The sequence below is a fragment of the Pseudomonas sp. NFR09 genome, from assembly GCF_900111535.1.
Taxonomy (GTDB): Bacteria; Pseudomonadota; Gammaproteobacteria; order Pseudomonadales; family Pseudomonadaceae; genus Aquipseudomonas; species Aquipseudomonas extremorientalis.
Map to the genome: position 1 here is coordinate 1 of NZ_FOIH01000013.1, position 114520 is coordinate 114520.

Below are 114520 nucleotides of genomic sequence, written 5' to 3' on the forward strand. Positions count from 1 at the left end.
CAAGCAATTTGACTACTCTAACGAGCATCAGATTGCGGTGTGTGAAGACGAAATGAACCGAAAGTTCGACGTTCACAAAGCACCGAAAGCTGTCACATACCCAATTTGCTGAAGCGAGGCCCAGGCCGCGACTCAGTACCCGAATTTCTTGACGACCATAGAGCATTGGAACCACCTGATCCCATCCCGAACTCAGTAGTGAAACGATGCATCGCCGATGGTAGTGTGGGGTTTCCCCATGTGAGAGTAGGTCATCGTCAAGATTAAATTCCAGAACCCCTGATTGCTAACGCAGTCAGGGGTTTTGTTTTGGGCGGTCGAAAATTCAAGCGCAGCTCATCCTCAATAAATACCGTACCGTTGGGCAAAACGATGCAAAGTGTTTCTGCATTTTTGGTATGGTGCAGCACATTTTCACAGGGATTGATCTTTCACCCGCAGGACGCGGCGTCGACCTTCTTCAACGAGATGCTGTAGAAATGCCTGAACCGATACCCATCAAAGATCACGAAAAAGAAAACCGTCTGGTCAACAAGCGCCTGCTCGCCTGTGCGCTGCTGGTGATTGGCATTTCCTGCGCCCTGGTGGGGCGCATGTACTTCCTGCAGGTCGTGCAGTTCGACTATCACTCCACGATTTCCGAAAACAACCGCGTCCACGTATTACCCATCACGCCGACGCGTGGGCTGATCTACGACCGCAATGGCGTCGTGTTGGCCGACAACCGCCCTAGCTATAACCTGACCATCACCCGAGAGCGCACCACCGACCTCAAGGGCGAGCTGGACGCCATCGTCAGTTTGCTGCACCTGCCCGCCGAGGATCGCGCGATGTTCGACAAGGCGCTGAAGCAGGCACGCCACCCCTTTGTCCCTGTGACATTGTTTTACGAGCTGACCGAAGAGCAGATCGCGTTGCTGGCGGTGAACGAGTTCCGTCTGCCAGGGGTTGATGTAGAACCTCAGTTCGTTCGCCACTATCCCCTGGGCGCCCACTTTGCGCATTCCATCGGTTACGTGGGACGGATCAACGAGAAAGAGTCCAAAGCCCTCGATTCGGTTGAGTACCGCGGCACTCAATCCATCGGCAAGACCGGCATCGAACGCTTCTACGAGTCCGAGCTGCATGGTCACGTAGGTTATGAAGAGGTCGAGACCAACGCCCAGGGCCGTGTGCTGCGTGTACTCAAGCACACCGATCCGATCCCCGGCAAAAACATAGTACTGAGCCTCGACGTCCACCTTCAGGAGGCGGCAGAAGAAGCCTTGGGCGATCGCCGTGGCTCGGTGGTTGCCCTCGACCCACAAACAGGCGAAGTGCTGGCCATGGTCAGCAAACCGAGTTTCGACCCTAACTTGTTCGTCACCGGCATCAGCTTCAAGGAATATGCCGCGCTGCATGACTCCATCGACCGGCCACTGTTCAACCGCGTCCTGCGCGGGCTCTATGCGCCGGGCTCGACCATCAAGCCGGAAGTCGCCATCGCCGGTCTCGACAGCGGTGTCGTCACTGCACAGACCCGTGTGTTCGATCCCGGTTACTACCAACTGCCGGATTTCGACCACAAATACCGCAACTGGAACCACAGCGGTGACGGCTGGGTCGACATGGACGCCGCTATCATGCGCTCCAACGATACCTACTTTTACGACCTGGCCCACAAGCTGGGCATCGATCGCCTGCACGACTACCTGGCTGAATTCGGCCTGGGCCAGAAAGTGTCGCTGGACATGTTTGAAGAGTCGGCTGGCTTGATGCCCTCCCAGGCCTGGAAGCGTGCCACTCGCCGCCAACCCTGGTTCCCGGGCGAGACCGTGATCCTCGGTATCGGCCAGGGCTACATGCAGGTCACACCGCTGCAACTGGCCCAAGCCACCGCGCTGATCGCCAACAAAGGCGTGTGGAACCGACCCCGCTTGGCCAGGACCATTAACGGCGTGCCACCGGTGGATGAAAACCCTATGCCCAATGTGGTCCTCAAGGATCCACGTGATTGGGAGCAGGTCAACCATGGCATGCAATTGGTGATGCACGACCCACGCGGTATCGCCCGTGCTGCCGCACAAGGCGCGCAATACCGTATCGCTGGCAAGAGTGGTACCGCACAGGTGGTCGCGATCAAGCAGGGCGAGCGTTATAACCGTGAAAAGACCCTGGAGCGCCACCGCGACAACGCGTTGTTCGTCGGCTTCGCCCCAGCCGAACACCCGAAAATTGTGATTTCGGTGATGATCGAAAACGGTGAAGCCGGCGGTCGCGTTGCTGGGCCGGTCGTACGCCAGATCATGGACGCCTGGTTGCTCGACCAGGAAGGTCACTTGAAACCGCAATACGCAACGCCGGCCAAAGCACCTGGAGACCCAAAGGTTTAAATCAGGCTTTCCACTCGTCCCATTGCTCTACGCCTTCATGGGCAAGCCAGGGCACATCATGGGCCATCCAGATGTGCGCGGTGGGTTTGACGCCCGGATCATCGTCCAGCGTCGCCACCCGGACAATGACGTGAGGTTGATGCCCTCGTTCGGCCATCAGGTGCGAGCCGCAACGCGAGCAGAAATGCCTGAGCTTGCCCGGCGACGACTCGAAAGACGCCAGCAGTTCCACACCCTGGGTCCAACGAAAGTGTTCGCGCATCACGCCGGCTGTCGTGACAAATGCCGCTGCATGCACCTTGCGGCAGCTGTCGCAATGGCAGTGGCTGATCGCCATGTCCAGACGCCTCACCTGATACCGCACGCCCTTGCAGAAGCAACTTCCATTCAATGGGTCAGTCATAACGTAATTGCCGGATCAATAAAGGGGTCATCATCATTGCTTACAATCCCAGGTTGCGCATTGTTCGATGTCACCTACTGTCAATGGAGGAGGTGACTTATGCACGTATTGGATCGAATCGAACGGAAAGTCCTGCTCAACGCTTCACGCAAACAGGTGTGGGAAGCCCTCACCGATGCCGAGCAGTTCGGCCAATGGTTTGGTATCGCCCTCGAAGGCAAAGCCTTTGTTGCCGGGCAAACCATCGAGGCACCGATCACCTATCCGGGTTATGAACATGTGATCTGGAAGGCCAGGATCGAACGCATCCTGCCGCAAACGCTGTTCTCCTTCTGGTGGCACCCTTTCGCGGTCGAGGCGGGTGTCGATTATGACCAGGAAACCCCCACGCTGGTGGAGTTCACCCTTGAAGACCGTGCTCCAGGCATTCTATTGCGGGTGGTCGAGTCCGGCTTCGACACGGTGCCAGAAGCCCGTCGGCAAAAGGCCTTCAAGATGAACTCCCGGGGCTGGGATGAACAAATGGGCAACATCGAAAACTACCTGAACCAAGCCCGCCAGGCATGACTGCAACAACGGGCTCACTTCGTTGTAGTGCTTTTTAGAAGTCTACAGTCGCCGACAACTTGGCAACACGCGGGTCGCCCTGGCTCAGGAAACCGCCCTGGGCCGATTCCCAGTACTTCGTGTTGGCGACGTTCTCCACGGTGGCGCCGAGGGTGACATCACGCTTGGCAACCTTGAAGTTGTAACGCGCGCCTATATCGAAGCGGTTCCACGTCGGCAAGCTCAAGTTGTTGGCGGCGTCGGCGTACTGCCCGCCCGTGCGCAGCCAGCGGCCATTGAGGGTTACGCCTTGCAGGCCAGGCACATCCCACTCCACATCGGCGTTGAGCTGGAACGAAGGCACGCCGATTGCTCGGTTACCGTCATTGGCGCCGTTTTGCGTGTCCTTGAGTTCGGTCTTCATCACCGTCACACCGCCCAGCAAACGCAGGCCGCTGAGGGGCTCGCCGAAGACGTTCAGTTCCACGCCTTTGTTGATCTGCTGGCCTTCACGCACATAGCGCGCTGTAGTCGCATCGATGACCTGAACGTAGCCGGCCCCAGGCTGTTCGATACGGTATACACCCAGCGTGGCGCCATAGGTGCCCATGTCCACCTTCACACCCGCTTCGATTTGTTTGGAGCGAGCGGGCGCAAACGCCTGGCCGCCACCGATGATCGTCCGGTTACCCGAGTTGACCGGCGACGTCGGGCCTTGCGCAAGGCCTTCGATGCGGTTGGCGTAGAAGGACACGTGTTGCCACGGTTTGAACACCAGGCCGTAGACTGGCGTGGTAATTGACTCGTCATAGTTGGAAGTGCGCGTACCGCTCATGTAGTTGTAAGCCTGTACCACCATCTGCTGGCGGCGCGCGCCCAGCGTGACCAACAGGCGGTCATCGAAGAAGCCCAGGGTGTCGGACACCGCTGCGCTGCGCACGAATGTTTTGCCTGTAATGGTAGGGTCGCTGAAATCAGTGCCTGGCGTATTGCGCGGGTTGTTCAGGGTGGGCGGAGCGCCGGTCACAGGGTCGTAGATATTGGTTCGGGTAGCCGTCGACGAGGCGTTGAACACATAGGCATTGCGTGCTTGAGTCCAGATACCGGCCAGGCCAAAGTTGAGTCGATGGCTCACAGGGCCGGTCTGGAAACTGCCGTTCAACCCGCCCATTAAGCTGCGGTTGTCTTCTTCGTGGGCGATGGTCGAGCGGCTTGCCAGGGCATTGCCGCTGTTGTCAGTCAGCGTGACCGACGAGTAGCGCCCCATTTCCCGGGTGTGCTTGGCACCGCCTGCTGCATAGGCCGTCCAGTTGTCGTTCAGGTCATACTCGGCGCGCAGCATCCCCAGGGTGTCTTCGAGGTTGGTGCTGCTCCAGCTCGGCGCGTAGTTGGTGTCTGCCGAAGGCGCATCCGGCACATGGGTGGCCGTGCCAAGGAATACCGAATTACGCCCACCGTTGATGCGCTGCTTCTGATACACGAAATCACTGGACAGACGCAACGCATCACCGCGGTAGTCCAGGCCCACGGTGAACAGCTTCGAGCGCTGATTTTCATCATCGATGCCGGTATCGCCTTCGCGCTGGGACAGGTTCACGCGTGCACCAACCTGGTTGTCCTCGCCGAAGCGCTGGCCAATATCCAGATGCTCGCCCACCCGGCCATCGCTGCTGATATCGGTACTGAAGCGACGCAGTGGCAGGTCATCGGCGCGCTTGGGTTGCAGGTTCACACCACCGCCTATCCCCGAGCCGGTCGGTGTCACACCATTGATGAAAGCATTCGGCCCCTTGAACACTTCCACACGCTCCAGGGCGTCGGTGGACATAATCTGACGCGGCAGGATGCCGTACAGGCCGTTGAAGGACATGTCGTCACCGGCGAGCGGCAGGCCTCGGATCATGAACGTCTGTGCCTGGTTGGCATAGCCAGACGCCTGGCGCACCGATGAATCATTGAGCAGTACATCGCCGATCGTTTCGGCCTGTCGGTCGCGGATCAATTTCTCGGTATAGGAGGACATGCTGAACGGCACGTCCATGATGTCCTGGTTACCCAGCACCCCCAACTGAGCGCCACGTGCCACCTGGCCGCCGGCGTATACCGGGGGCAGGGCGCCTGGCGCAGGGGCCTCGGCGCTGACAGTGGTGGCGCCCAGTTCCAGCGTGCCGGTTTCCTGGCTGGCGTGAGCCGAGAGGCTCAGGGAACAGCACAGGGCGAGCAGGGTGGGGCGATACGGCACAGCGAATGGAATACGGGCGGGCATGGTCGATCCTGACGGTGAACCGTCAATGGTGAGGGAAAGGGCAACAATGGTTGCGCTTCCTCACTGCGCGGATACAACTCCAGTGCAAATGATAGTAATTATTATTAACGTCATGCAACAATTTTGTGAGATTAAGGTCCGCGCGTTCGGATGCCGAGTAGAATCACGCCCTGAAAGCGATTCCTGAGGTGCGGTACGGTGGATTTACAGCAGGGTTTTGTCCTGACCCGGCATTGGCGCGATACCCCGGCGGGCACGGAGGTCAGTTTCTGGCTAGCCACCGACCAGGGTCCGAGGTTTATCCGCCTACCTGTGCAGACCTCGGTGATGTTCATCCCCGAAGCCCATCGCAAGCCGTTGGATTGGCTGCTCAAGGGCGAGCGCGATATCGAACTGCGCCCGTTGCAGTTGTGCGATTTCCATCACCGCCCGGTCCTGGGTCTGTACACCCGCCAGCACCGCCAGGCGATGGACGTGGAAAAACGCCTGCGCGCTGCGGGCGTCGACGTCTATGAGGGCGATGTGCGCCCACCCGAGCGCTACATGATGGAGCGCTTCATCACCGCGCCCGTGTGGTTCGGCGGCACCCCCGACGCTACCGGCGCACTCTGCGATGCGCAGATGAAACCCGCGCCCGACTACCGCCCGCCGCTGAAACTGGTGTCCCTGGACATCGAGACCACCGCCCAGGGCGATCTGTATTCCATCGCTCTCGAAGGCTGCGGCGAACGCCAGGTGTACATGCTCGGCCCGCCGAACAAAACTGACGTGGTGGATTTCAAGCTCGACTACTGCGACACCCGCGCCCAACTGCTCGAGCGCCTCAATCAATGGCTCGCCGAGCACGACCCCGACGCGATCATCGGCTGGAACCTGGTGCAATTCGACCTGCGCGTGCTCCACGAACATGCCCAGCGCCTCAACGTGCCGCTGATGCTCGGGCGGGGCGACGAGCCGATGGCCTGGCGCGAACACGGCAGCCGCAACCATTACTTCGCGGCGGCAGCGGGGCGGTTGATCATCGACGGCATCGAGGCCTTGCGCTCAGCGACATGGAGTTTCGAATCCTTCAGCCTGGAAAACGTCGCGCAAACCCTGCTCGGCGAAGGCAAGGACATCTCCACGCCGTACCAGCGCATGGACGAAATCAACCGCATGTTCGCCGAGGACAAGCCCGCCCTGGCTCGCTACAACCTCAAGGACTGCGAGCTGGTCACGCGGATTTTCGCCAAGACCGAACTGCTCAAGTTCCTGCTGGAACGCGCCAGCGTCACCGGGTTGCCGGCCGACCGCAACGGCGGCTCCGTCGCCGCGTTCACCCATTTGTACATGCCGTTGATGCATCGCCAGGGCTTCGTCGCGCCTAACCTGGGCGACAAACCACCCCAGGCCAGTCCGGGCGGCTTCGTCATGGACTCACGGCCCGGCCTCTACGAATCGGTGTTGGTGCTCGATTACAAAAGCCTCTACCCGTCGATCATCCGCAGTTTCCTGATCGATCCGGTCGGCCTGGTCGAAGGCCTCAAGCACCCCGACGACAGTGAATCGGTGGAAGGCTTTCGCGGCGCGCGGTTTTCCCGCACCCGACATTGCTTGCCGTCCATCGTTGCGCGAGTTTCCGAAGGCCGCGAAGTGGCCAAGCGCGAACACAACGCGCCGTTGTCCCAGGCCCTGAAAATCATCATGAACGCCTTCTATGGCGTGCTTGGCTCCAGTGGTTGCCGGTTCTTCGATACACGGCTGGCCTCGTCGATCACCATGCGCGGGCACCAGATCATGCGCCAGACCCGCCAGTTGGTCGAAGCCCAAGGCTACGAGGTGATCTACGGCGACACCGACTCCACCTTCGTCTGGCTCGGCAAAGCCCACAGCCAAGTCGAGGCCGGCCGCATCGGCCAGGCGTTGGTCCAGCACGTCAACGACTGGTGGCGCGAGCACCTGCACACCGAGTTCGGCCTGCAAAGCGCCCTGGAACTGCAATACGAAACCCACTTCACGCGCTTCCTCATGCCGACCATCCGTGGCGCGGAGGAGGGCAGCAAAAAGCGCTACGCTGGCCTGGTGGTGCACAGCGATGGCAGCGAGGACATGGTCTACAAGGGCCTGGAAACCGTGCGCAGCGACTGGTCGCCCCTGGCCCGGCGCTTCCAGCAGGAACTCTACCAGCGCATCTTCCATCGCCAGCCGCACCAGGACTACATCCGCGACTACGTGCGCCGCACCCTGAGCGGCGAGCTCGACGAGTTGCTGATCTACCGCAAACGCCTACGCCGCCGGTTGGACGACTACGAACGCAACGTGCCGCCCCATGTGCGCGCGGCGCGCCTGGCCGATGAGTACAACGACCGCCTGAACCGCCCGCGCCAATACCAGCGCGGCGGCTGGATCAGCTACGTGATCAGCGTCAACGGCCCCGAGCCGATGGAGGTGCGGCAAGCGCCCATCGATTACGATCACTACGTCACCCGGCAATTGCAGCCGGTGGCCGATGCGATCCTGCCATTCGTGAATGACGATTTCAGTACCTTGGTCGGCGGGCAAATGGGTCTGTTTTAAAACGCTTGATTCGTCCGTGCGCGAGCCTGCACTCTTGGTCACTGACGACCACCTTGACGGCGCAGCCCTATGACCGAACTTACCTTGACCGGCACTACGGTCGAACTCCTACCCCTGCAACGGGCACACAAGGCCGCCTTGCTCGAGGCCGCCGCCGATGGCGAATTGTGGAACCTCAAGGTCACCAACGTGCCGGGCCCGGACACTGTCGACCAGTACATCGACACCGCCCTGGCCGGGCGCGATGCCGGTAGCGTGATCCCGTTCACCCTGGTGCGCCGCGACACCGGCCAGGTGGTCGGCAGCACGCGGTTCTGGAAGGTCGACCGGGTCAACCGCAAACTGGAAATCGGTCACACCTGGCTGGCGCTGTCCACCCAGAAAAGCGCCATCAACACTGAAGCCAAACTGTTGCTGCTGACCTACGCGTTCGAAGTATTCGGCTGTGTGCGTGTTCAATTCACCACCGATGAACTCAACGAAAAGTCCCGCGTCGCGATCCTGCGCCTCGGCGCCGTGCAGGAAGGCATCGTGCGTCACGAACGCATCATGCCCGACGGGCGCAAGCGCAACTCGGTGCGTTTCAGCATCATCGACTCGGAGTGGCCGCAGGTAAAAGCCAACCTGCAGGCCAAACTGCAACGCTAGGAGGACAGGTCCATGTATACGCTCTACGGCATCGACGAATCCGGCTCCTGCATGATCGAAATTGCCCTGCAGCGCTGTGCGGTGCCGTGGCGCAGGGTCGACGCGGCTTCCTGGGCAGAGGGCGAGGGCAGTGACGAACTGGCTCGTATCAACCCGCTCAAACAGGTGCCGACCCTTGTGACGCCTGACGGCCAGGTGCTGACGGAAAGCGCAGCGATCCTGATCCACCTGGGCCTGGAATTTCCCGCCTCCCACCTGTTGTCCGGCAACCGCGCGCAGATCATTCGCGGCCTGGTGTATATCGCCGCCAATTGCTACTCGGCGATAGGCATCATCGACTACCCGCAACGCTGGCTCGGTAACGTCAACGAAACCGTGCAGGCCCAGCTTGTCACCGGCACACGACGCTACCTTCACCAGGCCTGGGTGGTGTTCGCCGATCAGTTTGCCGACCAGTTGTTTGCCCCGGACAACACCCCGAATGCACTGGGCCTGATGGCGGCGGCGGTGTCGCGCTGGGATGAGGCACGCGACGCGTTGAGCGGCCTGGCGCCAGGCTTTGCCCTGAGCCTGGCACAAGTGGACGCCGACCCCATCGTCGCGCCCGTATTTGCTCGGCATTGGCCGGAGTGGAAGGTCTCATGATGTTTCCGCAATCAGTGGAAACAATGACAGTCGCAGCCATCAAACCCTTGCGTGGCGGGCGTCCTGTCCTACGCTTTCTTAAAGTGGTGTAGGAATCATCCTTGAATTTGACTGTCGCAGACATGAAACTCAAGAACCCTGCATGGAATTCAAAGGAGGTGCGCATGCTCATCCGGTCGCTGACCCTGGCTACCTTGATGGCTTTTACGGGGCCGCTGTTGGCTGCTGATGATATCAACCCGCTCAAGCAGGACTTGGGCAAGGCCCGGCCGCTGGTGGTGGTGGAGCTTGATGCAGGCAACGACACCTTGGCCAAGGTCAAAAATCAGCTGGACGAGCCTGCGACCAAGCAGTCCTTTGAAGAACGCAGCATGGTGTTCTACACCGTGAAGTTCGGCAGCATCGGTGCTGAAGGCGAGAAATTCGCCAAGGACCCCAAGGACAGCAGGAAACTCACCCCGCCGGAAACCAACGCGCTGATCCGTGCCCTCAAGCTGGGCGCCGGCAGTGGCACCAAAGTGATCCTGGTGGGCAAGGACGGCGAGAAAAAACTCGAGAAGACCGTACCGCCGGATACCCTCGACCTGAAGGCATTCTTCAGCGCCATCGACCAGATGCCGATGGCCGAGAAAGAAACCGCTGCACCGGCCGAGCCTGAACCCGCCGCCGCACCAGCGGAGAAGCAGGGTGCCAAGGCTGGCACCAAACCTGGCAAGCCCGCCAAGCATGCCGCGCCGCAACCATTGGACGACTGATCCTGTGCGGGAGCTGGGCAGTCGGCTCCCGCAGCAGAAACCTGCAGTAACAGCTCTGCGAAGAATATGATAAACGTTATCATTTACGCCTTGTTCTTCGCGCGCGACCTCTAAGTCCTTGATCTCTACGTCACCGGCCCCTTCAACCTGCTCGATCGCGAGTACTTCAGCTACGCCGGCAACCACAGCGTGTACGGAGCGCCGCGCAACCTGATGACCAGTGTCAAATACGCTTTCTGACGCAATGATTGAACGGCGCCTTCAAGGCGCCGTTTTTGCGACAGGCGCCTTGCGCACCGGAAACGGAAAGTAGAAAAACCGCAGGAACGCCACCCGCTTGATCACTTCCCCGATCAACAACGGCACCACCACCGCCACCACAAACCCCACGCAGGCCGCGACAAACGCGGGCAGCCCCAGGCGCTCCAGCAGGTCGACCGTCTTGTGCTGGATCTCGCCGTGGAAGATCAGCAGGATCAAGGTGTTCTGACCGATGTAGGTCATGGCCCGCGTGACCCAGGTCGACACCATCAATACGCGCGCCAGCGCCCAGCAGGCGTACACGCCGATCACGGCCGGCAGGGTGGTCCAGAACCAGTGGTCGTAGCGTCGCTGCGCCAGGTCCATGGTGTCCCAGGTGAAGGTGAACACCACAACGAACAATGCAATCGAAATCAACAGGGTCAGCCAGGAGCCCGCGTGGGTGTGCAGCCAATCACGCAGCAGGTAGCCGACAATGAAATAAGTGCTGCTGATCAAGGTGATATCCAGGCTGAACGGCAGGCCCGGCAGCACCCAGGTATGCCCGCCGAACGCGACTGGCAACTGCCAGAACCACGGCAGCATCCAGACGCCCACAATCAACTGCAGCGTTACCAGCGCGCAACTGAGCAACAGCGACAGCTTCAGGCGCTGGATCAGGCGCAGCATCACCCAACTGAACAGGATCGCCACCCAGAAGTGCGGCAGGAACCACAGCGCCTGCCACGGAATGGTATCCACCGAGGCGTACAGCACACCGCCGATATCCGGCAACAGCGGCTGGCCACGCAGAATGCTGCGCACGATCACATAGGTGAGCATGGTGAAGAAAAACGGTTTGAGCAGGCCATCGGCCTTGCGTATCGCCATCTCCACGAACGGCTGCTCGGGCTTGAAGAACACGCCCGACAGAAAAAAGAACAGCGGCAAGATGAACGACGCCAGCACCGGGTATAGCAAGTCCGGCGAAGTGGCGACGAACCAACTGTGGGCAAACACGATCACCAGGATGCCGATGCCTTTGGCGATATCCATTTGAATCCAGCGATGTTTCATATGAGTTGTCCTGATCGATCATTCATGCTTTGCGCCACGGTCTCAGCCAGAGTGCCATGCCCAGCAATACCACCGCGCCAGCCAGGGTGCTCAGCCCCAGTTGCAGCCACACGCCTTCAATCCGAAACAGCGCCAACGCCGCCACGCCCATCAGCACCGCGCTGAGCAGCCAGCTCCGAGCCCAGGGCAGAGCGCCGAGCAAGGCCTGGCGTTGCATCAGCAGCAACGCGGTGCAGAGCACGCCGGCCAGCGCAGCCAGCGGAATCCCGGCCAGGCCGAACACAAACGGCAGCACGCTCAGCAACAGCACATTGGCCAGGCTGCCGAGCAGTTCACAACGCAATGGCTGGCGCGTATCGCCCGCAGCGTAGGCGTAGCGCGCGAGCAGGGCGTTCCAGGCGCCGAACACCAGTGGTACGGCAAACCAGGCGAGCAGCAGCGGCAACGGGGAGTCCAGCGATTGCTTGGGCAGCAGCAACGCCACCAGGCTCGGCGCCGCCGCCACCAGGCCGACTCCGGCGGGCAGGGTCAGCACGCTGGCGGTTTCCAGGCCACGCTTGAGCAGGGCCAGGCGCTCGTCGCCCTGGCGCCGACTCATCATGCCCAGCAACACCTGGTTGAGGCTCATCAGCGCAATCAGCGGCAGGTTCATCAGCTTGCGCGCCAGGTTGACCCAGGTCACCGCACCTTCGCCCAGCAAGGACGCCACCAGCCGTTCGATCAAGGCCAGGCCCTGGCTCGCGCCGTTGCTCAACAGCAGCGGGCCGATGCGTTGGCCCAGCTCCCGCAGTGGTGCCCACGACCGCTGCCAATGCCACGGCCGCCAGCCCTGGCGCCACATCGACGGCAGCAACGCCAACGGCATCAACAGGCTGCCGGCCAGGCAGGCCAGGGCCAATGAGTGAGGTTGAGTGGCGGTGCCGGCGAAGGCAAGGTAGGCCACCGGCGGCAGGTTGAACAGCAACGAGCCCAGGCCCGCCAGTACAAAGCGCTCGCTGGCTTGCAACGCAATGCTGAACAGCGCATGCAGCATCAGCCCCGGCACACACCAGGCGACAATCTGCAAGTTGCTGCTGGCGAGCGCCGTGGCACTGGCGGCCAGGCCGGGCCCGAGCAGTTGCACCAGCCACGGCGCCAATACAGTCAACAGCAGGCTGGTGACCAGCGCGATCGACAGCAACGCCGGGAACAACACCGCCAGCCAGCCCAGCCGCTCGTCGTCCTGGCGCGCCAGGTACAGCGGCAGCGCCGCTGCACTCAGCACACCGCCGGCCAACGACATGCGCAGCGCCTCCGGCAAGAACAGTGCGATCAGGAACGCATCACTGCGCTCGCCCGCGCCCCAGGCCGCCACCAGCAACCACTCACGGGCAAAGCCCAGGCACAGCCCCAGCAGCGTCGCCAGCGTCAGCCATGCGGCAGAGCCCAGCATCAGCGCTGTACGCCGTCGAGCAGCGTTTTGCGCGACGTTATGCTTTTCACCTGCGGCAGGCGCGCCGGAAACAGACGCCGCGCTTCCAGCACATTGATGCCCACCATCAGCCAGAACAGCGCGACCATCACCACGGCAAAGCTGAAGTAGTGGTCAAACAGGCCGCTGACCAGTGCCGAGAGAATCCCGGCGGTGGTGCCCAGCCACAGCGCGTTGTCCTTGGTCAGGCGGATCGGGCCGCGTTCCGGGCGCGCTTCACGCCACCAGCGCACGGTCACGGCCACGAAGAACAGCATGCCGACGATGCCGGTCTTGTAGATGAAGTTCAGCCACAGGTTGGAAATGCCCAGCAAGTGGGTGTCGGGGACGGGCGGGTCGACCTTGAAGCCGATGCCGAACGGATACGCCATCACCGCCTGCGGGAACATGCGGTACTCGTCGAAACGCACTTCGGTACTGGCGTTGCTCGATGAGAAAATCGTCGCCAGGCGCTCCTGTAAAGGCGGATACGCGATCACCAGCGCCACCGTCAGCGCCGCGCCGATCATCAGCAGGCGCCCGGTGTACGGCACCCGGCGCGTGGCCATCCATAGCAGCACCAGCGCCAGGCTGACCATCGCGCCACGGCTACTGGCCAACAGCAAGGCGGCGGCGCCCAGGCACGCCACGCCCAGGCCCAGTGCGCGTTTCCAGCCTTGCTCGGTCATGCCGAAGCAGAACGCCAGGGGCAGCAGCAACGCCATGATCCCGCCGATGGCATTCGGGTGCATCCACGGCGAGCCCATGCGCGACGACATCGCCTCCAGGCCGAACTTGAGCATATCGAAGTTGCCGTAATTGAACAGCGCCAGCACCGGTGCAATACCGGCCCCGGAGCGTGTGCGCACGAACACCGCGATCGACAGCACCAGCATCGCCAGGCTGCCCAGCAGCAGGGCGATCACCAGGGATTCGCGGTGCTTGCGGTCCACCAGCAACTTGGCACAGAGGAACACCGCCGACAGGCTCAGCAACCAGCGCAGCCAGTTGGCGACGCCGCTGGTGTCGGCGTGAATAGTGACCTGGCCGACGATGAACGGGAACACGCTGAACAGCATCAGCCACAACAGCATCTGGTCGGTGGGCCGACGGGTGAGGCTCGGCGTATCCGGCAGGCGCGCCAGGAAGTTGTGCCACAGCACCGCGCCCCAGGTCAGCGCCAGGATCGCTTCGCTGACGGTACTGCGAATGCCCAGGTTGACCGTGGAATACGGCATGAACGTGGCGACCAGGGCGAACAGCACCAGGCCCCAGAACGGAAAACGCAGGATGGTCACCGCACCGGCCAGGCCGATCACGGCGAGGAACGCCTTGGCCGGCGACAGCAGCAGGGCGGCGGCGCCGAACAACAGGCCGAACAGTATGGCGACGAGGCTGGGCAGGTTCACGTTCACTTCAGCTCCTCGATCAGTTCGGCCAGGCGCCCGCGATAGGCGCGATGATTAAAGCGTTCTGCCCACTGCCGGCATTGTTCGGGCGATTCATCGGCGGCACGCTCGCCGAGGCTGATCATCAACTGCGTCAGCGCTGGACCATCGGTGGGCGAAAAGCGCGGTGCCGACGGCGGGGTGATTTCATCCAGCGACGTGCCGCTGGCCACCGCCACCGGCGTGCCCACGCTCAGGGCTTCGATCACCGGCAGGCCAAAACCTTCGGCGTAAGACGGTTGCCACAGGCGCGACGCCTGGCGGTACAGCGCATGCAATTCGGCATCCGACACGCCACTAAGTGCACGAATGCCAGGCAGGCTGCGCTGGTTTTCAGGCAAATGATCGAGGCTGCCCACCAGCACCAACTCCGGCACGCCGGGGGACTGGCGCCGCGCCTGCTGCCAGGCCTCCACCAGGAACGGCACGTTCTTGCGCAGCTCGCGGGTGCCCACCAGCAACCAATAGCGCTCGGGCAATTGGCGCGGGCCGAGGTCCGCCGCCAGTTCGGTAAAGCCGTCGACCTGATTGGGCAGCACACGAATCTTGCCCGCGGCCTTGGGAAACAACCGCGCGGTTTCATCGGCGCTGTACTGCGACGGCGTCCACACCCGGTCGGCGCTGTGCACCGCGTAGGTGATCGACAGGCGATCGCTGGTCTTATAGATGAGCGCCTTCAAGCGGTTGGCGTGGTAGTTGTTCAAGGTGATCTGGAACAGGTCATGCAACAGCACCACGGTGCGCAGGCCCTTGGGTTTGGGCGGCAACGGCAGGCCCATGTTGAAGGTGCTGATGTACAGGTCGATGTGGTGCTCGCGCAACGCCCGTGGCAGAAACCCGGCTTCGAAGCGCAGGCGATTCTGCGGCTGGTGCATGGCGGTCTTGGCGCAACCCCAGGCCGGGCAGTGCGCCTGCAAGCGGGTTTCATCGCCCAGGGGCGCCACGGTAAACCGCTCGAGCTCGATGCCGGGCAGGCCGTGCAGGGCGCTTTCCAGCGCGTACACCTGGCGGCTGATGCCCGATTGCGGCGAGGTGCCGACGGTGCGGTAATCCAGGCCTACACGCATGCGGGCTCCTTTTGATTCTGGGGCAAAAGGGTCGTGTAGACCTTTTCCAGCTGGCTGGCGGCGACGTTCCAGTCATGGGCACGACGCACATAGGCGCGGCCGGCTTCACCCATGGTCGTGGCGGCATCGGGAAATTGCAGCAGGCGCACCACGGCATCCGCCAGGCTCGCAGCGGTTTGCCCGCCGAGGTAATCCAGGCCTTCCACCAAATCCAATCCCGATACGCCTTGCTCGGTACTTGCCAGCGGCAAGCCGGCGGCCAAGGCTTCCAGTACCTTGAGCTTGGAGCCGCCGCCATGGCGCAACGGCGCCAGGAACACCGAGCAGCTCGATTGCAGGCTCAGCAGGTCGGGCACAAAACCCTGCCACTCGATACGCGGGTCCGGCCAGCGTGCGCGCCAGCTGTCGGGCATGCCGAAGCCGCACACGCTCATGCGTACGTCGGGGCAGCGTTCCCAGACCTGGGGCAGGATTTCATCCAGGGCCCATTCGATGGCGTCCACATTGGGCGCGTATTCGTAGTTGCCGAGAAACAGCACGCGTTGGGTGGTTGGGTCGGGACGGGCGGCGGCGAAGTGATCGCAATCCACGCCGTTGACCACCACCGACACCGGCTTGCCAGCGATTTTTTCCAGTACCTGCGCATCGCTGTCGGTCACCGCGACCACCTGGGCGGCCTGGCGCATCACGCGGCGTTCCCAGCGGGCGTAGCGCCATTGATCGTAGCGAATGAACGGCAGCGACCAGCCCGGCAAACGGTCATACGTGGCGGCGCCAAGGGCCGATTCAACGTTGTGTTCCGTCAGCACAAAGGGTTGGGACTTGCGCGCCAGCACCTCTTCATACGGCTGGAAGCTGTAGCTGTGTTCGATTTGCACCACGTCCCAAGGGTCACCCAGCAACCAATTGAAGGTGTCCTGCAATTCACCCGACAAACCATTCACGCTGGCCAGCAGCGGGTACGGCGCAAACAGCCCGGCCAACAGGGTCGTGACGCTGCGCAGAGGGCGGCGCGGCAGGATGATCAGTTGTTCGAGAAACGCTTCCAGCACCTGGCGGTCGCTGAGCGACACCGGGTGTTTGTCATGCAAAAGCAGGGTGATCCGATGCCCGCGCGCGGCGAGGTTGCGCAGCAGATGGAACTGGCGCGTCTTGCCGCCGCTGGTGGCGGGCCAGGGTGAGTAGGGCAGGATCCATAAAATACGCATGGCAGGCCTCAGTCCCATAACAGAATTTGCAGGTTCGACTTGACCGGCACGGTCAGGCCGCTGGTGCCGCTTACCGGGGTTTGTGTGCCGCGCAGCGGGTCATACAGGGTGGCGCTGGCCAGGCCCGGCAAGTGGGCGTTGCCGCCCTGGGCCGACCAGAAGAACCACAGCTTGCGCCCGTCGGCGCGGGTCCATCCGATGCTGAACAGGCCGTCGGGCAACTGGTCGGCAACCGGCGGATCGCCCGGCGTGAGCGTCGGCCCACTGACGTCGAGGAAGTTCTTCAAGGCGGTGTAGACGGGCTTGGGGTTGGTGTCGATATCCAGCAAGCCGTAGGAGCGGTCACGCACGCTGGCGCGCTGGTCGAGGTCGCTCAAGGTGAACAGGAAGATCTTGTCGAAATCCATCGCACTCATCAGCGCCAGGCGGCGGACCACGTAGTCGGCCTGGGCCTGGAGGGTGATGATGTCCTGGGCGTCTTTTGGCCCCTTGTAGGTTGACCAGCCCCACTCGGTGCTCCACAGCGTGTTCACGCCGCCATGGCGCAGGGCCTGGTTGAGCTGGGTGGTCTTGGCGATGAAGTCCAGGTTGGCCGGGTCGTTGCCTTCGGGCAATTGGGTATAGGGGTGGTAGGAGATCACTGTATTCAGGCTGGCCACGCCGAGTGCGCCCAGGGCGTCGAACATGGTCTGGCCACTGGGCATTTCGCTGAAGAACGCCATGCCGGCGGCCACCACCGGTTTGCTCGGGTTCACTGCGCGCAAGGCGTTGGTGGTGACGGTCAACAGATTCGCGTACCCGGCAGGGTCTGCCGCCGGGCGCCAGAAGCCGAGCAGGTTCGGTTCGTTCCAGACTTGCCAGGCCTCGACGCTGGGGTAGCGCTGCGACAGCAGAGCCATGCGGTTGGCAAACACATTGGGGTCTTTCGGCGGGTACTGGTCCGGGTACATCGACAGCGGCGGGGCGCTGCTGATAAAACGCGCCGACCCCACCAGGTAAAACACCGACTTGATCTGGTTCTGCTGCAGCTTGCCCACCAACTCGTCGAGGGTGGCGAGCTTGTATTGGTTCTGCGCGGTTTCCAGCTGATCCCAATGCAGATCCAGGCGCACCCACTCCAGGCCCAGGGCCTTGAGGCGGTCGATCTGCTTCTGGTAGCGCTCGGGGCTGAACCACAGGAACTGCGCATTCACCCCCAGGAAGTCCTTCCAGACCACCTCCTTGCTGCCCTTGAGCACATGGCTTTCGGCATCCGCCTGGCGTCCCCACAAGAATGCGGTCAGGCCCAGGGCGGCGACCACCGCGAGGGTGGCCAGGTAGGTGCGTTTACGCGCCATAGGGGGCTCCGGTGATGGCCTGCTCGAAGAGCTGCTTGAATTTCCGCGCGGTCAACGGCCACACGCGCTCACGGCCGATTTCGCCGGCCCGTTCGGCCCAATCCCGGGCCAGCAGCGGCGTACGCGCCAGGCGCAGCAGTTGTTCGCCGAGCGCGGCTACATCACCCTCGGGGTAGATCGCACCGTTGCCGCTGGCGACTTCCTCGGCAAACGCGCGGGCGTCGGAGGTGATCGCGCCGCGCCCGCAGGCGGTGGCCCAGGACAGTGCGCCACTGGTGCCACGCTGGCGCCCCAGCAGGCCGAGTTTTTTCGATTCACGGTAGGGCAGCACCATCACGTGGTGCGCCTGGATGGTCTGGGCGATGTCATCCGCCGGCAGGTTCAGGCGCCAGTCGATGGCGTCGGTCAGGTCCAGCGCCGCGATCTGTGCGTTCAACTGCTCCAGGTAGTTACCGCCTGCGCCAAACGCCATTTCCGCGGCGGTGCCGCCCGCCAGTGTCAGGCGCACGCGGTCGCGCAATTCGGGGGCTTGCTTGAACACATCCGCCAGTGCCTGCACCAGGTCTTCGATGCCTTTGCCTCGGTAGATAAACCCGAAATACAGCAGGCGCAGCGTGGCGAGGGGCGGTATTGGTGCCGCCGGGATCGGCAGATTGGCATGGTTGATCACCGCAACTTTGCCGGCCGGCAGGTGCATGCGCTGGCTCAGGCAGTCGGCGCCCAGGCGGGTGAGGGTCACCAGCCGGGTCAGCCCCTTGGCGACCTGGCGCTCTTCGCGCAGGGTCAGCGGGTCGGCCAGCACCACGGCTGCCTGCGGCAGTGGGCTGGGCAACCTTTCCATCAGGTTCAAGGGGAACGGCAGGTGCTCGCGGCGCCACACGATGCGTTCCGGGTCATGCACCGTGGCGGTCAGCGGCAACTGGGGGTAAGCCTTGCGCAATTCACGCAAGGCCAGGAATTCCCCCAGGCGCCCGCCGCCCAGTTCGGCGTGTACCAGGTCGACGGCCTGCCAGTCGAACGCGTCGATGGCCTGTTTGATCGCTCCGGAGTTGCCCTCCACCCCGGCCAACGGCGTCAGCACCGTCACACCAAGGTGTTCCAAGGCCGTGCGGAAATGGTTCGCGTAGTCGGCGATCCCGTTTTTCTCCGGCGGCAAGGGGGCGAGCAGGGCGATTCGCATCAGAACGCTCCCCGGTACTTGCCGATGGTGCGCAGCACTTTGCCCGGCACTTCAAACTTGCGACGGTTGATGATAATGCCGTCCACCTTGCCGAACGCGGTGTTGAGGATCGACAACGCATGCTCCACCACCGGCACGGTACTTTTGCGCGCTTCCACCACCAGCCCGATCAGGTCGGCGCGACGCAGATCGACGAACGCCTCGCGGTTGTCCAGCAGGGCCGAGGCATCCAGCAGCACCACTTCACCCGGCGCAGCAGCGTGCGGCCCGCCGACGCGCACGTTGATGCCGTTTTCACTGAGCAATTGGCGCAGTTGCTCAACCACAAAGGTCACCCCTTCGCCGTGACGCGCCGAGGTCAGGCCCAGGGTCACGCCCTGTTCGGCAATGCGCTCGGGCTGCAGCAGGCTGTACAAACGGTAGATGCTCGCATTGAACGCGTTGGTGCTTTGCGCGGTGGAGGTGTCCAGCTCCGGCAGGGTGGTCCACAGCGGCAGGCCGAACTTGCGCTCCACCAGGCCACCGTCGTGAATCCGCTGGTCGAGCAGGTAGCACAGGTAGATCACCAGCAGGCCGACCACGATGGCGAACGGGATCGCCAACACCAGCATCACCAGGGTTTTCGGGAAGATGCGGCCCGGGTTCAGGGTGGCTTCTTCGATCACGGCGATGTTGCTGATCTGGCTGTTGTCCAGCTCACGGTCGATGCGCGATTTTTCCAGGTTATCCACGTACAGCGCGTAGTTGCGCTCGGTGGTGTTCAGCTCGCGGGAAAGGCGAGCCAGCTCCGGCTCGATCTCCAGGGCCTGCTTGCGTTGCTCTTCCAGGTTCAACAGTTGTTTCTGTTGTTGCACCAACTGGGTACGCAGCGCCACGTTGTTGCTGGTTTCATCCAGCAACACGCGCTGCAAGTGAATTTCCAGGGTGTTCGGCGCACGGTTCTCCGAGGCTTGCACCGTGTTGCTCTCGCTGTTGACCTGCATCTGCATGGCCCGGATCGACGCGTCCAGGGCTTTGACCGGCGGCGCATTGTCGGTATAGGTGCGCATCATGTCGGCCTTTTCCAGCAGCTTCTGGTTGAGCAGGCGACGCAAATCCTGCTGCTGCGGGTTCAGGGCGATCTGGCGTACGGTGGTGACTTCCTTGGGTTGGCCCTTGAGCTGGGTGCGCGTGCTCTGGATCGCGCTGTCGGACGAGGCGATCAACCGCGTCGTGTTGAAGGTCTCACCGCGCAGCACGTTGATGCGCTCGGACAAATCCTCCAGGCGGTCGGTGATGCTCGCCGCGCCGATCTGGTTCAGGTGCGTGAGGATCTGCTCCTTGTAGCTCTTGATCTCGGTGGCACTGTTGGCTACCTGGCCTTCGTAGAACGCGTACAGGCTTTTGCGCCCCAGGGCCTCGGTACGCTCGTTGATGTAGGTCTCGACCCAATCCTTGACCACCGCCTGGGCGATCTCTGGGTCGCCCCACTTGAAGCTGATGTCCATCACCGTGGAACCGACGGCGTGGCTGACCTCGAAGTTTTTCTCCAGGCTGGCGGCCAGGCGTTCCACCGGCGTGGTTTTCTCCACGATACCGACGGTTTCAAGCACTACGCGCAGGCCATCGAACACCGCGCCCACGCCGCTCTTGACGTAGTACTTGGTGCGCTTCCAGAAACCTTCCGGCGGCGGCGCGTTTTCAATCACTTCCAGGTAATGCTCGGCCACCGCGCGTACGATCGGCCGGCCGGTGAGCAGGCGCTCTTCGTCGACAATCGGGTCGCGTTGGGTGCTGGGCATTACCAGCGCCTGGCGGTTGCTGATCTCGATGGGCAAGGTCGAATCACGCCCTGGCTTGACCAACAGGCGCGCGGTGGACTCGTACTTGGCCGGCAGCAGGAACGCTCCCAGCAGGATGATCACCAGCGCGGCAATCGCCGCCAGCTTGAACTCATGCCGGAAGATGAAGAACAAGCGCAGAAGATCACGAAAAGAACGGATCTCGATCATTGGGATGTCGCTCCTTTAGTTGTTGCCGCCGCTGGTTCGGGTGTAGTTGTAGCCAACCCCGATCGACTTGGTGAACGGGATCAGTTGGTTCATGTAGGTATCCACCCCCTGGATGCGTTCGCCCACGTTGGACTTGGGCACGAACACCACATCGCCGCGTTGCAGGCGCACGGGTTTGCGTCCGTTGGGACCGGTCTTGAGCAACTGGCTGAAATCCAGGAAGTACGCGCGATAGGCACCCTGGGCGTCTTCGCGCAGCAGGGCGACCATGCTGGCGTTGCCTGCCGGGCTGACCCCGCCGGCACCGATGATGGCTTGTTCCAGGGTGTTGGCCGTGGCGATCTGCACCGCCGTCGGGTTGTTCACCGCGCCGCCGACGATGATCGAGCCGCTCGGCGCCTGGTTGATGTTCACCGTCACACGCGGTTCGCGGTAGATGGGCGCGAGTTTGCCGGTCAACTCCGTGGCCAGCTCCGACGGCTGGCGACCGGCGACCTGCACCGGCCCCAGGAACGGGTAGTTGATCTTGCCGTCGGTCTGCACCGTGTACAGCGTCAGCTCATAGATGGTGCTGACGTTGAACGCCGACAGTGTCGGCATCTCGCCGGCATCGCGGACGATGCGCAACTGGTCGCCGATGCGGATGCGCTCCACCGCCGGCGGCAATTGTGCCAACTGGTCGAGGGCGCGTTTGCCGGCCTCGACGGTGTCACTGTCGGGCGGGACGATGCGTGCCGGCGTATTGCAGGCGGCCAGGGCCACCATGGCCACGACGAGCAGGGTTCGTTTCATCAAGGGGGACTTCCTGTGGGTCATGATGCTCACCTCCAATAACCGGGAAACATGCTGATGCGCCGCTTGAGGGCGAGGGGGAGGCGGCGCTCCAGATGGCCCAGCCGGTAGCCGAGCAGTTTGAACGCGCTGCGCACCAGTACTTCGGGAACACGGTGCAAGGCACCGGCCTTGCGCAAGGCCGCCAGTTCAGCCAGCACGTAGCGTTTGCCTTCACCACCGGCATCGCCAAAAGCCTGCTTGATCCACGGTTCGCGGCCGTAGAACACGCCGATATCGAAGTAGCGGTGAAACTCATCCATGAGCTTGTAATCGTGCGAGTGATGCACCAGCGCCGTGGCGGCGTAGCGCACCTTGTAGCCTTCGAGCAGCATGCGCGCCGCCACATAGGCGTCCTCGCTGCCGATCACATCCGCCGGGAAACCGCCCACCGCCTCCAGCACGCTGCGCCGGTAGACGGAAAACGAGTCGGAACTGAAGCAGGTCTTGATCCCCAGCTCCGGCGCATCGGCCAGGCTCTTGCTGCGGCTTTGCTCCGGGTAGTTGAAGTGCCGCGATTGCGCACCCAGTACTCCGGCATCGGGGTGCGGCAACTGACGACCGTAGGCCACGCCGTTGAGCGGGTCCTGCTGCAATTCGGCGAGCAGGTTGGCGAAGGTTTCCGGGGTGGCGGGGATCGCATCCTGGGTCATCACGATCAGCGCGTCGCCGCTCACCTGCCCACTGGCCCAGCGCCGGGTGCCGCCGTGGTTGAAGTCACGCGCGTCGATCACCTCGACCCGCGCCCCGAATTCGCGAAAGCGCGCCACAGTGTCATCGTTGGAGGCGCTGTCCACCACCAGCATCTCGTCGGGTTGCAGGGTTTGCATCTTCAGCGCCGGCAGCAGGCGGCCCAGATGGCTGGAAGCGTTACGGGTCGGGATGATCAGCGAGGTGAGCATGTCATTTCTTCACTTCTGCGGGCGCGCGCCCGTAGATGTCGTCGAAACGCACGATGTCGTCCTCGCCCAGGTACTCGCCGCTCTGCACCTCGATCATCACCAGGTCGATGATGCCGGGGTTGGTCAGGCGGTGTTTGTGCCCGGCGGGGATGTAGGTGGACTCGTTGGCGTTGATCAGGAATTCACGCTCGCCGTTGGTGATCTGCGCCGCACCGCTGACCACCACCCAGTGTTCGCTGCGGTGGTGGTGCATCTGCAACGACAGCGACGCCTGGGGCTTGACCACGATGCGCTTGATCTTGAAGCGGCTGCTTTCCTCCAGCACGGTGTAGGTGCCCCATGGCCGGGTGACGGTGCGATGCAGGCTGTACGCCGGGTGGTTCTGGCGCTTGAGCTCGGCGACGATGTAGCGCACGTCCTGACTGCGCTGGGCGTCGGCGATCAGCAGGGCGTCGGGGGTGTCGACGATGATCAGGTCGCGCACGCCCACGGCGCCGAGTACGCGCTTGGGCGAGTCGATGTAGCAGTTGTGCACGTCGTGCAGAATCGCTTCGCCGTTGACCTGGTTGCCATGGGCGTCGCTGGGGGTGAGCTGGCGCAGGGCTTCCCACGAGCCGATATCGCTCCAGCCGATGTCGCAGGGCACCACGGCGACTTGCTTGGATTTCTCCATCAGCGCCACGTCGATGGACACATCCGGCGCGCTGCCGAAGGCGTCCGCGTCCAGCTCACGCTGGCGTGAGGTCTTGTTCTGCAGGCTTTGGCTGTGTTCCAGCGCGGCGCGGGCAGCGTCCAGTACGTCCGGTGCATGGGCGGCGAGTTCGTCCACCAGGGCGCTGGCCTTGAAGCAGAACATGCCGGCGTTCCACAGGTGTTTGCCACCATCGAGGTAGCCTTGGGCGGTGGCCAGGTCGGGTTTTTCCACGAAGCGCTTGACCCGATGGCCGGTGCCCAGCGCCTCGCCCTGTTCGATGTAGCCAAAGCCGGTTTCCGGATGATCCGGCTGAATGCCGAAGGTCACCAGGTAGCCCGCTTCGGCCAGGTCGCGGGCCTGGGTCACGGCCTCGGCGAACGCCACTTCATTGAGGATCAGATGGTCGGCGGGCATCACCAGCAACTGCGCGTCACCGCCGAAATGCTCCTGCACATGCAACGCCGCCACGGCAATCGCTGCCGCCGTGTTGCGGCCGAACGGCTCCAGCAGCAGGTCCAGGGGCAGATGGGCCTTGTTGACCAGGCGGTAGTCATCCAGGGTGCGGAACAGCAGGTCGCGGTTGGTCACTGTCAGCACGCTTTCCACACCCGGCAGCTTGGCCGCGCGCTGGAAGGTTTTCTGCAGCAGGCTCTGGCCGTCGCGCATGCGCATGAACGGCTTGGGCATGTTCTGCCGGGACACCGGCCACAGCCGCGTGCCCGAACCACCGGAAATAATGCAGGGAATCAATCCGTTGAGTGTGTTCATCAATAGACTTCCTTGGTGGAAAGGACGGCCGGGACCGTCATGAAAACGATGTACAAGTCGAACCACACCGACCACTTCGAGATGTACTCCAAGTCGTATTCGACCCGTTTCTGGATCTTGAACAGGGTGTCGGTCTCACCCCGGTAGCCGTTGATCTGCGCCCAGCCGGTGATGCCCGGCTTGACCCGGTGCCGCGAGCTGTATTCGCTGACCGCCACTTCGAAGGGAATGCCCGCAGCCTTGGTCGCAGTGGCATGCGGGCGCGGGCCGACCATGGACATGTTGCCCAGCAGCACGTTGAACAGTTGCGGTAGCTCGTCGATGCTGGTCTTGCGGATGACGCGGCCGACGCGGGTGATACGCGGGTCTTCGCGGGTGGTCTGGCGTTCCGCGGTGAAGTCGCTCTGGTCGGTGTACATCGAGCGGAACTTGAACACGCGGATTTCGTTGTCGTTGTAGCCATAGCGGTTCTGGCGGAACAGCACCGGGCCTTTGGAATCGAGCTTGATCGCAATCGCCGTCATCAGCATCACTGGTGACAGGCATACCAGCGCCAGGCTGGCCAGCAGCAAGTCCTCGCAGCGCTTGATTACCGGCGACCAGCCGCGCAACGGCAATTGCGAGGTGTTGAACATCAGGATGCCGCCCACATCGGTAATCTTGCTGTGGCCGTAACGCAGGGCGGCCATGTCTGGTACCAGCATCACGTTCACCGACAGCTGCCGCAGGCGGTTGACCAAACCATGGATGCGCTGCTCGGCGGCCCAGGGCAGGCAGATCATCACCTGGTTGACCTGCTCGGCGCGGATCAGCTTTTCCAGGTCGCGGGTGTTGCCCAGCAGGGGCAGGTTGCTCAGTTCCTTGGGAATGCGTTCGGTGCGGTCGTCGATGAACCCGACCAGGCCGGAGCGGATGTCACCGTTGCGCAGCAGGTGATCGGCAACGTGTACGGCGGTGTCGGTAAAACCCAGGATCACCGTGCGTTGCAGGAATTTGCCGGCACGCATCAGCTTGCGATACAGGCGCAGCATCAGCAGGCGCTCCAGGCAGAACAGCGCCAGGCTGGCGACGTACCAGGTCACCAGGTTGCGCGGGGTCAACTGCGGGAACATTTGCAGGATCTGGTACATGAACAGCAGGATGCAGAACGCCGCCGACCAGGCCTTGATCTTGGTTTTCAGGCGCAGGCGATTGCTGAACAGTTCTTCGGAATAGATGCCCAGCGCCTGGAACAAAATAATGGTGAGGACCGCGAAAAATACCAGCAGGCCCAGGAAGTGGGCGCGCAGCTCAGGGGCCATCGGGTCGAGCAAGAGCACCAGGACCATGGGGGGCAGAATGGCCGTCAGGCCATGGACCAACTTGACGAAAACAACAAAGAACTCAACAAAACCGGCGCGCGTTAAGAACAGGCTGTCGACGGACGACTTCTCTCGCATACAAACATCCCTCATTGCACTCCAGGCTTCACTGTTCGACGGTTTGTTCAATAAGCGGTGACTGGCTTCAGAACTAGGGTCGAACGACTACGCTGGGTAATACGCAACTAGCCATTCCAAATGCAGCTATCCATTTGAGTGGGTTTTGCGGGGTAGTGACTAAAGGAGTGTTCCTTTGGTATGTGTTCAGTCAATGAATTGACGATGGTGCGGAGGTGGCGTGTTAGACAGGTTAACTGGCTTTTTCTTAGGCATTTTATTGACGTTCCTTGTCCGAACACTCGGTGATTGGGTGTGTTTTTGAGTGTAGGAACAAATGTCAGATTTTTCCTGCTTAAAGGAAAAACCTTTTTCAATGCGAGGTAGGAAAAGGGGACAAAGAGGGAGGGGCAGGGCGCACTAAGTACCCTGCCACCGGGGCTTTCACCGGATCAGAAGTTGCCTTTCAAACTGACGGTAAAATTGCGCGGTTCACCGTAGAAGTTGCCCCAAGAGGCGGTGCCGACCGTATTGTAATAACTTTTATCGAACAAGTTGTTGCCGTTGAGCGCCACGGTCCAGGTGTCATCGAGGCGATACGCCACGCGCGCGTTCCAGGTGGCGTAACCGGCCTGTTCCAATTTGATGGTTTGCACGCGGTAGTTGCTGCTCTGGGCGTTGACTCCGGTGCCCACGCTCCATTTCGACAGTGCGCCATCGAGCTGGTAGTCACCCCACACGCGCAGCATGTGCCGAGGCACATAGGTGTTGGAGACGCCGCCTTCTTTTGTGCTGTCAATGGTGTTCAGGGATTTGGTCTGGGTGTAGGTGTAGCCGCCGAACAGTTGCAGGCGCTCGAGCACTTCACCGCTGATTTCGGCCTCCACGCCTTGGGCGCGCACCTTGCCTTTATCGGTGTAGCAATAGCCATCGGCAGAGGTCGGGCAGAAGCTGTTGTAGTCGGTTTCGGCGCCGTTTTTCTCGATGGCACGAAACAATGCCAGGGAGCTGTTGAGGCGCCCATCGAACCATTCGCCCTTGATACCCAGCTCGTAGTTGTCGCCGATTTTCGGCTTGAGCGCCGCGCCATCGGCCGTAGCGTAGGCACTCTGCGGCTGGAAGATATCAGCGTAGCTGGCGTACACCGAGAGGTGCTCATTGAGGTCGTAGATCAGTGCGGCGAACGGCGTGACCTCGCCGGTTTCCTTGGTGTGCGCATCTTGCAGGGACCACTCGCCCCAGCCCAGGTTATAGGACTCGCGACGGTTGTCGTACCAGCTTACGCGACTGCCGACGATGAACATCAACGGCTCGGCCAGGCGCAGGCGCAAGGTGGCATAAGTACCGTATTGGGTGGCGGTTTCCTTGACCGTGCCGCCTCGGTACATGTTCGGCCAGAAGGTGCTGTTGGCCGGTTCCGGGAAGTGGTGGTCTGGCTGGTAGATGCTCTGGCGTCTGGGCAGGTTCTGGATTGCATAGACGTCGTCCTGGGTTCCGCGGCTGCCGTTGGCGCCGAGGATCACTTCGTGTTCCAGGCCGAAGGCTTCGAACTTGCCGTCGATATAGGCATCGAGGCCGTAGTCCCTGTGGTCGTAGTCCATCAGCGCTGCATAGGAGTTGGCCGTCGGCGTCGGGTCGCCGTAGTTGATGGTGCCTTCGCTGGCGGCGTATTTGGTGTCTTGCAGGTTGCGGCTGTGCACTGCCGAGACCTTGAGTTTCCAGTCATCGTTGAAGTGGTGGGTGACGTCGGCAAAGAACGTGGCACGCCGGCTTTGCCAGTCGTTCCAGGATTGGCCAAGGCAGGTCGAGCGGCTGAGGTTGGCGCTTTTGCCGTCGGCGTAGCGCGGCAGGCCACCCCAGCACGGGGAGGCATCGACATCCTCGTAGCTGGCGCCGACGCCCAGGGTCGTGTCAGGTGTGAGGTCAAAATCCAGCGCACCGTAGAACGCCTGGTCCTTGCGCTTGGCGATGTCCATGTAGGACCCGCGATCCTGCTGGCTCACGGCAGCGCGGCCACGCAGCGTGCCGCTGTCATTCAGCGGGCCGCCGGTGTCGAGATCGGCGCGGTAGTTGTCCCAGGTGCCGGCCGACAGCGACAGGCTGGTGGTGGGCTTGGCCTGTGGCCGTTTGCGCACAAAGTTCACCGCGCCGCTGGCGGTGCCGGCCCCCTTGAGCATGCCGGCGGCGCCCTTGAGCACTTCCACGCGGTCATAAATCGCCATGTTCGCACTGAAGCTGTCGGCCTGGACGTAGTCCTTGCCCATGTCCAGGGGCACGCCGTCGTACTGGTACTGGCCGAGCATCTTGAAACCACGGGAGTAGAAATACTTGCCGCCCATGGGCGACTCGTAGGAGGTGATGCCGGGCGTGCGCTCCATTACGTCGTCGATGGTGGTGACGTTCTGGTCGTCCATGAATTGGCGGGTCATCACACTCACCGATTGCGGGGTTTCCCGCAGGCTGTGTTCGCCCTTGCCGATGGTGACTGCACCGGTGGTGTATGACCCGGTGCCCTCGGTGGTGACACCCAGGCGTTCGCCGTTGATAAGGGTAGCGCCCAGGCTCAGCGAGCCGGTATCGGCCACTTGCGGCAATAGCATCCAGGTGCTGTTGCCCTGGCGTTGGGCTTCAAGGCCCTGGCCGCGCAGCAATTGCTCAAGCGCTTGCTGAGGATCAAGGCGGCCGCTCAAGCCCGGGCTTGTCTTGCCGGCGACGCTGGTGGCGTCGTAGGACAGGCTGATACCGGCCTGGCGTGCGAACTGATCCAATGCAGCGGCGAGGGCGCCGGCCGCAATGTTCCAGTCACGGGCCTGGGTGTCGCTGGACGGTGTATCGGCCATCACGGCCAGGGGCAGGGCACTGCTCAGGCAGGCGCCAAGCAAGGCGGCCTGCATGGCGCGCTTGAGGGGTGAACGTTGGGAGGGGAACGCTTGCATGACCGCGGGGTGCTCCTGAAGGAAGTGGACAGAACCGGCCTGTTGATCGGCCTTTCCTTACAGGTCGAACGGCAATGAGAATTCACCTCATTTATTTTTGAGCGGTTACGCGCGCGCGGAAACCGTCACCCAATAGCGGCTGCGGTACGTGAGATCGAGCTTGAGTGATTGCGCGATCAGGCCCAGCACTTGATCGGTGTCGTCCAGTTGATAAGTCCCCGACACTCGCAGCCCAGCCACCGCCTCGCTGCAGCGCACCAGGCCGTTGCGATAGCGCGCCAGTTCGGCGAGGAAGTCGTCCAGCCGCATCGCCTGGGCGCTGATCACGCCGTCGCTCCAGGCCCAGGGGTCAAGGCCGTTGCCGACAACCGGACGAATGCCGCTGCGATTGAACAACACCTGCTCGCCAGGCTTGAGTACCTGGCGGGCATTGCCCGCATGGCTGTCGGCAAACACCGCCACCGTGCCCTGTTGCACCGCCAGCTGTGTGCCTTGGGCTTCTTCGCGGACCAGCAGACGCGTGCCAAGGGTGCGCAGGTAGCCGTCGCGGGTCTGTACCCAGAACGGTCGGTGATCGGTGCCGGTGTTGACCAGTATTTCACCCTGGCGCAAACGCACCAGGCGACGCTCTTTATCGAAGGCCGTGTCGAGGGCGCTGGCGCTGTTCAACTGGATCCGGCTGCCATCGTCCAGCGCCACCCAGCGCCGCTCGCCGGTGGCCGTGCGGTAGTCGGCCATCAGTGCAGGCAGTGGCGTGTAGTCGCGGCCGAGCCAGGTCAAACCGGCCGCACCCGCAACCAGGCCGAGCAGTTTCAAGCCTTCACGACGGGAGATGTGTCGGCGCGCGCCGCGCAGGGCGTGCCGGCCGACCTGGGGCGGCAGTTGGCTGAAATCGTCATTCATTGCGGCCACCCGCTGCCACACCAACTGGTGCTCGGCGCTGGTGTGCAGCCAGCGTTCGAACGCGGCGGTGCTGGCGTCGTCGGCCACGTTGAAGCGCAGCGTGATCATCCACTGGATGGCCTGGTCCACCAGGCGCGGGTCAGCCTTCGGCATAACGCAAGCGGTAACAGGCATGCAGCGCTTTGGACAAGTCACGTTCCACCGTGGCCTTGGACACACCCAGGCGCAGGGCAATCTGCGCACAGGTCAGGCCGTCCAGTTGCGCCAGCAGGAAGGCTTCGCGCACCCGCGGCTTGAGCTGGTCGAGCAAGCGGTCGATGCGTTCCAGGCTATCGAGAATGAGCAGGCGGGTTTCTTCCGACGGCACTTCGAGTTGCGGAAAATGCGCAAGGCTTTCCAGGTAGGCGCGCTCCAGTTCGCGGCGGCGGTACTGGTCGATCATCAGGCTGCGGGCGATGCTGCTCAGGTAGGCGCGCGGCTGCTGCAAGGTTTGCTGTTTGCGCGCATTGAGCAGGCGCACGAAGGTTTCCTGGGCCAGGTCGGCGGCGTGTTCACGGCACCCGGTGCGCCGGCTCAACCAGCCGCGCAGCCAGGAATGATGGGCGTGGTAAAGCTGGCCGATGGCGGCGTGGTCCAGTGGGTGATCGCTCGACATGGGCATCCTGGCACAGCTGTCTTAATTGATAATGTTTCGCATTCTAGACGTTGGTCGTGGCCCTTCGCAATTCCCGGCGCGCACTGTATCCAGCACAATTTTTTGTTTGCCGCCGGTGCACCGACTAATCTGCAGGCTTTTCCCGGTGGAAGGCTTGAGCATGATCGACCTGGCGACCCTGGCGGTTTTTTCCGGTGCTGTGCTGCTGTTGCTGTTGTCCCCTGGGCCGAACATGGCCTTTGTGATCAGCCACGGCGTGACCCACGGCTGGCGCGGCGGGATGGCGTCTGCCCTGGGCATTGGCGTGGCCGACGTGCTGCTGACCGCCTTGACCGCCACCGGGGTGACGGCGCTGGTTGCCAGTTGGCCGCCATCCTTTGACGTGATCCGGTATGCGGGTGTGATCTACCTGCTGTGGCTGGTGTTCAAGACCTTGCAGAAAAAACCTGGGGTGGATGCTGGCCCCGTCAGCCGGGTGCCGCTGGGCCGGGTGTTCCTGCAAGCCATGCTCAACAGTTTGCTCAACCCTAAGACGCTGCTGTTTTTTGTGGTGTTCCTGCCACAGTTCGTGAGGCCCGAGGCGGGGTCCATCGCTGTGCAGTTGATGGTGCTGGGGGGCGTGTTGACCCTGATTGCGGGCGTGTTTCATCTGCTGCTGGGCATGTCTGGCGGGGCGCTGAGCCGGTTCTTCGCCAGGCGCTCGAAAGGCGCCTGGTTGCAGAAGTGGGGCCTGGCGACGGTGCTGACAGTGCTGGCGGTGCGCCTGGCGGTGATGTCGCGTCCGGCCTGACTAAACGTGTTGGGTCAGCTTTTTGTGGCAAGCCCGCTCGCCACAGAGAAAGCGTATCAACCCAACCGAGCAGCTGCCCGTGCGACGATCTCCCCGCGTACCCTGCGCGATTCGGCGGTGCGCTTGTTGGCCTCGTCCAGCACATGCCTGGGGGCGGTGTCCGGGCGACCGGCATCGAACGGCGGTGCCGGCGCGTATTCAATCTGCAGTTGCACCAACTGCGCCGCTGCTTCGCTGTACAACTCCGCCGCGAGGGTCAGGGCGAAGTCGATCCCGGCAGTGATGCCGCCACCGGTCAGCAGGTTGCCATCGCGTACCACGCGCTCTTGCACAGGAATGGCGCCGAGCGGGGCGAGCAGGTCGTGGTAGGCCCAGTGTGTTGTCGCCTTGCGCCCGCGCAGTAAACCCGCCGCACCGAGCACCAGCGAGCCGGTACACACCGAGGTCACGTAGCGTGCGGTTTGTGCCTGGGCCTTGAGGAAATCCAGGGTCTGCGGGTCTTCCATCAACGCGCCGACGCCGGAACCGCCGGGCACGCAGATCACATCCAAGGGCGGGCAGTCGGCATAGGCCATGGTCGGGGTGAACACCAGGCCGGTGCTGGAGGTGACGGGGGCCAGGTCTTTCCACACCAGGTGCAACTTCACGTCCGGCAGGGAACCGAGCACGTCGTAGGGGCCGGTAAGGTCCAGTTGCTGGATGCCGGGGAACAACAGAAAGCCGATCTGCAAGGTCATGAATGAAGCTCCGATAAAGGGGTGGACGGCTTCACTCTAGAGGCCTAGGCTTTGGCGGATGCGCCATTAAGCCCACGAATCACGCCAATCATGCCTCGAATCGTCCATGTACTCGCTTTCGATAACGCCCAGGTGCTCGACGTCACCGGCCCGCTGCAGGTGTTCGCCTCCACCAATGACCTGGCGCGCCAGCGCGGCGAACCTTTGCCTTACGCGGTATCGGTGATCGCCGCGCAATCGCAGCCGGTGATGACCTCCGCCGGTCTGGCGCTGGTCGCCGAGACGCTGCCCGCTGTCGATGCGCCGTGCGATACGCTGGTGATTGCCGGCGGCTGGGGCGTGTACGGCGCCGCCGAAGACCCGGCGCTGGTGGACTGGGTGCGTGCGAAAGCCAGATATACCCGGCGCATGACCTCGGTGTGCACCGGCGCTTTCCTGTTGGCCGCCAGCGGTCTGCTCGACGGCTGCCGCGTCGCCACCCACTGGACCCGTTGTGAAGAGTTGGCGCGCAAGTTCCCTGCGCTGACGGTGGAGTCCAACCCGATCTTCATCCAGCAGGGCGCCGTCTGGACCTCCGCCGGTGTCACCGCCGGTATCGACCTGTGCCTGGCGCTGGTGGAGGAGGATCTGGGCCGCGCCGTGGCCCTGGAAGTGGCGCGGCACCTGGTGGTGTTTCTCAAGCGCCCCGGTGGCCAGTCGCAATTCAGCGTGACGCTGTCCCTGCAAAAAGATGACAGCCGCTTCGCCGAACTGCACGCCTGGATAGCCGAACACCTCACCCTGGATTTGAATATTTCGACCCTGGCCGCCCAGGCCGGCATGAGCGAGCGTAGCTTTGTACGGCACTACCGCGCCGAAACCGGCCAGACCCCGGCGCGTGCCGTCGAGCTCATCCGCGTCGAAACCGCGCGTCGGCAATTGGCCGATAGCACGGCGTCGGTCAAACGCATTGCGGTGCAATGTGGGTTCGGTTGCGAGGAAACCCTGCGTCGCAGCTTTCTGCGCGCCTTGTCGGTGACGCCTCAGGCTTATCGTGAACGTTTTTCGCCGAGCAATTCCAACACCGCGTCCAGTGTGGCCTGCGGCGCTTCCTGAGGGATGTTGTGACCCACGCCTGGCAACACCCGGCGCTGGTAAAACCCGCTGAAATGCTCCACGTCGTCATCCACTTCAGGCGGCGGACCCACGCCATCATCGGCACCGCACAATGAAATGCTCGGCACCGAGATCGCGGGCTGCAACGCCAGTGCCTGCTCGATGGCTTCCAGCGCCGGGTCGCCAGGTGCGTACATGAAGCGGTGGCGGTAGGAGTGAATCACCACCTCGACAAAATCCGGGTTATCAAACGAAGCTGCCGTCTGCGCATACAGCCCCGGCCCCTCGGCCCAGGACGGCGACCACAGCGACCACAACAGCTTGCACAGTTCGCCACGGTTGGCGGTCAAGCCGTCCACACCGCGCGGGGTATGAAAGTAGTACTGGTACCACAAGCGATGTTCCGTCACAGGTGCCCTGGGCTTCAGCGACTGGGCGATGTCCTGGATGTTGTAGCCATCCCCGGTCACCAACCCATGCACGCGCTCGGGCCACAGCGCTGCGACGATACACGCGGCGCGCCCGCCCCAGTCGTACCCGGCCAGCGTGGCCTGCGGGATCGCCAGCGCATCCATGAAGTCCAGCAGGTCCTTGGCCAGCGCCGCCTGCTGCCCTGAACGCATTACCTGCGCATTGATAAACCGTGTCGGGCCGTAACCGCGCAGGTACGGCACCAGCACACGGCAGCCATGCCCGGCCAGTACCGGGGCGATCGCGTCATAGGCACGTGGGTCGTAGGGAAAACCGTGCAGCAGGATCACCGGTTGGCCGTCGATGGGGCCGTGGGCTTCATAGGCCATATCGAGCATTGAAGTGCGTACGTGGAGCCGTGGGGGGGTCATGGTCATGGTTCACCAAATGGCCAGAGATGCTGGAACTCTAGCCGAAAGGTGTGACGGGAAGAGGTGGTTTTTGGGACCGCGGGCTTACTTGTCCAGTCTGGATCGATACGGCCATTCCCGCGCCAGCAGCCCCAGCACTTCAAGATCATGTCGCTGGCCGTTCCAGAATCCGGCTTCTCGCATTTTTCCTTCGGCTTTGAAGCCAAGACGCTCCAGCAACGCGCGGGACGCGTGATTATGTGGATGAACCAGCGCTTCCACCCGCTGCAGATACATCTGCCTGAAACCCCATTCCAGCGCGGTGCGTAGCGCTTCGCTCATCAGACCCTGGCCTCGGAATTGCGGTGCTAGCTCACAGGCCAGCGAGCAACTGTTCCATCCCTGGTTCCACTTGAACAAGCCACAACTGCCGATCAATCGGCCCTCGAACTCAAGCCCCCAGCGAGTCCCGGGATTCGGTTGGGTACGCCATTGGGCAAAGGTCTCGACCAGGCGCTTTGCCTGGGCAATATTGGCCATCGGGTCTGCGCCGAACCAGCGCATGCTGTCGGTATCACGGTAGATGGCGAACAGCGCTGGGGCATCCTGGGGCACCAGCTCCCGCAGTTGCAGGCGTTGAGTGTGCAGGGTAGGAAAGGGGGTCATAAGGTGGCAGCGACCTGGTCTCGATCAACCACGTGCCCAAAGTGATGCCGCCACAAGTCCACCCCCAACTGCCCGGACCTGTCCAGCGACGAGCCTATCGTCAGATCGCTGATCAACGTCGGCTGCAACCCGGCATCAAACAACGCAAACCCCGCCGCCAGCACGCAGGTGTCGGTCTGGATGCCGCACACCAGCACGCGCTCGGGCCCCATGTTTTTCAGGTAGGCAACCGTCTCGGGCGTTGGCGCGTAGCCGTGCTTGATGAAGATACGATCCGCCGCAATCAGGCTTTGGTCATCCGGCGCCGGTTGCCAGCCGAGTTGACGGGCGAAGGGGGTAATGCTCTCGTCGTGACGCTCCACGGTGGCGATTGACGGCATGCGGCCCAGCAGGGCATTGATGCCGTCCACCAGCCACGCGGGAGGGTTGAACGAGGGTTGCACATCGATGATCAGCAATACCTGGCGCATGGTGTTCCTGTCCGTGGCCTGGAGGGCTGCCCATTGTGCACAGGCTATTTCAGGGTTGCCAGGTGGTTTTCTCCCCGCTGAGCTTGCGGTCCAGGAACGTCGCCGCGCTGATCAACGCCAAGTGGCTCAAGGCCTGGGGCGTATTGCCCAGGTGCCGGGCCTGGTTGTCGAACTCTTCGGCGTACAGCCCCAGGGGGTTGGCGTAGCGCAGCAGTTGTTCGAACTCCAGGTGGGCCTTTTCCACCTGGCCGGCGCGGGCCAGGCATTCGACGTACCAGAACGAGCAGGCCGCAAACGCGCCTTCGGTGCCTTGCAGGCCGTCGATCTGGCTGTCGTCGTTGCGGTAGCGGTAGACCATGCCGTCGCGCACCAGGCTTTTCTGGATCGCTTCCAGGGTCGAGAGCCAGCGCGGATCGGTCGCCGCGACAAAGCGCACCAACGGCATCAGCAGCATCGAACCGTCCAGCGCCGTGCTGCCGATATGCTGCACGAAATGCCCGCGTTCCTCGTTCCAGAAGTTGCTCCAGATATCCGCGTAGATCGCCTGGCGGGTCTGGTCCCAGCGCGCGAACGGCGCCGGCAGCGAGCGCTTGGATGCCAGGCGGATGGCACGGTCCAGCGCCACCCAGCACATCAGCCGCGAGTGCAGGAAGTGGTGCTGTTCGCCGCGCATCTCCCAGATACCCACATCCTCGGTATTCCAGATTTCGCAGACCTGGTCGGCGACTTCCACTGTGTGCTTCCAGCCCTCGTGGGAGATGGCTTCGCCGTACTTGTTGACCAGGTACACCGCGTCCATCAGCTCGCCATAGATGTCCAGCTGGATCTGGTCGAACGCGCCGTTGCCGATGCGCACCGGCTTCGCGCCGCCATGGCCTTTGAAGTGCTCCAACTCGGCTTCCGGCAGCTCCTGGCGACCGTCGATGCCGTACAGGATATTGATCTTGGTCGGCTGGCCGCAGCAGTCACTGACGCGGCCCTTGAGCCAGCGCATATAGGCGTTGGCCTCGTCGACAAAACCCAGGCGCATGAAGGCGTAGACGGTGAACGACGCATCGCGGATCCAGGTGTAGCGATAGTCCCAGTTGCGCTCTCCGCCGGGGCTTTCCGGCAGGCCGAAGGTGGCGGCGGCGATGATCGCGCCATGTTTGCGCGACGTCAGCAGCTTGAGGGCCAGGGCCGAGCGGTTGACCATTTCGCGCCAGCGCCCACGGTAGTTCGATTGCGCGATCCAGCCGCGCCAGAATTTCAAGGTGTGGGCCAGGGCCAGGTCGGTGCAACCGCTGTCTACGCGTTCGTCGTCCTGGCCGCCGAGGACGAACTCGGCACCTTCGTCCTGGTCCAGGGTGAAGCGGGCTACGGCAGCGCCGTCCTGGATCTGCAGCGGATGGCTGCCGGACAGGCGCAGGCCGGGCTGGCCGTCGGCACTGAAGCATACGGTGCCGTTGTCGACGGTCGCGTGTGTGGGCGTGCGCGCATAGTCATGCCGCACGGCGCAGCGCAGATGAATCTCGGCCGTGCCGCTGACCACCCGCACCCGGCGTATCAGCAGTGGCAGGTCGTCGATCTCTTCGCTGATGGCCAGCAGGTCGGTGATCTCTACCACGGCGTCGTCGCTGAGCCAGCGGGTTTGCAGCACGTTGGTGTCGGGCAGGTAGATCTGCTCACGGCGCGCGTTGGGCAGGTCCGGGGTGAGCTGGAAGATGCCGGCATCGGGGCTGTCCAGCAGCGAGCAGAAGATCGACGGGCTGTCGAATTCCGGCCAGCAGAAGAAGTCGATGCTGCCTTTGTCGTTCACCAGTGCCGCGCTACGCATGTCGCCGATGATGCCGTGGGCATCGATGGGGCTTTGTTGCTCGTTCTTCAAATCAACCATTGCCACGGAACTCCGGATACAGGCTCATGCCGCCATCAATAAAGAGTGTGCTGCCCACGACGTAGTCGGACGCATCACTGGCCAGCCACACCACGGCGTTGGCCACGTCTTCCACATCGCCGACCCGTCCATAGGGAATCAGCTTCAGCAGTTCCTTCTCTGCGGCGCCTTCAGTGGCCGCACGATTGATCGCCGTACGGATCGCTCCCGGCGCAATGCCATTGATGCGGATGCGCTGTTCGCTGACTTCCTGGGCGAGGGTGCGCATCAGCATTTCCACGCCGCCCTTGGACGCTGCGTAGTTCACATGCCCGGCCCAGGGGATCAGCTGGTGCACCGAGCTCATGTGGATGATTTTGCCGGCTGCCCGCGACACACCCTCGCGCACGCCCTGGCGGTTGAAAATGCGCACGGCCGCCCGGGCACACAGGAACTGGCCGGTGAGGTTGACGCCAATCACCGTATTCCAGTCGTCCAGGCTCATGTCCACCAGGTTGGCGTCCTTCTGCAGGCCGGAGTTGGCCACCAGGATGTCCAGGTGGCCGAAGGCATCGAGGGCCTGGGCAAACAGCTGTTCTACCTCTTCTTCTATAGAGACGTTGGCGCCGATGGCAATCGCCCGGCCACCCTCGGCGTTGATCTGCCTGGCCAATGCCTCGGCCGGGGCAGCCTGGCTGTTGTAATTCAGCACCACGGCCGCTCCGGCTTGTGCCAGAGCCTTGGCCGCGCCGGCGCCGATTCCGGAACTGGCGCCGGTTACCAGCGCCACTTGTTGCTCCAACGAGATACGCATTGCTCACCGACCTTTATTTCGTGAGTTCAAGTAGCTGACTGACGGTGCGCAAGGGAAGTTCAGCCGTGTGAATTTAGCGACTACAACCATGGTGGAAAATGGAATAACAGAACTATAAAAAATAACCATAAGATACTAAAAAACCGCTTAAAAGCGTTTGACAGGCTTTTTGTGCCCGTGTCTTATAGGCACACCTCAACCCGCTCCGTTGGTAGTTCGGAAGTCATCGCGGGGCCACTTACAAGAGGTATCTATGTGCCTTTCGGCCGATATAGGGGAACTACCAGTTCAGGGAAAAACCGCTGCCTTAGTTGGCATGCCTAAGTTAGTGATCTTCGATTGCGACGGTGTACTCGTCCAAAGTGAAGAGATCACCCTGTCTGTGTTGATCTCCATGCTAAATGCACGTGCACCTGGCAGTGCGACACTTGATGTGACACGTTTTATCGAACACTTCCGCGGACGCAGAATTGCGGAGTGTTTGCGGGAAGCTGAATGTATTTTAGATATTCATTTGGACAATGAGTTTGAGCAACACTTTCGTCAGTGCGCGCTGGATGCCTTGACGCTTGATTTAAAAGCGACGGATGGGATTGTTGAAGTGCTGGACAGTTTGCGGGTCCCGTATTGCGTTGCCTCCAGCGCACCCCGTAGCAAGATAGAACACTGCTTGCGTACTGCCGGTCTGTTTTCTTATTTCGAAGGGCGAATATTCAGTTGTTATGAACTGGGTCGCTGGAAGCCAGATCCGTTGGTGTTTTTGACGGCTTGTGACACTTACGATATTGCCGTTACTGATGCGCTGGTTATTGAAGACAGTGTTACGGGTATTCAGGCGGCCGTCGCTGCCAATATAAGGGTTTTGGGTTTTGGTCCACCGCACCGGCGTGCACAGTTGGCGGCTGCCGGCGCATTACCGATCGCCGACATGCGTGAAGTACTGGCGATTTTTAATTGATCTTATTACTCAGGGAGGAGGCGTTGTGAACACACTGGGTTACCTGGAAAGACTTAAACGCAACGATCAATCTTCACAGCTATGGTGGGATTCTTCGCCTGCCGTTTACCTGCCTTACAAACAGCACCTGCTGGATAAGTACCCGGCCGCCGCAGCTTATATAGATGCGTTGATGCCAGACGATTTCTCCCAGTCCCGGGGCTTGTGCAGCGTGACCACCAATCCCCGGCTGGTGACCGCCGTTATCCTTGAAAAACGCGAGTACTGGTCGTCGCGCTTCAACCTGGCGAGCCTGACTCCCAGCGAATTGCACAAGCAGTTGTACAACGAGGTCATCGTTGAGGGGGCGTCGGCGCTCCAGCCGTTGTGGGTTCAATCGGCACAGGTCGAAGGCTGGATTTCCGCCCAGGTCGACCCGGTGGATGTGCGCTGCACCGAGCGCATGACCGTCAGGGGCCTGGAACTGCATCGCCTCGCACCGAATGTGATGGTCAAGGTGCCGGGCAGCCTGGAGGGGTTGTTGACCGTCGAGCAACTGGCCGCCCAGGGCGCGTCGATCAATATCACCTTCTGCTTCACGGTTGCGCAGTTCCAGGCCGGCATCCAGGCCATCGAGCGGGGCATGGCGACCGCGCGCAGCAACGGTATCGACACTGCCCACTGCAAGTACGTGATCACCTTCATGATCGGGCGTTTCGCCTGTCAGCCCGAACTCACGCTGCAGGCCGCAGAGCGTGGCCTGGCATTCAGCGCCGAGGAGCTGCGCTGGGCCGAGCTGATGATCTACGAGCAGGTCCAGGCGTTGGTGGCGGCCGCGAGCGTGCCGGTCAAAACCTTGCTGTCCAGTATCAAAGTCGATGTGGACGAGCGAGGCAACAAGCATTGCTGGCACCTGGAAAAGACCGGGCATGCGGCAACCTGCTACACGCTGACGCCGGATGTGGTGGAGTTCCTCATCGAGCGCGAAAGCCACGGCAAACCGGTAGTGCCCGCCTTGAAACCACAGAAACCGCCCGCGTCGACCTTCGCCAAGCTGATCCGTATCCCGTATTTCTACGAAGCCTACTTTGTCGACAGCATCGAGCCGTATGACTTTGGCAACCATGAGGCGTTTATCAACGCCTGCAACGAAGCCAACAGCGCGCACCGACGCCTGACCGATTACTGCGTGCGGCTTTGCCCGGTGACCAAGCCTTTCAAGCGCGCGCTCAACGCACTGCTGGCCGCTGAATTCGGGGTGGTCGCATGAACCGGATGATCGGGTTGTGGGCCCACCCACGTTCGCGCTCCACCGTGCTGGAACGTGTGTTTATCGAGAGGGGCGATTTTGAGGTTTTCCATGAGCCCTTTGCGCACATGGCGTTTTCCGAGGACTCGGCGATCCCGTCGGATGAGTGGGATCACAGTTTGCCCACGACGTACCAGGGTATAAAACAGCATCTGTTGATCGCCCGTGAGCGCACAAACGTATTTCATAAAGACATGTGTTACCACTGTCTGGATAATTTGAAAGTTGACAGTGAGTTTCTCGCGCAACAGGACAATATCTTTCTTATCCGCGAGCCGGCCAGCAGCATTATTTCCCATCATCGGGTGCACCCGGATATGCCGTTGCAGGCCATTGGGCATAAAGCGCTGTACGAGATCTTTTGCGTGGTCACAAAACTCACGGGCAAAGTGCCTTATGTGATTAACGCCGATGATCTGGCCGCTGAACCGGAACGGGTGATTCGTAAGTTGTGTGATTACTTGGGCATTGAGTTTCTGCCGCATGCCATGACGTGGAAGCGAGAGTGTCCGCAACAATGGAAAACCTGGCGTCGTTGGCATGCTGCGGCGGAAAACAGTGAGCGCATTGTGACGCCGGATAACCACCACATCGATATGAAAGCCTTCGACCAATACCCGAAGTTAAAAGCGATGTATGAATACCATCGGACTTTCTACGCGCGCATGAACGAATTTTGCCAATAAGGATGGTTGTATGAAGAAGTTGATTGTTACCGGGGCGGCCAATGGCATTGGTCGGGCCACGGTGGAAATGGCGATTCAACAGGGTTACTTCGTTATCGGCGCCGACAAGGATGCCGAAGGCCTCAACGTGTTGCAGCGGCTTTACGGTGCTGAAGTATTTGAAGCGCATATCGCCGACTTTTCCGATATGGCGGTTATCAAGGGTTTTATTCCTGAACTGTATAAGCGTCATGCAACCGTTTATGGCTTGGTCAATAACGCCGGGCTTTATCACGGTAAAAGTGTCTACGCCTATTCCGATGAGCAGATCGACGAGATCCTCACCGTCAATCTCAAGGCACTGGTGTATCTGTCCAAGGACTTCGCCGAACGGGAAATGACCCACGAAGCCCCGCGCAGCATCGTCAACATTGCTTCGGTGGCCGGTGAAGTGGGCAGCTGCGATGCCCTCTACGGCGCCACCAAGGCGGCGGTGATCGGCCTGACCAAGGCCAACGCGTGGAACTTTGCGCCGTTCGTACGGGTAAACGCGGTGTCCCCGGCGCTGATCCATGACACCGCCATCTACGACACCATCCCCGAATACCGCCGCGCCGAGTACGCACGCCAGGAAGTCCTCAAGGATCCGATCCAGCCTGGCGGCGTGGCCGAGGTCATCTTGCTGCTGGTCGGCGATGCCCTGCGTCACAGCACCGGCAGGGTGATTTCGGTCGACAACGGAGCCTACCCACGGTGAGTCATTCGATGCGCAAGAAAAAACTGCTGCTGGTGGGCGCCGGCAACCTGTGCCTGCAGATCCTCAAGATTCTCGGGCCGAAAAACGCGTTCGAGTTTGTGGTGTTGGGGCGCAATGAAGAGGCGACGATCCGGCTGTGCAACCTGGTGGCGCTGTCGTGCGCGCAACTGGGGCAATTCATTGCTATCAGGCCGGTGATTGCTGACCTCACGGACATCGGCCGGGTGACGCAGCTGCTGCGTGAAGAAGCCCCGGATATCCTGGTGAACTGCGCGTCGCTGCAGTCGTGGCGGGTGATTACCGGGTTGCCCAAGCTGTCGTTCGAAAAGCTCGACCAGGCCCAGTTCGGGCCATGGCTGCCCATGCACCTGACGTTGATGCACTGCCTGATGCAGGCGGTGAAGGCTTCCGGCATCTCGGCCAAAACCGTCAACGCGGCGTTCCCCGATGCGGTCAACCCGATCCTGGCTCGCGTCGGCCTGGCACCCGATATCGGTGTGGGGAACGTGGCCAACCTGATTCCCGCCGTGCGTCTTTCCATTGCGCGGTTGCTCGAATGTTCGCCCGCCGATGTGCAGGTGCAGTTGTATGCCCAGCACTACTTCAGCCACTACGTGCCGCGCGGCGGCCTGCCACCGCGTGCCAGCTACCGCCTGCTGTATGAAGTGCGCGACCGCCCGCAGGTGGCCCGCCTGCCGGCCGAGGCGATTTTTTCTACGGTCAAATCCGAGTTCCGTCGCCTGGGCGGGGTGGATGGGCAATTCCTGACCGCGTGCTCCGCCGTCACGGTTATCGAAGGGCTGTTTTCAACCACGCCGGCGTGGGTGCATGCGCCTGGCCCACTTGGGCTTCCGGGTGGCTATCCGGTGCGGCTGCATGAGGGGCGGATCGAGGTGCAGTTCTCCGAGGCCTGCCCACGGGATGAGGCGGTGCGCATCAACAGCATCTGCCAGAGCCAGGACGGCATCGACGAAATCCATTGCGATGGTTCCGTCACGTACAACCCGCAGTGCATGGCCGTCATGCAATCGATGCTGGGCTACTCCAAGCACAGCATGTCCATCGAACAGTCCGCCGAGTTTGCCCGTGAGTTGGCGAGCAAGTACCTGTCCTTCAAGAATTCGACCTGGTAGGTATGTCATGAATCAGATGACCAGAAACAAGCACAACGACGTGGCCAGTTACTCCGCGCAGTACTCGACGGAATTTGTCGAACGTTGGGATGAGTTGATCGATTGGGAGAAGCGTAAGGCGGGGGAGGGCGGGTTCTTTGAAAACCTGTTGCGAAGCCACGGCGTGCAGTCGGTGATCGACGTCTCGACGGGCAGTGGTTTTCATGCCGTCCAGCTCAAGCAGGCCGGATTTGACGTGGTCGCCACCGATGGCAGCAGCACCATGTTGACCAAGGCGCGGGCGAACTTTCGCAAACATGGCCTGGATATCCAGTCCCATTACCGCGACTGGCATTCACTGGATCCACAGGAACTAGGGCAATTCGACGCCGTGGTGTGCCTGGGCAGTTCGCTGTGCCATGTGTTTGAAGCCCATGATCGATTGAGGGTGCTGGCTAAATTCAGGGCCTTGCTCAAGCCGGGCGGGTTGCTGATTGTGGATCAGCGCAATTTCTTCGCCATCCGTGCCGGTAAGTTCAAAGCCAGCGGTCATTACTATTACTGCGGTACGAACGCTTCGGTGAGCTTGGGCCAAGTCGATGAACGCCTGTGTGAGTTCATCTATTCCTTCGATGATGCGCAGCAGTACAGGCTGCAGGTTTACCCCCTGTTGCCGGGGGAATTGAAGGGGGAAGTGCTCAAGTCCGGATTTACCGACCATGAAAGCTACGGTGATTTCGAGCGTGACTACGACATGATGGATTGTGATTTTGTCATCCACACTGCGCGCGCCGAATAGGGAGGCTTGATGAGCACACTCGTACAGAGCAATGCCCGCCCATTGGACAGTGTCGTGCTGGCGATCGTCCTCACCGGGTTCGTGGCCAGTACCTACGGCTTTGGGGTTTACCTGTTCGCCAACCTTGTCGTGGACATGCGCCGCGACATCGGCTTCGACTACACCACGGTGGGCCTGATCACCGGCGGCGCGCAGATTGGCTTCCTGCTGTTTTCGTCGGTGACCAGTTACATCAGCCGTTTCTTCGACGGCTGGAAAATCAGCCTGGTGTCCACCGTGATGACGTCCCTGGCGCTGCTGGGCCTGAGCGTCAGCGACAGCATCTGGTTGTCGGGGGCCTTGTTGATCCTGCTCGGTGGTTGCTCCGCCTCGGTGTACATCCCGCTGGCGGAAATCGTCACCAAGGGCTTCAGCCCGGGTAATCGCTCGCGGGTCATGGGGCTGATCTCCAGTGGCACCAGCTATGGCGTGTTCATCAATGGCTTGCTGGTGTCGTTCCTGACCTTGAATGGCGGCTGGCGCTCGATCTGGCTCACTGCCGGCCTGATCTCGGTGGCCCTGTGTCTGGTGGCCTGGTTTCTGTTGCGCAACCTGGCCGCGAGCCAGGACACCGGGTTTGCCGGCGAGCGCGCCGTAGCGTTTGACAACCGCCAGCCGTGGCTCAGCCGCTCGCTGTACCTGACCTGGGCCATCGCGTTTCTCAATGGCATGGCATTGCTGCCTTTCCAGACGTACCTGGCGCCCTTCCTGCGCGATGAATTGGGCGTATCGGTTCAAGACGCCGGGTTTATCTGGACCACCATCGGTGCGGTGGGCATGGCCTCGGGCTTTCTGGTGGGGTGGATTGCCGACAAGGCCGGTGTGCGGGCGTCGCTGGCGATGTGTTTCCTCAGTGCAGGACTGGCCGCCACCCTGGTGTTCAGTTTCAACAGCCTCCCGCTGTTCTACTTGGCCGCGTTCCTGTTTGCGCTGGCGTTCTACCCCATTTTCGGGCTGGTCCCCAGTTACATCGGGCAGATCGTGCCGGTCAGCCGGCTGACCCAGGCCTTTGGCATCGCCAATGTGCTGATCGGCTTGGGCGGGGTGTGCGGCAACTTTCTGGGTGGCTTTTCCAAGGACCTCACCGGGTCGTTCTCGACGGTGTACTGGGTGGTTGCGCTGTTGCTGTTCGTGCAATGCGTGATGGTGTTCATGTTGGGTAAACCGCCGACTGCGGCGAAGGAGGGCGTGCGGCCATGAGTTATTTTCCAGACAGTCCAAGCCAGAACCTGCACGCGTTTGCGTTCAGCCATCGGCGCGCCGGACGCGGGCACAAGCCTGCGGTCATCTGGCTGACGGGTATCTCGGCGTCCGGCAAATCGACCATCGCTGATGCGTTGGACATCGCCTTGCAGAAACAGGGGCGGATCACCGCGATCATTGATGGCGACTCGGTGCGTGGCGGGTTGTGCCGCGACCTGGGTTTTACCGACAGCGACCGCGATGAGAATATCCGGCGGGTCGCCGAAGTGGCCCGCTTGATGATGGAGGCGGGGCTGATGGTGATTGTCGCGCTGATTTCACCTTCGTCGGCCAGTCGGCATTACGCACGTTCGATCATCGGCAATGAGTTTTTTGTCGAAGTGCATGTGGATGCACCGTTGGAAGTTGCTGAACAACGTGATCCGAAGGGCCTGTATAAAAAAGCCCGTGCGGGCCAGATCAAACACTTCACCGGGATCGACTCCCAGTACGACGTGCCGGTGTTTCCTGAAGTGCACTTGAATACCCAGGCGCTTTCGGTGGAGCAGTCGGTCGAGGCGATTCTGGATTGGGTGGGGCACAACGACAGTCGCGGTTAGCCGTCTGTCTTTGCGTCGGCTTTGCGCTGGGATGACAATATCTGTAACTCGAAAAAACAAGGTAATCTGCGCCATCGCAGGGAGAACGCGTTTTTTCGGGAGCAGGCATGACACATTTTACGGGCACTGCAAAATCAATTCGCCTGATTGGCGGGGCCCGGGTCCTGGACTTCATCAATACCACCAATGGGCGTCGCCCCGGCACTTCGCTCAAGGTCATGGAAGAACGGCTCACCAGTTTTCAGTTCTTCTTTGAATGGGCCCTGCATGCGTCGTTGATCTCGGCCCGGGAGTTCGATGACTACAAGCCGATGGTGTTTGAGTCATCGATGGCTTACCAACCGAACCTCGACGCGATCATTGCGTTCAGGGAATGCCTGTACGCAGTGTTTTATCCGTTGTCCTTGCAAGCTGCCGCGCCCGACCACGCCTTGCAGCAGATCAACGAGGCCTTCCAGCAAGGCGCAGCACGGCGGGTGCTGCGTTCTGTCGACGGCAAGCCTGCCTGGGCGTGGATGCCTTGCACCACGGCGCAGGAGCTCACGGCCATGGTGCTGGGCCGCCTGGCCATCGAGGCCACGCAATTGCTGGTATCCGGTGATCTGCACGCATTGCGCAGTTGCAGCGCTACCGACTGCGACTGGGTGTTCCTGGATATCTCCAAGAACAAACAGCGCAAGTGGTGCCAGATGAGCGTGTGCGGCAGCCGGGAGAAGCTCAGCCGGCTCAGACAGGTGGGTGGCAAAACGGCGCATTGAGGGCCCATGGCGAGTAGCAATTGCCCTGCTTAATAGGAAGCATTACTATTCACGCCCCGCCTCCCCAGTGCTCCCGCGATGATCCCTCAGCCGCCCCGCAGAACAGGCTTTTTCGAACACTACGAAGAGTTGATCGGGACCTGGACGCGCCGCCTGAGAAATCGCCAGCAGGCCGAAGACCTGGCCCATGACACTTTCGTGCGGGTGCTGGAGGCAAAATCCTCCGAGGTCGAGCAACCTCGCGCCTATCTGCATCAAACGGCGCGCAATATTGCCGTAGACGCCTTTCGACGCGAAGACCGTCGCGAGGCCATGACCCTGGAAGCCTTTGATCAGCGTTCGCCGCACACCGGCGACCCGGAACATTTCATGCACGCGATCCAGTTGGCGGACTCTATCGAGCGAGCCTTGGCCGAGCTGCCGCTCAATTGCCGCAGGATTTTCATCTGGCAGAAAATCGAGGGCCTGACCCAGCAGGAAATCGCCGACCGCCTGGGGCTGTCTAAAAACATGGTGGAAAAGTATATGATCCGCACCCTGCGGCATCTGCGCGACCGCCTGGACGCGATGGCGCCATGATCGCCCGCTCTGAAACAGGATCATCCATGATGGATAACCGTGCCCGAGACGAAGCCGCGCAATGGTTTGTGCGCCTGCAAGACGCCGAGTTGAGTGCTGCCGAACGCCAGCGTTTCGACGCATGGCGCACTGAGCATCCCGATCACCAGTATGAGTTCGATGTATTGCAGGGCGTGTGGAGCGCCGCTGACTTGCTGCCCAACGCCCGCCTGCAGGCGCTGTGCGAAGCGCCCGCGGAACGTCCCAAGCGCCGAGCCATCCTGCGTTATGCGGCGGCCGCCAGTGTGGTTGCAGTCGCGCTGGGGCTGGGCCTGTTCAGCGGGCTGGATCATCCCAAGCCCTACCGCGCCGAGTTCAGTACGCGTCTGGGGGAACATCGCCAGGTGGCCTTGCCCGACGGTTCGGTGATGGACCTCAATAGCCGCAGCATCGTCACGGTGCATTACGAAAAAGGTCGGCGTGGCGTCGAGATCAAGCAGGGCGAAGCGATGTTCAGCGTCGAACATGACACCAGCAGGCCCTTTGTCGTGGCGGCCGGGGCAGGGCAGGTGACCGTGACCGGCACGCGATTCGATGTGCGCCGCGATGACGACCAGACCCGCGTCATGGTCGAAGCCGGCACCGTGAAAGTACAAGGCCGTGCGCCGGACAAGATGGTGACGCTGACAGCGGGCCTGGGCAGCCATGTCGACAACCAGGGGCGGGTAGCCGCGGCCTACGCGGTGAACACCGAAGAACTGACCGCCTGGCGTACCGGCAAACTGGTCTTCAACAACGCTTCGCTGGGCGAAGTGGCCCGGGAAGTCTCGCGTTATCGGGAGCAAGCGCTGCGGGTCAGCACGCCGGCCGTGGGCAACCTGCGCCTGACCAGCGTATTCAAGTCCGACGACACCGATGCCTTGCTCAAGGCGTTGCCGCACATCCTGCCGGTAGCCTTGCGCACCTTGCCGGACGGCAGCCAGGAAATTATTTCACGCTGACATTCAGGTTTTTTTCGAGTTCTTCGTCTTCTCCTGCAACTGCAACTGGTTTGCATTAACAGCCGCACACTCTTGCGATCACAGGACTAGGTTCGACGTGAAAAAACTCGCCGTGAACAACAATAAAATCTCCCGCTGGGCGCCGCTGGCCCTGGCGCTTGCGGTCAGTGCCGCGCTGCCTGTGGCCTACGCCGCCGAGGCTATCCACATCAAGGCCCAGTCCCTGGACACAGCGCTGAGCCAGTTGGGCCAGCAGACGTCCCTGCAAGTGTTCTTCAGCCCCGAACTGGTTGCGGGCAAGCAAGCGCCGGCGGTCGACGGCAACCTTTCCCCCGAACAAGCCCTGCGCCAGTTGCTGCAAGGCAGCGGCCTGGACTACCAGATCGATGCCGGCTCCGTGACCCTGCGCCCACTGAACAGCGGCACCGGTGAAGCCGGCTCGCCGCTGGAACTGGGCGCCACCGATATCAAGGTGGTGGGCGACTGGCTCGGCGACGCCAACGCCGAAGTGGTGCAGAACCACCCCGGCGCACGCACGGTGATCCGCCGCGAAGCCATGGTGGAGCAGGGCGCGATGAACGTCGGCGACGTGCTGCGCCGTGTGCCGGGTGTGCAGGTGCAGGAATCCAACGGCACCGGCGGCAGCGATATTTCCCTCAACGTTGGCGTACGTGGCCTGACGTCACGCCTGTCGCCACGTTCCACCGTTTTGATCGACGGTGTACCGGCAGCGTTCGCGCCGTACGGTCAACCGCAATTGTCGATGGCGCCGATATCCGCCGGTAACCTGGACAGTATCGACGTGGTGCGCGGTGCCGGTTCCGTACGCTACGGGCCCCAAAACGTCGGCGGCGTAATCAACTTCGTGACCCGCGCCATCCCCGAGAAGTTTTCCGGTGAAGTCGGTACCACCCTGCAAACCTCCGCCCATGGCGGCTGGAAGCACATCGACAATGCGTTTATCGGCGGCACCGCCGACAACGGCGTCGGCGCCGCCTTGCTGTACTCCGGGGTCAATGGCAACGGTTACCGCAACAGCAACAATTCCAACGACATCGACGACGTGATCTTCAAGACCCACTGGGCGCCGACCGATCAGGACGACTTCTCGCTCAACTTCCATTACTACGACGCCAGCGCCGACATGCCCGGCGGCCTGACGCAGAAGCAGTTCGACGCCAACCCGTACCAATCGGTACGCGACTGGGACAATTTCAGCGGGCGCCGCAAGGACGTATCGTTCAAGTACATCCGCCAGATCGACGACCGTACCCAGGCCGAGGTGCTGACCTATTACTCCGACAGCTTTCGCGGCAGCAACATCGCCAACCGCGACCTGAAGACCCTCGGTTCCTACCCGCGCACCTACTACACCTTCGGCATCGAGCCACGCGTCTCCCGTGTATTCGATGTAGGCCCGAGCACCCAGGAAGTCAGCCTGGGCTATCGCTACCTCAAGGAAGGCATGCATGAGCAGGCGACCAGCCTGAATCTGGTCAACAATGTACCGACGCCAGGCGGACAGAGTGACGGCCATGTCTATCAGGATCGCACCGGGGGCACCGAGGCCAACGCGTTCTACATCGATAACAAGATCGATATCGGCAAGTGGACGGTGACTCCGGGGATCCGTTTCGAAGATATCCGCACCGAATGGCACGACCGTCCGGTGATCGCGTTGAACGGCACCCGCACCCAGGAAAAACGCCGCGAAGTCCACAACAACGAACCGCTGCCCGCATTGAGCGTGATGTACCACGTTTCCGACGCCTGGAAACTGTTCGCCAACTACGAGACCTCGTTTGGCAGCCTGCAGTACTTCCAACTGGGCCAGGGCGGCACCGGCGACCAGACCGCCAACGGCCTGAACCCGGAAAAGGCCAAGACCTACGAGGTGGGTACGCGCTACAACGACAATGTCTGGGGCGGTGAGCTGACGTTCTTCTACATCGACTTCTCGGACGAGCTGCAATACGTCAGCAACGACGTGGGCTGGACCAACCTCGGCGCCACCAAGCACACCGGTATCGAAGCCTCGGCGCACTATGACCTGTCGAACCTGGACCCGCGCCTGGATGGCCTGACCGCCAATGCCGGCTTCACCTACACCAAGGCCACGTCCGAAGGTGACGTGCCGTTCAAGGGCCGTGACCTGCCGCTTTATTCCCGTGAGGTGGCTACCTTGGGCCTGCGTTACGACGTCAACCGCTGGACCCATAACCTGGATGTATACGCCCAGTCCGGCCAGCGTGCGCCAGGTACAACCAGCACCTATATCACCCAAGGTACGGCTGACGGCCAGTTCGGTGATATTCCGGGCTACGTCTCGGTCAACGTGCGCAGTGGCTATGACTTTGGCGAGCAGTTGTCCAACCTGAAACTGGGCGTTGGTGTGAAAAACGTCTTCGACCAACAGCACTACACCCGTTCCAGTGACAACAATGCTGGACTGTACCTTGGCGAGCCGCGAACGTTCTTTGTACAGGCCAGCGTCGGGTTCTGATTCATTGCGAAAGGAAAAGTCGCAGCTCCCTTCAGGGCTGCGATTTTTTTTGCCTGTTTCCTACGTGTGCGCAGCGCATTTGGCTGTCTGTCGCGGAACTGATTCCGACGCAAACCCCACACATGGGCACACCTTATTGGCATCGACGCTAAGTTGAAGCGACAGCCTGAAGGTCACGCTCACTGTATTGGAGAACCTCATGTCGGTATCGACTCTCGATCCAACCGCATCTGCATCAACCACGTACAACCGTGCGCTGGCACACGCCAAGCCTCAGGCTAAACCCGCCAACCCGGCGCCTACAGCGCTGTCTTTCAATGGACATCGCGCCGACAGCGTCAGCTTTCACTTCAGCGAGAATAAGTCTGGCCCTGCGTTTGGTAACGCTCAGCCAACCATGGACGGTCACTTTTCGGGTCAGCACAGCGTGTTCATGCCGCCCAGTTTCTGGGACAGGTTCAAAGAATGGATGACCAGTTGGTTTGGTGGTCACCGGCCACCGATGCATCCAGGCTATAGTAATCCGCCACCAAGGCCGAATCCCGGCTGGAGCAGCCCGCCGCCACGACCGAACCCCAGTGTTGGCAGGCCATGCCCGACCCGACCGTGCGAATCTGATACTGACTACAGCCTGAAGAACCGCGAAGAGTTGATGCGGCTGGTGCGCGACAACTTTACAGCCTTCGAGGACCCCAGGTACCCAGGTAACATAAGCGTTGGCAGCATGAAAGCGAAGGGGGATCGGCCGTTGCTCCCTGAATACGGTCCGAACAAAGAAGAGAACAAGAAAAGGAACCAGGAAACGCTCCTGGCCAGGCAAGTCTTGAAAGATCCGAACCTGATGAATGCCATCTTCCGAAACCCTGTCACAGGCGCACGGGAGCGTCTGGCCAGCCCACAAAGGCTGGACATGCTTGCCAACAGGGAGGACTACTTCACCTACCACAGCGACAAGCAATTGCGCCAAGAAGTGCGTGAGCATTGGGGTCGGAATCCGCGGATCGAAGTCCTTCAGTGGTGGGCGAACAGACCGCTGACGGGTGATTCTGAGCAGGACCATCGGACCCAACTGGCGAAGGAGCTCCTCTTCCATCGCGGCGATCTGGTGCAGAAACTGTTCAGAAAATGACTTCCACATCGGTCCCTGGCCCACGACACCTTTGTGCGGTGCTTGAGGCAAAATCCTCCGAGGTTGAGCAACCTCGCGGTTATCTGCATCAAGCAGCGCGCAATATTGCCGTTGACGCCTTTCGACGCGAAGACTATCGCGAGGCCATGATCCTGGAAGCCTATGAAAAGCGCACGCAGCACACGGACGAGCCGGAGCGTTTCATGCGCGCGATCCAGTTGGCGATGGACAATCGCTTCTCTTGGCTGCGCGATGGTCAGATCAAGCGAAAGGAGTTGATGGACTATCACCCAGTCACAATGGAACCGTTCGTGAAGACCCCGCCACACAGAAAACATCCACCGGTCATTGACTGCCGATGGGGGTCTTCATCTACCGAATCAGGTCTGGACCATGAATTCGACATCATTTGAATCCCTTCAATCCCAGTACAACGTTCCAACCCTGGCTACGCTCGCGCAGGAAGCGGAACGCCCAACCACATCCCCGTTACACGGGGTCAACCTCACATCCTCACCTAAATGCAGCTTCAAGGCGCCCACCGCCGAAGATTTTGACAAAGGCTCTCGGATGTTCATTGAAACACCGGCGCACACCCCTGTGCTTTCAACAGTTGCCAACTTTTTGAAACGGTGGTCCAGCCGCGGCTAGGCGACTTTCCCAGGGCATGGATGGCCCGGTCAGATGAGCAGTTACAAACGATCAAGATTTACTGAGGTATGGAGGGCAGCCTTCGGAACCATTGTTTTGTCGCCGCCACTCAGTTGGCGCTTGGACCGTGTTGATTTCGAGGCATTTTCTTCGATCAAGCTATCAAGGGCCAGGCTACGGAATTTACATAGGTTGGAGGTGAATAATGAGTAGTGGTATCAGAAGTCCGGTAGCAGGAGCGAGCACTGGCCAGTCTCGTTTGGGGGTGGATACCCGCCCACTGGGCACAGCGCTTCCAGCGGCGCGGAGACATAACCTTGGTTTGGTGAACGGCGCCGAGCGGCACGTTGACGGTCAGAATCTGTACGGTGGCATGACCAGGGTTGGGAACCCCTTTGTCAGCTCAGATGATCACTTGGTGGCCACCTTCATTAAGAACAACTTGTCATTATTGGACGAGTTCAAGGAAGACGGCAAACTGACACAGAAGTCTTGGCAGAAGGCCGCTGTTAGCGTGACGATCCCGGAGCGCCTCATGATGGCGGTGGCAGAGTCAATCAACCGTCCTCGACTGAATGCCGCGATTCTCACAAAGAACGGTGAGATCACCAGCGACAGTCTGACCAAGGCTTCCAACTCGCAAGTCGGCAATACCAACCCCAACACCCAGAGCGCAGATCCGTTCCATTCGAAATCCGATGCTCAGGTCATCAAGGCATTCCTGGACAAATTTAATGTGTTGCGGGACAAGTCGCAAGACTTCGATGTCCTCTTTGGTTTAGAGAAACGTCGGTACATGAAAACAGACACAGTTACCTATATCAGCACAGACCCTAATGTAACTGATAAAAACGGCCAACCTGTGCTTGACCCACGCACCGGGTTTCCCTTGAAAAAATTCCCTGAAATAGACGTGTATATGTGCAGGAATATTCAGGAGAGGGGGCTGTTGGACATGATGGATGGTTACAAAGCCAACGGTCACAACCCCTTTGGCAGCCTTAATGACGATGGCTGGTTGAAGAGAAGCAGTATTGAGCGCTTGCATGAATACATGAAAAAAAATCTGGGAGAGAGTTAAAGGCCGGTACGAGCGGCTTGAAAAGCTCAAGCTGCTCGTATCACTTTGCGTTCACACCCGCAGTATTTTGCCACTCACGGTCACCGCCGCCAGCAGCCCTGCGATCAACAGGAAAGCGGTTGCCAGGCTGCTGCCATGGGCGATGAACCCGATCAAGGCCGGCCCGGCCAATATCCCGGCATAACCCAGAGTGGTAATGGCCGGTACAGCAATGTGTTCTGGCATGACGTTCTGTTTGCCCACAGCCGTGTACAGCACCGGGACAATATTGGAGCACCCTGCACCCACCAGTGCATAACCCAACAATGCCATTTCCCACGCTGGAGACAAGGTGGCGAGCAAGGTGCCGGCCGCTGCCAGTGTGCCACCCGCCACAATGACCCGGGTTGCGCCCAGCCGGCGCACGATGGCGTCACCGGTCAACCGCCCGACCGTCATGGTCAGCGCAAATGCTGCGTAGCCCAACCCTGCATAGGCTTCGTCCAGGTCACGTTCGGCACTGAGGAACACGGCGCTCCAGTCGAGCACCGCCCCTTCGGCCAGGAACACGATAAAGCACAGGCAACCGATAAACAGCACCACACCGTGGGGCACGGCAAACGCCGGGCCGGAACTTTCACTGCCATAGGGCAGCAGGTGCGGTGCAGCCTTGAGCAGCGCCGCCAGCGTGATGACGATCACCACCAGGGTCGCCTGCAACGGCGACAGGCCCAGCCCGAGCAAACCCGAGACACCCGCCGCACCGACGATGCCCCCCAGGCTGAACAGCCCATGAAAGCCCGACATCATGGTTTTGCCGCTGGCGCGTTCAACGATCACCGCCTGCAAGTTGACCGTGGAATCCACCGTGCCCAGGCCGGCACCAAACAGGAACAACCCAGCCATCAGTAGCGGAATCGAGCTCACTGTCGCCAGCATCGGCAATGCCAGGCAGATCAGGATCGTGCCGGCGCTCAGTACGCGTCGGCAGCCGAAACGTGAGGCCAATGCACCCGCGGCGGGCATGGCGATGATCGAACCGACCCCCAGGCACAGCAGCAACAGACCCAGCGTGCCTTCGCTCAGCCCGGCACGAGCCTTGGCATACGGCACCAGCGGCGCCCAGGCCGCGATGCCGAAGCCGGCAATGAAGAAAGCGATACGGGTCGACATTTGCTCCAGCCGCCCGGGAACCACGGGCGCTGAGGTGGGGATGGCAGTCATGAAAAATCCTTGGTTTTGCGTTCAACGAACGATGTCCGGCGCGACATCCTTGCACATCAGGCCTTGGTGTGCGAGCCGGGTTCCGTTGGGATTCGGGCTGCCTTGAATTTTATTTTTACAAGCTGGAACGCCAGGGCGGGTTGCAGCCACATACGTCGTATCGAGTTTGTAGGAGGAGGTCTGGAAGGTGTGTAATCCCTGCGGGAACGATTGAACCCCAGGGTTCTCGTGGTGGATTACCACCTTCCAGGCCGCTTCTGAAACTGCGTCAGGCGGGTGGTGTGCAACGGCGGGATCCCACACAATCGAGCAACTCCTTTTTTGCGCTCAACCCATGCCTCGGTGGATGACCTCATGACTCTGTTCTACGACGCTCGCGGCAATATCTATGGTGTGGTCAGCCCGGCTTCATTGAGCAGCAAGGGCATTGATGTACCCGAGAGCGCTGAGCGAGCCGCGGTTGTGCGTACCGCCTGGGCAGCGTCGGCTATCGCCTCGGAATGCAGCTGGGGCTCGGTGCCGCGCCCGGCTGGTGGCAAGGCCCACCGTTGTGATGGCCTGCTGGTGGGGCCGTTCCAGGACACGCCGCCGTTCGATCTGCTGATCGTAAACACCGACGGTTCTTTGGCCGAGCGCAGCGGTAATGGCTTGACGATTTTCGCCCAGGCCCTCACCGACCAGGGCCTGATGACCGAGGCTTGTGAGCTGCGGGTCCATCACGACAAATCGGATGCGCAATCACCGGTCGCCACTCGGGTGGAACCTGCCGTTCGTGACGATATTGCAGGGTTCTGGGTTGAGCTGGGGGTACCTGCCTTCGGGCCGGCGGCGGTGGGCGCGCAGGGGGTTGGGCAGGTGTTTCTTGAGGGTACTGAACTGAGCCATGTCGCCGAGCTGGCGGCGATCAGTCCACAGTGGGCTGCCAGTCAATTCGTGAGGGTGGGCAACCCCCATTGTGTGACGCTGGTCCAGCAGCTCTCGACGTTGCCGGACAACGTACAGATGCTGCTGCCAAACCTGTTCCAGCCCTTGCAGGCGATCGCCTTCGCGCCCCCTGCGGGCGGTGGCCGGCCTTGTGAGGCGGGGGTCAACTTGCAATGGGCGGCGCGCCAGCCTGGCAACCAGGTCATAGCGCGGGTGTTCGAGCGCGGTGAGGGGCCGACCGCGTCTTCCGGCACCAGTGCCAGCGCCGTCGCCTGCGCGGCATGGCGTGCGGGCTGGGTCGAGAACGGTGACGTCGCGGTGGTGATGCCGGGTGGCGTTGCGCCGGTACGCTTGCACACCCAGGGCGAGACGCTGCTCGGCGTCAGTCTATTCGGGACCGCACGGCTGCAGGCCTGAGGTTTTTTAACGGCTGACGCTGTGATTCAGTGTCGGCTGTTTCTGTGTCAGTTAGTTGTTATTAAGAAGGTTAATGTAGGGCATTTCTTATTGTTAAGAAGTGGCACATTGACTCGTTTTATTGTTTTGTAAAAGACACTTCCAACTTCTTTGTACGAATCTTCTTTTTTATTTTAAAACAGCCGATTTTTGCCCGTAATCGCTAAGCTTTGAGGCGTTCAGGGGCTTTTTCTCGGCAGTTTATTCGCACACTTAACGAGGCAAAGCATTCCTGCGTGCTCATTCATTTATGGCGGGTAACAACGGATGGTTAACGCGTTTGTTTCGTCACGTTTCAAACTGATTCTTCCCTGCATGGATACCGACTTTCAGGTGCTGGCATTCAATGGCCGCGAGCGCCTTGACCAGCCTTTTTTCATCCAGGTGCAGGTGGCGAGTGAAAATCCTTTCCTTGACCTTGAGAGGTTGCTCCATCAACCCGCCTACCTGGATTTAGGAATGGACGAAGGGCTGCATGGCCAGGTTTACGCAATCGGCCGGGACGACCCTGGCCGGCGCATCACGCTCTACCACCTGACCCTGGCACCGCGCCTGGCCTACCTTGCACACCGGCGCGACCAGCGGATCTTCCAGCAACGCAGCGTGCCGCAGATTATCGCGGCGGTGCTTGAGCGGCATGGCATCCTGGCGGACGCCTATGCATTCGAGCTTGGTCCCGTGGTGTATCCGCCACGCACGTTCTGTGTGCAGTATGCGGAGAGCGACCTGCACTTCATCCAGCGGCTGTGTGAAGAGGAGGGCATTCATTACCATTTTCGTCACAGCGCGGATGCCCATCTGCTGGTGTTCGGTGATGACCAGACGGTGTTTCGCCGTTTGCCCCAGCAACGCTACTGCCCTGCTGGCGGGCCGCAAGCCGCTACGCAGGTCGTCCAGCGTTTTGATGTGCGCCTGGCCACACGCACCCAGAAGACGGTGCGTCGCGATCATGACTTCGAACACCCTTCATTGCTGCTGCAGGACTGCGCGGGCTCGGCGCCGGCGCAACCTCTCGAGGATTATCGTTACCCAGCGGGATTCACGGGTCATGCCCGGGGCAAGCGCTTGGCGCGGCGGGGCTTGGAGCGTCACCAGCGCGACCGTCTTCGCGCATTGGGCCGCAGTGATCAACCGGCGCTGCGCAGCGGGCATTTCCTTGACTTGCGCGATCACCCCGATCCGTCCTGCAATGACTTGTGGCTGATCACCTCGGTGCGTCACGAAGGTCATCAGCCGCAGGTGCTGGAGGAGGCGACGCCCACGACTGATGGCTTCCATGGGTATCGCAATCGCTTCACCGCGACGCCTTGGCAAGCGGTGCATCGACCGCCCCTCAAACATCCCAAGCCGACCATCCATGGCAGCCAGACCGCAACGGTGACCGGGCCGCCGGGGGAAGACGTGCATTGTGACGCCTATGGCCGGGTAAAGGTACGCTTCCACTGGGACCGCCTGGACAAGGCGGATGATAAAAGCAGTTGCTGGGTTCGGGTTGCATCCGGATGGGCCGGTGACGGGTTCGGTACAACGATGATCCCGCGTGTGGGCATGGAAGTGCTGGTGACCTTCCTTGAAGGGGACCCGGACCAGCCGTTGATCAACGGTTGCCTGCCCAACGCGTCGCACCGGCCGGCCTACCCCTTGCCGCAGCACAAGACCCGCAGCGTCTTGCGCACCCGCAGTACGCAGGGGGGCGAGGGCGCCAACGAGTTGTACCTGGAGGATCGTCGTGGCGAGGAGCTCATTTACCTTCGTGCACAGCGGGACCTGGAGCAGCAGGTCGGCCATGACAGTCGGTTGGAAGTGGCGGGGGAGCGACGGGAAGTCATTCATGGATTGAGTACGGCTCACCTGGCCAGCGAGGAGCATCGTCACATCACCGGCGATCGCAGGATCGTGCTCAAGGCGAGCGACTACCTCGATGTACTAGGTGACAGCCGTACCCATGTGGGGCAGACCCTTATCCTGGAGGCCGGGCAGCAGTTTCATCTCAAGTCCGGTGCCAGCCTGGTGATCGACGCCGGGGCGCAACTGAGCCTCAAGGCGGGGGGCGAGCATCTGGTCATCCAGGCCGGCGGCATCTTCAGCAGTCGCCCCATTACCCTGGGTGGAGCGCCGTCCGTCACCCTGGCGGCGAATGCCTCGGCAGCGATCGACACACCCAGGATCTCCCTGGTGCAAGGCAGCCTCATGAACCTGGCCAGGCAATTGGGCGCCGATTACTGCCCGGTGTGCGAGCGCTGCCGCGAAGGACGGTGTGAACTGCCAGGGAGGGCCGCTTGATGCCAAGGATGCCAGGCCAGTGGATGGACCAACAGCAACAGCGGGGACGACGACTGTGCTTGATCCTTGAGGGGCAGAGCGACGCGCGCGCACCGCTGCTGGAGGTACGCGACTTGCCGGCGTACCGCAGTGTTTACGCCGAGACTGCCGTAGCGGAGTTGGCGGCAGAAGGCCCACTGATTGTGCTGCTGGGCCCGCTGAACGAGCACGCTTTGCTTGGCCTATTGCGGCAACCCGAGACGAACTGGGGCTGGCTGGGCAGTTTACCCGGCGAAGACCTGACGGCAGTGACTCGACACTGGCGTGACAGGCTGCTGGTGGGCCCTGAAGGCGCGCAATCGCTGTACCGCTTCCACGACAACCGTACCCTGGCGCGTGCCCTGGCCCATCTGGGCCAGGATCGCTGGCCGGTATTTTTCGGGCCATTGATCAGCGTGTGCTATTGGCACGAAAACCGCTGGCACACGGCTGACAACCGGGCCCCCGGTGAGTACCCGGTGCCGGATCCCGCGCCCTGGCTGGATGCACCCAACCCAAACGCAGCGGCCATCCTGCACGCCAATATCCTGCGTTACCTGTTGACTGAGCACAGTGAAGATCTGGCGACATTGGTGGAATTTCAAGACCCGCGAATCTGGCTGGCACAGGTACTGGAGCAGGCGCGTGCCTGGCAGTGGCAGGGGCCGGAGCAGCTGGAGTTTCTGGTGGTGCGAAGACTGGAGGAGGCGACTCGGAGCAGTGTTTTGCAGTGGCAGCCCGGGGTCGGTGAAGCGCCTGGGGAGCACTTTGAGCGAGTAGTGGCACAGTGGCGATTGATGGGGGGAAAGCATGAGTAGGCGAAGGTGGGGGGGGGTAATGGTGCTGGGGGTACTCGGGCTGACGGGGTGTGGGGGCAAGCCTGTGGATCGATTTACGTTGGAGGTGGATTTGCCGGCGGAGTTTGAACTCAAGACTGCCGCGAATTATCTGCCCGCTACCGGTGAGACCTGCGCTTTGCCGCGACGCCGAGGTAAGCGACCGGAGCGCAAAGTCTTTTTTACTGATTTCAAAGATGCTGCAAGCCGGGTGAGCTATGAACTGCCGCTGAGTGAAAAAATCGAGGGCTGCCCTTCGGTGCTGAGAAGCCTGGAGTTTGAGTTTTATGCGAAGTGGGGCAAACGGGATACGGACGTGGGTGGGAGTTTTGCCGCTATTTCCATTCGCGACCCCTCGGACGCTGATATACGAGGCATGCCAGTAACGGGTGTTCAGGAGCTACATAAGCAATGTCGGTGGTTGTTCCGTACTGCGGGGCCGCAGCACGTGATCGTCAAGGTTCTTAAATGCAGTTCATCAGGTGCAGCAGTCCCGTTATCCAGACCTGTGCAACGGGATCAGCTACCAGGGAAAACGCTCAGGATGGTGCTGACGATGACCGATGAGGAAGAACCCTATTTTGATAACAACTGGGTCGTTGTTCCCGGTGGATGGAAGCGTTGTAGAGGCAAAAATTTTGAAGATCTGGATGCGTTTTGCAACGGCAATACCACTGACTTCAAACCAATAAAAATGCCGGACGGTCGCATTTGTGATGTCTACCCATCCTGCAAGTAAGCAAGGAGAAGTTCATGAAGATGAATGCACGGAAGCAGGCTTTTTTCAGTGACAGCAAGCCGGCTTGCTCATGGCGAGGGCATTGGGTGAGTTTTTGTCTGGTCGATGAACTCGGCGTTGGGACGGCGTACGGTGGATTGCCTTACACAGTCCATGACAGTGCGGGGCAACAGTACAAGGGCAGGCTGAATGGAGAGGGCTTCGCCCAGTTAGCCAATATTTACTGCGGTCCTGTAATCCTCGTTTTTGACGATCCGTATTCAGGAACAGAACTGTTGTATCAGAGGCTGATGTCGCGCCAGACTTATAAACTTCCAATCACCGAGCTTCAGATTCGTGCTGAGCAAACCCGATTTTCTGCCTCGGATGGTCGGCGGACTGAAAGCAACCCCGCCCAGTTGAAAGCTGACCGTTTTTATCAGGTTGAAGTCCGTGATCTGGTTCGCCATGTCGCCCACTTGCCTCCGATTGCCCAGCGCACTCATCAACCTCGACGACACGCATTGAAAATGCTCGCCGACCTAGGTTTTGGGCCGCCCCAATCGATGCTGGTGGGGATCGTGTTGTTTCCCAACCACCATACCGCGCTGGAGGTTCGGCCGCTGCGAGCCTTGCGCCCGTTGTTTTCCAGCGAAGACAGCTTTTGTGCCTTGAACCTCTATCAATTGGCATTGATGGCAACCTTGAGCTACTGCAATTTCGGGCAAGAACCCGCTCAAGCACCGACTGAGGAGGTTCGATTTCCTTTCGATCCGAGTGTCGGCCATCTATTCGCTGAAAAACTCTCGGGTTTCCACGAGGCATGGCGGGTTGATTCCGAGCAGCAGCAACGCTTCTATCCCGTCTATGAAGACGTCCCTTACTCCCGGCGATTCGAGATCCTGCCCTTCGATCCTGAGTTGTACCCTCAGAACCATCCTGAGCGGGCAGAAGAACAAGAACATCCTGCGCGGTTGCATTTTTTCGACGACGAAAAATTTGGCACTGATACCCAGGCGTTCATCACTCATCACGAAGAGGTGATTCTGATTGCGGTGCGCGGAACAGCCAGCGCTGCTGACGGGCTACGGGACGCTAATGCTCATCAAGTGGCTTTTTTGGAGGGCGTTGGCAAGGCGCACGAAGGTTTCTATCAAGCCTATCAGGCAATGCGCAACTTCATACTCAGTTACCTCAGACAATTTCACACCAACCAAAGAATAATCATCTGCGGCCATAGCCTGGGCGGTGCAATTGCCTTGCTCTTGGCAGAAAGCCTGCGTCGGGCGCCGGGGACCAACTACAACATCCTCCTCTACACCTACGGCGCCCCCCGCGCCGCCGATTCCGAATTCACCGCAGGTGCCTCAACCCTGGTCCACCACCGCATCGTCAACCACAACGACCCCGTCCCCAGCGTCCCGGCCCCATGGATGAACACCACCGCCAAGCTCTGGGTCCCAGGTGCCGTCACGCTGTTCAGCGCCCCCGCGCCGGGTGGGTTGCTGTTCGCCGCCGGCCTGGTACGTTTCGGTGGCAACCCCTACGAGCACCATGGCGAACAATACCATTTCATGCCGATCACGCTCGCGGACGGCACGCATTCTTCGGTGTTGTGGCAACCCGGTTGTGAGTCCATCCAGGAGGCCGGCTGCAACCGGGCGCTGCAACTCAGCGGTGACATGCCTGAACGTGACAACCTGCTCAAGCAGCTGTTCCAGGCCAGCCAGCACTTCATGACCGCCAGCTACATTCCGGCCGCCTGGGCAACACTCCGGCGCTGGCAGCAAACCCAGGAAAGCAATGGGCCCTTGGTAACGCCGAGGGAATTCGAATTGCTTGACCGTGCGCTCGAGACCATGCGCGAGCAATTGCGCAACAAGCGTCGGGAATTGACCCGTCTAAGGGCGGCCAACGACCGGGGTTATGAGCATAACGAAGCCTTGAACGCCGAAATCGACCGTTTGCACACCAGTCGCGAGCGCCTTGCGACCCTGCGTTGGCGCCGTCTGGAAGCCCGTGATGTCTATGGTAGTCATGCCCATGGTGCCCACTTGGCAACGAGCCTCAAGCGCTGGTTCAGCCACCGTGAAAATCGCGAGCTGTCACAGGTCGCCCGTATCCCTCCCGCTCTGGATAACGACAGGGGGAGGGCACATACGCTGGATATTGACTCGATTGTCTGACCGAGGTGTTTACGCAAACTCTACCTGGGCTGGCCGGCGTGTCATCAACACCTTGCCGTTGCGGATCGAGTACAGCGGCAGGCCCTGACTGCGGATCACCTCGTAGTCGCTGTCCGCCGAGAGGATCAACAGGTTGGCCGGGCGTCCCTGCTCCAGACCGTAGCGGTCACCCAGGGCCATGGCTTTGGCGCTGTTGTCGGTGACCAGGTCGAGGGCACTTTGCAGGTTGCGATAGCCGAGCATGTGGCAGATGTGCAAACCGGCTTCGAGTACCCGCAGGATGTTGCCGTTGCCCAGTGGGTACCAGGGATCGACGATGGAGTCTTGGCCGAAGCACACATTCATGCCGGCCTCGAGCAGTTCGTTGACCCGGGTGACGCCACGGCGTTTTGGGAAGCTGTCGAAGCGACCTTGGAGGTGAATGCTCTCGGTGGGGCAGGAAACGAAGCTGATACCGGAATGTCCCAGCAGGCGAAAGAGCTTGGCGCAGTAGGCGTTGTCGTAGGAACCCATGGCGGTGGTGTGGCTGGCAGTGACGCGGGCGCCCATGTCGCGGCTGCGGGCCTCTTCGGCCAGTACTTCGAGAAAGCGCGAATGTGGGTCGTCGGTTTCGTCGCAGTGCACATCCACCAGGCAGCCGGTGCGTTCGGCCAGGTCCATCAGGAACTTCACCGAGCTCACGCCCTGGTCGCGGGTGTATTCAAAGTGCGGGATGCCGCCGATCACATCGGCGCCCAGGCGGATGGCCTCTTCCATCAGTTCGCGGCCATTGCGGTACGACTCGATGCCTTCCTGGGGGAACGCGACGATCTGCAGGTCTATCAGGTGTGTGCTTTCCTCGCGTACTTCCAGCATGGCCTTGAGCGCGGTGAGGTCCGGGTCAGTGACGTCGACGTGGGTACGTACATGCTGGATACCGTGGGCGGCCAGGGCCTGGATAGTCTTTTTGGCGCGGGTCTTGGTGTCTTCCTGGGTGATGGTGGCCTTGCGTTCGCCCCAGCACTCGATGCCTTCGAACAGGGTGCCGCTCATGTTCCAGCGTGGTTCGCCGGCGGTCAGCGTGGCGTCGAGGTGGATATGCGGTTCGACAAAGGGCGGGATCACCAGGTTGCCGGCGGCGTCCAGGTCCCCCGCGCCCAGGTGCGGTACTGTCGATTGCGCGGTGATACTGGCGATCCGGCCATGTTCCAGGTGCAGATCATGCAGGCCTTCACGGTTGCGCAGGCGGGCGTTGATGATGTGCATGGGCAAGTTCCTCTTGGCTAAAACAATCAGGCAGACAGTCGCCAGATCATCAGCGCAATGCCGATGTCCAGGCGATCATATGAATTATCCAGCGTCAGCCCGCACAAGGCTTCGATGCGCTGGACACGGTGTGTCAGGGTGTTGCGGTGCACGGCGAGCCGCTGGGCGGCGGCCACCAGGTTACCATTCTCGTGAAACCAGGCTTCCAGGGTCGGCATCAGGTTGGGGCCATGCTGCGCGTCGTGGCGCAGCAAGGGGCCGAGGCGTTCATGGAGGAATTGATCGAGCAGGGCGCGATCACGCACGCCACTGAGTAACTTGAGTACGCCCAATTCGTCGTACACGCACAGCCCGGCGCGCTCGCTGAAACGCCGCGCAGCCGCCAGTGCCTGGCGTGCTTCATCCTGCGCCTGGGCCAGGCGTGCCGGTGGATGCGCGGCGGCGCTGAGGCCGATAAACAATTTGAGCGGCGCCAGTCGCAGATTCAGCGGGTTGAGCCAGCTGGCCAGGTGCTGGCGGTTGACCAAGGCGGCGACGGCATCCGAGGCCGGCAGCAGCAGCGTCCATTGGCCGGCCCGCCCAAGTACCGGCAACCCCGCCGACACCTGGCGCAAGCGCCGGTTGATGGCGTCATGTTGCCGCGCCAGTTGTACCTCGACCGCCGCCGCGTCGCCTTGGGCAAACAGCAGCTCACTGCCTTCCAGCTGCAGTTGCACCACCTGCCAATGCCCGGCCAACGACAGGCCTAACTGTCCGCCACGGTGCAGCAGCAAATCCAGGGACTGATAATCGCCCGTCAGCAAACGCTCCAGCACATCGTGCCGCGAGCGACCCAACTGCTCGGACTGGATCAGCGCCGAACCAATAGCCTGGGTCACCAGCACCATTTTCAGCGAGTAGGGCTGTTCGATCAGCGGCATGCCAGCGGCTTCGGCAGCCTCCAGCAAACGCTGGGGGATCGCCTGGATGTACGCAGGCCCCGTGAGGATCACCAACCCGGCCACCTGACGCTCGCAGGCTTCCTCCAGCAGTTGCATCAAGTTGCCTTCGTCGCGCGGGTGGTTGATCCCGGTGACGAATACCAGCTCGCCGCCCAATACCCACTCGGCAATCCCGCTGTTTTCCGCCACATAGGGCCAGCGTACGCCGTTCTCCAGGCCAGCGGTGCCGGCGCGCAGGCGCATGGATTCCAGGCCCGGCAGGGCCAGCACATCGGCGATGGTCAGGCTCATGCCTGGGCGTCAACCAAGGGTGCCCGCACGCGCAGCACGGCGGTGAGCGCGATGTAGGTCAGCGACGCGGCCACGATACCCACCAACGGCGCGACCCAGGGCGAGTTGAACGCCAGCACCGTGCCCACCGCGTAGGCCACCAGCCCTGGCCAGTTGAACGCTGGCAGGCGTGCGTCGGCCAGGCGTGGATAGTGGCCGCGATAGCGGTAGAAGAAGTCCGCCATGATCACCCCGCCAATCGGTGGGATCACCGTGCCCAGCAGAATCAGGTACGGCACCAGCATGTCGTACATGCCCAGCAACGCCAGCAGGGTGCCGATCACCGCACCGGCCAGGGTTACGGTCTTGCGGCGTTTGGTGCGCAGCAGATTGCAGCCGGCCACGGCGAAGTTGTAGATGGTGTTGTCCTGGGTGCTCCAGATATTGAGCAGCAACATGGCCATTGCCGCCATGGCAAAGCCTTGCAGCAGCATCACTTCGACCACGTCCGGTTGCTGATAGACGATGGCGCCGTAGGCACCGATCAGCACCATCAAGCCGTTGCCGATAAAAAAACCGATCAGGCTGGCCAGCACCGCCACCTTGGCCGAGCGCGAAAAGCGTGTCCAGTTGGTGGCCTGGGTCGCACCGCTGACAAAGGTGCCGAACACCAGGGTGATTGCCGTGGACAAGTCCAACTCACCGGTAGGCACCACCGCGAGCAGCCCATCCAGCCCGCCGACCTTTACCGTGGCTACCCACATCGACAGAAACAGCAGGATGCCCATGGCCGGCACCGCGACGTAGGACAGAATCTCCAGCCCGCGATAACCAATGTAGGCCGTGGCACAGAACACCAGGCCAAATACCACCATCAACGCCAGCACGCTGCCCTGGCTGAGTTCGAAATACTTGCCCAGCACCACTGCGGCGGTGGCCGTGCCCCAGGCGTACCAGCCGATCTGGGTGAAGCCGAGGATCAAATCGCTGAGCTTGCTGCCCACTTCGCCAAAGCAGAAACGCCCCATCAACACCGAGTTCAGCCCGCTCTTGAACGCGATGTAACCCAGGCCTGCGGCGTAGATGCCCAACAGCAGGTTACCCAGGGCCACGACGCCGAGCATGTCGGTGAAACTGAACGCCACTCCTAGCTTGCCGCCGGCAAACATGGTCGCGGTAAAAAACGTAAAGCCCAACAGCACCATGGCGGTCGACGCCAGGCCTTTGCGCGCATGCATCGGGACTTCGCTAAGGGGATAATCGTTGCCCGGTTCTTGCTGCGTCATGTGCCTTGCTCCCTGAATGAGTGACGCAGGCCTATTGCACCGTGCGTGCCAAGGCGGCAGCAGTGGCGAGCGCACGATGGGCGCTGTGCACCGTGCACAGTATTTATAGCCAAACAGGGGGGAAATGCCTTGAGGAAAGGTCGCAGTGCCCAATCGGGCACGAAAGCGGTGCAGCAGTGATACAAATTGGATCAGTCGAACAGCGTGTGGGTGGTCTCGCCACGATGGAAGGCGAACGCTGCCTCCAGATCACTTTCGATGGTGCGCCCGCGAGACAGCGGCGGCAGCTCGTCCAGGCGGAAAAAACCCACCTCGGTGGTCTCGAAGCCTGCCATCGGTGCCGACTGATCCACGGGTTCGCACAGGAAATACAGCTTGTAGAAATCCCGTACGTCCGGCCGATACAAGCCCTTGGCCTTGTGCGTGACGCTGTACAACGCCCGGGCCGTCACCGTCAGCCCGGCTTCCTCGCGAATTTCCTTGACGATGTTTTCCGCCGCCGACAAGCCGATATCGGCGTAACCGCCTGGTAACGCCCAGCAGCCATCGGTCAACTCGCGCACCAGCAGAATCCGGTCTCCCTCAATCACCGCGCCGCGCACGTCGATCATCGGCGTCGAGTAACGCTGGGCGAAGTCGCTGACCAACCCGGTGATACGCTCCAGGGGCACATTGCCCAGCTGCGCAAGCATGCTGTGGGCAATCTCGGCAATTTCCTCCAGGCGTTCACGCTCGAAATCATCGGTGCAGAAGTGCAGGCCCGTGGAGGCCAATGCCTGCAAGCGTTTGGCCTGGGCCAGCCAGGTGTTTTCCATACATTCCTCATCGGTGTGCGAAAGGCGGGCAGATCGAAGGGTGCAATACCAGGCACAAAAAAACCACCGCGAGGGTGGCTTTTTCCTACCGAAGGCTTATTCGCCGCGATAGATGCAACCGCTGGTGCAGGTCTCGTGGATACGAATCGCACTGAGCTCAGGCAGCAGGGGTTTCAACTCATTCCAGATCCACTTGGCCAGCACTTCGCTGGTGGGATTTTCCAGGCCGGGGATGTCATTGAGGTAGTTGTGGTCGAGGCGTTCGTAGAGCGGCTTGAAAATCGCCTTGATCTCCGAGAAGTCGCGAATCCAGCCGGTATGGGGATCCAGGTCGCCGCTCAGGTGGATCGCCACCTTGAACGAATGCCCATGCAGGCGCCCGCATTTGTGGCCTTCCGGTACGTGGGGCAGGCGGTGGGCGGATTCGAATGTAAATTCCTTGAAGATTTCCACAGTGTTTTCAGCTCGGTCGGTGTCTGGCAGCCGGCGAGTTTAACAGCTTGATCCCTCGCCGCGCATACCGTCCCTCTGTACACGCCGGCTTGCCGGCGAATAAAGATTGCCTGTGGCGAGCGGGCTTGCCCCGCGTTGGGCCGCGAAGCAGCCCCAAAACCAGCAGCCGAAGAGTGCCCGACTCACCGCATTCCTCCTTCCAGGGTCGCTTCGCAACCCAACGCGGGACAAGCCCGCTCGCCACAGTCGCAGTGTTCACACTAATCGGGTGGTCCCCCCCAAACCCCTGCCGGATTCCGGCCCGCGTCTACAGGACCTGCAGTCGCTCGCCCAATCCGCCGTTATCCGCCAGCTCCAGAAACTCATCGCCCAGCTTTCGGCTTTCACTCATCGCGGTCTGCCAGTACTGGTTGCGGCTCGCGTCGTCGCCCATGAAGCGCTTGAAGTCGCTGCGGTCCGGCAATTTGCCGTGGGGCAGGCGGGCCAGGTAGTCCCTGGAGGGAGCCAGCAGCAACACATCCTGCAGGCCTTGCTGGTTACTGCGGCGCCACGGCAGGCCCTTGTCGAACCAGCCGGGGATGACCCGGTCGGTGAAGTGTGGGTACAGCACGATGTCATCGCCGTGGTAGGGCAGGTCGAGGTGGTAGTCCAGCAGGCCGCCGTCGCGGTAGGTGCCGGCGCCTGCGCCCGGCAGGTCGCGCACGCCTTGCATCACCATGGGGATCGACCCTGAGGCCAGCAGTGCCTGGCGCAGGTTGCCCAGTTCCAGGGGCAGGAAGCGCGAGGGGAAGTCCTTCAGCGGATGCACCGGTGGCGCCTGGCGCGGGTCGTGGATGATCAGCCGTTCGAAGTGCCGCGACAGCCGTGCGCGGCCGCGCAGGTTATCGGCAATCACCGATGACAGCCCCAGCCCGAGCCGCCCGCGATGGTCGTCGGCCAGCAGGCCGTGGCTCTTGACCACCATGATGTTTAGGCGGTAATCCGGGTTGTCCAGCACCCGTGCATCGCGGCCGGCGAGCAAGTCGTCGAGCATGCGCTGGCAGCTCTGGGTGACTTCGGCCATGGTCACGCCTTTGGCAAAACGCTGTTCGTTATACAGGCGGCCCAGGTCCAGCAAGCCTTGCACCGGGTCGGGCAGGCAGGCGCTGGCAAACCGCCAGGAGCCAATCGAGGCCCCGATCAGCGCACGTTCCCGTGGTGCGCGGGGCAGCCAGTCGCCGAACAGCGCCAGGTCCAGGCCCTGGATGCCGAGTGCCTTCGGGCCGCCGGCCGCGCCGGGCAGGATGCCCACCTCGGCAGGCGTGAGGCCTTGTTCACGAATGCGCGCAAAGGCGCGTTTGCCGGCCTTGAGGGTCAAGGCGGGAAACTTGATGTGGATGGCTGTCATACCGGTCTCTGTCCGAGCGAGCGGGGCATTATAGAAAATCTCGTGGAATGTGGGGCAAAGGCCTGGGTGAGAATTGCCATGGTGGCAATTCAGTTTCAGTTAAGTTGCAGGGCGTACGGTGGCCGGCGTAGGAAAACATCCTGTAACGGAGACTTATCATGAAGCGCCTTACCGCGCTGGCCGCCGCCGGTATCATCGCCCTCACGGCGACCCAGGCCCGAGCCGTGGACCCCGACAAACCACTGAAAGTGCCGGCCACTGTTACTATTGTCGCTTTCGATCAACTGGAAGCCACGGCCCTGGCCCTGCACCCCGGTTCGACATTGCTGGACACCGACCTGGACGAGGCCTACGGCAAGTACGTGTATGAGGTCGAGTTGGAGGATGCCCACGGCATCGAATGGGACGTTGAATTGGACGCGCTCACCGGGCAGGTCCTCAAGAATCATCAGGATACGTAATGAAGGTAAATTTACGCGTCGGCAGTCGAGTGGCGCTGGTGCTCTTGGCATTCTGCTCCAGCCTGGCGGCCCGCGACCTCAACCAGGATGAAGCCTTGGCGCTGCGCCAGCAGGGGGTGATCCTGCCACTTGAGCAATTGTTGCAGCAGGCCATGGCGCGTTACCCCGGCTCGCGCCTGCTGGAGGCCGAGTTGGAGAAGAAACACGGCCAATATGCCTATGAAGTGGAACTGGTGACCACCGAAGGGGTGGTGCGCGAAATCAAGCTGGACGCACGCACCGGTGTGCTGATCAAAGACGAGGAAGACTGATGCGCCTGCTGCTGGTGGAAGACAACGTACCCTTGGCCGATGAACTGATGGCTGGCCTGCAGCGCCAGGGCTATGCGGTCGATTGGCTGGCCGATGGGCGCGATGCCGTGTATCAGGGCCGCAGCGAGCCCTACGACCTGATCATCCTCGACCTCGGCCTGCCGGGCCTGCCTGGGCTTGAGGTACTGGCCCAATGGCGAGCCGCCGCGTTGGCCGTTCCGGTACTGATTCTCACCGCCCGCGACTCCTGGGCCGAGCGCATCGAAGGGCTCAAGGCCGGCGCCGACGATTACCTGGCCAAACCCTTTCACCCCGAAGAGCTGCACCTGCGCATCCAGGCGCTGTTGCGCCGTTCCCACGGCCAGGCGAACCAACCGACGTTGCAGGCGGCCGGCCTGCATCTGGACGAAGGTCGCCAATGCGTGCTGCGTGATGGCGATGAGATCCAGCTGACCGCCGCCGAATTCCGCCTGTTGCGCTATTTCATGCTGCACCCCGAACAGATCCTGTCGAAAAGCCATCTGGCCGAGCACCTGTACGACGGTGAGACCGAACGCGACTCCAATGTGCTGGAAGTTCACGTCAACCATCTGCGTCGCAAATTGGGCCGCAGCGTGATCGAGACCCGGCGCGGCCAGGGTTACCGGTTTGGCGCCAGCCCTGCATGAGGTCGATCCAGCGGCGCCTGAGCCTGGGGCTGATCAGCGTGATGGTGATCGTCGGCGTGGTGCTGGCCCAGACCAGCCTGTGGTTGTTCGAGGCCGGCTTGCAGCGCTACCTGGAAGCCGGTTTGCGCAACGACGCCGAGAACCTGCTGGTGGCGCTGGTGCGTGGGCCGAACGGCGTGCAGCTGGATGAGCAACGCCTGTCGCCAGCCTATCAACGGCCTTTTTCCGGGCATTACTTCCGCATTGATTTCGCCGACGTCCACTGGCGCTCCCGCTCATTGTGGGACCAGGAACTGCCGCGCCTGCCCGAGGCGGGGCTGAAGGGCAACCTGCAACTCGGCCCGGAAGGCCAGCAACTGCTGGTGCTGCGTGCGGACTACAAGCGGTTTGGCCAATCGATTTCCATCAGCGTGGCCCAGGACTACACCCCGGTGCGCGAAAGCTTCCGGCTGATGCGCCAGATCGGCCTGGTGCTGGGCCTGGCAGCGCTGCTGCTGGTGCTGATCCTGCAACGGGTGACCGTGCGCCGCGCCTTGCGCCCGCTGGAAACCGCGCGCAACCAGATTGCCCAGCTGCAACAGGGGCAACGCTCGCAACTCGATACCCAGGTGCCCCTGGAACTGGAGCCGCTGGTGGCGCAGATCAACCACCTGCTGGCGCACACCGAAGACAGCCTCAAGCGTTCGCGCAATGCCCTGGGCAACCTCGGCCACGCCCTCAAGACGCCCTTGGCGGTGCTGTTGAGCGCGGCATCGAGCGAGACGCTCAAGCAACATCCTGAGCTGAGCAAACTGCTGCGTGATCAGTTGGAGCAGGTACAGCAACGCCTCAACCGCGAACTCAATCGCGCCCGCCTGGCCGGGGAAACCTTGCCCGGCGCGTTGTTCGACTGTGATAAAGAACTGCCCGGCCTGCTTGCCACCCTGACCATGATCCACGGCGAACACCTGGACCTGAGCTACCGCGCCGCGCCCGGCCTGCAACTGCCCTGGGACCGCGAAGATCTATTGGAGCTGCTCGGCAACCTGTTGGATAACGCCTGCAAATGGGCGGATGCCGACGTGCGCCTGAGCGTCACCGAGACTGAGCACCATTACCTGCTGGCGGTGGAAGATGACGGCCCCGGCATTCCTGAAAGCCAGCGAGACCAGGTGTTCAGCCGTGGCGCACGCCTGGACGAACAGATCGATGGCCATGGCCTGGGGCTGGGGATCGTGCGGGACATTGTCGAAGTGTGGGGCGGGGTGTTGCAGTTGCAGGCGTCTGAACTGGGCGGCCTGAAAGTGTTGATCGAACTGCCCTGTGGGAGGGGGCTTGCCGCCGATGGCGGTATTCCAGTCAAAAAACAGATTGGCTGATACACCGCAATCGGGGGCAAGCCCCCTCCCACATTGGATAGCCTTGCATTTTCAGACGCGGAACTGATCCATCAACCCCTGCTGCTGATTCGCCAGGCTGTTCAACGCCTGGCTCACCCGCGCCGATTCGTTGGCCTGCTCGGACAGTGACTCGGTCACATCGCGAATGGTCGCCACGTTGCTGTTGATCTCCTCGGCCACCGCGCTTTGCTCTTCGGCGGCGCTGGCGATCTGCAGGTTCATGTCGCTGATCACCGTTACCGCATCGCCGATCTGGCGCAGGGCGGTCACCGCCTGTCCGACCTGTTCGACGCTGCCCTGGGCCTGGCGGTAGCTGTTGCCCATGGCGCCGACCACGTCGGTGGTGCCGCTTTGCAGGTGCTCGATGACCAGGCGGGTTTCTTCCACCGATTCCTGGGTCCGTCGCGCCAGGTTGCGCACTTCATCGGCCACTACCGCAAAGCCACGCCCGGCTTCACCGGCGCGGGCTGCTTCGATGGCGGCGTTGAGCGCCAACAGGTTGGTCTGCTCGGCAATGCCGCGGATCACTTCCAGCACCGAGCCGATTTTTTCACTGTTGGCCGCCAAACCTTCGACCTGGGACATGGCCGTGCTCATGTCTGCCGCCAACTCCCCGATGTTGCGGGTGGTTTGATCGATCACGGTGAGGCCGTCGCGGGTGGCCTGGTCGGCATCGCGTGCGGCCTGGGCCGCTTGCGCCGCACTGCGGGCCACGTCCTGGGCGGTGGCGCTCATTTCGTGGGAGGCGGTGGCCACCTGGTCGACCTGGCGGTACTGCTGCTCCATGCCGGCGCTGGTTTCAGTGGCAATTGCGGCGGACTGGTCGGCGGTGCCACGGGCGTCCTGCACCGAGCGTTTGACCTCGGCGATGATCGGTTGCAGCTTGTCGAGGAAGCGATTGAACCATCCAGCCAATTGGCCCAGCTCGTCCTGTTTGTCGTAGGCCAGGCGCCGGGTCAGGTCGCCTTCGCCGCTGGCGATGTCTTCGAGCATGTGCGCCACGCCGAGGATCGGCCGGGTCACGCTACGTGCCATCAACCACACCAGGATCAAGCCGACCACGGCGGCCAGCAGGCCCAGGCTCAGCTCCAGCAGGGTGCCCTTGGCATTGTCGGCATCCAGTCGGGTTTTCAGCGCTTCGGCGGGGGCCACCAGGACCTTCTCCGGCACATCCAGCAGCACGCCCCACGGCTTGCCGTCCGGGATCGGTGCGAACGGCGCGAGCACCTTGAGCTGGTGATCGGTGCGCAGGCTGCGGATCTGCGAGCTGCCGGCCAGGGCGCTGATCAACTGTGCGCCGCTGGCGGTGTCGACCTGGTCCAGGCGCTGGCTGAGTTTGCTGGCGTCGGGGCTGTAGCCGGCGAGCAAACCGGTCGGGCTGAGGATGCTGACCTGGGTCTGGCCGTCATACAGCTTGTGGCTGGCCTGCTGGCTCACGGCCTGCAGGCTGTTGAGGTTGATGTCCACCGACAGCGAGGCGATGACTTTGCCGTTGGCCATCAACGGGAAGACAATGCTGGTCATCAGCACGTTTTGCCCGTTGATCGTGTAGAAGTACGGTTCGATCACACATGGCTTGAGCGTGGTGCGCGGGCAGGTGAACCAGGCATTGGCCTTTTCGCCGCTGGGGCCGACGCGGGTGTCGGACATGTCGCTTTCCGGCAGTGCCATTGACTCCAGCTTGCCGGGTGTCGGCTGCGACCAGTACAGGGCGAAGCGCCCCTTGTCGTTACTGCCCAACTCTGCCTGGCCGGCGAACAGCTCATCCTTGCCGTCCAGCGCATTGGCTTCGAACACCAGGGACAGACCGAGCAGATCCGGGTTGGCCTGCAACGCGGCCTTGACCTGGCGGGTCAGGTCTTCGCGGGTGTCGAAGGCGTCGAGAAAGCGCTTCTCGGCCTGCTCGCGCAGGAACAGTACCTGGCGGGAAAAACCATGGCCGTACTGATAGGCGTCCATGAACTGGCGACGGATGCCCAGCGCCTGCACCTCACCCTGGGCTTCGATGCGCGCCTGGGCGGCTTCATCCAGCATCTGCATGCTCGAGGCCTTGACCTGCTGCGAGCTCTGCGCCATGCGATACAGCGACAGACCCACCAGCAGGGTCACGATTCCCAGCAGGCACAAGCCAGCGAGCAGGGTGATTTTCCATTGAATGGAGAGCTGCCTGAGCGACATCGGTACATCCTTACCTGAAAACACAGAGAGCCCCTGTATCGGCGGTTTCAGGTTTTTCTTTATTCAAACGATCGATTTAAACCTGAAAGCGGCGCCGTTTTTTGACATGCGCGCCCGCCTGCTGCAAAGTGCGCGCCCTCTAATAAGACCTCCTTCAAGCCTGCACGCCGGTTGCCACCCAATGGCCGTCCGGGCGCGGGCATGCCTGTTTTTTTATGTTTTTTGCTTGAGGTAACCATGATTAACGCAGTCATTGCCGCGGTCGGTACCATGCTGGTGCTCAGCCTGTCCCGCGTGCATGTGGTCATCGCCATCATCCTCGGCGCCCTGGTGGGCGGCCTGACCGGTGGCCTGGGGATCGAGGCCACGCTCAAGGCCTTCAATGGCGGCTTGGGTGGAGGGGCGACGGTGGCGTTGTCCTACGCCTTGCTCGGCGCTTTCGCCGTGGCGATTGCCAAGTCCGGCCTGGCTCACGCGCTGGCCGACAAGGCCCTGCTGCTGGTGGACCGCCAGGAAGCCAGCGGTGGCAGCCACGTCAAATGGCTGCTGATCGGCCTGCTCTGGGTGGTGGCGATTGCCTCGCAGAACATCCTGCCGATCCACATCGCGTTCATTCCATTGCTGGTGCCGCCGCTGCTGTACGTGCTGACCAAGCTGCAACTGGACCGCCGCCTCATCGCCTGCGTGATGACCTTCGGCCTGATCACGCCGTACATGTTCCTGCCGGTAGGCTTCGGCAATATCTTCCTCAACCAGATCCTGCTGGCCAACGTGGCCAAGAGCGGCGTGGACATCAGCCAGGTCAACGTCACTCACGCCATGAGCCTGCCAGCGCTGGGCATGGTCGTCGGCCTGCTGGTGGCGGTGTTCATCAGCTACCGCAAGAAACGCGTGTACGACCTGGAGAAGATCGAGCGGGTCGAGCAGGTGGCGGTGCAGTACAACCCACTGACCCTGCTGGTAGCCGGACTGGCGATTGCCTCGGCGTTCATCATTCAGCTGTGGCTGGACTCGATGATCATTGGCGCCCTGGCCGGGTTCCTGATCTTCTCGGTGTCGGGCATCGTGCGCTGGCGCGACACCGACGACCTGTTCACCGAAGGCATGAAGATGATGGCGATGATCGGCTTCATCATGATCGCCGCCTCGGGCTTTGCCGAAGTGCTCAAGGCCACCGGCGATGTGCGTTCGCTGGTGGAAACCTCGGCAGCCTTCATCGGCCATAGCCGTGGGGTAGGGGCGTTGTTGATGCTGCTGGTGGGGCTGTTGGTGACCATGGGCATCGGCTCGTCGTTTTCCACCGTGCCGATCCTCGCGGCGATCTTTGTGCCGCTGTGCGTGCAACTGGGCTTCAGCCCCATGGCCATCGTGTGCATCGTCGGCACGGCCGGCGCCTTGGGTGATGCCGGATCGCCGGCCTCGGACTCGACCCTGGGGCCCACCTCCGGCCTGAACATCGACGGCCAGCATCACCACATCTGGGACACCGTGGTGCCGACCTTTCTGCACTACAACCTCCCGTTGCTGGCATTCGGCTGGCTGGCTGCCATGACCCTCTGACCGCAGCGTGCTTACTACAGAAACTTCCTACGCGGCCGTTAACCTCTCAAGTCGCCACTAATAAGAGAGAAAACTCATGCGTCTGAGCCTCAAGGCCAAAGTCCTGTCCCTCGCCGTAGTGCCGGTGCTGTTGTTTGCCGTGGTCATCAGCCTGACCACCGTATGGATCCTGCAGGGTCAGGCGCGCAATGAGGTGCAAGAGACCCGCCAGCGCCTGCTCAACGACGCCAAGGCCACCCTGCAAAGCTACGTCGAAGTGGCCATGACTACCATCAAGCCGCTCTACGACGCGGCAGCCCCCGGTGATACCGCGGCGCGCGCCGAGGTGGTCAAGCTGCTGTCCAACACCAGTTACGGCAAGGACGGCTACTTCTTCGGCTATGACTCCGAGACCATCCGCCTGTTCAAGGGCAACAGCCCCGACGGCGTGGGCAAGAGCTTCAAGGACAACCGCGACCCCAACGGGGTGTACGTCAACCGCGACCTGGTCAAGGTGGGCAAGGACGGCACCCATTACCTGCAATACAGCTCGACCCAACCGGGCCAGACCGAACTGGTGCCCAAGATGGGCTACACCGAATACCTGCCCAAGTGGGACATGGTCATCGGTACCTCGGTGAACCTGGACGGCATCGAAGCCCGGGTGGCGGTGGTCGAGGCCAAGGTCGAGAAACGCATGGAAGGCGTGCTGCTGAGCATCCTCGGCGTGGCCGTGGTGGTGCTGCTGGTGATCGCCGCCGTGGGCATGCTGCTGGCCAATACCATCCTGCGTCCGCTGCACCTGATGAAAGCCAACCTCGACGATATCGCGGCCGGTGAAGGCGACCTGACCCGCCGCCTGGCCATCACCAGCCAGGACGAGCTGGGCGATCTTGCGGGCGCGTTCAACCGGTTTGTCGACAAGATCCACGGCCTGGTGCGCCAGATCACCGAGATGACAGGCCAACTCACCGGCCTGGTCAGCCAGGTGTCCGAGCAGGCCCAGCGCTCCGAACAGGCCATGGAGCGCCAGCGCCATGAGACCGACCAGGTTGCCACGGCGATCAACCAGATGTCCTCGGCCGCCCAGGAAGTGGCGCGCAGTGCCCAGGGCGCGTCGGTCGCGGCCCAGCAGACCGACGCCGAAGGCCAGGCCGCCAAGCGCGTGGTGGACGGCAGCATCGCGCAGATCCATGCGCTGGTGAACGACATCCGCAGCAGCGGCGTGTCCCTCGACAGCCTGCAGCAGGACGTGGCCTCCATCGTCAGTGTGCTCAGCGTGATCCGCTCCATCGCCGAACAGACCAACCTGCTCGCGCTCAACGCCGCGATTGAAGCCGCGCGGGCCGGGGAGGCCGGCCGTGGGTTTGCGGTGGTGGCCGACGAAGTGCGCGCCCTGGCCAGCCGTACCCAGACCAGCACCCAGGAAATCCAGGGCATGATCGACCGCCTGCAAAAAGGCACCGAAGCCGCGGTGGACGCCATGCGCCGATCCAGCGACGCTGGCGACGGCACCTCGGCCCAGGCCAACCAAGCCGGCGCGTCCCTGGACACCATGGCGCAGTTGATCGGCACCATCAATTCGATGAACGCCCAGATCGCCAGCGCCGCCGAAGAGCAGACTGCCGTCGCCGAAGAGATCAACCGCAGCGTGCATCAGATTGCCGTGGCGGTGGACAGCGTGGCCGACGAGACCCAGCTGGGCGCCCAGACCTCCCGCAGCCTCGCGGACCTGGGCCAGCGCCTGGGGCAGCTGGTCGGCCAGTTCAGGATCTAGCGCTGAGGGGCTGGGCGGCGATGCGCTAGAGGTCGCGCATCAGCAAGCCGAAGCGCAGGTCCATCGCCGCCGGAAGTGGCAGGTACACTGTGTGCCCATCTCCCGGCGCGACCTCGATGGCGTCGCCGTTGGCGTTGTGCAGGGTGGCCAGGTCGAAGTGGAAGTTGCCGGCGGGGGTCATCAATTCCAGGTGATTGCCCACGGCGAAGCGGTTCTTCACCTTGACCTCGGCCAGTTCGCCCCGGCGCTCGCCGGTCAGTTCGCCAACGAACTGCTGGCGCTCCGACACCGAGCTGCCGTTCTGGTAGTTCTGGTACTCATCGTGCACATGTCGGCGCAGGAACCCTTCGGTGTAGCCACGCTGGGCCAGGGATTCGAGGTTGCTCATCAGGCTGCGGTCGAAGGCACGACCGGCCACCGCATCGTCGATGGCCTGGCGATACACCTGGGTGGTGCGCGCGCAATAGAAGTGCGACTTGGTGCGGCCCTCGATCTTCAGCGAGTGCACGCCCATGTGGGTCAGGCGCTCCACGTGCTGCACCGCGCGCAGGTCCTTGGCGTTCATGATGTAGGTGCCGTGTTCGTCTTCGAAGGCCGGCATCTGTTCATCGGGGCGGTTGGCTTCCTGCAACAGAAACACCTGGTCGGTCGGTGCGCCAATGCCCAGGGTCGGCTCGCAGTGCTGGACGATATCGCCGGTGGCGTTTTCCACCGCCGGGGTCGCCTGGTATTTCCAGCGACACGCATTGGTGCAGGTGCCCTGGTTGGCATCACGCTTGTTCATGTAGCCCGCGAGCAGGCAGCGCCCGGAATAGGCCATGCACAGGGCGCCGTGCACAAACACTTCCAGCTCCATGGCCGGCACCTGTTGGCGGATTTCATCGATTTCTTCCAGGGACAACTCCCGCGACAGGATCACCCGGCAGATCCCTTGCTGCTGCCAGAACTCGACGCTGGCCCAGTTCACCGTATTGGCCTGCACCGACAGGTGGATGGGCATCTGCGGGAAGTGCCGGCGCACCAGCATGATCAGCCCGGGATCAGACATGATCAGCGCATCCGGGCCCATGGCGATCACCGGGGCGAGGTCCTTGAGGAAGGTCTTCAACTTGGCGTTGTGCGGCGCAATGTTCACCACCACGTAGAAACGCTTGCCCAGGGCATGGGCTTCCTGGATGCCGAGGGCCAGGTTGGCGTGGTCGAACTCGTTGTTGCGTACCCGCAGGCTGTAGCGCGGTTGGCCGGCATACACCGCATCGGCGCCATAGGCGAAGGCGTAGCGCATGTTTTTCAGGGTGCCGGCAGGGGCGAGCAGTTCGGGGGCGAGGATGGGAGGCATGGGCACGGGTCGCAAAAGGTCGCGAAGGTAGCCGAGCGGCGAGGGCGGTTCATTGATCCAGATCGTGCTTTGCGCATTTTTGTATCGCTGTGTATCGACGGGGGCTGTGGATACGTATCGATTTATCCGCACGGTTTTCCGACACAGGCGCGATACCTCATCCGGTCTTAATGGGCTTCCCGTATCCATAAGGTGATCACCATGCTCTTCGTCGCATTCCTGGGCGGCATCCTGACCGTCCTCAGCCCTTGCATCCTGCCGGTGGTGCCGTTTCTGTTCGCCGGTGTCGACCGCAGTCGTCGTTCGATCCTGTTGACCCTCGGCGGCATGGTGCTGACCTTCGCGCTGGTTTCCAGCCTGGCGGTGGTCAGCTCGGAGTGGGTGATACAGGCCAATAACACCGGCCGCCATGTGGCGCTGATCGTCATGGGGCTGTTTGCGCTGTCGCTGATCTCGGCGCGGTTCGGTGGCTGGCTGGCGCGGCCGTTCGTGTTGTTGGGCAACCGTATCGATCCTGACAGCCGTGCGCTGTCCGGTCCGCTCAAGTCGCTCATGATCGGTGTCGCCACAGGCCTGCTGTGGGCACCGTGCGCCGGGCCGATCCTGGGTGTGATCCTGACCGGTGCGATGCTGCAAGGCGCCAATGCGCAGACCAGTCTGTTGCTGCTGGCCTACGGGCTGGGTAGTGCGCTGTCCCTGGGCACCCTGATCGTTGCCGGGCGCGGCCTGGTCAATCGACTCAAGGCCTCCATTCCGCTGACCGGTTGGCTGCGCCGTGGGGCTGGGGTAGCGGTACTGGCCGCGGCCGTGGTGATTTCTACCGGTGCTGACAAGACCCTGCTCGCCGGCACCTCGTCCGAAGGCGTCAGCCGCCTGGAAAAAGGGCTGCTGGAAAACGTGCCCAAGGTGGTGGATTACGTGGTGAGCAAGGTCAAGGCCGACCCGCAGGACAATGCACGGGGCGCCATGCCGTCGCTGGGCGGCGCGGTCGAGTGGCTCAATTCACCTGAACTGACCCGCGAATCCTTGAAAGGCAAGGTGGTGCTGGTGGATTTCTGGACCTACGACTGCATCAACTGCCAGCACACCCTGCCGTACGTGAAGGCCTGGGCGAAAAAGTACGCGCAGGACGGCCTGGTAGTGATCGGCGTGCATACCCCGGAATACGGCTACGAGCGCATCATCGGCAACGTCAAGGAGCAGGTGCGCAAGTTGGGTATTACGTACCCGGTGGCGATCGACAACAACTACGCGATCTGGCGCCGCTTCGATAACCAGTACTGGCCCGCCCATTACCTGATCGACGCCAACGGGCAGGTGCGCGACACGCATTTTGGTGAAGGCCGGTACGAGGCCCAGGAGCAGATGATCCAGACGTTGTTGAATGAGGCCAAGGCCACGCAGTGATAGGGTCTACGCTTGTTCGATAACCAACGGCACTCCCAGGAATCGCTGCGGACTAAGCAACAGGGCCTATACCGGCCCTGTGCTTTTCTGACATGGACCGGACATGAATCAAACCAACCTGCAATTCAAGACCCTGCTGTTGTTGCTGGGCCTGGTGACCGTCGCGTTTATCTGGATATTGCTGCCGTTCTACGGCGCCGTGTTCTGGGCGGTGATCCTCGGCATCATCTTTGCCCCGATGCAGCGCCGCCTGCAGCAGCGCTTTGGCTGGAACCGCAATTTCACTTCCCTGGCGACCTTGAGCGCCTGCCTGGTCATCGCGATCCTGCCGGTGATCATCACCAGTGCCTTGCTGGTGCAAGAGGGGGCGACGCTCTACAAGAACATCGAGAGCGGCAAGCTGGACGTGGCCGGGTATATCGAGCAGTTCAAGAACGTGTTGCCGCCGTACTTCCAGCACCTGCTGGACCGCTTCGGCATGGGCAACCTGGAGGCCCTGCGCGAGAAAATCGTCAAGAGCGCGATGCAGGGCAGCCAGTTCTTTGCGACCCAGGCGTTCAGCTTCGGCCAGGGCACGTTTGATTTCCTGGTGAGCTTTTTCATCATGCTGTACTTGCTGTTCTTCCTGCTGCGCGATGGCCCGGAGCTGGTGCGCAAGGTGCGCACGGCGGTGCCACTGGCCGAGCCGCAGAAGCGGCGGTTGCAGCTCAAGTTCAACCGGGTGGTGCGCGCCACGGTCAAGGGCAATGTGCTGGTGGCGGTAACCCAGGGTGCGCTGGGCGGGCTGATTTTCTGGTTCCTGGACATTCCCAGTGCGTTGCTCTGGGCGGTGCTGATGGCGTTTCTGTCGTTGCTGCCGGCCGTGGGCGCCGGGATTGTGTGGGGCCCGGTGGCCGTTTACTTCCTGCTGAGCGGTGCGATCTGGCAGGGCGTGGTGCTGGGGCTGTTCGGCGTGTTTGTGATCGGCTTGGTGGACAATGTGCTGCGCCCGATCCTGGTGGGCAAGGACACCAAGATGCCGGACTACCTGATCCTGATCTCGACCCTGGGCGGTCTGTCGGTGTTTGGCCTCAATGGTTTTGTGATCGGGCCGCTGGTGGCGGCGCTGTTCATGTCCAGCTGGGCGTTGTTTGTGGAGAGCAAGCCGCGAGTCAAACTGCCATTGCCCTGACCTCAGGCGTGGAGCCTGAAGTTCGATACGTGTTGCAGTTGTTTTTCGGCATCCGACAGGGATGTCAGTGGGCCGCTGATGGCTTCACCATCGCGTACCAGGTACCAGCAGGCGAGAAGACCCGACTTGCGAAGCGGGGCGGGGACGGCGCTGCCGATGACGGACATGATTTGTACAGTGGGCATAAAGACCTCCAATCGCTATGGGGGTCACTTTACGGGGCGGGCTGGCGCAGGAAAAATCACCCGTCTCGATAGTCGACATCGACGCGAGGCGTCAGTCCACGACCTGATCGAGCATGTTCACCACTTCCTGCTCACTGAGCAGCCCCTTGCGCACCAGGTTTTCCGCGAGCAACGCGAGGAACTTGGCGCTGCGGTGGCCTTCCAGGTGCTTGAGTTCCGTGAGGGCGCTGTAGACCTTGCTCGACGTACAGAGGCCGGCGGCGCGGTGCGGGTTTTGCGTGGGCATGATCAGTCGTCCTTGTTGTTATGGGTGGACAGTCTCGATAGTGGGAGTGTTTCGTGACACAAACATGACAGCGCAAGGCCTGTTCGGGCAAGTAGACATTGGTGTTGATGATGTGCGATTGCGCGCAGGGCATTGTCCTCAGAGCGACCTTGACGCCATGAATCCGGACTTTCCAGGCAAAAAAAGGCCCCGCAATCACGCGAGGCCTGTTTCCGACGATGCGGTTACCAGCCGCGACCGTAGTAACCGTGGGGAGGGCCGTAGTAGCCGCGTGGTGGCCCGTAATAGCCACGCGGTGGGCCGTAATAGACCGGCGCCGGGCGGTAGTAAACCTGTTGCTGCACATACACCGGCGGTGGCGGTGCGTAATAAACCGGCGGCGGAGCGGCATATACCGGCTGCGGTTGCACATACACCGGCTGCTGCACATAGACCTCACGCGGTTGGCTGGCAACCACGGAGCCCACGACTGCAGCGCCGACTAAAGCACCCAATACAGCCGGGCCACCCCAACCACCACCGTGGGCGGAGGCTTGGCCTGCCATCGCGAGTGCGCCAACCAGCAAGGCGATCTTGGGGATTGTACGAATCATGGTCATTCCTCGGTTAGCCCCAGCGCTTGTGGTCTGCAATCAATAGACTCAAGTAATGTCGCGGGGATACTTTTAAGACAACGTATTTCTGAAAAACAGCACAGCCGCTAGGTAAAGGTTGTGTAAGGTCTGTACCGATTTGCTTACTCAAAGGAGTTACCCATGCAGATGCACCCAAACAAGGACACCCAACTGTGCATGTCGCTATCGGCACGCCCCGGGAATTTCGGCCTGCGTTTTCATAACCATCTGTACGAACAGCTGGGCCTGAACTTCTACTATAAAGCCTTCAGCAGCCGGGATTTGCCCGGCGCGATCGGTGGTATCCGGGCGCTGGGGGTACGCGGTTGCGGGGTTTCCATGCCGTTCAAGGAAGCCGCCATTGCCTTGGTGGACGAGCTCGACGATTCGGTTCAAGCCATCGACTCCCTGAACACCATCGTCAACACCGATGGGCACCTCAAGGCCTACAACACCGACTACATCGCCATCGAACAGTTACTCAAGAAGCACGCGGTGCCAAAGGACTCGACCTTCGCCCTGCGTGGCAGCGGCGGCATGGCCAAGGCCGTGGCCAGTGCCTTGCGCGATGGTGGCTACGCCAAGGGCGTGATCGTGGCGCGCAACGAGACTGCGGGCCGGGCGCTGGCGCAGAACCTGGGGTACGAATGGCAGGCCGAGTTGGGAGAACTGCGCCCGCAGATGCTGATCAACGTGACGCCCATCGGCATGGCGGGAGGGCCTGAGGCAGATGCGTTGGCCTTCGATGCCGAAGCGGTGGATGTTGCCGAGACGATCTTCGATGTGGTGGCGATCCCCGCTGAAACGCCGTTGATCGTGCGTGGACGTGCCAAGGGTAAACGCGTGATTACCGGGCTCGAAGTGATTGCGATCCAGGCGCTTGAGCAGTTTGTGCTCTATACCGGGGTGCGACCGACGCCGGAGCAGTTCGCCAAAGCCGTGGCGTTCGCCCGAACCTGAAGAACCCTGAATATCATATGTGGGAGGGGGCTTGCCCCCGATAGCGGTAGCTCAACAATGAAATTATTGACTGGCACACCGTCATCGGGGGCAAGCCCCCTCCCACATTTTTTCCGCGTTACAGCGGTTCCAATTTGGCCAGCCGTTCTTCCAACAGTGCAATCCGCGCTTCGAGTTCTTCGATGCGTTCGACAGACACGCCACCGACACCCCCGCGCTCCATCGGATTGCCTCGCGCCGCGATAATCGCCTCGATATCCTGCGGATCGCCCAATGCATGGGTATAACGATCTTCGCGCTGGCCGGCCTGGCGCGGCACCAGCAACGCCAGTCCCCGCGCAATCAGGCGTTCCAGCTGATGCACGACCTGCTCGGCGTCTTCGAAGTCGTGCATGCGCCCGCTGCGCGTCAGCAGTTCATTGACGGTCTGCGGCCCGCGTAGAAACAGCAGCCCGGTCAGGATCACCTGGGCCGGCACCAGTTCCAGCGCCTTGTCCACGCGGTGTTCCCAGCGGTCGGCGCGACTACCCATCACCAGGCGGGTGAAACCCTGGCCTTCGAGCACGCGCAGGCTCTGGCCGACCTGGCCCTGGCTGAGGTTCATGACCGGCTCGCGACTGGTCTTCTGGTTGCAGGCCAGGACCAGGGCGTTGAGGGTCAGGGGGTAGGTTTCCGGGTTGGTCGCCTGTTTTTCGATGAGGCAGCCCAGGATGCGGATTTCCGTGCTGTTCAGGCGCGGCTCAGGGGTGTCGGTGTCGTGCTCGGCGGTCATCGCGCGTTCCCTATGCAGTGGAGGTCCTTAGCCTAATCCTGAAAAATTAAAAGACAAGCGCCCGGCATGTCTATAATCGCCGCTTGTTCAAACCGTGCCATAACCATGAGACTGCCATGACTATTTCCCTGTACGCCGCCTCCATCCCGGTCTTCAAGCAAATGCTCACCGCCCTGAGCGGTGTGTTGACCAAGGCCGAAGCCCACGCCAGCGCCAAGAACATCGAACCGAACGCCTTGCTGCAAGCGCGCCTGTTCCCGGACATGTTCCAACTGGTGCGCCAGGTGCAGATCGCCGTCGACTTCGCCAAGGGGGTTTCCGCGCGCCTGGCCGAGATCGAAGTGCCTAAGTACGAAGACAGCGAAGTGACCTTCGCCGACCTGCAAGCGCTGATCGCCAAGGTTTTGGCCTTTGTCGACACCATCACCCCGGAGCAGATCGACGGCAAGGAAGGTATCGAGATCGTCACTCGCCCTGGCACGCCGAAAGAGAAGCGCTTCAGCGGCCAGTCCTACCTGCTGACCTACGGCCTGCCGCAGTTCTTCTTCCACGTCACCACCGCTTACGCGCTGCTGCGCCATAACGGCGTGGAAGTGGGCAAGCGCGATTACATGGGCGCTTTCTAAGCACGCACAAAAAAACCGGGACGATTCCTAAAGGAACCGTCCCGGTTTTTTTTTGCGCGACTGTTAAGCCGGCTGTTCTTCCTTGCCCAGGCAAGCGGCGGCGGTGAACAGCACATCGGTGGACGAATTGAGCGCGGTTTCCGCCGAATCCTGCAACACACCGATGATGAAACCGACGGCCACCACCTGCATCGCAATCTCACTGGGAATGCCGAACAGGCTGCACGCCAGCGGAATCAGCAACAACGAACCGCCGGCCACGCCGGAAGCGCCGCACGCACAGATGGCCGCGACCACGCTGAGCAGTACCGCAGTGGGCAGGTCGACGGCAATGCCCAGGGTGTGCACGGCGGCCAGGGTCAGCACGGTGATGGTGATCGCCGCGCCGGCCATGTTGATGGTGGCACCGAGCGGGATCGACACCGAGTAGGTGTCTTCATGCAGGCCCAGGCGTTTGCTCAATGCGAGGTTCACCGGGATATTCGCTGCCGAACTGCGGGTGAAGAATGCGGTGATGCCGCTTTCGCGCAGGCACATCAGCACCAGCGGGTAGGGGTTGCGGCGCAGTTTCCAGAACACGATGGCCGGGTTGATCACCAGCGCCACGAACAGCATGCAGCCGATCAGCACCACCAGCAGGTGGGCGTAGCCGAGCAGGGCGCCGAAGCCGGAAGTGGCCAGGGTCGAGGCAACCAGGCCGAAAATGCCCAGCGGCGCAAAGCGGATCACCACGCGCACGATCAGGGTCACGCCGTTGGACAGGTCTTCCAGCACCGCCCGCGTGGTCGGCGCCGCGTGGCGAATGGCAATGCCCATGCCGATGGCCCACGCCAGGATGCCGATGAAGTTGGCATTCATCAGCGCGCTGATCGGGTTGTCCACCACGCTCAGCAAGAGGCTCTGCAACACTTCGCCGATGCCGCCGGGCGCGGTCACCGCTGCGTCATGGGTCGCCAGCACCAGCGAAGAGGGGAACCACATGCTCGCAACTACCGCCACCACCGCGGCGGCAAAGGTGCCCAGCAGGTACAGGAACAGAATCGGCTTGATATGGGTTTCCTGGCCATGTTTATGGTTGGCGATGGATGCCATCACCAGCACAAACACCAGGATCGGTGCGACGGCCTTGAGTGCCGCGACGAATACCTTGCCGATGAACCCGGTTGCCTTGGCCGCCTCGGGCAACAGCAAGGCCAACAGGATGCCGGCGATCAGGCCGATGACGATTTGCGTGACCAGGCTGACGCGGGCCAGTCGTTGCAGGAGAGAGGGGGCAGCAGTCATAAACACTTGTCTCTGGTTTTTTTTAGGGCGCAGCTACTTACTCGGAAAGGGCTGTAGGACGCGGATCGCGAAGTCTAGCATGCTGTGGGAAAAGTCCATGGCGGTGCGGCATTGCGTCAACCGCTTGCCCAGGCCTTGGCCAAATCCGGACATACTCTGTTAAGATTCTGTCCTCTCATCTTTCCTCTCTGTCAGCGGGCCCTTCGGGCTGTCGTTGATGTCGTCGTTTCTGGAGTTTTCATGTTGTTTCCCATCCTGCTGCTGTCGGCCGCCGGCTTTACCGTGCTGACCACAGAGTTCGTGATCGTCGGCCTGTTGCCGTCCATCGCCCGCGACTTGAACGTCACTGTGTCCCAGGCCGGGCTGCTGGTGACCTTGTTCGCATTTACCGTGGCGGCGTTTGGTCCGTTTCTGACGGCGTACTGCGCACGTTTCCCACGCAAGCGCCTGTTTATCAGCATCCTGATCCTGTTCGGTGTGGCCAATACCGTGGCGGCCCTGGCACCGAATATCTGGGTGATGGCGCTGGCACGGTTGATCCCGGCGCTGGGTTTGCCAGTGTTCTGGGCCCTGGCCAGTGAAACCGCCGTGGACATCGTCGGCCCTGAGTTCGCTGGCCGAGCGATTGAAAAAATCGGCTTCGGTATTGTCTGTGCCACGGTGTTCGGCATTCCGGTGGGCACGCTGATTTCGGATATGTTCGGCTGGCGCAGCGCGTTTGCCATCCTCGCGGTGATCGCGTTGGCCAAGGCTTTGCTGCTGTTTATCTACCTGCCGGTGACCCAACCGAAGAACGATGAAGTGACGTTGCGCTCGCAGTTCAAGATCCTGCGCAACCCGCTGATGCAGGGGCATATCCTGCTGTCGATCCTGGTGTTCAGCGGCATGTTCACCGCCTACACCTACCTGGCGGACATCCTCGAGCGCCTGGCCGGGTTCGACGGTACGCTGGTGGGCTGGTGCCTGATGGGCTTCGGTGCGGTCGGTCTGATTGGCAATTCGCTGGGCGGGCGTGCGGTGGATCGTCACCCGTTGATCGCCTCCATGGTGTTTTGCGGCTTCATGATCGCAGGCATGGTGGCGCTGGTCCCGGCGATTCATTCGACCATCGGCCTGGCGGCGGCGATGGCCGTGTGGGGCGTGACCCAGGCGGCGATGTTCCTGGTCAGCCATGTGCGCCTGATGAAGGCTGCGCCCCATGCGCCGGCGTTTGCCGCGTCGCTGAACATCGCCGGGGCCAACCTGGGCATCGGCCTGGGCGCCATGGTTGGCGGGCACGTGATCGACACCCTCGGCCTGGGCAGCCTGGGCTTTGCGGCGTCCGGGTTTATCCTGGTGTCGATCCTGCTGGCGTTGTGGCTGATGACCGCCAGGCAACCGCTCGCCTCCGGCGCCTGAGCCGTCAGGGCAGGGTGGTGAACAGCTCCCGCCGGGCGCCTTCGGTAATCGCCACGATGCCGGGGTGCTTGACCTTGCGCTCCACCGAGATCGCGTAGAACGACTCGGTCACGGCCACGGTCTGGCCAATCAGCGCCACGCCGTACTGGCGCACCACCTCGTCGGCAATCACGCTGGGGGCGATAAAGATCCCGCTGCCGGATTGGCCGAATGCCTGCATCAAGGCGCTGTCGTCGAACTCGCCGATGATCTTCGGTTGAATCTGTTGTTCGGCAAACCAGCGCTGCAAACGGCTGCGTACCACGGTTTCCGCGCCCGGAATCAACAGCGGCGCGCCGTGCAGGCACTGTGGGAAATCCCCTCGGTGTTCGTCAGCCAACGCCTGGGTGGCGAAAAAACTGATGCCGCATTCGCCCAACTTCTGGCTGTAGCCTTTGATGTCCAGGTGCGTGGGCATGGGGCTGTCGGAAATCACCAGGTCAAGGCGCTGGATCGCCAGGTCGGCGAGCAGGCGTTCGAGTTTGTCCTCACGGCAGGTGATGCGGATCGGCTCGCTCAACTCCATGGTCGGTGCGATCAGCCGGTAGACGATAGACTTGGGCACCACGTCCGCCACGCCGACGCGGAACAGGATCTGCTGTTCGTCGGGCTGCGCGCGCAGCATGGCCTCAAGTTCATTACCGGTCTGGAACATCTGCTCGGCATAGGGCAGGGCCTGGCGCCCGGCTTCGGTCAGTTCCAGCTGGCGGCCGACGCGCTGAAACAGCGCGATACCGAAGGTTTGCTCGAGCAGGCTGATCTGCCCGCTGATGGTCTGGGGCGTGAGGTTCAACTGCTCGCACGCACGCACGATGCTGCCGGTCTTGGCCACCACCCAGAAGTAGTGCAGTTGTCGGTAATTGAGCATGGCAGCCTTCACTTCGTAAAAAACGAAGTATACGCGAGAAAAATACGAATTTTCCTGAACTGTTTGCCTGCATAGAATGCGTCGCTATCGCGGGGCCACTATTTGGACCCAAGGGTTCTAACGAGGAAGACATCATGAAACTCAATTCCCTGGGCGCGGCATCCTTGCTTGCGCTTTCATTGGTAGTGATCAGCGGTTGCGATCAGGTCGAAAAAAGCGCGCAGCAGGTACTGGGCAAGGCCACCGAATCGGCCAAGCAAGCCATCGATGACACCCACAAGGCTGCCGAACAGGCATTGAGTGAAGCGACCAACGGCCTGATCAACCCGCAGAAAAAGGATGATCAGGAAGAGAACGAAACCGAATCGAACAGTAAAGAAGCCTAATTTCCGCTCAACGTCAGGACTGACCTATGGATTACCTTTTACAACTGGCCGCCAGCCCCACCGCCTGGATTGCCCTGGCAACCCTGATTGTGATGGAGATCGTGCTGGGCATCGATAACCTGATCTTCATCTCGATCCTCACCAACAAGTTGCCGGAGAAGCATCGAGCCAAGGCGCGACGCATCGGTATCAGCATGGCGTTGGTGTTGCGGTTGGGCCTGCTCAGCACCATCGCGTTCATCGTGCAGCTGACGGCGCCGGTGTTCGAAGTGTTCGGCCAGGCGTTCTCGTGGAAGGACATGATCCTGATCGCCGGTGGCCTGTTCCTGGTGTGGAAGGCCACCACCGAAATCCATCACAGCATGGACCCGGAGCCCGAAGAGAAGGAAACCAATGCTGGCAACGTTGTGGCTATCGGTTTTGCCGCGGCCATCGGGCAGATCCTGTTGCTCGACCTGGTGTTCTCCATCGACAGCATCATCACCGCCGTGGGCATGACCGAGCACTTGCCGATCATGATCATTGCCGTGGTGACCTCGGTGATCGTGATGCTGGTGGCGGCCGAACCGCTGGCCAAGTTCATCAACGACAACCCGACCGTGGTGATGCTGGCCCTGGGCTTCCTGATCATGATTGGCATGACCCTGATCGCCGAAGGCTTCGGCGCCCATGTACCGAAAGGCTACGTGTATGCGGCCATGGCGTTCTCGGCGGCCATCGAATGCTTGAACATTGCCCGGCGTAACCGCCACCAGCGTTTGCTCGCTGCACGCCGGTAACCGCTGAAACCAAACGGCCGGCTGCGCTCAGATGAGCCCAGCCGGCTTTTTGCTGTCTGTTAGAATTCGCGCACTTGATAGCGTGAGGTCCTACATGAACGAGCCGATTCGTCTTACTCAGTACAGCCACGGCGCGGGGTGTGGCTGCAAGATATCGCCCCAGGTGCTGGAAGTGATCCTTGCCGGCAGCGGCGCACAGAACCTCGACCCCAAGCTGTGGGTGGGCAACGCTTCGCGTGACGATGCGGCGGTGTACGCCATCGACGACGAGCGCGGCGTGGTCTCCACCACCGATTTTTTCATGCCGATTGTCGATGATCCCTTCGATTTCGGCCGGATTGCTGCCACCAATGCCATCAGTGATATCTATGCCATGGGTGGCGATCCGCTGATGGCCATCGCCATTCTGGGCTGGCCGGTGAACGTACTGGCGCCGGAGATTGCCCGCGAAGTGATTCGTGGCGGCCGCTCGGTGTGCGACGCAGCCGGGATTCCTCTGGCGGGCGGGCATTCCATCGACGCCCCGGAGCCGATCTTCGGCCTGGCCGTGACCGGCATCGTGCAAAAGCGCCATATGAAGCGCAACGACACAGCCACCGCCGGTTGCCGGTTGTATCTCACCAAGCCCATCGGCATCGGCATCCTCACCACCGCCGAGAAGAAGGGCAAATTGCGCGAGGCGGATATCGGCCTGGCCCGGGACTGGATGTGCACCCTGAACAAGCCCGGCAGCCGTTTCGGCAAGTTGGCGGGGGTGACCGCAATGACCGATGTCACCGGTTTCGGCTTGTTGGGCCACCTGGTGGAAATGGCTGACGGCAGCGGCCTGACGGCGCGCATCGAGTACAACAAGGTCCCACGCCTGGCCGGGATCGAGGACTACCTGGACCAGGGGTGCATGCCCGGCGGCACCTTGCGCAACTTCGACAGCTATTCGAGCAAGCTCGGACGCCTGCAGGAACTGCACAAGCGCGTGCTGTGCGACCCGCAGACCAGCGGCGGCCTGTTGATCGCCGTCGCGCCCGAGGGCGACGCCGAATTCCACCGCATGGCGGCTGAACTGGGCCTGGTCCTGGAACCTATCGGCGAGCTGCTCGAGCGACAGACCCACGCGGTTGAGGTGATTTGATGGCAACCGATATCACCGACTACCGCGATATTTTCCTCAATGATCGGCCAATGATGGATACCCGCGCGCCGATCGAGTTCACCAAGGGCGCGTTCCCGGGGGTGATCAACCTGCCGCTGATGACCGACGACGAACGCCAGCGCGTCGGCACCTGCTACAAGCAGCAGGGCCAGCAGGCCGCCATCGTGCTCGGGCATGAGCTGGTGTCCGGCGCTATCAAGGCCGAGCGTATCGAGCAGTGGGCGCGGTTCGCCCAGGCCAACCCCGAGGGTTACCTGTACTGTTTCCGTGGCGGGCTGCGTTCGCAGATCGTGCAGCAATGGCTCAAGACCGAAGCCGGCATCGCGTATCCCCGTGTCGGTGGCGGCTACAAGGCCATGCGCACCTTTTTGCTGGAGACCGTCGAGCACGCCGCCACGCAGTGTGACTTCGTGCTGCTGGGCGGTATGACTGGCACCGGCAAGACCGAGGTGCTCGGCCAGTTGCGCAATGCCCTGGACCTGGAAGGTCATGCCAACCATCGCGGCTCCAGCTTCGGCAAACGCGCCACGGCGCAGCCGTCCAACATCGACTTCGAAAACCGCCTGGCCGTGGACCTGCTGAAAAAGCGTGCCGCGGGTATCGAGCAGTTCGTGGTCGAGGATGAGAGTCGCATGATCGGCAGTTGCGCGCTGCCGCTGGCGTTGCACAAGGGCATGCAGACGTTCCCGATGGTGTGGCTGCAGGACAGCGTAGAAGGGCGGGTCGAGCGCATCCTGCGCGACTATGTGGTGGACCTGTGCGCCGAATTTATCGAGGTGTTTGGCGACACCGGCCAGGCGCTGTTTGCCGAGCGCCTGACCCAGAGCCTGGGCAATATCCATAAACGCCTGGGCGGCGAACGCTTCCAGCGGTTGCAGGCGATCTTGCAGGCGGCCCTGGCGGAGCAGGCGCGCAGCGGTGATGTGGACCTGCATCGCGCCTGGATCGAAGGGCTTCTGCGTGAGTATTACGACCCGATGTACGCCTTTCAGCGTGAAAGCAAAGGCGCACGGATCGAGTTCGCAGGGGAGCAGGGCGCCGTGGTGGAGTATTTGCGCGAGCGCGCCCTGATCAGAGGATAGCCGCGCCGATCAACCCACACAGTACCCCCACCAACATCGTCAAGCCGGCCACCGTCACCAGCACCCGCGCATCGAAGTCCTTGCGCAGCATCAGCAGTGACGGCAGGCTCACACTCGGCAGGGTCATCAGCAAGGCCACGGCCGGGCCGGTGCCCATGCCCAGGGTCATCATGGTTTGTACGATGGGGATTTCGGCAGCGGTGGGAATCACGAACAACGTGCCGACAATCGCCAGAGGCACCAGCCATGCCAGGCTGTTGGCCATGGCGCCGTCGACATGGGGGAACAGCCACACCCGCGCGGCGCCCAGGATCAGCACGGCCAGGATGTACACCGGGATCGTGCTCCAGAACAACTGCCACAGGGTCCGCAGCCAACGGCCCAGGAACGGCTGGGACTCAACCACACTGACCTCGGCCACCGCGCCCAGAGCCGCTTCCGGCACCTGGTCCGGGCGGGCGATACGTTGAGCGATCAGGGACACGCCCACCACCAGCACAATGCCCGCCACCAGCCGCAATGCGGTGAAGCCCCAACCCAGCACGAAGCCCATGAACACCAGGGTCGCCGGGTTCAGCACGGGGTTGGCGATCCAGAACGCGAGTGCCGCGCCCACCGAGACCTGCTGCCGACGCATGCCCGCCGCGACCGGTGCCGCGCAGCAACTGCACATCATCCCCGGCAGGGCGAACAGCCCGCCCCGCAGGGTCGACCCCAGCCCGGCGCGGCCGAACAGGCGCAGCAGCCAGTCGCGGGGGATCAGCACTTGCAGGAGGGAGCCCAGGATCACCGCCAGCACAGCAGCTTTCCAGATCGCCAGGAAGTACACCTGGGCGTACGCCAGCGCGGCTGCCAGGGGCGAGCTTTGCTGGTCGTTGAGAATCGAGGCGCCAATGCTGTGGTTATCGGCGGCGACGAAGGCCTTGAGGTAGTAAGGCGACCACTTCACGTAGTAGAGGCCGACGCAGGCGATCAGCAGGAACAGCGCTGGTTTCCACCAGAACGACCAGCCCCGGTTGGGCTGGGTGGAGGCGAGGTTGGGCATGGTGATGATCCGCAGGTGAGTCAATAGCGGCGCATCATACGCCCTCAGCTCTCGGCGCTCACCTGGGTAGGTTCAGGGCAGGTTTCTTCGCCGTTGTTCAGGCCCTGTTTATAGTTGCGGCTCAGCAACGAGGCCTTGCCGTTGTGCCAGGTCAGCGTCAGCACATACAGCGTGTCGTAGTCGCTGCCGGACCAGTCGTCGGTGATGGTGTGTTTTTCGCCGGACGCTTCGCTCGCCACCTTGTTGATCAGCTCCGGCAGATAGCCGTGGGACCAGGCGGTGTAGATGATGGAGTTGTGGTACTTGTCTTCCACCAGCTCGTCGGCGAGGGCACTGGTGTCATTCGCGGAAAACTTGATGTTCACCGGCAGGCCGAGCTTGATCGCGCTGGGGCTGATGGTCATCAGCGGGCGAATATAGCTGTAGGAATTGTCCAGTTCGCCTTCCTCCACGTTGCGTGTCGGGTTGGCGGCGAACACGAAATTGGCCTTGCCGAACTTCTCTGGCAAAACCGTGGCCAGGTTCATCGCCCGGTTGAGACCCTGGCAATTGAGCTGGCCCAGGCCACCGGCGGGTTTTTCACCGTGGCGCAGGAACACCAGGGTTTGCACGCCGTCAACCTGGTCGGCGTTGCTGATCCGTGACTCCAGGCTCAGATCGATAGCGCCGCCAACCAACAAGAGCGGCAACAGGATGTATGAATAGCGTTTCAGTCGTTGCACAAGGCGCAGAGGCTTGATCGTCATTGTAAGTTCGAGTCTTCATGCGTCACGTTAAGGCAGACACGCCTGGCCACTATGACGCCGGGGGCGCCTGCGGTGTTCCCTGTCGAGATAGCGAGGTGCCTCCATTCACCGCTTGAGCTCATTTAAGAGTGCACGAGGGCGTATTGGTTCGCCCTCACGGCATAATAGCTGGCGGTTGTTGCGTATTGATGACCCATGCAGGACGCTCGCCGGATGACTATCATGGGGGCTTTCAGCACACACACACACACAGGGCTTCCCGATGAACCCACTCGCTGCTTTCCCGATCAACAGCAAATGGCCTGCCCAGCATCCAGAGCGCCTGCAACTGTATTCGCTGCCGACCCCCAACGGGGTAAAAGTGTCGATCATGCTCGAAGAGCTCGGCCTGCCCTATGAAGCGCACAAGGTCAGCTTCGAGACCCAGGACCAACTCTCTCCCGAGTTCCTGTCGCTGAACCCCAACAACAAGATCCCCGCGATCATCGACCCCAATGGCCCCAGCGGCCAGCCGCTGGCGTTGTTCGAGTCCGGCGCGATCCTGATCTACCTGGCGGAAAAAACCAGCCAGTTGCTCTCCGAGGACCCGGCGACACGTTATGAAACCATTCAATGGCTGATGTTCCAGATGGGCGGTATCGGCCCGATGTTCGGCCAGTTGGGCTTCTTCAACAAATTTGCCGGCAAGGCCTACGAAGACAAACGCCCGCGCGACCGTTACGCCGCCGAATCCCGGCGCCTGCTGGACGTGCTGGAAAAACGCCTGCTGGGCCGTACGTGGATCATGGGCGACGAGTACAGCATCGCCGACATCGCCACCTTTCCGTGGATCCGCAACCTGATCGGCTTCTACGAATCCGGTGACCTTGTAGGCATTGCCGACTTTCCCAATGTACTGCGCGCTCTGGACGGTTTCGTCGCACGGCCGGCGGTGATCCGTGGCCTTAATATTCCGAGTTGAAGCATGCCGACTTTCGATTTCAAACAGCTGGACGTGTTCAGCCGCGTGGCGCTCAAAGGCAACCCGCTGGCGGTGGTGTTTGGCGCCGACAGCCTGAGCGACCAACAGATGGCGGACTTCGCCAATTGGACCAACCTCAGTGAAACCACGTTTTTACTGACCCCGCGTGATCCTCGGGCTGACTACCGGGTGCGAATTTTCACCACCTTGAAGGAGCTGCCTTTTGCTGGACACCCGACGCTCGGCAGTTGTTATGCCTGGCTGCAGGCAGGTGGTATTCCCAAGGGCGAGGAGATAATCCAGGAGTGCGAAATCGGCCTGGTGCGTATCCGTCGCCAAGGCGATGAACTGGCATTTATCGCGCCGCCGTTATTGCGCGCCGGTGCCGTGGACGCGCCGTTGCTGGAGCGCGTGCGCCTGGGCTTGGGCCTGGAGCCCGGGGCCATCGTGCGCAGCCAGTGGGTGGACAATGGCGCTGGCTGGCTCGCGGTAATGCTGGCAGACCGTGACCAGGTCCTGGCGTTGCAGCCGGACTATTCGCAACTGCTGGGGCTGGCCGTGGGCGTGATCGCCCCCTGTGACGGCGGGCGCGACGATGTGGACACGCAATTTGAGGTGCGTGCCTTTATCGCAGGCGATGGCGCGCAGGAAGACCCGGCCACCGGCAGCTTGAATGCGGGGCTTGCGCAATGGTTGCTCGGCGAGGGCCTGGCCCCCGAGCGCTATGTGGTCAGCCAGGGCACGGCAATTGGCCGGGCAGGGCGGATCCACGTTGAGCGCCAGGGCACTGAAATATGGATGGGTGGCGCCGTGTCGGTGTGCATCGACGGACGTGTACAGCTCTAGATCAATAAATTATTACCGCCGCCGCAATACACTATTGGCCCCTCGGCGTTTGTGCTGCCGGGGCCTGGGGGCATAAGCTTTCGCCCCAAAGATTTTCTGCCTTGCAATAGGACCACCATGACCAGCCAGTTCCCCCAAGCCCGCCCACGCCGCCTGCGCCGCTCCCCGGAGCTGCGTGGCCTGTTCCAGGAAAGCGAATTCACCCTCAACGACCTGGTGCTGCCGATCTTCGTCGAAGAAGAAATCGACGACTTCGTGCCAATCACCAGCATGCCGGGCGTGCAGCGCATCCCTGAGAAGAAACTGGCCGGCGAGATCGAGCGCTATGCCCGTGCCGGCATCAAGTCGGTGATGACCTTCGGCGTGTCCCACCACCTGGATGCCAGCGGCAGCGACACCTGGAAGGAACGCGGCCTGGTCTCGCGCATGTCGTCGATCATCAAGGACGCTGTGCCGGAAATGATCGTGATGTCCGACACCTGCTTCTGCGAATACACCGACCATGGCCACTGCGGTGTGATGCACGGCGCCCATGTCGACAACGACGCGACGCTGGTCAACCTCGGCAAGCAGGCCGTGGCCGCCGCGCGTGCCGGTGCCGATGTCATTGCCCCTTCGGCGGCGATGGACGGCCAGGTCCAGGCGATCCGCCGCGCCCTGGATGATGCGGGCTTCACCCATATCCCGATCATGGCCTACTCGACCAAATTCGCCTCGGCCCTCTACGGACCGTTCCGCGAAGCTGGCGGCAGCGCGCTCAAGGGCGACCGCAAGAGCTACCAGATGAACCCGATGAACCGCCGCGAAGCCGTACGCGAATCGCTGCTGGATGAACAGGAAGGCGCGGATGCGCTGATGGTCAAGCCGGCCGGTGCCTACCTCGACATCATCCGCGACATCCGCGAAGCCTCGCGCCTGCCGGTGGCGGCGTACCAGGTCAGCGGCGAGTACGCGATGATCAAGTTCGGCGCCAAGGCCGGGGCGATTGATGAGGACCGTGTGGTGCGTGAAACCTTGGGCTCGATCAAGCGCGCGGGTGCGGACTTGATCTTCACCTACTTCGCGATGGACCTGGCGTTGGCGGGGATCTAGAACCACAACAGGTAAAATGTGGGAGGGGGCTTGCGCCCTCCCACATCAACAATGCCCGGCCCATCGTCGCCCAAGGAAGCCCCATGTATTCAAGCCGCCTGATCCTGTGCCTTGCCACTTTGCTGGTACTGGCCGGTTGCTCCACCACGCGCAACCCGCAACAGCCGCAGCGCAGCGAGGCCGAGGTGAAAGCGCAGATCGTGCGCCTGCTGCCGGCCAAGGTGGCTGACCGCGAGGGCTGGGCCCAGGACATCTACACGGCCTTTGACACCCAGAACATCTACCCCAGCACGGAAAACATCTGCGCCGTGCTGGCGGTGACCGAGCAGGAGTCGACCTATCAGGTCGACCCACCGGTGCCAGACATGGGCAAGATCGCCCAGGACGAAATCCTGCGGCGTGCCGGCAAAGTCCATGTGCCGGCGTTTGTCGTGCGCAGCGCCCTGCAACTGCGTTCGCCCAGCGGCAAGACCTACGCCGACCGCCTCAATGCTGCGCGCACGGAGAAGGACCTGAGTGGCATCTTCGATGACTTCATCAGCATGGTGCCCCTGGGCAACACGTTGTTTGGTGGTTTCAACCCGGTGCATACCGCAGGCCCGATGCAGGTGAGTATCGACTTTGCGCAGAAGCAGGCGCGGGGTTATCCCTACACGGTGGATGGCACAATTCGTCGCGAAGTCTTCACCCGTCGTGGCGGCATGTACTTCGGCATCGCGCACTTGCTGGGTTACCCGGTGAGCTACGATCGGCCGCTGTATCGCTTTGCCGATTTCAATGCCGGGTGGTACGCCAGCCGTAATGCCGCGTTCCAGGCTGCCGTCAGCCGTGCTTCGGGCACCGAGCTGGCCCTGGACGGAGATCTGATTCGCTACGACTCGCTGCTGCCCGGCACCACCGAGCTGGCGGTGCGTTCATTGGGGGCCAGGCTGGACATGCGCAACCCCAGCATCCGCAGCCAGCTGGAGCAGGGCGAGCAACTGGATTTCGAGGACACCACCCTCTACAAGCGCGTATTTGCCCTGGCGGACAAGGCCGCCGGCAAGCCGATGCCACGGGCCATCCTGCCGGGCATCGTGCTCAAGAGCCCCAAGATCACCCGTAACCTGACCACGGCGTGGTTTGCCCAGCGGGTCGACGAGCGTTATCAGCGCTGCCTGAAGCGCTGATCAGCGTTGAGGTGAGCAGCCTGCCACGGCCAGGGCTGCCAGCAGGAACAGGAGATAGGATTTTGGCTTGCCGTCCAGATGGCGCATTGCGGTTCCTTGGGAGGTATGGGGGAATTTGACGGCGATTAAAGCGGTGCCGCAGACGCGAGGTTGAAGGGTAAAGAAAAGGCCTGGTTTTCGTGGAACCAGGCCCTTTCCATGTTGCTCTTTGAATCAGTTGCGTTCGAGCGCCAGGGCTACCCCCTGGCCGCCACCGATGCACAGCGTCGCCAGGCCTTTCTTGGCATCACGCTTGATCATTTCATGCAGCAGCGTCACCAGCACGCGGCAGCCCGAGGCGCCAATCGGGTGGCCGATGGCGATGGCGCCGCCGTTGACGTTGACCTTGTCGGCGTCCCATTCCAGCTCTTTGCCCACCGCCAGGGATTGCGCGGCGAAGGCTTCGTTGGCTTCGATCAGGTCCAGGTCGCCCAGGCTCCAACCGGCTTTGTCCAGGCAGCGGCGGGTGGCCGACACCGGGCCGATGCCCATGATCGCCGGGTCGACGCCGGCGTTGGCGTAGCTGGCAATGCGCGCCAGCACTGGCAGGCCGAGGGCCTTGGCCTTGTCGGCGTTCATCAGCAGCACCGCGGCGGCGCCGTCGTTGAGACTGGAGGCGTTGCCGGCGGTGACGCTGCCGTCTTTCTTGAACGCCGGTTTCAGCTTGCCCAGGGATTCGGCGGTGGTGCCGGCGCGGGGTTGTTCATCGACGGCGAAGGCCACCGGGTCGCCTTTGCGCTGGGGGATCAGGATCGGTGTGATCTCATCGACAAAGCGGCCCGCTTCAATAGCAGCGGCGGCTTTTTGCTGGGATGCGGCGGCGAACGCGTCCTGGGCTTCGCGGCTGATGCCGTACTTGTCCACCAGGTTCTCGGCGGTGATGCCCATGTGGTAGTCGTTGAACGCGTCCCACAGGCCATCGGTGATCATGCTGTCGATCATTTTGGCATGGCCCATGCGCAAACCGGTGCGCGCGGCGGGCAGTACGTACGGAGCCAGGCTCATGTTCTCCATGCCGCCGGCGATGATCACGTCGGCGTCACCGCAACGGATGGCCTGGGCGCCCAGGTGCAGGGCCTTGAGGCCCGAGCCGCAAACCTTGTTCAAGGTCAGGCTGGGCACCGCGTGGGGCAGGCCGGCCAGGATCGACGCCTGGCGCGCCGGGTTCTGGCCTGAGCCTGCGGTGAGGACCTGGCCGAGGATCACTTCATCCACTTCGGCCGGGTCCAGGCCGGTCTGCTCCAGCAGGCGACGGATCACGGCGGCGCCCAGTTCCGGTGCCGGAATGTTCGCCAGCGAACCCTGGAAGCTGCCCACGGCGGTACGGGTGGCAGCAACAATCACGACGTCTTGCATGGAATCTGTCCTCACTGGAAGTGCATTTCTGGAACGTGGTCCGGGACGATCAGTTTACCGGCGGTCTTGCGTACAATCTCTTCAACGCTGACGCCAGGTGCGCGTTCCTTGAGGACAAAAGCGCCATTTTCGATTTCCAGGTACGCCAGGTCCGTCAGTACACGCTTGATGCAGTTGGCGCCGGTCAGCGGCAGGCTGCATTGGCTGAGCAACTTGGACTCACCGTCCTTGGAGGCATGGGTCATGATCACGATGATGTTTTCTGCACCGGCCACCAGGTCCATGGCGCCGCCCATGCCCTTGACCAGCTTGCCGGGGATCATCCACGAGGCGATGTTGCCTTGTACGTCGACTTCAAATGCGCCGAGTACAGTGAGGTCGACGTGGCCGCCGCGGATCATCGCGAAGGACTCGGCGGACGAGAAGATCGACGCGCCGATACGCGCGGTCACGGTCTGCTTGCCGGCGTTGATCATGTCGGCGTCGATGGTGTCTTCGGTCGGAAACGGGCCCATGCCGAGCAGGCCGTTTTCCGATTGCAGCATCACTTCCATGCCTTCCGGAATGTAGTTGGCCACCAGGGTCGGAATGCCGATGCCCAGGTTGACGTAGAAACCGTCCTGCATTTCGCGGGCGACGCGTTGAGCCATTTGTTCGCGGGTGAGAGCCATTTTATGTGTCCTTATTGTTCGGGCTGGGGGCGGATTATTTGCGTACGGTGCGCTGTTCGATGCGCTTCTCGAACGTGCCGCAGATGATCCGGTCGACGTAGATGCCAGGGGTGTGGATCTGCGCCGGGTCCAGCTCGCCCGGTTCGACGATTTCTTCGACTTCGACCACGGTGATTTTGCCGGCGGTGGCAGCCAGCGGGTTGAAGTTCTGGGCGGTGTGGCGGTAGATGACGTTGCCGAAGTGGTCGGCTTTCCAGCCTTTGACGATGGCGAAGTCGCCGGTGATGGATTCTTCCATCAGGTACGGACGACCATTGAATTCACGGGTTTCCTTGCCTTCGGCCACCGGAGTGCCGACGCCGGTGGCGGTGAAGAAGGCCGGGATGCCGGCACCGCCTGCGCGCATTTTTTCGGCCAGTGTGCCCTGGGGGGTCAGCACCACTTCGATTTCGCCGCTGAGCAACTGCTTCTCGAACAGGGCGTTTTCACCCACGTAGGAAGCGATCACCTTGCTGATCTGCTTCTGCTCCAGCAGCACGCCCAGGCCGAAGCCGTCGACGCCGCAGTTGTTGGATACCACGGTGAGGTCGCGGGTGCCTTTGCGCTTGATCTCGGCAATGAGGTTTTCCGGAATGCCGCACAGGCCAAAACCGCCGGAGAGTACGGTCATGCCGTCTTCCAGGCCCGCCAGTGCTTCCTCGTAGGACGCCACGCGTTTATCGAAACCTGCCATATGCACCTCTTTTATTGTTTGTGGGCCAGCCAATGAACCGAGTGTTGCTCCGACGGATTGATTTGTTAAGTTGTTTTTTAAGGTTGATTGATTTAAAAAACAGCATAGTCGCCTGGCCATTTGGAGTAGCGTCATGACAGTTAAACAGATGCGCGCGTTTCTCGCCGTGGCCCAGAGCCTGAGTTTCGCCGCCGCCTGCGAACGCCTGCACCTTTCCCAGTCGGCACTGAGCTTGACCATCAAGGGCCTGGAAGAAGGCCTGGGCGGGCGTCTGTTCAGCCGTAATACGCGCAACGTCGCGTTGACACCCGAGGGGGAATCCCTGCTGCCTTTGGCGCGCCGCTTGATTGCCGACTGGGACAACACCGAGGACGAACTGCGCCAGCGCTTTACCCTGCAACGCGGGCGGGTCACGGTGGCGGCGATGCCATCGTTCGCGGGCAACTTGCTACCGCCGATCCTGAAGATATTCCGCGCACGTTACCCTCAGGTGAATGTCACCGTGCACGACTTGATCAACGAGCAGGTGCTGGAAATGGTGCGCGACCGCCAGGTGGAGCTGGGCGTGGCGTTCGAGCCTTCAGACGGTTCGTCGCTGGCGTTCACGCCGTTGTACCTGGATCGCTTCATTGCCGTGGTGCCGGGGGATTCGCCGTTGGTCGAGCTTGATGAAATCGACTGGAAAACCTTGCTGGAGCAGCCGTTCATCACGTTGCAGCGACCTTCGACGGTGCGGGTGATGCTGGAGGAGCATCTGGGGGCGCGGCAGATGAAGTTGCCGGTGGCGCTGGAAAGCCATCAACTGGCGACTGTAGGCAAGATGGTAGCGACGGGGTTGGGTGTCAGCGCCGTCCCCGCATTGTGCGCGCGGCAGATGGAGGAGGCGGGGGCTCATTGCATCACCTTGACCGATCCTGTCATTGAACGACCGATTGGGGTGCTGACCAAACCCGGCCATGAACTCTCGGCGGCAGCGCAGGTGTTGTTTGATATCTTTTGCGACGAAGCGAAGAAGGGACGATTTCCCGCAGTGTTGTAGAGCCGAAATTAAAAAGCCCGCTCGAATCAACAAGCGGGCTTAAATGTTTAATGCGGTGTTATCAGCAGTATCTATCAATCACTTTAACTTGCGATTGGCCCTTGAGATTCTGCCATTCGGTATTAAGTGTGTGGAAAACCTGTTCGATAAAGTTGCGATCGGCGGCTGCTTTCTTGCCGACATAACCCTGGCCACGGCGGTACATCTTCAGGCGCGCCGCCAGTTCACGGTTATTGCGGTCGAACTCGGCTTCTTCGGTGTGGGGCGCCAGGCAGTCAATTTGCACTTCGCCCGATTTGCCAATCCACAGGATATGGTCGTCGAGTGTGTCTTTCTGCGCTGCGAACATCTCAGCCAATTCATCGATAGTTGGTTGGTTGTTCAGATTCATGTGTAAGCCCCTTGACCAGTTGGCGATCTATCAGTTGGTTCGTTAATACTTCGTAAGTTGTCTCCGGTTGCGAAAACCGGGCGTCAGCGACGGTCTGCCGAATACGGGCAGGGTCTTGAACCTGATGCATGTAGTCTTGCTGATGAACTGCTACGCAATGCATTCATAACGAAGACAAGCCGCATTTGAGCGCCTTGTACCGAGCCCTTAGGGCCGGTCAGCTTCATCAATCTGCCTTGTGGGCAGTGCACATCCGGAAAAAACAGCTCGGCGGTCAGACGAGCTTGTTCAAAACGCTTGTTGCCAACGCTCCCGATCCGGGAGACGTCTCGATAATGCAAGGACAAAATGGTTACGTCAACGCTTATGTAGTGATTATTTTTGATCACTACATAAATTGCCGTGGAGACGGGAGAATGCGGGAAAACGTGACTTGGGCGTCATTTTCTGGCGTGTCGGGTCGTTGAGCTTGCCCTCATCATTCCTGCACTGTAGGTGTATCGAACGAAGGGTGCTTTGACAGAAGATGAAGCCACTCCATTTGGAACCAGGGTGTGAATTGCGCTGGGGATTCTGAAAGCCGGGCGGAGATTTCAGCGCGAGTCCACCATTTGATCTCACTGATTTCTTCTGCATCCGGGATGACCGCCGCGTCAGACTGAGCAACCAGTACATGACAAAACTCGTGCTCCGCACCGATCGAACCATAGCGAGCATGATATTCAAAACTGTACAGAAACCGGCACGAGGCAGAAATGCCCAGTTCTTCGCGCAGACGACGAGATGCGGCATCCGTAACCGTTTCGCCGGGTGCCGGATGGCTGCAGCAGGCATTCGACCAGAAACCTGGCCAAAGCATTTTACCGGCAGCACGACGTTGAAGTAGATGACGCCCGGCGCTGTCGATCAGATGGACCGAAAAGGCGCGATGAAGCTGACCCGCTCCCAGGTGTGCGGCACGTTTGTCACACACACCGACTTGCACGTCTTGTGCGTCAACTAACACTACAAGATCGATCATTCTGAGTTTCCTCCGGTGCAATGTACGGCGCTCCGCCGTTCTACTCACGTTCAGGGGCTTGTCCCCAGGCGCTGACAAATGTCAATGCAGTGTCGGTGAATGTTGGATCGGCGCGCAGCTGGGTCATTGCTTCCAGGTCATCCTGGGTGAGTAACCCAAGTTTCAGCAGCGCCGGCCCAGCCTGTAGGGTAGTTGAGGCCCAGAATGTATCGGCGGGGCTGTTGTCGCCGATTCGGCCCTCAAAGAGGCGATGCTCTACGTTGGTGAGTCCCCTGTCACGCAATCGGGCAGGGAGCGTATCGGCCCAGAGCATGTCGGAACCAATGGACTTTGTCAGAAGTGTGATTCCGGCTTGGGCGACCTTTCGGAACAATGGGTGCGAGGTTTTCAAGCTCGGCTGCAGGCTCACGTCCTCGATCACCAACCAGCCACCAGGACGAAGCCAGGTGATGGCGCGCGTCAATATGTCTTCCCGTTGGGGGAGGTGGCACAGGAGCGCCCTGGCGTGTACCACATCAAAAGAGGCCACAGGAAAGTCATCGGTGACGGCATTGTGGGTAAGCACCTTTATGCCGGGAATATCGGTGAGGAATCGGGTATCGATATCGGTCGCCGTGACTGCCGCGTCAGGGTATCGCTGGGTCAGCCAGCCAGTGAACGAACCCGCACCGGCGCCGAGTTCAAGGATGTCAGGCTTGCACGGAAGGTTGAGCAGGTCGAAAACCGTTTGGCTTTGTGGGTCAAAGGCGCATTCGAGCGTGCGCAGGCGTACCAATTGGCCGGCGTGCTGGTCGCCGAGATAGCTGTCGGTGTAGCCGTCGGCGGCAGTGGTCATAGAACAACCTCCAGTCGGTCGGGGCAACGGTTCAGGAAACCTTGTTCCGAGGGCTGGAACCCTGGCGCCCAGCGCACGTCTGGAAAGGTCTGTAGCAGCATGCGAGCGCCGAGCGTGATTTCCATCCGCGCCAGCATGGATCCCAGGCAGAAGTGACGCCCTGCGCCAAACGCGAAATGATTTGTTGCCTGATCGGTGCGCGACAAGCTGAAGGTATCCGGGTCGGTGTATTGAGCCGGATCACGGTTGGCCGACCCGATCAGGCAGGCCAGGGTCGCACCAGAAGGAATCGTTCCCGACGGCAGCTCCAGCGCTTCGCGGGCCTCGCGGAGTACGAGTTGCAAAGGAGGATTGCGTCGCAAGGTTTCGGTGAGCGCAGTGTCCATCAAGTCGGGATCAGGCATCACGGCGTCTTTGACGCCGGGTTCGCTCAGCAGGTTGACAATGAGATTCGCCAGTGCGCCGTGACTGGTCTCGCTACCTGCAGTCATCAGAATTGCGCAGTAAGCCCGGACGAAGGTTTCGGGCAATGGTTGGCCGTCAATCTCTGCCGCCAGGAGCTGCGAGATCAAATCATCTGCAGGTTTAGCGCGGCGGGCGTCGATGTGTGGCTGGATGAAATCGTAGAAATCGTCTCGGTTGGACAACCCTCCGGTTAACTGGGCCGGGTCCTGTCGATAGTTGCCCATGTAAGCAAAGCCGATCGCGCACCAGCGCTTCAGCCGCGCTACCTCCTCGCTGGTGTCAGCCGGCAGGCCCAGTGCGTGAGCCATCACCCGCACTGGCAGTGCTGCGGTGAAGTCGGCGATAAGGTCCACCTGGGTACGGCCATGCATGCGTGCCAGCAGGTCAGAGGTGACCGAGATGATGGATGCTTCAAGCGAGGCAAGGGCTTGGCTGCGAAACGATGGGCTGAGCAGTGCACGGTGCTGAGCGTGTTCACAGCCGTCCATCGCCACGAGAGTGTGCCCCAGCAGCGGCCCAATCTGCCAGGTGTAGTTATTGTTGCTGGCTTGCGGATGCGTCAATGCAGCTTTGACATCCACATACCGGCTGACCAGCCATACGTCCGTGGGCTCGTCGTAGGTGATCGGTAGAGTGGTACGTAAACGTTCATACAAGGGATAGGGGTCGATTTCGAACTGCCTGGATTTCAGCGTTGGCGGCGTGAGTGTCAGGTCCACTGTCCGGTTGGCCTGCGTTGTAGTGCCGGTGGTGTGCAGGTGGTAGCGAGAAACGGTCTGGTGCCAGTCACCCGCTGCCCGTACAACCTGTCGCAGCCGGTCCGGCTCGGTTGCGGCGGATGGCAGGTGATTGGCTGGCCGAGCGGCGACAGCCGTGAACGCCGCGACCGCGTTGACCACCATCTGATGTGCAGATTCGATCGCGGCAGGCCATTCCATGCCTGCGGTGTCCGCCAGTATCGATACCAGGTTGAAGTGCTCACCACACACCACATCTTTGGCAATCGAATGGATATCGTTCGTCCAGGCGATGATATCGGCACTGTGTTCGCGCAGTGTGTTCCACCATTCGACGTCCGCTGAATGCTGGTAGGGATCGAGCGTTTCGGCGGCATCTATCAGATCAAAAAAGAACAGTGCGCCGAACGAATCTCGGCGCAATGGCAGATATTCGGCCAGCGCGAGCACCGCGTCGGTTTCGCGCATTCGCACTAGCGTCACCTGGGCGCGCAGATGTCGGATCAGGTGCTGCGTGAGCCGTTGCCGCCAACCGTCGCTACCCCAGTGTCTGGTTCGTGGCCACAGATCGTTGGCCAGGACAGCCAGCATCGGATCATCAAAACAACTCATTTCACTGAGGGGATGCGTGCCATCGTTCTCGGTCACTGCCTGCACTGCGGTGACGAATCGCTCCAATTCACCGTTTTCCGCCCATGGCCCGTCGTCAATCCGATCATCCAGCGTGAGCGCCCACAGATACCAGCACACCAGCGTCTCGGCTCGGTGTGTGGGGGCTTTTCCGCACAACGCCATCCCCAACTCGAGCAGCGGCGTGGTGCTTAACCTATGCGCACCGCGTCGACCGATCACGCCATGTTGCTGTGCCCAAGCGAGAGCGTGCGCCTTTAACTGATCGTTGTCGGAACGTGGCGGCGGACCGGCAAAAGGAAGCCGAATCTCTGGAATGATCAGTGATGTCGGTGGTAAATGACGGCCGTGGCGGACACGGGGGCCGCCTTCGCGGTGTACCGTTGGCATGGTGCTCTACCTTGAATTAAGTTTTTATAAGGAACATTTGACGGCAACACCTGAGCGGTTCCGTTTTCTGCGAAATGGAAGGCTTGGAGGGTGTTTCTGAGCCACTGGAGCGGTCAGCGCGTGTTTGGAGGTTGGGGGATCGTTCGTTGGCGGGGGGGGGTGTAAGGCGTTCGAGATTGAGCCATGGCCTGGAGTATCAGCCATAGAACGTCCCCGTGTTATATACGCAAAAAACTCCATTGTTCGGCCAGCCCGGCTATTCAGACCGCCTGACTTTACTGGAGGACGAAACGCTCAAGATGTAGGAGTTAACTGTGGTCAGCACAGGAAACGGCTCGCGTAGCGGGCATAAAACGCAACCACGGAGCTTTCGGTATGTATACCGCGTGTGCCGCCTCGTTGCGGCACACGCCTTCGCGGTCTCTACTCGCCGCGGATGTACTGCTCCAGCTGTTTGATCAGGTCAGCCTGGTCGGCGATGGCTTCCTTGACCAGGTCGCCGATGGACAGCAGCCCCAACAGCTTGCCGTCTTCGACCACGGGCAGGTGGCGCAGGTGACTGTCGGTCATGATGTTCATACACTCATCGACCTTTTTATGGGTGTCGACGGTGATCACCGGGGAGCTCATCACTTCATGGACCTTGGTGGTGACCGACGACAGCCCCTTGAGCATGATTTTGCGGGCGTAATCACGCTCGCTGATGATCCCGACCACCACGTCATCCTGGACCACCGGCAAGGCCCCGACGTTTTTCTCCGACATCCGCACCAAGGCTTCAAACACGGTGTGGTCGTGTTTGATGACATGCACTTCCTGGTTTTTCTGGTCCTTGGCTTTGAGCACTTCTGCAACGGTCTTCATGGCGGCCACTCCGGTGGTGTTGTTGGTTAGTCAGGGTCCCACTACAGAATCCTAGACCGGCCACCGCGCTGCAAGGTCCAAAGCGGCGCTAAACCCGTCGAAAAACGTCATTCGCCGGTTTTTTTGGTGTTTAGCCGGCATTTGTCGGTTTTTTGGCCCGCTTGGGACTGGCCGTCGTCTTGCGTGGCGTGCTCTTGCGTTTCTTTTTCCATGGCGTGGCACCTCGGCCTGCCGGGCTGGCGGGACCGGTGATGGTCATGCGCATGCCATTGCAACGGGCGACCTGCTTGCTCATCCAGGCCGCCTGCTTGGCGACGAAGTCTTCCAGGCTCATTTCGCCGCTTTGCACCATGTCCAGGGCCTGCTCCCAGATGGCGGTGGTGCCTGGGTCGGCGATGGCCCGGGGCACGGCGTCGATCAGGCTGAATGCCGCGGGTGTAGCTGATAGCGCCTTGCCGTTCTTCACCAGGTAACCACGGTCCAACAGCCCCTGTATGATGCCGGCGCGGGTGGCCTCGGTGCCGATGCCGGTGGTGTCCTTGAGCTTTTGCTTGAGCAGCGGGTCTTCCACCAACTTGGCGACGTTTTTCATCGCCTTGATCAGGTCACCTTCGGTAAAGGGTTTGGGCGGTTGGGTCCACAGGTCCTTGAGGTTGACCTTGGCCACCCCATAATCCTGGCCCTGTACCAATGGCGGCAGGGCTTGCGGAGCCGGCGCTTCACGTCCCTTGGCTGGCGCCAGGGCTTCGGGCAGGGCGCGCTTCCAGCCCGGTTCGATCACTACTTTACCCACTGCACGCAACGCCTGATTCGCACAGTCGAAATCCGCCTGGGTGCGATCGTACTCATGGTTGGGCAGGAACTGCGCCAGGTAGCGTGCGCGGATCAGGGTATACACCGCACGATGCTTGCCGGTGAGTTGTCCCACATCCTTGCCCGCGCCGGTAGGGATGATGCCGTGGTGGGCGCTGACCTTGGCATCGTTCCACGCCCGCGAGCGTCGCTGGGCATCGATATGCGGCATCAGCTCGTTCACTGCGGTATCCGCACGTGCCAACGCAGCCAGGATCCTGGGCGCGTCGGGGTGCTGGCTCATCGGTAGATAGCCGCAGTCACTGCGCGGGTAGGTGATGACTTTATGGGTTTCATACAACGACTGGGCGATATCCAGGGTTTCCTGGGCGCCAAGGCCGAGCTTCCTGGAGCAGATTTCCTGCAGGGTGCCCAGGTCGAAGGGCAGGGGCGCCACTTCACGCATGCGCTCGGTGCGCAGTTTCACCAGCCGGGCGGTGGCGGCGTTGGTCATGGCGTCGGCCGCGTCCCGCGCCAACTGCGGGTTGAGGCAGCGGCCCTGGTCGTCACAGGCGTCCTCGGCCGCGCGCCATTGGGCGGTGAAGGTCATGCCCCCGTGGCGCAGGTCGACATCGATGGCCCAGTAAGCCACTGGCACAAAGTCGGCGATGCTGCGGTCGCGGTCCACCACCAGGCGCAGGGTTGGCGTCTGCACCCGACCTACGGGCAGCACGCCTTGATACCCGGATTGGCGCCCGAGCAAGGTAAACAGGCGGCTCATGTTCATGCCGATCAGCCAGTCGGCGCGGGAGCGGCCCAGGGCCGAGTGATACAGGCTGAACGTCTCGGCGCCCGGCTTGAGCGCCGCCAGGGCCTTGCGGATCGAGGCATCGTCCAGCGCGGATAGCCACAACCGCTGGATCGGCCCGCGATAACGGCAATGCTCCACCAGCTCGCGGGCGATCATCTCGCCTTCACGGTCGGCGTCGGTGGCGATCACCAGCTCCTGGGCTTCCCCCAGCAGGCGCTTGACCGCCTTGAACTGGCTGGCGGTCTTGGGCTTGACGCGCATCTTCCATTTTTCCGGGACGATGGGCAGGTCGGCCAGTACCCAGCGCTTGTACTTTTCGTCGTAGGCATCCGGCGGGGCGGTTTCCAGCAGGTGGCCGATGCACCAGGTGACCGTGACCCCATTGCCCAGCCAGCACCCATCGCCACGGCGGCTGGCGCCGAGCACGGCCGCAATGTCTTTGGCCTGGGAGGGTTTTTCACAGAGGTACAGGCGCATGGTCGTCACACAGATCGGGTTGATGCTGTGCAGGATGCTCAGTCAGCGTGCATTGATCAACCATTATCTGTATGGATGTACAGCAATTTATGTGTAGGCGCCTGAAGGCAAATGTGGGAGGGGGCTTGCCCCCTCCCACAGCGGATCTTCTGTGCTCAGGAGATCGGGTCAGTTGTTATCGATATCCACGTGACGGGTCTCTTTAAGGCAGACCATCCCCACGATCAAACTCACCCCGGTCACCGCCACCGGGTACCACAGGCCGTAGAAGATATCGCCGGTGTACACCACCAGGGCAAACGATACGGTCGGCAGGAACCCGCCAAACCAGCCGTTACCGATGTGGTAGGGCAGAGACATCGAGGTGTAGCGGATACGCGTCGGGAATAGCTCCACCATCAGCGCTGCCAGCGGGCCGTAGCACATCGCGGCAATCAGGATCAGCGCCACGATCAGCACCACCACCATGGTCTTGTTGACCTGGGCCACGTCCGCCGAAGACGGATAGCCGGCCAGGGTCACCGCGCCACGCAGGGCTTTTTCGTCAAAACCGTCGATACGCACTTCGCCCACGCTCACTTGCACGGGGCTGCCGGCGGGGGCGGCGACGCTGCTGTAGGGCAGGCCTTGCTTGACCAGGAAGGTCTTGACCTTGTCGCACGGGCTGTCAAATTTCGCCTTGCCCACCGGGTCGAACTGGAAGGTGCAGGTGGCCGGGTCGGCCATCACGGTGATCGGCGCCTGGTTGCTGGCCTGGTCCATCGCCGGGTTGGTGTAGTGCGCCAGGCTCTTGAAGATCGGGAAATACAGCACGGTGGCCAGCAGCAGGCCGAGCATCAGCACCGGCTTGCGCCCGACCTTGTCCGACAGCCAGCCGAAGAAGATAAAGAACGGTGCACCGATCACCACGCTGATGATCAACAGCATGTTGGCCAGGGCCGGGTCCATCTTCAGGAACTGCGTGAGGAAGAACAGCACGTAGAACTGCGCCGCGTAGAAGGTCACCGCTTGCCCGCCGTTGATGCTGAACAGCGCGATCAGCACCACCTTGAGGTTTTCCCATTTGCCGAAGGACTCACGGATCGGCGCCTTGCTGGCCTTGCCTTCCTCTTTCATTTTCAGGAACGCGGGCGATTCGTGCAGGCTCATGCGGATCCAGGTGGAAATGCCCAGCAGCACGATGGAGAACAGGAACGGAATGCGCCAGCCCCAGACTTCGAACTGGTCACCGGTGAAGTAACGGCAGGCCAGCACCACCAGCAGCGACAGCAGCAGGCCGATGGTCGCCGTGGATTGAATCCAGCTGGTATGGAAGCCGCGCTTGCCGGCCGGTGCGTGCTCGGCCACGTAGGTTGCGGCGCCGCCGTATTCGCCGCCCAGCGCCAGGCCCTGCAGCATGCGCAGTACGATCAGGATGATCGGCGCTGCGATGCCGATGCTGGCGTAGGTTGGCAGCAACCCGACACAGAAGGTCGCCACGCCCATCAGAATGATGGTGACCAAAAAGGTGTACTTGCGCCCGATCATGTCGCCCAACCGTCCAAACACCAGCGCACCGAAGGGCCGCACTACAAAGCCGGCCGCAAAGGCCATCAGGGCAAAGATGAATGCCGTGGTGTCGTTGACCCCGGCGAAGAACTGCTTGCTGATCACCGCCGCCAGGGCGCCGTAGAGGAAAAAGTCATACCACTCGAACACCGTCCCCAGGGACGAGGCGAAGATGACTTTCTTTGAGTCGTTGCTGGTGCTCGCGTCGACCGGCGAGCCCAGGGTTTGAGCATGTTCTGACATCGGGTAGCCCTCACAGTGATTATTTATTGTTGTTCCACTGTCGGCGCCAGGTTCGGCGCCGCTATTCAGATTGCATGAACCAGTTCTTTCTCCGGGGCGAGACTCCTTGTATTCGGCGAAAGGATCAGCTGCGCGGCCTTCTCCGCGATCATCAGCGTGGGTGAACAGGTATTGCCAGAGGTGATGCGCGGCATGATCGAAGCGTCGGCGATGCGCAAGCCGGGCACGCCGTGCACCCGCAGTTGGGCGTCGACCACTGCGTCTTTATCGTTGCCCATGCGGCAGGTGCCGACCGGGTGGAAGATCGTCGTTCCGATGCGTGCGGCGGCTTCGTGCAATTGCGCTTCGGTCTGCAGCGAATCGCCCGGCAGATACTCCACCGGCTTGAACTGGCTCAGGGCCGGTGCGGCGACGATGCGGCGCGTCAGGCGGATCGCATCGGCGGCCACGCGCAGGTCTTCCGGATGGCTGAGGTAGTTGGGGCGGATCAGCGGTGCGTCCGCCGGGTTGGCCGAGCGGATGTCGATACGGCCCCGGCTCTGCGGACGCAAGTCGCAGACCGAAGCGGTAAACGCCGGGAACCCGTGCAACGGTTCGCCGAAACGCTCCAGAGAAAGCGGCTGCACGTGGTATTCCAGGTTGGCCGAGGTCTGTTCCGGACCCGAGCGCGCAAACGCACCCAGTTGACTGGGCGCCATCGACAGCGGGCCGCTGCGGTCGTAGAGGTAGCGCAGGCCCATGCCCATCTTGCCCCACAGGGTGCCGGCGATCTGGTTGAGGGTGCGGGCGTTTTCCAGTTTGTAGATCAGCCGCAGTTGCAGGTGGTCCTGGAGGTTGCCGCCGACGCCGGGCAGTTCATGCAGTACATTGATGCCCAACGGTTTGAGCACATTCGACGGGCCAATTCCCGAGCGTTGCAGGATGCCCGGCGAACCGACGGAGCCGGCGCATAGCACAATCTCCTGGCGCGCTTTCCAGCTCACTTGTTGGCCCTGTTGACGCCCGACCACTTGGCAGGCACGGCCGTTTTCCAGGAGCACGCGGTCCACTTCCACTTCGGTCAGCACGGTGAGGTTGGGGCGCTGGCGTACCGGCTTGAGAAACGCCTTGGCCGCATTCCAGCGAACGCCAGCCTTCTGGTTGACCTGGAAGTAGCCGCAGCCTTCGTTATCGCCCTGGTTGAAATCGTTGATGTTGGCGATGCCGCTCTGCGCCGCCGCATCGCGGAATGCATCGAGGATCGGCCAGTGCAGACGCTGCTGCTCGACCCGCCATTCACCGCCGTCGCTGTGAAATTCCGAGCCGCCGGCAAAGTGGTTTTCGCTCTGCTTGAACAGCGGCAGCACGTCCTTCCACGCCCAACCTTCATTACCTGCGGCCGCCCAGCCGTCGTAGTCCTGGGCCTGGCCACGCATGTAGATCATGCCGTTGATGGAGGAGCAGCCGCCCAGCACCTTGCCCCGTGGATAACTCAGCGCACGGCCTTGCAGGCCTTCCTGGGCTTCGGTCTTGAAGCACCAGTCGGTGCGTGGGTTGCCGATGCAGAACAGGTAGCCGACGGGGATATGGATCCAGGGGTAATTGTCGCGGCCACCGGCTTCGAGCAGCAGCACGCGGTGGGCGGGGTTGGCGGACAGTCGATTGGCCAGCAGGCAGCCCGCTGGGCCGGCGCCTACGACGATGTAATCGTATTCAGCAGTTGCAATGGGCATCTGAAGGTCTCGCTTGTTTTTCTTATTGGCCCCATCCTAGTTGTTAGTTTTCGTCTTAAAAATGTTAGTTTTTACCCAGCTGCTGTGCGTTTTTAAACAGCGTAGCCCAGGGATAGGCAATGGAGGCGTCATGTTCGACTGGAATGACCTGCGGTACTTTCTCGAGTTGCAGCGCAGCGGTCGCTTGCTCACCGCCGCGCAACGCCTGAAAACCACCCACGCCACTGTGGCCCGGCATATCGAGGCGATCGAGAAAAGTCTCGGCACCGCGCTATTCGTGCAGCATGCCCAGGGCTACGAACTGACCCCCGCCGGCGAGGCCCTGCTAAAACATGCCGAGGCCATGGAAAACGTCGCACTGCTGGCCGAAGACGAGCTGACTCATGCTGCCGCGCCCCTGGGCAAGATCCGCCTGGGTGTGGCCGAAGGCCTGGGCGTGATGTTCCTGGCCAGCCGCATGGGCGGGCTGTTCGAGCGCTACCCCGGGTTGGAAGTGGAGCTGGTGGCGGTGCCGCGCTTTGTCAGCATCCTCAACCGCGAAGCGGAAATCAGCATCCACCTCGAGCGGCCGAGCGTCGATCAACTGGTCACGCGCAAACTTACCGACTACCGCCTGGCCCTCTATGCCAGCCGCGCCTACCTGGCGCGCAACCCGCCGATTGAAAAGCGCGAAGACCTTGCGGCACACGCCTGGATCGATTATGTCGACGACCTGCTGTTCAGCCAGGAACTCAAATTCCTCAGCAGCTTCTGCCGCAACCCCAAGGTGGTGTTCCACAGCACCAGCGTGATCGCCCAGCATCAGGCGGCGCGCTCCGGTTTGGGGATTGCGGTATTACCGTGCTTCATGGCCGCCGGCGACCCGGACCTGGTGCCGTTGCTGCCGGGGGAGGGGATCCAGCGCAGCTACTGGATCAGCTCGCGCCGGGAATTGCACAAGTCAGTGCGGCTGCGGGTGTTGTGGGATTACGTGGTGGAGTTGTGCGCGCGTGAGCAAGGCTTGTTGCTGGGCGAAGCCAACTGAAGAAACCGGATCGATACCGTGGAGTCATTGAACCCCGTCAGGCACGCAACTCAAACTCGGCACTGCCCAGCCTTTCCCCATTCACCCACACATGCACCACATGCCGCCCAGGGTAATGCTTGCGGGTGGTCATGTCGCGAATGTGCTGTTCGCGCCGAATGTGCTGCTGTTCCCCGGCACCCAGGCTGAACGCCTTGAGTTTGAATACCTTGTTTGCACTGTGGCCGGCGCTTTTCACATAGTCGATGGCGTAGTCCACCACCAGCTTCTGTGGGGCTGTGGCGGTGGATTCCAGGGTGAAGGACAGATTGATCCGCTCTCCCAGGTTGATCACCGCCGGCGTCACTTGCAGATGGTGGATCTTCACGTCGGCCCTGGCCCCGGCCCCCATGATCGTCAGCGCACGCGTGTTGCCTTGCTTGATCAGGCTGCGCAGCGCGTGGCGGGCGATCCAGGCGGTGTGAGGGTTATCCAGATTCCAACCTTCGATCAGGCTGAGCACCCACTCCGGGTGGTCCTTGGTGATGTCGTTGAGGTGGTTGGCCACCGACTTGCGCACGTACAGGCTGGTGTCTGCCTTGAGGTTGTCGAGGATCGACGCACACAGTTCGGGGTTGGCCTGTACTTCGGCCAGGCGGAACGACCAGGGCAAGCGCGGCCGCGAACCTTCGCTGGCCAGGCGGCGCACGTGTTCGTTGGTATCCAGCGACCATTCGTGCATCACCGCCAACGTGCGCGGGAAGTCGTGCAGTAGAAAATGGCGGATCGCGAATTCGGCGGAGCCAAACGTCGTGAAGTACTTGAGCGCGGCCATTGAACGCTTGAAATCATCCCGCCCGTAGCTCGCCACGAAGTGCGGCAGGAACAGGCTGACAAACGAACTGTTCAGGCGCGGGGCCAGGGCGTAGAGCAGCTTCAGCGTTTGCGGGTAATCCAGCGGGATCACCGCATGCAGGCTCTCGCTGACCCGCGCCATGCGCTGCATCACCGACAATTTGGCCAGCCCGGCCTTGGCGTGCTTGAGGAACCCCTTGGCGTCGAACGCCGGGTACACCGCCGTCATCTCGCTGGCGATGTGTTGCAGGCGTTCGACGTTGAAGATTTCCTTGAGGGCCGGGGCGCTTTGGTCGGTCATCGATGATTCCGTGAGTGATATTAAAGAAACCAGCGATATTCCCGCGCATGGATCTCTTGCTGGAAGGCCAAGTGGTCCTGACGCTTGTTTTCGCAGTACACGTCGACAAATTCGGCGCCCAGCTTATCGCGCAATACCGCGTGATGCTGCATGGCACGCACGGCGTCGAGCATTTCCAGGGGGAAGTCGCTGCCGCTGCTGCGGTCTTCATTCAGCGGGGCGATGGGTTCGCGCCTGGCTTCAAGACCGTGTTCCAGGCCGACCAGGATCGCCGCCAGCACCAGGTACGGGTTGGCGTCGGCACTGGCCAGGCGATGTTCGATACGCAGGTTGCGCGGGTCGGATTCGGGGATGCGCACGCACGCGTCGCGGTCTTCAAAGCCCCAGCTGGCGCGGGTGGCGGCGTTGACCGTACCGCCCAGGCGGCGGAAGGCATTGTGGTTGGGTGAGAAGATCGGCATGCAGTGCGGCAGCAATTCCAGGCAGCCGGCCACGGCATGACGCAGTGGTTGCTGCTGGTGTGCCGCCAGCAAATTGTTACCCGCGCCATCATAGAGGCTGACATGCACGTGCATGCCACTGCCGGGGAATTGCAGGTAGGGCTTGGCCATGAAGCTGGCGCGGTAGCCGTGTTTCAATGCCACGCCACGGGTACTGCGGCAGAACAGGGCGGCCCAGTCGGCAGCGCGCATCCCATCGTCGAGGTGGCCGAAGTTGATTTCGAACTGGCCGGGGCCGATCTCGGCGGTGATCACCGTGATATCGATGCCCTGGTCCCTGGCGGTTTGCGCCATGTCATCCAGCACTTCGCTGAAGCGCGACAGCCGTTCGATATGCAGGTTGGGCTGGTCGTCGGCATCATTGCTCAGCGGGTCGCGGGCAAATTGCGGCAGGCCGTTGTCGAGTTTCTTGTCGAACAGGTAGAACTCCAGTTCAAACGCCACCACCGGGTGAATGCCCTTGTGTTGCAGGCGTTCCAGCACCTTGGCCAGCACTTCGCGCGGTTCGAACTCGATGGGCGCCTCGGTGCCGTCCGAGGTGATCAGCATCTGGCCCAGCGGCTGCGACTCCCAGCTCACCGGCTTGAGCGTGCCCGGCACCAGGCGGCGGTTGGCATCCGGGTCGCCGTCGTTGAAGCAGTAGTCGCCAATCTTGAACAATCCGCCCTGAACCCCCAGCAACACGGCGTTCTGTGGCAGCTTCAACGGGCTGCCGGCGGCGACTTTCTCCAGCATCTCGATAGGGTAGCGCTTGCCGTAGAAGTGCCCGGGAATGTCCAGGGCGATCAGGTCGACATAACGCACGTCCGGATAGTTCTGGCGAAAGGTCCGTACTTCGGCCAGTAACGTGGTGGCATGGCTTTTCACGGGTGTTGCTCCTAGTTGTAAACCCACAACACGCGGGCGGGCAGATCGGTGAGGTT

102 protein-coding genes, 1 rRNA gene and 3 pseudogenes (1 of these 106 cut by a window edge) are annotated in these 114520 nt (G+C 61.6%); 51 read left to right on the top strand and 55 right to left on the bottom strand.

Annotation, left to right across the window (positions count from 1 at the left end; translation table 11 throughout):
• Window positions 1-147: 147 nt before the first annotated feature.
• Together rrf and mrdA are read left to right on the top strand one after the other, a co-directional pair.
• Window positions 148-263, top strand: a 5S ribosomal RNA gene (rrf, locus tag BMX59_RS25095).
• Window positions 264-479: 216 nt separating this feature from the next.
• Entirely contained in the window at window positions 480-2372 is a 1893-nt protein-coding gene (mrdA, locus tag BMX59_RS25100) for a penicillin-binding protein 2 (RefSeq protein WP_093127020.1), read from the top strand.
• Between the two features lies 1 nt (window position 2373).
• Here mrdA and BMX59_RS25105 read toward each other — a convergent pair whose 3' ends face one another.
• Window positions 2374-2775: a GFA family protein gene (locus tag BMX59_RS25105; protein WP_093127025.1), complete on the bottom strand. Its 402-nt coding sequence runs from the start codon at window positions 2773-2775 to the stop codon at window positions 2374-2376.
• A 99-nt stretch (window positions 2776-2874) separates the two neighbouring features.
• Between BMX59_RS25105 and BMX59_RS25110 the strand changes: the two genes are divergently transcribed.
• Window positions 2875-3342 carry an SRPBCC family protein gene (locus BMX59_RS25110; RefSeq protein WP_092249500.1) on the top strand — a complete coding sequence of 156 codons (468 nt, stop codon included), beginning with the start codon at window positions 2875-2877 and terminating at the stop codon, window positions 3340-3342.
• Between the two features lie 34 nt (window positions 3343-3376).
• Here the strand turns inward: BMX59_RS25110 and BMX59_RS25115 are convergent, their stop codons facing one another.
• Window positions 3377-5587 (bottom strand): TonB-dependent receptor, encoded by a 2211-nt coding sequence (locus BMX59_RS25115; protein ID WP_092249503.1) that lies wholly within the window; start codon window positions 5585-5587, stop codon window positions 3377-3379.
• Window positions 5588-5785: 198 nt separating this feature from the next.
• Here BMX59_RS25115 and BMX59_RS25120 point away from each other — a divergent pair, with 198 nt between their 5' ends.
• The 4 genes from BMX59_RS25120 (at window position 5786) to BMX59_RS25135 (ending at window position 10191) form a co-directional block, all read left to right on the top strand.
• The gene (locus tag BMX59_RS25120; protein WP_092249506.1) at window positions 5786-8143 is read left to right on the top strand and encodes a DNA polymerase II; all 2358 of its coding nucleotides are present in this window, start codon (window positions 5786-5788) and stop codon (window positions 8141-8143) included.
• Between the two features lie 69 nt (window positions 8144-8212).
• A complete protein-coding gene (locus BMX59_RS25125; protein ID WP_093127035.1) occupies window positions 8213-8791 on the top strand; it encodes a GNAT family N-acetyltransferase in 579 nt (192 codons plus the stop codon).
• 12 nt (window positions 8792-8803) lie between these two features.
• Window positions 8804-9436 (top strand): glutathione S-transferase N-terminal domain-containing protein, encoded by a 633-nt coding sequence (locus tag BMX59_RS25130; RefSeq protein ID WP_093127038.1) that lies wholly within the window; start codon window positions 8804-8806, stop codon window positions 9434-9436.
• Between the two features lie 164 nt (window positions 9437-9600).
• A complete protein-coding gene (locus tag BMX59_RS25135) occupies window positions 9601-10191 on the top strand; it encodes a DUF4174 domain-containing protein (RefSeq protein ID WP_092249515.1) in 591 nt (196 codons plus the stop codon).
• 261 nt (window positions 10192-10452) lie between these two features.
• Here BMX59_RS25135 and BMX59_RS25140 read toward each other — a convergent pair whose 3' ends face one another.
• From BMX59_RS25140 to BMX59_RS25210, 15 genes are all read right to left on the bottom strand, one after another.
• A complete protein-coding gene (locus BMX59_RS25140) occupies window positions 10453-11508 on the bottom strand; it encodes an acyltransferase family protein (protein ID WP_093127043.1) in 1056 nt (351 codons plus the stop codon).
• 22 nt (window positions 11509-11530) lie between these two features.
• On the bottom strand, window positions 11531-12940 hold the full coding sequence (gene murJ, locus BMX59_RS25145) for a murein biosynthesis integral membrane protein MurJ (protein WP_093127046.1): 1410 nt from the start codon (window positions 12938-12940) through the stop codon (window positions 11531-11533).
• Complete coding sequence (locus BMX59_RS25150) at window positions 12940-14367, bottom strand: O-antigen ligase family protein (RefSeq protein ID WP_093127386.1); 1428 nt, start codon at window positions 14365-14367, stop codon at window positions 12940-12942. The genes murJ and BMX59_RS25150 overlap by 1 nt, the downstream gene beginning before the upstream one ends.
• 2 nt (window positions 14368-14369) lie before the next feature.
• Window positions 14370-15473: a glycosyltransferase family 4 protein gene (locus tag BMX59_RS25155; RefSeq protein WP_093127049.1), complete on the bottom strand. Its 1104-nt coding sequence runs from the start codon at window positions 15471-15473 to the stop codon at window positions 14370-14372.
• Entirely contained in the window at window positions 15464-16681 is a 1218-nt protein-coding gene (locus BMX59_RS25160; protein ID WP_092249528.1) for a glycosyltransferase family 4 protein, read from the bottom strand. Before BMX59_RS25160 ends, BMX59_RS25155 begins: the two co-directional genes overlap by 10 nt.
• Window positions 16682-16689: 8 nt before the next feature.
• Window positions 16690-18018: a GH39 family glycosyl hydrolase gene (locus BMX59_RS25165; RefSeq protein WP_071489729.1), complete on the bottom strand. Its 1329-nt coding sequence runs from the start codon at window positions 18016-18018 to the stop codon at window positions 16690-16692.
• The gene (locus tag BMX59_RS25170) at window positions 18008-19198 is read right to left on the bottom strand and encodes a glycosyltransferase (protein WP_093127053.1); all 1191 of its coding nucleotides are present in this window, start codon (window positions 19196-19198) and stop codon (window positions 18008-18010) included. Before BMX59_RS25170 ends, BMX59_RS25165 begins: the two co-directional genes overlap by 11 nt.
• Window positions 19198-21189: a GumC family protein gene (locus tag BMX59_RS25175; protein ID WP_071489727.1), complete on the bottom strand. Its 1992-nt coding sequence runs from the start codon at window positions 21187-21189 to the stop codon at window positions 19198-19200. The genes BMX59_RS25170 and BMX59_RS25175 overlap by 1 nt, the downstream gene beginning before the upstream one ends.
• A gap of 15 nt (window positions 21190-21204) precedes the next feature.
• On the bottom strand, window positions 21205-21981 hold the full coding sequence (locus BMX59_RS25180; RefSeq protein ID WP_071489726.1) for a polysaccharide biosynthesis/export family protein: 777 nt from the start codon (window positions 21979-21981) through the stop codon (window positions 21205-21207).
• Window positions 21982-22010: 29 nt separating this feature from the next.
• On the bottom strand, window positions 22011-22922 hold the full coding sequence (locus BMX59_RS25185; protein WP_071489725.1) for a glycosyltransferase family 2 protein: 912 nt from the start codon (window positions 22920-22922) through the stop codon (window positions 22011-22013).
• 1 nt (window position 22923) lies between these two features.
• Window positions 22924-24384: a mannose-1-phosphate guanylyltransferase/mannose-6-phosphate isomerase gene (locus BMX59_RS25190; RefSeq protein WP_093127056.1), complete on the bottom strand. Its 1461-nt coding sequence runs from the start codon at window positions 24382-24384 to the stop codon at window positions 22924-22926.
• Window positions 24384-25823 (bottom strand): undecaprenyl-phosphate glucose phosphotransferase, encoded by a 1440-nt coding sequence (locus BMX59_RS25195; RefSeq protein ID WP_092249543.1) that lies wholly within the window; start codon window positions 25821-25823, stop codon window positions 24384-24386. The genes BMX59_RS25190 and BMX59_RS25195 overlap by 1 nt, the downstream gene beginning before the upstream one ends.
• Before the next feature lie 431 nt (window positions 25824-26254).
• Entirely contained in the window at window positions 26255-28738 is a 2484-nt protein-coding gene (locus BMX59_RS25200; protein WP_093127061.1) for a TonB-dependent siderophore receptor, read from the bottom strand.
• A 105-nt stretch (window positions 28739-28843) separates the two neighbouring features.
• Entirely contained in the window at window positions 28844-29794 is a 951-nt protein-coding gene (locus BMX59_RS25205; RefSeq protein ID WP_092249549.1) for a FecR domain-containing protein, read from the bottom strand.
• Window positions 29781-30296 (bottom strand): sigma-70 family RNA polymerase sigma factor, encoded by a 516-nt coding sequence (locus BMX59_RS25210; protein WP_071489720.1) that lies wholly within the window; start codon window positions 30294-30296, stop codon window positions 29781-29783. Before BMX59_RS25210 ends, BMX59_RS25205 begins: the two co-directional genes overlap by 14 nt.
• 160 nt (window positions 30297-30456) lie before the next feature.
• On the opposite strand from BMX59_RS25210, the gene BMX59_RS25215 reads away from it, so the two are divergent.
• Window positions 30457-31086, top strand: a complete 630-nt coding sequence (locus BMX59_RS25215) for a LysE family translocator (protein ID WP_093127066.1) — start codon at window positions 30457-30459, stop codon at window positions 31084-31086.
• 56 nt (window positions 31087-31142) lie between these two features.
• On the opposite strand, the gene inhA is transcribed toward BMX59_RS25215, so the two are convergent.
• Window positions 31143-31823, bottom strand: a complete 681-nt coding sequence (gene inhA, locus BMX59_RS25220; RefSeq protein ID WP_092249555.1) for an isonitrile hydratase — start codon at window positions 31821-31823, stop codon at window positions 31143-31145.
• Window positions 31824-31913: 90 nt separating this feature from the next.
• Here inhA and BMX59_RS25225 point away from each other — a divergent pair, with 90 nt between their 5' ends.
• A complete protein-coding gene (locus tag BMX59_RS25225) occupies window positions 31914-32918 on the top strand; it encodes a GlxA family transcriptional regulator (protein ID WP_093127071.1) in 1005 nt (334 codons plus the stop codon).
• On the opposite strand, the gene BMX59_RS25230 is transcribed toward BMX59_RS25225, so the two are convergent.
• The 5 genes from BMX59_RS25230 to BMX59_RS25250 all read right to left on the bottom strand — a co-directional run bounded on the left by BMX59_RS25230 (window position 32852) and on the right by BMX59_RS25250 (window position 37544).
• Window positions 32852-33766 (bottom strand): alpha/beta fold hydrolase, encoded by a 915-nt coding sequence (locus BMX59_RS25230; protein WP_092249560.1) that lies wholly within the window; start codon window positions 33764-33766, stop codon window positions 32852-32854. The genes BMX59_RS25225 and BMX59_RS25230 overlap by 67 nt on opposite strands.
• Before the next feature lie 78 nt (window positions 33767-33844).
• Window positions 33845-34405, bottom strand: a complete 561-nt coding sequence (locus BMX59_RS25235; RefSeq protein ID WP_092249563.1) for a GNAT family N-acetyltransferase — start codon at window positions 34403-34405, stop codon at window positions 33845-33847.
• On the bottom strand, window positions 34402-34875 hold the full coding sequence (locus BMX59_RS25240) for a cysteine hydrolase family protein (RefSeq protein ID WP_092249565.1): 474 nt from the start codon (window positions 34873-34875) through the stop codon (window positions 34402-34404). Before BMX59_RS25240 ends, BMX59_RS25235 begins: the two co-directional genes overlap by 4 nt.
• Window positions 34876-34924: 49 nt before the next feature.
• Window positions 34925-36751 (bottom strand): glycoside hydrolase family 15 protein, encoded by a 1827-nt coding sequence (locus BMX59_RS25245; protein WP_093127079.1) that lies wholly within the window; start codon window positions 36749-36751, stop codon window positions 34925-34927.
• Window positions 36744-37544 (bottom strand): glucose 1-dehydrogenase, encoded by an 801-nt coding sequence (locus BMX59_RS25250; RefSeq protein ID WP_093127083.1) that lies wholly within the window; start codon window positions 37542-37544, stop codon window positions 36744-36746. The genes BMX59_RS25245 and BMX59_RS25250 overlap by 8 nt, the downstream gene beginning before the upstream one ends.
• A gap of 253 nt (window positions 37545-37797) precedes the next feature.
• Between BMX59_RS25250 and BMX59_RS25255 the strand changes: the two genes are divergently transcribed.
• The 15 genes and pseudogenes from BMX59_RS25255 (at window position 37798) to BMX59_RS25330 (ending at window position 52645) form a co-directional block, all read left to right on the top strand.
• The gene (locus BMX59_RS25255; RefSeq protein ID WP_093127086.1) at window positions 37798-38502 is read left to right on the top strand and encodes an HAD family hydrolase; all 705 of its coding nucleotides are present in this window, start codon (window positions 37798-37800) and stop codon (window positions 38500-38502) included.
• Between the two features lie 25 nt (window positions 38503-38527).
• A complete protein-coding gene (locus tag BMX59_RS25260; protein ID WP_093127089.1) occupies window positions 38528-39751 on the top strand; it encodes a transaldolase family protein in 1224 nt (407 codons plus the stop codon).
• Window positions 39748-40476, top strand: a complete 729-nt coding sequence (locus BMX59_RS25265) for a sulfotransferase-like domain-containing protein (RefSeq protein WP_093127094.1) — start codon at window positions 39748-39750, stop codon at window positions 40474-40476. The genes BMX59_RS25260 and BMX59_RS25265 overlap by 4 nt, the downstream gene beginning before the upstream one ends.
• Window positions 40477-40486: 10 nt before the next feature.
• On the top strand, window positions 40487-41212 hold the full coding sequence (locus BMX59_RS25270; RefSeq protein WP_093127098.1) for an SDR family NAD(P)-dependent oxidoreductase: 726 nt from the start codon (window positions 40487-40489) through the stop codon (window positions 41210-41212).
• The gene (locus tag BMX59_RS25275; protein ID WP_093127101.1) at window positions 41209-42345 is read left to right on the top strand and encodes an SDR family oxidoreductase; all 1137 of its coding nucleotides are present in this window, start codon (window positions 41209-41211) and stop codon (window positions 42343-42345) included. Before BMX59_RS25270 ends, BMX59_RS25275 begins: the two co-directional genes overlap by 4 nt.
• 7 nt (window positions 42346-42352) lie before the next feature.
• Window positions 42353-43123, top strand: coding sequence for a class I SAM-dependent methyltransferase (locus tag BMX59_RS25280; protein ID WP_071489708.1), 771 nt, complete (start codon window positions 42353-42355; stop codon window positions 43121-43123).
• Between the two features lie 9 nt (window positions 43124-43132).
• Window positions 43133-44362 carry an MFS transporter gene (locus BMX59_RS25285; RefSeq protein ID WP_093127105.1) on the top strand — a complete coding sequence of 410 codons (1230 nt, stop codon included), beginning with the start codon at window positions 43133-43135 and terminating at the stop codon, window positions 44360-44362.
• Entirely contained in the window at window positions 44359-44964 is a 606-nt protein-coding gene (gene cysC, locus BMX59_RS25290) for an adenylyl-sulfate kinase (protein ID WP_092249594.1), read from the top strand. The genes BMX59_RS25285 and cysC overlap by 4 nt, the downstream gene beginning before the upstream one ends.
• 107 nt (window positions 44965-45071) lie before the next feature.
• The gene (locus BMX59_RS25295) at window positions 45072-45722 is read left to right on the top strand and encodes a CGNR zinc finger domain-containing protein (protein ID WP_093127110.1); all 651 of its coding nucleotides are present in this window, start codon (window positions 45072-45074) and stop codon (window positions 45720-45722) included.
• A 78-nt stretch (window positions 45723-45800) separates the two neighbouring features.
• The gene (locus tag BMX59_RS25300) at window positions 45801-46301 is read left to right on the top strand and encodes a sigma-70 family RNA polymerase sigma factor (protein ID WP_071495145.1); all 501 of its coding nucleotides are present in this window, start codon (window positions 45801-45803) and stop codon (window positions 46299-46301) included.
• A gap of 26 nt (window positions 46302-46327) precedes the next feature.
• On the top strand, window positions 46328-47281 hold the full coding sequence (locus BMX59_RS25305) for a FecR family protein (RefSeq protein ID WP_093127114.1): 954 nt from the start codon (window positions 46328-46330) through the stop codon (window positions 47279-47281).
• A 97-nt stretch (window positions 47282-47378) separates the two neighbouring features.
• A complete protein-coding gene (locus BMX59_RS25310) occupies window positions 47379-49784 on the top strand; it encodes a TonB-dependent siderophore receptor (protein ID WP_093127118.1) in 2406 nt (801 codons plus the stop codon).
• 199 nt (window positions 49785-49983) lie between these two features.
• Window positions 49984-50913 (top strand): type III secretion effector protein, encoded by a 930-nt coding sequence (locus BMX59_RS30320; protein WP_139212930.1) that lies wholly within the window; start codon window positions 49984-49986, stop codon window positions 50911-50913.
• Between the two features lie 15 nt (window positions 50914-50928).
• Window positions 50929-51137 (top strand): annotated as a pseudogene (locus tag BMX59_RS30900) (RNA polymerase subunit sigma-24); the annotation flags it as partial.
• A 632-nt stretch (window positions 51138-51769) separates the two neighbouring features.
• A complete protein-coding gene (locus BMX59_RS25330; protein ID WP_256572998.1) occupies window positions 51770-52645 on the top strand; it encodes a hypothetical protein in 876 nt (291 codons plus the stop codon).
• A 51-nt stretch (window positions 52646-52696) separates the two neighbouring features.
• Here BMX59_RS25330 and BMX59_RS25335 read toward each other — a convergent pair whose 3' ends face one another.
• On the bottom strand, window positions 52697-53848 hold the full coding sequence (locus BMX59_RS25335; RefSeq protein ID WP_093127129.1) for an MFS transporter: 1152 nt from the start codon (window positions 53846-53848) through the stop codon (window positions 52697-52699).
• A gap of 354 nt (window positions 53849-54202) precedes the next feature.
• Between BMX59_RS25335 and BMX59_RS25340 the strand changes: the two genes are divergently transcribed.
• The 5 genes from BMX59_RS25340 to BMX59_RS25360 all read left to right on the top strand — a co-directional run bounded on the left by BMX59_RS25340 (window position 54203) and on the right by BMX59_RS25360 (window position 61269).
• Window positions 54203-55189, top strand: a complete 987-nt coding sequence (locus BMX59_RS25340) for a diaminopimelate epimerase (RefSeq protein ID WP_093127132.1) — start codon at window positions 54203-54205, stop codon at window positions 55187-55189.
• Window positions 55190-55495: 306 nt separating this feature from the next.
• A complete protein-coding gene (locus BMX59_RS25345; protein WP_093127135.1) occupies window positions 55496-57511 on the top strand; it encodes a type VI secretion system Vgr family protein in 2016 nt (671 codons plus the stop codon).
• Window positions 57511-58347, top strand: coding sequence for a DUF4123 domain-containing protein (locus BMX59_RS25350; protein WP_093127138.1), 837 nt, complete (start codon window positions 57511-57513; stop codon window positions 58345-58347). Before BMX59_RS25345 ends, BMX59_RS25350 begins: the two co-directional genes overlap by 1 nt.
• Window positions 58340-59104: a hypothetical protein gene (locus BMX59_RS25355; protein ID WP_170856119.1), complete on the top strand. Its 765-nt coding sequence runs from the start codon at window positions 58340-58342 to the stop codon at window positions 59102-59104. The genes BMX59_RS25350 and BMX59_RS25355 overlap by 8 nt, the downstream gene beginning before the upstream one ends.
• Before the next feature lie 14 nt (window positions 59105-59118).
• Window positions 59119-61269 (top strand): lipase family protein, encoded by a 2151-nt coding sequence (locus BMX59_RS25360; RefSeq protein WP_093127142.1) that lies wholly within the window; start codon window positions 59119-59121, stop codon window positions 61267-61269.
• A 9-nt stretch (window positions 61270-61278) separates the two neighbouring features.
• Here the strand turns inward: BMX59_RS25360 and codA are convergent, their stop codons facing one another.
• The 6 genes from codA to BMX59_RS30575 form a co-directional block, all read right to left on the bottom strand.
• Window positions 61279-62514 (bottom strand): cytosine deaminase, encoded by a 1236-nt coding sequence (gene codA, locus BMX59_RS25365; RefSeq protein ID WP_071489693.1) that lies wholly within the window; start codon window positions 62512-62514, stop codon window positions 61279-61281.
• 26 nt (window positions 62515-62540) lie between these two features.
• Window positions 62541-63746 carry a PucR family transcriptional regulator gene (locus tag BMX59_RS25370; RefSeq protein ID WP_093127145.1) on the bottom strand — a complete coding sequence of 402 codons (1206 nt, stop codon included), beginning with the start codon at window positions 63744-63746 and terminating at the stop codon, window positions 62541-62543.
• On the bottom strand, window positions 63743-65011 hold the full coding sequence (codB, locus tag BMX59_RS25375) for a cytosine permease (protein WP_093127148.1): 1269 nt from the start codon (window positions 65009-65011) through the stop codon (window positions 63743-63745). Before codB ends, BMX59_RS25370 begins: the two co-directional genes overlap by 4 nt.
• Before the next feature lie 191 nt (window positions 65012-65202).
• Complete coding sequence (locus BMX59_RS25380; RefSeq protein WP_071489690.1) at window positions 65203-65826, bottom strand: NUDIX hydrolase; 624 nt, start codon at window positions 65824-65826, stop codon at window positions 65203-65205.
• A gap of 96 nt (window positions 65827-65922) precedes the next feature.
• Window positions 65923-66279: a 6-carboxytetrahydropterin synthase QueD gene (queD, locus tag BMX59_RS25385; RefSeq protein WP_003190259.1), complete on the bottom strand. Its 357-nt coding sequence runs from the start codon at window positions 66277-66279 to the stop codon at window positions 65923-65925.
• Between the two features lie 307 nt (window positions 66280-66586).
• Complete coding sequence (locus BMX59_RS30575) at window positions 66587-67666, bottom strand: patatin-like phospholipase domain-containing protein (protein ID WP_093127151.1); 1080 nt, start codon at window positions 67664-67666, stop codon at window positions 66587-66589.
• Between the two features lie 158 nt (window positions 67667-67824).
• On the opposite strand from BMX59_RS30575, the gene BMX59_RS25395 reads away from it, so the two are divergent.
• The 4 genes from BMX59_RS25395 to BMX59_RS25410 are packed head-to-tail and all read left to right on the top strand — an operon-like array spanning window position 67825 to window position 70464.
• Window positions 67825-68127 carry a PepSY domain-containing protein gene (locus tag BMX59_RS25395; protein ID WP_058425612.1) on the top strand — a complete coding sequence of 101 codons (303 nt, stop codon included), beginning with the start codon at window positions 67825-67827 and terminating at the stop codon, window positions 68125-68127.
• Window positions 68127-68438, top strand: coding sequence for a PepSY domain-containing protein (locus BMX59_RS25400; RefSeq protein ID WP_071489688.1), 312 nt, complete (start codon window positions 68127-68129; stop codon window positions 68436-68438). Before BMX59_RS25395 ends, BMX59_RS25400 begins: the two co-directional genes overlap by 1 nt.
• On the top strand, window positions 68438-69106 hold the full coding sequence (locus BMX59_RS25405) for a response regulator transcription factor (protein ID WP_071489687.1): 669 nt from the start codon (window positions 68438-68440) through the stop codon (window positions 69104-69106). The genes BMX59_RS25400 and BMX59_RS25405 overlap by 1 nt, the downstream gene beginning before the upstream one ends.
• On the top strand, window positions 69103-70464 hold the full coding sequence (locus BMX59_RS25410) for a sensor histidine kinase (RefSeq protein WP_092249640.1): 1362 nt from the start codon (window positions 69103-69105) through the stop codon (window positions 70462-70464). Before BMX59_RS25405 ends, BMX59_RS25410 begins: the two co-directional genes overlap by 4 nt.
• 51 nt (window positions 70465-70515) lie before the next feature.
• On the opposite strand, the gene BMX59_RS31215 is transcribed toward BMX59_RS25410, so the two are convergent.
• Together BMX59_RS31215 and BMX59_RS31220 are read right to left on the bottom strand one after the other, a co-directional pair.
• Window positions 70516-71271 (bottom strand): methyl-accepting chemotaxis protein, encoded by a 756-nt coding sequence (locus BMX59_RS31215; RefSeq protein WP_371914392.1) that lies wholly within the window; start codon window positions 71269-71271, stop codon window positions 70516-70518.
• A 102-nt stretch (window positions 71272-71373) separates the two neighbouring features.
• Window positions 71374-72663: pseudogene (locus tag BMX59_RS31220) on the bottom strand (HAMP domain-containing protein); the annotation flags it as partial.
• Window positions 72664-72903: 240 nt separating this feature from the next.
• Between BMX59_RS31220 and BMX59_RS25420 the strand changes: the two are divergent.
• From BMX59_RS25420 to BMX59_RS31230, 3 genes and pseudogenes are all read left to right on the top strand, one after another.
• The gene (locus BMX59_RS25420; RefSeq protein ID WP_170856121.1) at window positions 72904-74223 is read left to right on the top strand and encodes a Na+/H+ antiporter family protein; all 1320 of its coding nucleotides are present in this window, start codon (window positions 72904-72906) and stop codon (window positions 74221-74223) included.
• A gap of 76 nt (window positions 74224-74299) precedes the next feature.
• Window positions 74300-75121, top strand: a pseudogene (locus tag BMX59_RS31225) (cache domain-containing protein); the annotation flags it as partial.
• A gap of 102 nt (window positions 75122-75223) precedes the next feature.
• On the top strand, window positions 75224-75979 hold the full coding sequence (locus BMX59_RS31230) for a methyl-accepting chemotaxis protein (RefSeq protein WP_371322051.1): 756 nt from the start codon (window positions 75224-75226) through the stop codon (window positions 75977-75979).
• A 25-nt stretch (window positions 75980-76004) separates the two neighbouring features.
• Here BMX59_RS31230 and yegQ read toward each other — a convergent pair whose 3' ends face one another.
• On the bottom strand, window positions 76005-77318 hold the full coding sequence (yegQ, locus tag BMX59_RS25430; RefSeq protein WP_093127162.1) for a prephenate-dependent tRNA uridine(34) hydroxylase TrhP: 1314 nt from the start codon (window positions 77316-77318) through the stop codon (window positions 76005-76007).
• Between the two features lie 201 nt (window positions 77319-77519).
• On the opposite strand from yegQ, the gene BMX59_RS25435 reads away from it, so the two are divergent.
• Together BMX59_RS25435 and BMX59_RS25440 are read left to right on the top strand one after the other, a co-directional pair.
• Window positions 77520-78725 (top strand): cytochrome c biogenesis protein DipZ, encoded by a 1206-nt coding sequence (locus BMX59_RS25435; RefSeq protein WP_092249653.1) that lies wholly within the window; start codon window positions 77520-77522, stop codon window positions 78723-78725.
• A gap of 103 nt (window positions 78726-78828) precedes the next feature.
• Window positions 78829-79896, top strand: coding sequence for an AI-2E family transporter (locus tag BMX59_RS25440; protein ID WP_093127166.1), 1068 nt, complete (start codon window positions 78829-78831; stop codon window positions 79894-79896).
• 2 nt (window positions 79897-79898) lie between these two features.
• Here BMX59_RS25440 and BMX59_RS25445 read toward each other — a convergent pair whose 3' ends face one another.
• The 3 genes from BMX59_RS25445 to BMX59_RS25455 form a co-directional block, all read right to left on the bottom strand.
• Window positions 79899-80081: a hypothetical protein gene (locus BMX59_RS25445; RefSeq protein WP_071489679.1), complete on the bottom strand. Its 183-nt coding sequence runs from the start codon at window positions 80079-80081 to the stop codon at window positions 79899-79901.
• Between the two features lie 91 nt (window positions 80082-80172).
• Window positions 80173-80367, bottom strand: coding sequence for a hypothetical protein (locus BMX59_RS25450; RefSeq protein ID WP_071489678.1), 195 nt, complete (start codon window positions 80365-80367; stop codon window positions 80173-80175).
• A 224-nt stretch (window positions 80368-80591) separates the two neighbouring features.
• Complete coding sequence (locus tag BMX59_RS25455) at window positions 80592-80966, bottom strand: hypothetical protein (RefSeq protein WP_016980060.1); 375 nt, start codon at window positions 80964-80966, stop codon at window positions 80592-80594.
• A 156-nt stretch (window positions 80967-81122) separates the two neighbouring features.
• On the opposite strand from BMX59_RS25455, the gene BMX59_RS25460 reads away from it, so the two are divergent.
• Window positions 81123-81941, top strand: a complete 819-nt coding sequence (locus BMX59_RS25460) for a shikimate 5-dehydrogenase (protein WP_092249658.1) — start codon at window positions 81123-81125, stop codon at window positions 81939-81941.
• A 118-nt stretch (window positions 81942-82059) separates the two neighbouring features.
• On the opposite strand, the gene BMX59_RS25465 is transcribed toward BMX59_RS25460, so the two are convergent.
• The gene (locus tag BMX59_RS25465) at window positions 82060-82713 is read right to left on the bottom strand and encodes a YceH family protein (protein WP_093127170.1); all 654 of its coding nucleotides are present in this window, start codon (window positions 82711-82713) and stop codon (window positions 82060-82062) included.
• Window positions 82714-82829: 116 nt separating this feature from the next.
• Here BMX59_RS25465 and BMX59_RS25470 point away from each other — a divergent pair, with 116 nt between their 5' ends.
• Complete coding sequence (locus tag BMX59_RS25470; protein WP_058425596.1) at window positions 82830-83339, top strand: DUF1993 domain-containing protein; 510 nt, start codon at window positions 82830-82832, stop codon at window positions 83337-83339.
• Window positions 83340-83402: 63 nt separating this feature from the next.
• Here BMX59_RS25470 and sstT read toward each other — a convergent pair whose 3' ends face one another.
• On the bottom strand, window positions 83403-84623 hold the full coding sequence (sstT, locus tag BMX59_RS25475; RefSeq protein ID WP_092249665.1) for a serine/threonine transporter SstT: 1221 nt from the start codon (window positions 84621-84623) through the stop codon (window positions 83403-83405).
• A 240-nt stretch (window positions 84624-84863) separates the two neighbouring features.
• Between sstT and BMX59_RS25480 the strand changes: the two genes are divergently transcribed.
• On the top strand, window positions 84864-86021 hold the full coding sequence (locus tag BMX59_RS25480) for an MFS transporter (RefSeq protein ID WP_071489673.1): 1158 nt from the start codon (window positions 84864-84866) through the stop codon (window positions 86019-86021).
• A gap of 4 nt (window positions 86022-86025) precedes the next feature.
• On the opposite strand, the gene nhaR is transcribed toward BMX59_RS25480, so the two are convergent.
• On the bottom strand, window positions 86026-86928 hold the full coding sequence (gene nhaR / locus BMX59_RS25485; RefSeq protein ID WP_092249669.1) for a transcriptional activator NhaR: 903 nt from the start codon (window positions 86926-86928) through the stop codon (window positions 86026-86028).
• A gap of 134 nt (window positions 86929-87062) precedes the next feature.
• On the opposite strand from nhaR, the gene BMX59_RS25490 reads away from it, so the two are divergent.
• The 4 genes from BMX59_RS25490 to mnmH all read left to right on the top strand — a co-directional run bounded on the left by BMX59_RS25490 (window position 87063) and on the right by mnmH (window position 90325).
• Window positions 87063-87314 (top strand): hypothetical protein, encoded by a 252-nt coding sequence (locus BMX59_RS25490; RefSeq protein WP_071489671.1) that lies wholly within the window; start codon window positions 87063-87065, stop codon window positions 87312-87314.
• A gap of 26 nt (window positions 87315-87340) precedes the next feature.
• Entirely contained in the window at window positions 87341-88093 is a 753-nt protein-coding gene (locus BMX59_RS25495; protein WP_092249671.1) for a TerC family protein, read from the top strand.
• A 94-nt stretch (window positions 88094-88187) separates the two neighbouring features.
• Window positions 88188-89222: a selenide, water dikinase SelD gene (selD, locus tag BMX59_RS25500; protein WP_093127177.1), complete on the top strand. Its 1035-nt coding sequence runs from the start codon at window positions 88188-88190 to the stop codon at window positions 89220-89222.
• Window positions 89222-90325, top strand: a complete 1104-nt coding sequence (gene mnmH / locus BMX59_RS25505; RefSeq protein ID WP_092249673.1) for a tRNA 2-selenouridine(34) synthase MnmH — start codon at window positions 89222-89224, stop codon at window positions 90323-90325. Before selD ends, mnmH begins: the two co-directional genes overlap by 1 nt.
• Here the strand turns inward: mnmH and BMX59_RS25510 are convergent.
• Entirely contained in the window at window positions 90315-91370 is a 1056-nt protein-coding gene (locus BMX59_RS25510) for a permease (RefSeq protein ID WP_092249846.1), read from the bottom strand. The genes mnmH and BMX59_RS25510 overlap by 11 nt on opposite strands.
• 44 nt (window positions 91371-91414) lie before the next feature.
• A complete protein-coding gene (locus tag BMX59_RS25515; protein WP_071489668.1) occupies window positions 91415-92116 on the bottom strand; it encodes a histidine phosphatase family protein in 702 nt (233 codons plus the stop codon).
• Window positions 92117-92378: 262 nt separating this feature from the next.
• Here BMX59_RS25515 and BMX59_RS25520 point away from each other — a divergent pair, with 262 nt between their 5' ends.
• The 4 genes from BMX59_RS25520 to BMX59_RS25535 all read left to right on the top strand — a co-directional run bounded on the left by BMX59_RS25520 (window position 92379) and on the right by BMX59_RS25535 (window position 96184).
• Entirely contained in the window at window positions 92379-93077 is a 699-nt protein-coding gene (locus tag BMX59_RS25520) for a glutathione S-transferase N-terminal domain-containing protein (protein WP_093127183.1), read from the top strand.
• A gap of 3 nt (window positions 93078-93080) precedes the next feature.
• Window positions 93081-93923, top strand: a complete 843-nt coding sequence (locus tag BMX59_RS25525; RefSeq protein ID WP_093127186.1) for a PhzF family phenazine biosynthesis protein — start codon at window positions 93081-93083, stop codon at window positions 93921-93923.
• Between the two features lie 117 nt (window positions 93924-94040).
• Window positions 94041-95015, top strand: coding sequence for a porphobilinogen synthase (gene hemB, locus BMX59_RS25530; RefSeq protein WP_093127189.1), 975 nt, complete (start codon window positions 94041-94043; stop codon window positions 95013-95015).
• An 83-nt stretch (window positions 95016-95098) separates the two neighbouring features.
• Window positions 95099-96184: a DUF1615 domain-containing protein gene (locus BMX59_RS25535; RefSeq protein ID WP_093127194.1), complete on the top strand. Its 1086-nt coding sequence runs from the start codon at window positions 95099-95101 to the stop codon at window positions 96182-96184.
• Window positions 96185-96397: 213 nt separating this feature from the next.
• Here BMX59_RS25535 and BMX59_RS25540 read toward each other — a convergent pair whose 3' ends face one another.
• Genes BMX59_RS25540 through BMX59_RS25550 form a run of 3 tightly spaced genes read right to left on the bottom strand, consistent with a single transcriptional unit; the run spans window position 96398 to window position 98983 of the window.
• Window positions 96398-97579: an acetyl-CoA C-acetyltransferase gene (locus tag BMX59_RS25540; RefSeq protein ID WP_092249684.1), complete on the bottom strand. Its 1182-nt coding sequence runs from the start codon at window positions 97577-97579 to the stop codon at window positions 96398-96400.
• An 11-nt stretch (window positions 97580-97590) separates the two neighbouring features.
• The gene (locus BMX59_RS25545) at window positions 97591-98250 is read right to left on the bottom strand and encodes a CoA transferase subunit B (protein WP_092249687.1); all 660 of its coding nucleotides are present in this window, start codon (window positions 98248-98250) and stop codon (window positions 97591-97593) included.
• Window positions 98251-98284: 34 nt separating this feature from the next.
• Window positions 98285-98983: a CoA transferase subunit A gene (locus tag BMX59_RS25550; RefSeq protein WP_058425579.1), complete on the bottom strand. Its 699-nt coding sequence runs from the start codon at window positions 98981-98983 to the stop codon at window positions 98285-98287.
• A 133-nt stretch (window positions 98984-99116) separates the two neighbouring features.
• Here BMX59_RS25550 and BMX59_RS25555 point away from each other — a divergent pair, with 133 nt between their 5' ends.
• Window positions 99117-100022 carry a LysR family transcriptional regulator gene (locus tag BMX59_RS25555; protein WP_071489662.1) on the top strand — a complete coding sequence of 302 codons (906 nt, stop codon included), beginning with the start codon at window positions 99117-99119 and terminating at the stop codon, window positions 100020-100022.
• A gap of 61 nt (window positions 100023-100083) precedes the next feature.
• On the opposite strand, the gene BMX59_RS25560 is transcribed toward BMX59_RS25555, so the two are convergent.
• The 8 genes from BMX59_RS25560 to BMX59_RS25595 all read right to left on the bottom strand — a co-directional run bounded on the left by BMX59_RS25560 (window position 100084) and on the right by BMX59_RS25595 (window position 110938).
• Window positions 100084-100413, bottom strand: a complete 330-nt coding sequence (locus BMX59_RS25560) for a hypothetical protein (protein WP_025854475.1) — start codon at window positions 100411-100413, stop codon at window positions 100084-100086.
• Between the two features lie 478 nt (window positions 100414-100891).
• Entirely contained in the window at window positions 100892-101434 is a 543-nt protein-coding gene (gene idi, locus BMX59_RS25565; RefSeq protein WP_092249690.1) for an isopentenyl-diphosphate Delta-isomerase, read from the bottom strand.
• A gap of 40 nt (window positions 101435-101474) precedes the next feature.
• On the bottom strand, window positions 101475-102269 hold the full coding sequence (locus tag BMX59_RS25570; protein ID WP_093127207.1) for a class I SAM-dependent methyltransferase: 795 nt from the start codon (window positions 102267-102269) through the stop codon (window positions 101475-101477).
• Window positions 102266-104491, bottom strand: coding sequence for a cytochrome P450 (locus tag BMX59_RS25575; protein ID WP_093127211.1), 2226 nt, complete (start codon window positions 104489-104491; stop codon window positions 102266-102268). The genes BMX59_RS25570 and BMX59_RS25575 overlap by 4 nt, the downstream gene beginning before the upstream one ends.
• A 423-nt stretch (window positions 104492-104914) precedes the next feature.
• Window positions 104915-105355: a CBS domain-containing protein gene (locus tag BMX59_RS25580; protein ID WP_071489660.1), complete on the bottom strand. Its 441-nt coding sequence runs from the start codon at window positions 105353-105355 to the stop codon at window positions 104915-104917.
• A gap of 130 nt (window positions 105356-105485) precedes the next feature.
• Entirely contained in the window at window positions 105486-107435 is a 1950-nt protein-coding gene (locus BMX59_RS25585) for a DNA topoisomerase III (RefSeq protein ID WP_093127215.1), read from the bottom strand.
• A 168-nt stretch (window positions 107436-107603) separates the two neighbouring features.
• The gene (locus BMX59_RS25590; RefSeq protein WP_093127218.1) at window positions 107604-109226 is read right to left on the bottom strand and encodes an MFS transporter; all 1623 of its coding nucleotides are present in this window, start codon (window positions 109224-109226) and stop codon (window positions 107604-107606) included.
• A 65-nt stretch (window positions 109227-109291) separates the two neighbouring features.
• Window positions 109292-110938 (bottom strand): GMC family oxidoreductase, encoded by a 1647-nt coding sequence (locus tag BMX59_RS25595; RefSeq protein ID WP_093127223.1) that lies wholly within the window; start codon window positions 110936-110938, stop codon window positions 109292-109294.
• 130 nt (window positions 110939-111068) lie between these two features.
• Here BMX59_RS25595 and BMX59_RS25600 point away from each other — a divergent pair, with 130 nt between their 5' ends.
• Complete coding sequence (locus tag BMX59_RS25600) at window positions 111069-111962, top strand: LysR family transcriptional regulator (protein ID WP_093127226.1); 894 nt, start codon at window positions 111069-111071, stop codon at window positions 111960-111962.
• A gap of 37 nt (window positions 111963-111999) precedes the next feature.
• Here BMX59_RS25600 and BMX59_RS25605 read toward each other — a convergent pair whose 3' ends face one another.
• The 3 genes in view from BMX59_RS25605 to BMX59_RS25615 are tightly spaced (at most 20 nt apart) and all read right to left on the bottom strand, a layout consistent with a single transcriptional unit that may run on beyond the window.
• Entirely contained in the window at window positions 112000-113097 is a 1098-nt protein-coding gene (locus BMX59_RS25605; protein WP_093127229.1) for a DNA alkylation repair protein, read from the bottom strand.
• A 20-nt stretch (window positions 113098-113117) separates the two neighbouring features.
• Window positions 113118-114464 (bottom strand): glutamine synthetase family protein, encoded by a 1347-nt coding sequence (locus BMX59_RS25610; protein ID WP_093127232.1) that lies wholly within the window; start codon window positions 114462-114464, stop codon window positions 113118-113120.
• Between the two features lie 11 nt (window positions 114465-114475).
• Window positions 114476-114520, bottom strand: partial view of a helix-turn-helix domain-containing protein gene (locus tag BMX59_RS25615; protein WP_093127236.1) — the 3' end only. Its footprint extends 513 nt past the window's final position; 45 of the gene's 558 nt are visible here — the last part of the coding sequence; its start codon lies beyond the right edge, outside the window; its stop codon occupies window positions 114476-114478.

Coding starts and splice junctions, on each gene's coding strand:
- BMX59_RS25370 (WP_093127145.1), bottom strand. CDS start 63,746: ATGAGCCTGACCATCGCCGATGTGCTGGCCCTGCCGGGCCTGGAATCC.
- BMX59_RS25245 (WP_093127079.1), bottom strand. CDS start 36,751: ATGGTTGATTTGAAGAACGAGCAACAAAGCCCCATCGATGCCCACGGC.
- BMX59_RS31230 (WP_371322051.1), top strand. CDS start 75,224: ATGGAGCGCCAGCGCCATGAGACCGACCAGGTTGCCACGGCGATCAAC.
- BMX59_RS25130 (WP_093127038.1), top strand. CDS start 8,804: ATGTATACGCTCTACGGCATCGACGAATCCGGCTCCTGCATGATCGAA.
- BMX59_RS25250 (WP_093127083.1), bottom strand. CDS start 37,544: ATGCGTATCTCGTTGGAGCAACAAGTGGCGCTGGTAACCGGCGCCAGT.
- sstT (WP_092249665.1), bottom strand. CDS start 84,623: ATGACTGCTGCCCCCTCTCTCCTGCAACGACTGGCCCGCGTCAGCCTG.
- inhA (WP_092249555.1), bottom strand. CDS start 31,823: ATGACCTTGCAGATCGGCTTTCTGTTGTTCCCCGGCATCCAGCAACTG.
- BMX59_RS25215 (WP_093127066.1), top strand. CDS start 30,457: ATGATCGACCTGGCGACCCTGGCGGTTTTTTCCGGTGCTGTGCTGCTG.
- BMX59_RS25410 (WP_092249640.1), top strand. CDS start 69,103: ATGAGGTCGATCCAGCGGCGCCTGAGCCTGGGGCTGATCAGCGTGATG.
- idi (WP_092249690.1), bottom strand. CDS start 101,434: ATGATCGATCTTGTAGTGTTAGTTGACGCACAAGACGTGCAAGTCGGT.
- BMX59_RS25190 (WP_093127056.1), bottom strand. CDS start 24,384: ATGAACACACTCAACGGATTGATTCCCTGCATTATTTCCGGTGGTTCG.
- BMX59_RS25495 (WP_092249671.1), top strand. CDS start 87,341: ATGGATTACCTTTTACAACTGGCCGCCAGCCCCACCGCCTGGATTGCC.
- BMX59_RS30575 (WP_093127151.1), bottom strand. CDS start 67,666: ATGACAGCCATCCACATCAAGTTTCCCGCCTTGACCCTCAAGGCCGGC.
- BMX59_RS25550 (WP_058425579.1), bottom strand. CDS start 98,983: ATGGCAGGTTTCGATAAACGCGTGGCGTCCTACGAGGAAGCACTGGCG.
- BMX59_RS25335 (WP_093127129.1), bottom strand. CDS start 53,848: ATGACTGCCATCCCCACCTCAGCGCCCGTGGTTCCCGGGCGGCTGGAG.
- BMX59_RS25545 (WP_092249687.1), bottom strand. CDS start 98,250: ATGGCTCTCACCCGCGAACAAATGGCTCAACGCGTCGCCCGCGAAATG.
- BMX59_RS25405 (WP_071489687.1), top strand. CDS start 68,438: ATGCGCCTGCTGCTGGTGGAAGACAACGTACCCTTGGCCGATGAACTG.
- BMX59_RS25355 (WP_170856119.1), top strand. CDS start 58,340: ATGAGTAGGCGAAGGTGGGGGGGGGTAATGGTGCTGGGGGTACTCGGG.
- BMX59_RS25225 (WP_093127071.1), top strand. CDS start 31,914: ATGCCTCGAATCGTCCATGTACTCGCTTTCGATAACGCCCAGGTGCTC.
- BMX59_RS25490 (WP_071489671.1), top strand. CDS start 87,063: ATGAAACTCAATTCCCTGGGCGCGGCATCCTTGCTTGCGCTTTCATTG.
- BMX59_RS25555 (WP_071489662.1), top strand. CDS start 99,117: ATGACAGTTAAACAGATGCGCGCGTTTCTCGCCGTGGCCCAGAGCCTG.
- BMX59_RS25110 (WP_092249500.1), top strand. CDS start 2,875: ATGCACGTATTGGATCGAATCGAACGGAAAGTCCTGCTCAACGCTTCA.
- BMX59_RS25305 (WP_093127114.1), top strand. CDS start 46,328: ATGATGGATAACCGTGCCCGAGACGAAGCCGCGCAATGGTTTGTGCGC.
- murJ (WP_093127046.1), bottom strand. CDS start 12,940: ATGCTGGGCTCTGCCGCATGGCTGACGCTGGCGACGCTGCTGGGGCTG.
- nhaR (WP_092249669.1), bottom strand. CDS start 86,928: ATGCTCAATTACCGACAACTGCACTACTTCTGGGTGGTGGCCAAGACC.
- codA (WP_071489693.1), bottom strand. CDS start 62,514: ATGCACATCATCAACGCCCGCCTGCGCAACCGTGAAGGCCTGCATGAT.
- mnmH (WP_092249673.1), top strand. CDS start 89,222: ATGGCAACCGATATCACCGACTACCGCGATATTTTCCTCAATGATCGG.
- BMX59_RS25105 (WP_093127025.1), bottom strand. CDS start 2,775: ATGACTGACCCATTGAATGGAAGTTGCTTCTGCAAGGGCGTGCGGTAT.
- BMX59_RS25400 (WP_071489688.1), top strand. CDS start 68,127: ATGAAGGTAAATTTACGCGTCGGCAGTCGAGTGGCGCTGGTGCTCTTG.
- BMX59_RS31215 (WP_371914392.1), bottom strand. CDS start 71,271: ATGGAGCAGCAGTACCGCCAGGTCGACCAGGTGGCCACCGCCTCCCAC.
- BMX59_RS25230 (WP_092249560.1), bottom strand. CDS start 33,766: ATGACCATGACCCCCCCACGGCTCCACGTACGCACTTCAATGCTCGAT.
- selD (WP_093127177.1), top strand. CDS start 88,188: ATGAACGAGCCGATTCGTCTTACTCAGTACAGCCACGGCGCGGGGTGT.
- BMX59_RS25200 (WP_093127061.1), bottom strand. CDS start 28,738: ATGCAAGCGTTCCCCTCCCAACGTTCACCCCTCAAGCGCGCCATGCAG.
- BMX59_RS25395 (WP_058425612.1), top strand. CDS start 67,825: ATGAAGCGCCTTACCGCGCTGGCCGCCGCCGGTATCATCGCCCTCACG.
- BMX59_RS25140 (WP_093127043.1), bottom strand. CDS start 11,508: ATGAAACATCGCTGGATTCAAATGGATATCGCCAAAGGCATCGGCATC.
- BMX59_RS25510 (WP_092249846.1), bottom strand. CDS start 91,370: ATGCCCAACCTCGCCTCCACCCAGCCCAACCGGGGCTGGTCGTTCTGG.
- BMX59_RS25600 (WP_093127226.1), top strand. CDS start 111,069: ATGTTCGACTGGAATGACCTGCGGTACTTTCTCGAGTTGCAGCGCAGC.
- BMX59_RS25435 (WP_092249653.1), top strand. CDS start 77,520: ATGCTCTTCGTCGCATTCCTGGGCGGCATCCTGACCGTCCTCAGCCCT.
- BMX59_RS25155 (WP_093127049.1), bottom strand. CDS start 15,473: ATGCGTGTAGGCCTGGATTACCGCACCGTCGGCACCTCGCCGCAATCG.
- BMX59_RS25585 (WP_093127215.1), bottom strand. CDS start 107,435: ATGCGCCTGTACCTCTGTGAAAAACCCTCCCAGGCCAAAGACATTGCG.
- BMX59_RS25605 (WP_093127229.1), bottom strand. CDS start 113,097: ATGACCGACCAAAGCGCCCCGGCCCTCAAGGAAATCTTCAACGTCGAA.
- BMX59_RS25210 (WP_071489720.1), bottom strand. CDS start 30,296: ATGTCGAGCGATCACCCACTGGACCACGCCGCCATCGGCCAGCTTTAC.
- yegQ (WP_093127162.1), bottom strand. CDS start 77,318: ATGCCTCCCATCCTCGCCCCCGAACTGCTCGCCCCTGCCGGCACCCTG.
- BMX59_RS25560 (WP_025854475.1), bottom strand. CDS start 100,413: ATGAATCTGAACAACCAACCAACTATCGATGAATTGGCTGAGATGTTC.
- BMX59_RS25580 (WP_071489660.1), bottom strand. CDS start 105,355: ATGAAGACCGTTGCAGAAGTGCTCAAAGCCAAGGACCAGAAAAACCAG.
- BMX59_RS25185 (WP_071489725.1), bottom strand. CDS start 22,922: ATGCTCACCTCGCTGATCATCCCGACCCGTAACGCTTCCAGCCATCTG.
- BMX59_RS25300 (WP_071495145.1), top strand. CDS start 45,801: ATGATCCCTCAGCCGCCCCGCAGAACAGGCTTTTTCGAACACTACGAA.
- BMX59_RS25340 (WP_093127132.1), top strand. CDS start 54,203: ATGACTCTGTTCTACGACGCTCGCGGCAATATCTATGGTGTGGTCAGC.
- BMX59_RS25125 (WP_093127035.1), top strand. CDS start 8,213: ATGACCGAACTTACCTTGACCGGCACTACGGTCGAACTCCTACCCCTG.
- BMX59_RS25345 (WP_093127135.1), top strand. CDS start 55,496: ATGGTTAACGCGTTTGTTTCGTCACGTTTCAAACTGATTCTTCCCTGC.
- BMX59_RS25175 (WP_071489727.1), bottom strand. CDS start 21,189: ATGATCGAGATCCGTTCTTTTCGTGATCTTCTGCGCTTGTTCTTCATC.
- BMX59_RS25515 (WP_071489668.1), bottom strand. CDS start 92,116: ATGACGATCAAGCCTCTGCGCCTTGTGCAACGACTGAAACGCTATTCA.
- BMX59_RS25540 (WP_092249684.1), bottom strand. CDS start 97,579: ATGCAAGACGTCGTGATTGTTGCTGCCACCCGTACCGCCGTGGGCAGC.
- BMX59_RS25285 (WP_093127105.1), top strand. CDS start 43,133: ATGAGCACACTCGTACAGAGCAATGCCCGCCCATTGGACAGTGTCGTG.
- BMX59_RS25240 (WP_092249565.1), bottom strand. CDS start 34,875: ATGCGCCAGGTATTGCTGATCATCGATGTGCAACCCTCGTTCAACCCT.
- BMX59_RS25450 (WP_071489678.1), bottom strand. CDS start 80,367: ATGCCCACGCAAAACCCGCACCGCGCCGCCGGCCTCTGTACGTCGAGC.
- BMX59_RS25330 (WP_256572998.1), top strand. CDS start 51,770: ATGAGTAGTGGTATCAGAAGTCCGGTAGCAGGAGCGAGCACTGGCCAG.
- BMX59_RS25195 (WP_092249543.1), bottom strand. CDS start 25,823: ATGCGAGAGAAGTCGTCCGTCGACAGCCTGTTCTTAACGCGCGCCGGT.
- BMX59_RS25525 (WP_093127186.1), top strand. CDS start 93,081: ATGCCGACTTTCGATTTCAAACAGCTGGACGTGTTCAGCCGCGTGGCG.
- BMX59_RS25590 (WP_093127218.1), bottom strand. CDS start 109,226: ATGTCAGAACATGCTCAAACCCTGGGCTCGCCGGTCGACGCGAGCACC.
- hemB (WP_093127189.1), top strand. CDS start 94,041: ATGACCAGCCAGTTCCCCCAAGCCCGCCCACGCCGCCTGCGCCGCTCC.
- BMX59_RS25465 (WP_093127170.1), bottom strand. CDS start 82,713: ATGACCGCCGAGCACGACACCGACACCCCTGAGCCGCGCCTGAACAGC.
- BMX59_RS25570 (WP_093127207.1), bottom strand. CDS start 102,269: ATGACCACTGCCGCCGACGGCTACACCGACAGCTATCTCGGCGACCAG.
- BMX59_RS25575 (WP_093127211.1), bottom strand. CDS start 104,491: ATGCCAACGGTACACCGCGAAGGCGGCCCCCGTGTCCGCCACGGCCGT.
- BMX59_RS25115 (WP_092249503.1), bottom strand. CDS start 5,587: ATGCCCGCCCGTATTCCATTCGCTGTGCCGTATCGCCCCACCCTGCTC.
- BMX59_RS25535 (WP_093127194.1), top strand. CDS start 95,099: ATGTATTCAAGCCGCCTGATCCTGTGCCTTGCCACTTTGCTGGTACTG.
- BMX59_RS25595 (WP_093127223.1), bottom strand. CDS start 110,938: ATGCCCATTGCAACTGCTGAATACGATTACATCGTCGTAGGCGCCGGC.
- BMX59_RS25480 (WP_071489673.1), top strand. CDS start 84,864: ATGTTGTTTCCCATCCTGCTGCTGTCGGCCGCCGGCTTTACCGTGCTG.
- BMX59_RS25235 (WP_092249563.1), bottom strand. CDS start 34,405: ATGACCCCCTTTCCTACCCTGCACACTCAACGCCTGCAACTGCGGGAG.
- BMX59_RS25380 (WP_071489690.1), bottom strand. CDS start 65,826: ATGGAAAACACCTGGCTGGCCCAGGCCAAACGCTTGCAGGCATTGGCC.
- BMX59_RS25160 (WP_092249528.1), bottom strand. CDS start 16,681: ATGCGTATTTTATGGATCCTGCCCTACTCACCCTGGCCCGCCACCAGC.
- mrdA (WP_093127020.1), top strand. CDS start 480: ATGCCTGAACCGATACCCATCAAAGATCACGAAAAAGAAAACCGTCTG.
- BMX59_RS25350 (WP_093127138.1), top strand. CDS start 57,511: ATGCCAAGGATGCCAGGCCAGTGGATGGACCAACAGCAACAGCGGGGA.
- BMX59_RS25265 (WP_093127094.1), top strand. CDS start 39,748: ATGAACCGGATGATCGGGTTGTGGGCCCACCCACGTTCGCGCTCCACC.
- BMX59_RS25165 (WP_071489729.1), bottom strand. CDS start 18,018: ATGGCGCGTAAACGCACCTACCTGGCCACCCTCGCGGTGGTCGCCGCC.
- BMX59_RS25455 (WP_016980060.1), bottom strand. CDS start 80,966: ATGACCATGATTCGTACAATCCCCAAGATCGCCTTGCTGGTTGGCGCA.
- BMX59_RS25255 (WP_093127086.1), top strand. CDS start 37,798: ATGTGCCTTTCGGCCGATATAGGGGAACTACCAGTTCAGGGAAAAACC.
- BMX59_RS25295 (WP_093127110.1), top strand. CDS start 45,072: ATGACACATTTTACGGGCACTGCAAAATCAATTCGCCTGATTGGCGGG.
- BMX59_RS25135 (WP_092249515.1), top strand. CDS start 9,601: ATGCTCATCCGGTCGCTGACCCTGGCTACCTTGATGGCTTTTACGGGG.
- BMX59_RS25180 (WP_071489726.1), bottom strand. CDS start 21,981: ATGAAACGAACCCTGCTCGTCGTGGCCATGGTGGCCCTGGCCGCCTGC.
- BMX59_RS25360 (WP_093127142.1), top strand. CDS start 59,119: ATGAAGATGAATGCACGGAAGCAGGCTTTTTTCAGTGACAGCAAGCCG.
- BMX59_RS25440 (WP_093127166.1), top strand. CDS start 78,829: ATGAATCAAACCAACCTGCAATTCAAGACCCTGCTGTTGTTGCTGGGC.
- BMX59_RS25280 (WP_071489708.1), top strand. CDS start 42,353: ATGAATCAGATGACCAGAAACAAGCACAACGACGTGGCCAGTTACTCC.
- BMX59_RS30320 (WP_139212930.1), top strand. CDS start 49,984: ATGTCGGTATCGACTCTCGATCCAACCGCATCTGCATCAACCACGTAC.
- BMX59_RS25445 (WP_071489679.1), bottom strand. CDS start 80,081: ATGCCCACTGTACAAATCATGTCCGTCATCGGCAGCGCCGTCCCCGCC.
- BMX59_RS25170 (WP_093127053.1), bottom strand. CDS start 19,198: ATGCGAATCGCCCTGCTCGCCCCCTTGCCGCCGGAGAAAAACGGGATC.
- BMX59_RS25460 (WP_092249658.1), top strand. CDS start 81,123: ATGCAGATGCACCCAAACAAGGACACCCAACTGTGCATGTCGCTATCG.
- codB (WP_093127148.1), bottom strand. CDS start 65,011: ATGACGCAGCAAGAACCGGGCAACGATTATCCCCTTAGCGAAGTCCCG.
- cysC (WP_092249594.1), top strand. CDS start 44,359: ATGAGTTATTTTCCAGACAGTCCAAGCCAGAACCTGCACGCGTTTGCG.
- BMX59_RS25520 (WP_093127183.1), top strand. CDS start 92,379: ATGAACCCACTCGCTGCTTTCCCGATCAACAGCAAATGGCCTGCCCAG.
- BMX59_RS25270 (WP_093127098.1), top strand. CDS start 40,487: ATGAAGAAGTTGATTGTTACCGGGGCGGCCAATGGCATTGGTCGGGCC.
- BMX59_RS25205 (WP_092249549.1), bottom strand. CDS start 29,794: ATGCCGAAGGCTGACCCGCGCCTGGTGGACCAGGCCATCCAGTGGATG.
- BMX59_RS25470 (WP_058425596.1), top strand. CDS start 82,830: ATGACTATTTCCCTGTACGCCGCCTCCATCCCGGTCTTCAAGCAAATG.